Annotated in this window: 99 protein-coding genes, 5 tRNA genes and 2 pseudogenes (2 of these 106 only partly in view); 39 read left to right on the plus strand and 67 right to left on the minus strand. The window is 69.0% G+C overall.

The window, feature by feature from the left end; all coding sequences use genetic code 11:
• The 11 genes and pseudogenes from GGR64_RS00480 to GGR64_RS00530 form a co-directional block, all read right to left on the minus strand.
• Window positions 1-11 carry the start of a hypothetical protein gene (locus tag GGR64_RS00480; protein WP_184643301.1) on the minus strand. 445 nt of this gene lie to the left of the window's left edge, so only the first 11 of its 456 coding nucleotides appear in the window; the start codon lies at window positions 9-11; the stop codon falls past the left edge of the window.
• A 359-nt stretch (window positions 12-370) separates the two neighbouring features.
• The gene (locus tag GGR64_RS00485) at window positions 371-664 is read right to left on the minus strand and encodes a hypothetical protein (protein ID WP_184643303.1); all 294 of its coding nucleotides are present in this window, start codon (window positions 662-664) and stop codon (window positions 371-373) included.
• A gap of 54 nt (window positions 665-718) precedes the next feature.
• Window positions 719-1,009 (minus strand): hypothetical protein, encoded by a 291-nt coding sequence (locus GGR64_RS00490; RefSeq protein ID WP_184643305.1) that lies wholly within the window; start codon window positions 1,007-1,009, stop codon window positions 719-721.
• 57 nt (window positions 1,010-1,066) lie between these two features.
• Window positions 1,067-1,642: a hypothetical protein gene (locus tag GGR64_RS00495; protein WP_184643307.1), complete on the minus strand. Its 576-nt coding sequence runs from the start codon at window positions 1,640-1,642 to the stop codon at window positions 1,067-1,069.
• Window positions 1,642-2,412, minus strand: a pseudogene (locus GGR64_RS20760) (RHS repeat-associated core domain-containing protein); the annotation flags it as partial. The pseudogene GGR64_RS20760 and the gene GGR64_RS00495, both read right to left, overlap by 1 nt.
• A 194-nt stretch (window positions 2,413-2,606) precedes the next feature.
• Window positions 2,607-3,044, minus strand: coding sequence for a hypothetical protein (locus GGR64_RS00505; protein ID WP_184643309.1), 438 nt, complete (start codon window positions 3,042-3,044; stop codon window positions 2,607-2,609).
• A 1-nt stretch (window position 3,045) separates the two neighbouring features.
• Window positions 3,046-7,371, minus strand: a complete 4,326-nt coding sequence (locus tag GGR64_RS20675) for an RHS repeat-associated core domain-containing protein (protein WP_221236031.1) — start codon at window positions 7,369-7,371, stop codon at window positions 3,046-3,048.
• 301 nt (window positions 7,372-7,672) lie between these two features.
• A pseudogene (locus GGR64_RS00515) lies at window positions 7,673-8,213 on the minus strand (TrbI/VirB10 family protein); the annotation flags it as partial.
• Between the two features lie 94 nt (window positions 8,214-8,307).
• Window positions 8,308-8,394, minus strand: a tRNA-Leu gene (locus GGR64_RS00520).
• 189 nt (window positions 8,395-8,583) lie between these two features.
• Complete coding sequence (gene hemN / locus GGR64_RS00525; protein ID WP_184643311.1) at window positions 8,584-9,990, minus strand: oxygen-independent coproporphyrinogen III oxidase; 1,407 nt, start codon at window positions 9,988-9,990, stop codon at window positions 8,584-8,586.
• Between the two features lie 44 nt (window positions 9,991-10,034).
• Complete coding sequence (locus GGR64_RS00530) at window positions 10,035-10,478, minus strand: group III truncated hemoglobin (RefSeq protein ID WP_260302445.1); 444 nt, start codon at window positions 10,476-10,478, stop codon at window positions 10,035-10,037.
• A gap of 227 nt (window positions 10,479-10,705) precedes the next feature.
• Between GGR64_RS00530 and GGR64_RS00535 the strand changes: the two genes are divergently transcribed.
• From GGR64_RS00535 to GGR64_RS00545, 3 genes are all read left to right on the plus strand, one after another.
• On the plus strand, window positions 10,706-11,014 hold the full coding sequence (locus tag GGR64_RS00535; protein ID WP_167087683.1) for a hypothetical protein: 309 nt from the start codon (window positions 10,706-10,708) through the stop codon (window positions 11,012-11,014).
• Between the two features lie 101 nt (window positions 11,015-11,115).
• A complete protein-coding gene (locus tag GGR64_RS00540) occupies window positions 11,116-12,147 on the plus strand; it encodes a 4Fe-4S dicluster domain-containing protein (protein WP_184644209.1) in 1,032 nt (343 codons plus the stop codon).
• A gap of 248 nt (window positions 12,148-12,395) precedes the next feature.
• Window positions 12,396-13,352, plus strand: a complete 957-nt coding sequence (locus GGR64_RS00545) for a hypothetical protein (RefSeq protein WP_184643315.1) — start codon at window positions 12,396-12,398, stop codon at window positions 13,350-13,352.
• A 51-nt stretch (window positions 13,353-13,403) separates the two neighbouring features.
• On the opposite strand, the gene GGR64_RS00550 is transcribed toward GGR64_RS00545, so the two are convergent.
• The 3 genes from GGR64_RS00550 to GGR64_RS00560 form a co-directional block, all read right to left on the minus strand.
• A complete protein-coding gene (locus tag GGR64_RS00550) occupies window positions 13,404-13,718 on the minus strand; it encodes an antibiotic biosynthesis monooxygenase (protein WP_160965051.1) in 315 nt (104 codons plus the stop codon).
• A gap of 100 nt (window positions 13,719-13,818) precedes the next feature.
• Window positions 13,819-14,613: an alpha/beta hydrolase gene (locus tag GGR64_RS00555; protein ID WP_160965053.1), complete on the minus strand. Its 795-nt coding sequence runs from the start codon at window positions 14,611-14,613 to the stop codon at window positions 13,819-13,821.
• The gene (locus GGR64_RS00560) at window positions 14,610-14,972 is read right to left on the minus strand and encodes a nuclear transport factor 2 family protein (protein WP_184643317.1); all 363 of its coding nucleotides are present in this window, start codon (window positions 14,970-14,972) and stop codon (window positions 14,610-14,612) included. The genes GGR64_RS00555 and GGR64_RS00560 overlap by 4 nt, the downstream gene beginning before the upstream one ends.
• Before the next feature lie 105 nt (window positions 14,973-15,077).
• Between GGR64_RS00560 and GGR64_RS00565 the strand changes: the two genes are divergently transcribed.
• A complete protein-coding gene (locus tag GGR64_RS00565; RefSeq protein WP_184643319.1) occupies window positions 15,078-15,872 on the plus strand; it encodes a helix-turn-helix transcriptional regulator in 795 nt (264 codons plus the stop codon).
• A gap of 167 nt (window positions 15,873-16,039) precedes the next feature.
• On the opposite strand, the gene GGR64_RS00570 is transcribed toward GGR64_RS00565, so the two are convergent.
• From GGR64_RS00570 to GGR64_RS00580, 3 genes are all read right to left on the minus strand, one after another.
• Window positions 16,040-16,115: transfer RNA gene (locus GGR64_RS00570), tRNA-Gly, on the minus strand.
• Between the two features lie 376 nt (window positions 16,116-16,491).
• Window positions 16,492-16,941: a DUF4087 domain-containing protein gene (locus GGR64_RS00575; RefSeq protein ID WP_260302449.1), complete on the minus strand. Its 450-nt coding sequence runs from the start codon at window positions 16,939-16,941 to the stop codon at window positions 16,492-16,494.
• Between the two features lie 83 nt (window positions 16,942-17,024).
• Entirely contained in the window at window positions 17,025-17,477 is a 453-nt protein-coding gene (locus GGR64_RS00580) for a hypothetical protein (RefSeq protein ID WP_260302451.1), read from the minus strand.
• Between the two features lie 254 nt (window positions 17,478-17,731).
• Between GGR64_RS00580 and GGR64_RS00585 the strand changes: the two genes are divergently transcribed.
• The 6 genes from GGR64_RS00585 (at window position 17,732) to GGR64_RS00610 (ending at window position 27,790) form a co-directional block, all read left to right on the plus strand.
• Window positions 17,732-18,304, plus strand: coding sequence for a sigma-70 family RNA polymerase sigma factor (locus tag GGR64_RS00585; RefSeq protein ID WP_184643321.1), 573 nt, complete (start codon window positions 17,732-17,734; stop codon window positions 18,302-18,304).
• Complete coding sequence (locus GGR64_RS00590) at window positions 18,285-19,346, plus strand: FecR domain-containing protein (RefSeq protein WP_184643323.1); 1,062 nt, start codon at window positions 18,285-18,287, stop codon at window positions 19,344-19,346. The genes GGR64_RS00585 and GGR64_RS00590 overlap by 20 nt, the downstream gene beginning before the upstream one ends.
• A gap of 66 nt (window positions 19,347-19,412) precedes the next feature.
• Complete coding sequence (locus tag GGR64_RS00595; RefSeq protein ID WP_326520289.1) at window positions 19,413-22,457, plus strand: TonB-dependent receptor; 3,045 nt, start codon at window positions 19,413-19,415, stop codon at window positions 22,455-22,457.
• Window positions 22,458-22,627: 170 nt separating this feature from the next.
• Window positions 22,628-24,301, plus strand: coding sequence for a hypothetical protein (locus GGR64_RS00600; protein ID WP_184643325.1), 1,674 nt, complete (start codon window positions 22,628-22,630; stop codon window positions 24,299-24,301).
• A 98-nt stretch (window positions 24,302-24,399) separates the two neighbouring features.
• Entirely contained in the window at window positions 24,400-25,590 is a 1,191-nt protein-coding gene (locus GGR64_RS00605; RefSeq protein WP_184643326.1) for a DUF3142 domain-containing protein, read from the plus strand.
• A complete protein-coding gene (locus tag GGR64_RS00610; RefSeq protein ID WP_260302452.1) occupies window positions 25,577-27,790 on the plus strand; it encodes a hypothetical protein in 2,214 nt (737 codons plus the stop codon). The genes GGR64_RS00605 and GGR64_RS00610 overlap by 14 nt, the downstream gene beginning before the upstream one ends.
• A gap of 344 nt (window positions 27,791-28,134) precedes the next feature.
• Here the strand turns inward: GGR64_RS00610 and GGR64_RS00615 are convergent, their stop codons facing one another.
• Together GGR64_RS00615 and GGR64_RS00620 are read right to left on the minus strand one after the other, a co-directional pair.
• Complete coding sequence (locus tag GGR64_RS00615) at window positions 28,135-28,443, minus strand: hypothetical protein (RefSeq protein WP_184643328.1); 309 nt, start codon at window positions 28,441-28,443, stop codon at window positions 28,135-28,137.
• Between the two features lie 9 nt (window positions 28,444-28,452).
• Entirely contained in the window at window positions 28,453-28,884 is a 432-nt protein-coding gene (locus tag GGR64_RS00620) for an STY0301 family protein (RefSeq protein ID WP_326520290.1), read from the minus strand.
• Window positions 28,885-29,153: 269 nt separating this feature from the next.
• Between GGR64_RS00620 and GGR64_RS00625 the strand changes: the two genes are divergently transcribed.
• Window positions 29,154-29,549 carry a DUF2628 domain-containing protein gene (locus tag GGR64_RS00625; RefSeq protein WP_184643333.1) on the plus strand — a complete coding sequence of 132 codons (396 nt, stop codon included), beginning with the start codon at window positions 29,154-29,156 and terminating at the stop codon, window positions 29,547-29,549.
• Window positions 29,550-29,708: 159 nt separating this feature from the next.
• Complete coding sequence (locus GGR64_RS00630; protein WP_184643335.1) at window positions 29,709-31,874, plus strand: TonB-dependent siderophore receptor; 2,166 nt, start codon at window positions 29,709-29,711, stop codon at window positions 31,872-31,874.
• 193 nt (window positions 31,875-32,067) lie between these two features.
• Here the strand turns inward: GGR64_RS00630 and GGR64_RS00635 are convergent.
• Window positions 32,068-32,141 (minus strand) — tRNA-Cys (locus tag GGR64_RS00635).
• A gap of 386 nt (window positions 32,142-32,527) precedes the next feature.
• Between GGR64_RS00635 and GGR64_RS00640 the strand changes: the two genes are divergently transcribed.
• Window positions 32,528-33,712 (plus strand): hypothetical protein, encoded by a 1,185-nt coding sequence (locus tag GGR64_RS00640; RefSeq protein ID WP_184643337.1) that lies wholly within the window; start codon window positions 32,528-32,530, stop codon window positions 33,710-33,712.
• A 325-nt stretch (window positions 33,713-34,037) separates the two neighbouring features.
• Here the strand turns inward: GGR64_RS00640 and GGR64_RS00645 are convergent.
• The 11 genes from GGR64_RS00645 to GGR64_RS00695 all read right to left on the minus strand — a co-directional run bounded on the left by GGR64_RS00645 (window position 34,038) and on the right by GGR64_RS00695 (window position 46,123).
• Window positions 34,038-34,113, minus strand: a tRNA-Gly gene (locus tag GGR64_RS00645).
• 36 nt (window positions 34,114-34,149) lie between these two features.
• On the minus strand, window positions 34,150-34,785 hold the full coding sequence (gene pgsA, locus GGR64_RS00650; protein WP_160965063.1) for a CDP-diacylglycerol--glycerol-3-phosphate 3-phosphatidyltransferase: 636 nt from the start codon (window positions 34,783-34,785) through the stop codon (window positions 34,150-34,152).
• A 9-nt stretch (window positions 34,786-34,794) separates the two neighbouring features.
• Window positions 34,795-36,654, minus strand: coding sequence for an excinuclease ABC subunit UvrC (gene uvrC / locus GGR64_RS00655; protein WP_184643339.1), 1,860 nt, complete (start codon window positions 36,652-36,654; stop codon window positions 34,795-34,797).
• Window positions 36,651-38,072, minus strand: a complete 1,422-nt coding sequence (locus tag GGR64_RS00660) for a hypothetical protein (RefSeq protein WP_160965067.1) — start codon at window positions 38,070-38,072, stop codon at window positions 36,651-36,653. Before GGR64_RS00660 ends, uvrC begins: the two co-directional genes overlap by 4 nt.
• Window positions 38,069-38,557: a low molecular weight protein-tyrosine-phosphatase gene (locus tag GGR64_RS00665; RefSeq protein WP_160965069.1), complete on the minus strand. Its 489-nt coding sequence runs from the start codon at window positions 38,555-38,557 to the stop codon at window positions 38,069-38,071. The genes GGR64_RS00660 and GGR64_RS00665 overlap by 4 nt, the downstream gene beginning before the upstream one ends.
• Complete coding sequence (gene kdsB / locus GGR64_RS00670; RefSeq protein WP_184643341.1) at window positions 38,554-39,333, minus strand: 3-deoxy-manno-octulosonate cytidylyltransferase; 780 nt, start codon at window positions 39,331-39,333, stop codon at window positions 38,554-38,556. Before kdsB ends, GGR64_RS00665 begins: the two co-directional genes overlap by 4 nt.
• 502 nt (window positions 39,334-39,835) lie before the next feature.
• On the minus strand, window positions 39,836-40,870 hold the full coding sequence (gene lpxK / locus GGR64_RS00675; RefSeq protein WP_184643343.1) for a tetraacyldisaccharide 4'-kinase: 1,035 nt from the start codon (window positions 40,868-40,870) through the stop codon (window positions 39,836-39,838).
• Window positions 40,867-42,639 (minus strand): lipid A export permease/ATP-binding protein MsbA, encoded by a 1,773-nt coding sequence (gene msbA / locus GGR64_RS00680; RefSeq protein WP_167087598.1) that lies wholly within the window; start codon window positions 42,637-42,639, stop codon window positions 40,867-40,869. The genes lpxK and msbA overlap by 4 nt, the downstream gene beginning before the upstream one ends.
• On the minus strand, window positions 42,636-43,073 hold the full coding sequence (locus GGR64_RS00685) for a biopolymer transporter ExbD (protein ID WP_019800228.1): 438 nt from the start codon (window positions 43,071-43,073) through the stop codon (window positions 42,636-42,638). Before GGR64_RS00685 ends, msbA begins: the two co-directional genes overlap by 4 nt.
• 4 nt (window positions 43,074-43,077) lie before the next feature.
• Window positions 43,078-43,746, minus strand: coding sequence for a MotA/TolQ/ExbB proton channel family protein (locus tag GGR64_RS00690; protein ID WP_184643345.1), 669 nt, complete (start codon window positions 43,744-43,746; stop codon window positions 43,078-43,080).
• Complete coding sequence (locus tag GGR64_RS00695) at window positions 43,640-46,123, minus strand: DNA internalization-related competence protein ComEC/Rec2 (protein WP_184644219.1); 2,484 nt, start codon at window positions 46,121-46,123, stop codon at window positions 43,640-43,642. Before GGR64_RS00695 ends, GGR64_RS00690 begins: the two co-directional genes overlap by 107 nt.
• 324 nt (window positions 46,124-46,447) lie before the next feature.
• On the opposite strand from GGR64_RS00695, the gene GGR64_RS00700 reads away from it, so the two are divergent.
• The gene (locus GGR64_RS00700; RefSeq protein ID WP_184643347.1) at window positions 46,448-47,512 is read left to right on the plus strand and encodes an SDR family oxidoreductase; all 1,065 of its coding nucleotides are present in this window, start codon (window positions 46,448-46,450) and stop codon (window positions 47,510-47,512) included.
• A gap of 652 nt (window positions 47,513-48,164) precedes the next feature.
• Here GGR64_RS00700 and lolD read toward each other — a convergent pair.
• The 9 genes from lolD to GGR64_RS21005 form a co-directional block, all read right to left on the minus strand.
• Window positions 48,165-48,893 carry a lipoprotein-releasing ABC transporter ATP-binding protein LolD gene (lolD, locus tag GGR64_RS00705; RefSeq protein ID WP_184448565.1) on the minus strand — a complete coding sequence of 243 codons (729 nt, stop codon included), beginning with the start codon at window positions 48,891-48,893 and terminating at the stop codon, window positions 48,165-48,167.
• A gap of 16 nt (window positions 48,894-48,909) precedes the next feature.
• Window positions 48,910-50,154 carry a lipoprotein-releasing ABC transporter permease subunit gene (locus GGR64_RS00710; RefSeq protein WP_160965081.1) on the minus strand — a complete coding sequence of 415 codons (1,245 nt, stop codon included), beginning with the start codon at window positions 50,152-50,154 and terminating at the stop codon, window positions 48,910-48,912.
• Window positions 50,155-50,177: 23 nt separating this feature from the next.
• A complete protein-coding gene (locus GGR64_RS00715; RefSeq protein WP_184643349.1) occupies window positions 50,178-50,630 on the minus strand; it encodes a hypothetical protein in 453 nt (150 codons plus the stop codon).
• Window positions 50,581-50,829: a succinate dehydrogenase assembly factor 2 gene (locus GGR64_RS00720; RefSeq protein WP_184643351.1), complete on the minus strand. Its 249-nt coding sequence runs from the start codon at window positions 50,827-50,829 to the stop codon at window positions 50,581-50,583. Before GGR64_RS00720 ends, GGR64_RS00715 begins: the two co-directional genes overlap by 50 nt.
• A gap of 127 nt (window positions 50,830-50,956) precedes the next feature.
• Entirely contained in the window at window positions 50,957-51,739 is a 783-nt protein-coding gene (locus GGR64_RS00725; protein ID WP_010342653.1) for a succinate dehydrogenase iron-sulfur subunit, read from the minus strand.
• 106 nt (window positions 51,740-51,845) lie between these two features.
• The gene (gene sdhA / locus GGR64_RS00730; protein ID WP_160965085.1) at window positions 51,846-53,636 is read right to left on the minus strand and encodes a succinate dehydrogenase flavoprotein subunit; all 1,791 of its coding nucleotides are present in this window, start codon (window positions 53,634-53,636) and stop codon (window positions 51,846-51,848) included.
• A gap of 29 nt (window positions 53,637-53,665) precedes the next feature.
• The gene (sdhD, locus tag GGR64_RS00735) at window positions 53,666-54,052 is read right to left on the minus strand and encodes a succinate dehydrogenase, hydrophobic membrane anchor protein (protein ID WP_160965087.1); all 387 of its coding nucleotides are present in this window, start codon (window positions 54,050-54,052) and stop codon (window positions 53,666-53,668) included.
• Window positions 54,049-54,441: a succinate dehydrogenase, cytochrome b556 subunit gene (gene sdhC / locus GGR64_RS00740; protein WP_184643353.1), complete on the minus strand. Its 393-nt coding sequence runs from the start codon at window positions 54,439-54,441 to the stop codon at window positions 54,049-54,051. The genes sdhD and sdhC overlap by 4 nt, the downstream gene beginning before the upstream one ends.
• Window positions 54,442-54,501: 60 nt before the next feature.
• Window positions 54,502-54,810, minus strand: coding sequence for a DUF1674 domain-containing protein (locus GGR64_RS21005; protein ID WP_326520291.1), 309 nt, complete (start codon window positions 54,808-54,810; stop codon window positions 54,502-54,504).
• On the opposite strand from GGR64_RS21005, the gene GGR64_RS00750 reads away from it, so the two are divergent.
• Window positions 54,712-55,584 (plus strand): folate-binding protein, encoded by an 873-nt coding sequence (locus GGR64_RS00750; RefSeq protein WP_317843329.1) that lies wholly within the window; start codon window positions 54,712-54,714, stop codon window positions 55,582-55,584. The genes GGR64_RS21005 and GGR64_RS00750 overlap by 99 nt on opposite strands.
• 30 nt (window positions 55,585-55,614) lie before the next feature.
• Here the strand turns inward: GGR64_RS00750 and ugpC are convergent, their stop codons facing one another.
• A complete protein-coding gene (ugpC, locus tag GGR64_RS00755; protein ID WP_184643357.1) occupies window positions 55,615-56,739 on the minus strand; it encodes a sn-glycerol-3-phosphate ABC transporter ATP-binding protein UgpC in 1,125 nt (374 codons plus the stop codon).
• Between the two features lie 432 nt (window positions 56,740-57,171).
• Here ugpC and zwf point away from each other — a divergent pair, with 432 nt between their 5' ends.
• From zwf to GGR64_RS00780, 5 genes are all read left to right on the plus strand, one after another.
• Window positions 57,172-58,608, plus strand: a complete 1,437-nt coding sequence (gene zwf, locus GGR64_RS00760) for a glucose-6-phosphate dehydrogenase (protein ID WP_160965095.1) — start codon at window positions 57,172-57,174, stop codon at window positions 58,606-58,608.
• Window positions 58,605-59,612, plus strand: coding sequence for a glucokinase (glk, locus tag GGR64_RS00765; RefSeq protein ID WP_160965097.1), 1,008 nt, complete (start codon window positions 58,605-58,607; stop codon window positions 59,610-59,612). The genes zwf and glk overlap by 4 nt, the downstream gene beginning before the upstream one ends.
• Window positions 59,609-60,328, plus strand: a complete 720-nt coding sequence (pgl, locus tag GGR64_RS00770; RefSeq protein WP_184643359.1) for a 6-phosphogluconolactonase — start codon at window positions 59,609-59,611, stop codon at window positions 60,326-60,328. Before glk ends, pgl begins: the two co-directional genes overlap by 4 nt.
• Before the next feature lie 130 nt (window positions 60,329-60,458).
• The gene (gene edd, locus GGR64_RS00775; protein ID WP_184643361.1) at window positions 60,459-62,375 is read left to right on the plus strand and encodes a phosphogluconate dehydratase; all 1,917 of its coding nucleotides are present in this window, start codon (window positions 60,459-60,461) and stop codon (window positions 62,373-62,375) included.
• 85 nt (window positions 62,376-62,460) lie between these two features.
• On the plus strand, window positions 62,461-63,114 hold the full coding sequence (locus GGR64_RS00780; RefSeq protein ID WP_184643363.1) for a bifunctional 4-hydroxy-2-oxoglutarate aldolase/2-dehydro-3-deoxy-phosphogluconate aldolase: 654 nt from the start codon (window positions 62,461-62,463) through the stop codon (window positions 63,112-63,114).
• A gap of 145 nt (window positions 63,115-63,259) precedes the next feature.
• Here GGR64_RS00780 and GGR64_RS00785 read toward each other — a convergent pair whose 3' ends face one another.
• From GGR64_RS00785 to GGR64_RS00825, 9 genes are all read right to left on the minus strand, one after another.
• The gene (locus GGR64_RS00785; protein ID WP_260302813.1) at window positions 63,260-66,376 is read right to left on the minus strand and encodes a discoidin domain-containing protein; all 3,117 of its coding nucleotides are present in this window, start codon (window positions 66,374-66,376) and stop codon (window positions 63,260-63,262) included.
• Between the two features lie 540 nt (window positions 66,377-66,916).
• Window positions 66,917-67,753: a carbohydrate ABC transporter permease gene (locus GGR64_RS00790; RefSeq protein WP_160965105.1), complete on the minus strand. Its 837-nt coding sequence runs from the start codon at window positions 67,751-67,753 to the stop codon at window positions 66,917-66,919.
• Window positions 67,750-68,631, minus strand: a complete 882-nt coding sequence (locus GGR64_RS00795) for a sugar ABC transporter permease (protein ID WP_160965107.1) — start codon at window positions 68,629-68,631, stop codon at window positions 67,750-67,752. Before GGR64_RS00795 ends, GGR64_RS00790 begins: the two co-directional genes overlap by 4 nt.
• Window positions 68,628-69,923, minus strand: a complete 1,296-nt coding sequence (locus GGR64_RS00800) for a sugar ABC transporter substrate-binding protein (protein ID WP_184644223.1) — start codon at window positions 69,921-69,923, stop codon at window positions 68,628-68,630. The genes GGR64_RS00795 and GGR64_RS00800 overlap by 4 nt, the downstream gene beginning before the upstream one ends.
• An 11-nt stretch (window positions 69,924-69,934) precedes the next feature.
• Window positions 69,935-71,557: a glucoamylase family protein gene (locus GGR64_RS00805; protein ID WP_160965109.1), complete on the minus strand. Its 1,623-nt coding sequence runs from the start codon at window positions 71,555-71,557 to the stop codon at window positions 69,935-69,937.
• Window positions 71,558-71,651: 94 nt separating this feature from the next.
• Window positions 71,652-74,624, minus strand: coding sequence for a TonB-dependent receptor (locus GGR64_RS00810; protein ID WP_184643367.1), 2,973 nt, complete (start codon window positions 74,622-74,624; stop codon window positions 71,652-71,654).
• Window positions 74,625-74,728: 104 nt separating this feature from the next.
• Entirely contained in the window at window positions 74,729-75,742 is a 1,014-nt protein-coding gene (locus GGR64_RS00815; RefSeq protein ID WP_184448574.1) for a LacI family DNA-binding transcriptional regulator, read from the minus strand.
• Between the two features lie 235 nt (window positions 75,743-75,977).
• On the minus strand, window positions 75,978-76,262 hold the full coding sequence (locus GGR64_RS00820) for a BolA family protein (protein ID WP_184643369.1): 285 nt from the start codon (window positions 76,260-76,262) through the stop codon (window positions 75,978-75,980).
• Complete coding sequence (locus GGR64_RS00825; protein WP_160965117.1) at window positions 76,259-76,558, minus strand: YciI family protein; 300 nt, start codon at window positions 76,556-76,558, stop codon at window positions 76,259-76,261. The genes GGR64_RS00820 and GGR64_RS00825 overlap by 4 nt, the downstream gene beginning before the upstream one ends.
• A gap of 373 nt (window positions 76,559-76,931) precedes the next feature.
• Between GGR64_RS00825 and GGR64_RS00830 the strand changes: the two genes are divergently transcribed.
• The 3 genes from GGR64_RS00830 to GGR64_RS00840 are packed head-to-tail and all read left to right on the plus strand — an operon-like array spanning window position 76,932 to window position 80,426.
• Window positions 76,932-77,873, plus strand: a complete 942-nt coding sequence (locus GGR64_RS00830) for a ScpA family protein (protein ID WP_184448576.1) — start codon at window positions 76,932-76,934, stop codon at window positions 77,871-77,873.
• A 23-nt stretch (window positions 77,874-77,896) separates the two neighbouring features.
• The gene (gene scpB / locus GGR64_RS00835) at window positions 77,897-78,874 is read left to right on the plus strand and encodes an SMC-Scp complex subunit ScpB (RefSeq protein ID WP_184643371.1); all 978 of its coding nucleotides are present in this window, start codon (window positions 77,897-77,899) and stop codon (window positions 78,872-78,874) included.
• Window positions 78,867-80,426: a pseudouridine synthase gene (locus GGR64_RS00840; protein ID WP_184643373.1), complete on the plus strand. Its 1,560-nt coding sequence runs from the start codon at window positions 78,867-78,869 to the stop codon at window positions 80,424-80,426. Before scpB ends, GGR64_RS00840 begins: the two co-directional genes overlap by 8 nt.
• Before the next feature lie 172 nt (window positions 80,427-80,598).
• Here GGR64_RS00840 and GGR64_RS00845 read toward each other — a convergent pair whose 3' ends face one another.
• On the minus strand, window positions 80,599-81,063 hold the full coding sequence (locus tag GGR64_RS00845) for a pesticin immunity protein (protein WP_326520292.1): 465 nt from the start codon (window positions 81,061-81,063) through the stop codon (window positions 80,599-80,601).
• Window positions 81,064-81,291: 228 nt separating this feature from the next.
• On the opposite strand from GGR64_RS00845, the gene GGR64_RS00850 reads away from it, so the two are divergent.
• Window positions 81,292-81,999 carry a hypothetical protein gene (locus GGR64_RS00850; protein ID WP_260302470.1) on the plus strand — a complete coding sequence of 236 codons (708 nt, stop codon included), beginning with the start codon at window positions 81,292-81,294 and terminating at the stop codon, window positions 81,997-81,999.
• A 206-nt stretch (window positions 82,000-82,205) separates the two neighbouring features.
• Here the strand turns inward: GGR64_RS00850 and GGR64_RS00855 are convergent, their stop codons facing one another.
• The 4 genes from GGR64_RS00855 to GGR64_RS00870 all read right to left on the minus strand — a co-directional run bounded on the left by GGR64_RS00855 (window position 82,206) and on the right by GGR64_RS00870 (window position 85,415).
• Window positions 82,206-82,643 carry a hypothetical protein gene (locus GGR64_RS00855; RefSeq protein ID WP_160965231.1) on the minus strand — a complete coding sequence of 146 codons (438 nt, stop codon included), beginning with the start codon at window positions 82,641-82,643 and terminating at the stop codon, window positions 82,206-82,208.
• A gap of 418 nt (window positions 82,644-83,061) precedes the next feature.
• Window positions 83,062-83,889: an amidohydrolase gene (locus GGR64_RS00860; protein WP_184448580.1), complete on the minus strand. Its 828-nt coding sequence runs from the start codon at window positions 83,887-83,889 to the stop codon at window positions 83,062-83,064.
• Window positions 83,886-84,194: a hypothetical protein gene (locus GGR64_RS00865; protein ID WP_160965127.1), complete on the minus strand. Its 309-nt coding sequence runs from the start codon at window positions 84,192-84,194 to the stop codon at window positions 83,886-83,888. Before GGR64_RS00865 ends, GGR64_RS00860 begins: the two co-directional genes overlap by 4 nt.
• Window positions 84,195-84,266: 72 nt before the next feature.
• Window positions 84,267-85,415 carry a pyridoxal phosphate-dependent aminotransferase gene (locus GGR64_RS00870; RefSeq protein WP_184643375.1) on the minus strand — a complete coding sequence of 383 codons (1,149 nt, stop codon included), beginning with the start codon at window positions 85,413-85,415 and terminating at the stop codon, window positions 84,267-84,269.
• A 205-nt stretch (window positions 85,416-85,620) separates the two neighbouring features.
• Here GGR64_RS00870 and ccmA point away from each other — a divergent pair, with 205 nt between their 5' ends.
• The 10 genes from ccmA to GGR64_RS00920 all read left to right on the plus strand — a co-directional run bounded on the left by ccmA (window position 85,621) and on the right by GGR64_RS00920 (window position 94,189).
• Window positions 85,621-86,268: a heme ABC exporter ATP-binding protein CcmA gene (gene ccmA / locus GGR64_RS00875; protein ID WP_010343781.1), complete on the plus strand. Its 648-nt coding sequence runs from the start codon at window positions 85,621-85,623 to the stop codon at window positions 86,266-86,268.
• Window positions 86,265-86,960 carry a heme exporter protein CcmB gene (ccmB, locus tag GGR64_RS00880; protein WP_048488885.1) on the plus strand — a complete coding sequence of 232 codons (696 nt, stop codon included), beginning with the start codon at window positions 86,265-86,267 and terminating at the stop codon, window positions 86,958-86,960. The genes ccmA and ccmB overlap by 4 nt, the downstream gene beginning before the upstream one ends.
• A gap of 113 nt (window positions 86,961-87,073) precedes the next feature.
• Entirely contained in the window at window positions 87,074-87,823 is a 750-nt protein-coding gene (gene ccmC, locus GGR64_RS00885) for a heme ABC transporter permease CcmC (RefSeq protein ID WP_160965133.1), read from the plus strand.
• Window positions 87,820-87,996, plus strand: coding sequence for a heme exporter protein CcmD (locus tag GGR64_RS00890; RefSeq protein ID WP_048488884.1), 177 nt, complete (start codon window positions 87,820-87,822; stop codon window positions 87,994-87,996). The genes ccmC and GGR64_RS00890 overlap by 4 nt, the downstream gene beginning before the upstream one ends.
• Entirely contained in the window at window positions 87,993-88,442 is a 450-nt protein-coding gene (gene ccmE, locus GGR64_RS00895; protein ID WP_184643377.1) for a cytochrome c maturation protein CcmE, read from the plus strand. The genes GGR64_RS00890 and ccmE overlap by 4 nt, the downstream gene beginning before the upstream one ends.
• A gap of 207 nt (window positions 88,443-88,649) precedes the next feature.
• The gene (locus GGR64_RS00900; protein WP_184643379.1) at window positions 88,650-90,584 is read left to right on the plus strand and encodes a heme lyase CcmF/NrfE family subunit; all 1,935 of its coding nucleotides are present in this window, start codon (window positions 88,650-88,652) and stop codon (window positions 90,582-90,584) included.
• A complete protein-coding gene (locus GGR64_RS00905) occupies window positions 90,581-91,189 on the plus strand; it encodes a DsbE family thiol:disulfide interchange protein (RefSeq protein ID WP_184644229.1) in 609 nt (202 codons plus the stop codon). Before GGR64_RS00900 ends, GGR64_RS00905 begins: the two co-directional genes overlap by 4 nt.
• A complete protein-coding gene (locus tag GGR64_RS00910; protein WP_160965141.1) occupies window positions 91,186-91,641 on the plus strand; it encodes a cytochrome c-type biogenesis protein in 456 nt (151 codons plus the stop codon). The genes GGR64_RS00905 and GGR64_RS00910 overlap by 4 nt, the downstream gene beginning before the upstream one ends.
• Before the next feature lie 4 nt (window positions 91,642-91,645).
• Window positions 91,646-92,686 carry a cytochrome C biogenesis protein gene (locus GGR64_RS00915; protein WP_184643381.1) on the plus strand — a complete coding sequence of 347 codons (1,041 nt, stop codon included), beginning with the start codon at window positions 91,646-91,648 and terminating at the stop codon, window positions 92,684-92,686.
• A gap of 390 nt (window positions 92,687-93,076) precedes the next feature.
• Complete coding sequence (locus tag GGR64_RS00920) at window positions 93,077-94,189, plus strand: homoserine O-acetyltransferase (RefSeq protein ID WP_184643382.1); 1,113 nt, start codon at window positions 93,077-93,079, stop codon at window positions 94,187-94,189.
• Window positions 94,190-94,501: 312 nt separating this feature from the next.
• Here the strand turns inward: GGR64_RS00920 and cydC are convergent, their stop codons facing one another.
• Together cydC and cydD are read right to left on the minus strand one after the other, a co-directional pair.
• Window positions 94,502-96,178: a thiol reductant ABC exporter subunit CydC gene (cydC, locus tag GGR64_RS00925; protein ID WP_184643384.1), complete on the minus strand. Its 1,677-nt coding sequence runs from the start codon at window positions 96,176-96,178 to the stop codon at window positions 94,502-94,504.
• Window positions 96,175-97,920 (minus strand): thiol reductant ABC exporter subunit CydD, encoded by a 1,746-nt coding sequence (gene cydD / locus GGR64_RS00930; protein ID WP_260302814.1) that lies wholly within the window; start codon window positions 97,918-97,920, stop codon window positions 96,175-96,177. Before cydD ends, cydC begins: the two co-directional genes overlap by 4 nt.
• Window positions 97,921-98,181: 261 nt before the next feature.
• On the opposite strand from cydD, the gene GGR64_RS00935 reads away from it, so the two are divergent.
• The 4 genes from GGR64_RS00935 (at window position 98,182) to GGR64_RS00950 (ending at window position 101,226) form a co-directional block, all read left to right on the plus strand.
• Window positions 98,182-99,771 (plus strand): cytochrome ubiquinol oxidase subunit I, encoded by a 1,590-nt coding sequence (locus tag GGR64_RS00935; protein WP_184643389.1) that lies wholly within the window; start codon window positions 98,182-98,184, stop codon window positions 99,769-99,771.
• 19 nt (window positions 99,772-99,790) lie between these two features.
• The gene (gene cydB, locus GGR64_RS00940) at window positions 99,791-100,942 is read left to right on the plus strand and encodes a cytochrome d ubiquinol oxidase subunit II (RefSeq protein WP_160965153.1); all 1,152 of its coding nucleotides are present in this window, start codon (window positions 99,791-99,793) and stop codon (window positions 100,940-100,942) included.
• A gap of 27 nt (window positions 100,943-100,969) precedes the next feature.
• Complete coding sequence (cydX, locus tag GGR64_RS00945) at window positions 100,970-101,089, plus strand: cytochrome bd-I oxidase subunit CydX (protein WP_184643391.1); 120 nt, start codon at window positions 100,970-100,972, stop codon at window positions 101,087-101,089.
• A 60-nt stretch (window positions 101,090-101,149) separates the two neighbouring features.
• Window positions 101,150-101,226: transfer RNA gene (locus GGR64_RS00950), tRNA-Pro, on the plus strand.
• A gap of 479 nt (window positions 101,227-101,705) precedes the next feature.
• Here GGR64_RS00950 and GGR64_RS20765 read toward each other — a convergent pair.
• The 4 genes from GGR64_RS20765 to GGR64_RS00970 all read right to left on the minus strand — a co-directional run bounded on the left by GGR64_RS20765 (window position 101,706) and on the right by GGR64_RS00970 (window position 105,677).
• Window positions 101,706-102,254: a cyclophilin-like fold protein gene (locus GGR64_RS20765; protein WP_260302476.1), complete on the minus strand. Its 549-nt coding sequence runs from the start codon at window positions 102,252-102,254 to the stop codon at window positions 101,706-101,708.
• Window positions 102,255-102,269: 15 nt separating this feature from the next.
• Window positions 102,270-103,406, minus strand: coding sequence for an MFS transporter (locus GGR64_RS00960; protein ID WP_184644233.1), 1,137 nt, complete (start codon window positions 103,404-103,406; stop codon window positions 102,270-102,272).
• Between the two features lie 172 nt (window positions 103,407-103,578).
• Entirely contained in the window at window positions 103,579-104,613 is a 1,035-nt protein-coding gene (locus tag GGR64_RS00965; RefSeq protein ID WP_160965157.1) for an alpha/beta hydrolase, read from the minus strand.
• Between the two features lie 14 nt (window positions 104,614-104,627).
• Window positions 104,628-105,677, minus strand: a complete 1,050-nt coding sequence (locus GGR64_RS00970) for an NAD(P)-dependent alcohol dehydrogenase (protein WP_184643393.1) — start codon at window positions 105,675-105,677, stop codon at window positions 104,628-104,630.
• A 120-nt stretch (window positions 105,678-105,797) separates the two neighbouring features.
• Here GGR64_RS00970 and GGR64_RS00975 point away from each other — a divergent pair, with 120 nt between their 5' ends.
• Window positions 105,798-106,685 carry a LysR family transcriptional regulator gene (locus GGR64_RS00975; protein ID WP_184643395.1) on the plus strand — a complete coding sequence of 296 codons (888 nt, stop codon included), beginning with the start codon at window positions 105,798-105,800 and terminating at the stop codon, window positions 106,683-106,685.
• Window positions 106,686-106,782: 97 nt separating this feature from the next.
• Here GGR64_RS00975 and GGR64_RS00980 read toward each other — a convergent pair whose 3' ends face one another.
• From GGR64_RS00980 to argH, 6 genes are all read right to left on the minus strand, one after another.
• Window positions 106,783-108,699, minus strand: coding sequence for a CocE/NonD family hydrolase (locus GGR64_RS00980; protein WP_184643397.1), 1,917 nt, complete (start codon window positions 108,697-108,699; stop codon window positions 106,783-106,785).
• 235 nt (window positions 108,700-108,934) lie between these two features.
• The gene (locus GGR64_RS00985) at window positions 108,935-110,182 is read right to left on the minus strand and encodes a glutamate-5-semialdehyde dehydrogenase (RefSeq protein ID WP_184643399.1); all 1,248 of its coding nucleotides are present in this window, start codon (window positions 110,180-110,182) and stop codon (window positions 108,935-108,937) included.
• 199 nt (window positions 110,183-110,381) lie between these two features.
• Entirely contained in the window at window positions 110,382-111,572 is a 1,191-nt protein-coding gene (gene proB / locus GGR64_RS00990) for a glutamate 5-kinase (protein WP_184643401.1), read from the minus strand.
• 16 nt (window positions 111,573-111,588) lie between these two features.
• Complete coding sequence (locus tag GGR64_RS00995; RefSeq protein ID WP_160965169.1) at window positions 111,589-111,846, minus strand: YciI family protein; 258 nt, start codon at window positions 111,844-111,846, stop codon at window positions 111,589-111,591.
• A 70-nt stretch (window positions 111,847-111,916) separates the two neighbouring features.
• A complete protein-coding gene (locus GGR64_RS01000; RefSeq protein WP_260302479.1) occupies window positions 111,917-112,666 on the minus strand; it encodes a BPL-N domain-containing protein in 750 nt (249 codons plus the stop codon).
• An 86-nt stretch (window positions 112,667-112,752) separates the two neighbouring features.
• Window positions 112,753-113,968: the 3' portion of an argininosuccinate lyase gene (argH, locus tag GGR64_RS01005; RefSeq protein WP_184643403.1), read on the minus strand. Its footprint extends 80 nt past the window's final position; only the last 1,216 of its 1,296 coding nucleotides appear in the window; its start codon lies beyond the right edge, outside the window; the stop codon is at window positions 112,753-112,755.

The raw sequence follows: 113,968 nt of genomic DNA on the forward strand, positions 1-113,968 counted from the left end.
ATCGCATTCATTTCAATACCGTGGGGTAGGATAGTTAGGGCCCAAATTAATCTCTTTGTCAGCATCCGGATTGTAGGGCAATCACGAGCTTTGCGGCTGCCTCTACAAGAATGGACAAAGCGCGGCGCTTACTGGTTTCGGGCCAGACATAGTGAGCACGGCGCCCCGACCTGAAGAATCGAAGACGCCGTGCATTTCACTCACTTCCAGTCGGCGGCGAGGGTCTTCTCCGGTTTGCTCTGGTAGTCCGCCGGCAACTGCGTCTGCCCCGCGGCCGGCGGTGATAACGACGCCATCGCCTGCACGAGGTTCTGCACCTGGCTGGCCTGCAGCGCCTTGCCGTCCCAGCAATATCGGAATAGAAGTAGATTTATCCGTACCTAGCCTTGACATCAATCAGAGATGTACGGAGTTGATCGACATCAAACATATCGCCTTTCAATTGCTCCGTAGTGAGGCACTCCACAGGAGTACCTGGTTTCGTTGCTGTCAATGCTGAGCCAGTTTCGTAATAGCTATAGACGTCCTGAAAATACCAGGTATCACCATCCACATCTTCGTCAGAAAGATTCATCCCAAGGAAAACGTAAGCTGTTATCTCTGGGAAACGCATCTTCGGGTCAAGATATGTGACTCTGTAATAAATTGAATCGACATTTTTCATCCAGCCGCCTCCCTCACCACTCAACGACGCCATGGTGGATCACAAAAATTCACGTCAGTAACGCTTGACCCTGATCTCTTCCAACAAGTCATGGAGCCGGTCTGCATCCAGCATGTCGCCCTTCAACTCGTCCTCTGTCAGGCATACCACTGGAATGTCGGGTTCTGTTGCGGTCAGAGCTGAACCAGATTCATGGTAACTAAAGACGTCTTGAAAGTACCAAGTATTTCCATCCACGTCTTCATCGGAAAGATTCACCCCCAGGCAAACGTGAGCGCTTATGACGGGCAAACGCATCGTCGGGTCCAAGTAGGTAAGCCGGTAATAGACTTCATTAACTTTCATGCAGTCACGTCGTTGGCAAGAAAAGAATTCTTCGTCAACGCAGTTTCGGCGATCCGCTCAGGCAGCCACTAGTTTCTTGATGTTTTCCTGCCGGATTTGCTCAAGGAGAGATTCCGCAAAAGCATGTCCCTTTTCAAGGGCATTCTTTAACTCCAGATAGTGAGCGACATCTGCAGGATGCAACCTCGGACCCAATTCATCCAATAATTGCGAGGCGGAGTTATCCTTACCTAAGAGTACCAGTGCTGCAGCACGTATAAGATGAGCGTGTGGATTGGCAATATCACCGGACTCCAGGAAACTCAGAAATTCTGACAAACTCATCGACCTGCCAGAGGAGAACAAGCTTTTTACTTCTGGCGCAGAAAGGGCATGGTCAACAATCTCATGCTCCGACATCTCTCCCTTGCCAATAAATGGCTTATTGGACAAGCGACTGCTGTAGAGCAAATTTTCCCCAAAGAAATCAAAAAGTGGAAAACGAAAACCCCAAATATAGACCCCCCTGGGCACGTATTCAAAAAGAACACCCTGAAGTACATATTCAAAGTCTCCCCGGAAGAAATATCCCCCCGAGACATGAACCCCACTGACTCGCTCCCGCATGAGCTTCGAAATCAAACGCTTATTCATTATTCAACACCTTCTGGGCGAATCACGCTAACTGGAGTATTTAAGGGCAAATTTTTTCCGTAGGCGTTAAACTGACCCCAAGTTAGATATGCCAACCCTGTTTTTAGATCAAACACAACTTTAGGCCTGTCAATTGGGCTATATACAACATCTGCTCTTGACGAATCTTCGGCGCCGTAACGAACGACAATGCCCCCTTTATAGCTGATTTCAGTCGCATAATCCGACGCCGGACACGTAGTATCAACCAGACGCTTGAACTCACTATGGATCAACGTTCCACGAATCCAGGGAAGAGCGCAGCGCAATCCGCAAGTTGCGTCTACAGTGGCCTCTGCCCGATTGGCTAAGCCTTGAAGGCGGCTACGAACAGCCTGCAACTCTGGAGTTTCGGGTACTTCCGTCGGCAAATAGAAGTCATCTGCCAGACCGAGGGAATCAACGCCTTGTAGGGGCCTGGCGCTCACATAGGCATAAGTACTCGCACCGGCAGTTAGACCCAATGGATCACTCTGCACATACCGCCCAGTGCCCGGCTCATAGTCGCGGAAGTAGTTCTGATTGAGCCCGCTCAGCGCGTCATAGCGCTGGCCCGGGAAACGCATGTCGAACACGAAAGCGGTGCCGTCCTTGTCCGGGTCCTGGTCCGGCGCGGTGCTGCCGAAGGCTTCGCCCTTCAGGTCCCAGCGCCAGATCGCCAGGTCGCGGGTCGGGTCGATCACCTCGCGCGGCGTGCCCAGGTGATCCGGCTGCACATAACGCAGCGCGCTCTTGACCAATAAGCTGGTCGTAGTCGTTTTGGGTGACATCACCGAGCGCGTCGGTGACGGTCTTGGTGCCGTTGGAGTAATAGCTTAAGTCGCCCGGGTAACCCTGCACTTTTGCCTGCGTGGCCAGAGTGCATCGACTATCCTGCCGCCGCACCCGGGCAACTCGTTCATTCAATTCACGGAGACAGGCCGTTCTACAGGTAGTTGCTCTCCTGGGGCGGATCCTCGGTGATTTTCAGAAGCTCGTCTTTGTTTCTGGTGTACTTGATCGTCGCAAAGGTTTCCAAGTACGTCATGGTCCTACCGCCTGGACGCGCAGCAAAGACAAAAAAATTCTCCTTGCTAGCTTTCAACCCTATCTTGCCAATGAAAAAACGAATATTGAGCAATTGAGAAATCGTCGAACTGGGGCTGGCCAGCACGACGGTCTTGCGCGCGCAGTTCTTGAAGAAGTCATCGAATGCTGCACCCGATTTCGGCTCAACCTCATTTATCCTCATGACCTCGTGTCCATCGTAGACATCGAGCTCCACCACGACCACAGCACGGGCATCACACGAGCTGGAGGCACTCGCTGGGCCAACGATGGAGAAGGTGAGTAGTGCTGCTGCAAAGCTCGCGACTAGCTTCATGTCATTCACCCGTATATCTCAGAACGGTCATGTTTGTAGGATCGGGAAAGCTGTCGATACCGACAGGTCCCACGTACACCTCATGAGCTCCCAGCGTAGACACGCCACCGTTTCCGCTGGGAACCACTATCGCTGTATGTCCAGTCGAGTTTGGCCCAAGGTTCCTATAGGCCGCAATGTCGCCAGGCAGTCGCTCTTCATACTGCCCGAGCCTCCTCCAATTTGGAATCGTTCCCTGAGCGAGCTCTGCCGCAGTAGCGCAGCGATCAACGGATGCACCATTTCTGCCTTTTACCGAGACCGTCGTCGGAGCACCTGCTGCGGACGCAGCGTCGCAAACAAACGAGGAGCACTTCCACGAGCCTTTCGGGTACTGCTCTGACCTCGATTCGTAAAACCCGTAAGCTGTAGATCCGACCTTCTGCATTGCCCAGTCAGAAATCATCACTCGTGTCTGCAGGTTGCGTGGACTTCCCTCCACAAGGCCGAAGGGATCGATCTTTGCGAGCGGGGCACCTCCAGCATAGGTGAATGTCCCGACACCACCGAGCAGTCCCAGCGGATCGCTCTGCCCGTATCGCCCCGTACTAGTGTCATAGTCTCGGAGGTAGTTCTGATTGAACCAACTCGCGGCGTCATAACGTTGACCCGGGAAACGCATATCGAACACGAAGGCGGTGCCGTCCTTGTCCGGGTCCTGATCCGGGGCGGTGGCGCCGAAGGCTTCGCCCTTCAGGTCCCAGCGCCAGATCACCACGTCGCGGACCGGGTCGATCACGGCACGCGGCGTGCCCAGGTGATCGGGCTGCACGTAGCGCAGCGTGGTCTTGGCCAGTACGCCGACCGGCAGGTCATCCAACCAGATCGCCTGCTGTACGACTGCGCCGTTGTTGTCGTGGTCGCCCAGCCAGTGGCCGCTCTCGTCGTACAGCGTGTAGACGTTGGTCTTACCCACCCGCCGCACCTGCTCGCCGCGGCCGTTGTAGGCGTAGTTCGCCACAACCGTGCCGCTGCGCTTGACCTGTGTCAGCCGGCCATTTGCTCCATATACGTACTGCACGGCTGTGCCACCGATGGCCGTGGTGTTACCGGCCGCGTCATAGCTGCGTGCAGTTCCGGCCACGCTGCTCAGGCGGTGGCTGGTGGTCGGATAGCTGGAGGTCTGCGTGCTGGTGTTGACCTTGGCGCTGAGGCGGTTGCCGGTGGCGTCGTAGCTATAGCCATCGATCACCGTATCGGTCGGGCCGTCCTTGAACGCGGTCAGTCGGCCAAGTGGGTCGTAGTCCAGTTTGATCACCGGCGCGGTATTTCCCGGTGCGGTCAGTGCACTGAGATTGCCGACCGGATCAAACGCGAAGCCCACCGCCAACCCATCGCTGCGCGTGTCATTGACCGCCAGCGGGCGATAGTCCTGATCCAGCACGCGCTGCATTGGACGGCCGTTGCCATAGGTCCAGCCGGCGACCGGGCCGAACGGATAGTAGGTGGCCTGGTTCAGCAGCACCTGGCGGGTGCCGCCGACCGGGGTTACCCCGACTTCGGTGGTCTGCCCCTGGGCGTTGCGCACGTAGTCCACCACCGCCCCATCCGGGTAGGTCAGGCGGCTCAGCTGCCCGGTCTTGGTGTACGCGTAGCGGACCACGAACACCTTGCCGTTGGTGGTCTGTACCTTGCGCACCAGATCGCCGAAGCGGTCATAGCAATAGTCGGTGCTGCCGCTGCCGTCCTGCATCCGGGTCAGGCGACCAACACCATAGGTCTCGCCGCTGGCGCAGGTGCTCTGGCTGACGTCGTAGGTGTAGCTGACGTTGAGGCTGGTGGTCGGATACACCACCTTGGTCAGCCGGTTCTGCGCGTCATAGGTATAGGTGGCCTTGACGTTGCGGGCATCGGTTTGCGTAGCGCGGTTGCCGGCACTGTCGTAGGTGTAGGTCGTGCTGCCGGTGTCCGGGCTGGTGAGCTTGGTCAGGTCGCCCAGGCCGTTGTAGGCGTAGGTCGTGTTCAGGCCCTTGGGATCGGTCACTTTGGTCACGTTGTCCAGGGCGTCGTAGCCGAATTTGGTCTCGGCGGCGATGCCCCCCACATCTTCCAGCATGCTCGCCAGGCGGTTGAGCGGGTCGTAATCGTTCTGGGTCACGTGACCGAGCGCGTCGGTGACGGTCTTGGTGTTGCCGTTGGCGTCGTAGCCGAAGTCGGTCGGGTCGCCCTGCGCGGTGGCCTGGGTGGCCAGCTGACCGAGTTGGTTGTAGACCCGAGAGAGCGTCCGCTTGAGCGTGCCGGAAGCATCCTTGGTGTCTTCCTTGGAACGATTACCGGCATTGTCCAGGGTGTAGTGAATGGTGTTGCCGGCGTTGTCAGCGACATCGGTCAGCCGATGTGCAGCGTCGTAAGTGAAGCGGGTGAACGCACCGTCGGGCTGGGTCACCTGCTTGACCAGGCCGGTCGGCCAGTAGTCGATCGTGGTGATGCGATCGTCGCTCTCGCTGCTGTCGTCGGACCCGCGCACCTTGCTGGCGGTCAGCCAGCCGCGCGGGTGATACGTGTAGTCGGTGACCACGCCATTGGCGTTTTTCGCCGAAAGCACGCGGCCGGCGCCGTCGTAGGCCAGGTACTCGGTGACCTGGCCGACCGCATTGGTCACCTTCCACAGGTCGCCCTTGCGGTGCGGGCAGGTGGTCGGGGACGTGGCACAAGTGCTGTCGTCGGTGGCGTAGTAGGCGTACGTCACCTTGTCGGTAACATCACTTCGCGGACCATCCACCGAAGTCACCAGGCCCACCAATGGGCAGCGGCCTGCATCGACGTCGGCCTGCTCGCAGTACGTCGTCGTAGAGGTACGGGTCGTACCAGTGGTGGGGTCAGTACGCGAAGCCGTGAGCGCCTGACCGCGCGTGTTGTAAGTCCAGTTCCACCGCGACACCAATGCATTCGAGGCATCGTAGATGCGGCGCTCGGACGGCATCCTGAAGTCGGTATGCCAGTCGGTCTGCTCCGTGCGTTTTTGCCCATCCGTATCATTGGCCGCGCTGATCCTCTGGGTCAGCAGGCCGCGGCTGTCGTAGTCATCATCGGTCGTGACACCCTTGAAATCAGTGAGCAGATCCGGGTATCCGTTGGCGTCGTAGCTGCGCTGGCTGACCTGCGAAGCTCCGCATTGGCTGCACAGTTGGTCCACCGCCGTCTGCTTGGCACGGCCCAGGGCGAACTCGTACGAATAGGTGACGACATTGCCCAGCGCGTCGGTGACCTGCGATTGCTGGGAGCCGAAGCTGATCGCCACATGGTCGATGTCGCTGTCCGCACCGCCGTGGCGACTTGCCACGGCGCGCCCCTGGCTGTCGTACTCCCAGTTTGCATAGGCCTGGCCGGATTCATCCACGATGCCGGTCAGCAGAAGCGGATCGTTGCTGTCGCCATAGACGTAGCTCAGGGTGGAGAAAGCCGGCGTGGTGGCATCCGTGGTCTGGTACTGGACTTTGCTCAGGTTCTGCTGGACATAGGCGTACTTCACCAGCCGTCCATCCGGCCGCTTGACAGAGGCCAACCTTCCACTGGAATAGGTGAACTGCAGCCGGCGGCCACGCACATCGGTGACGTCCTGCAGCACGCCGCTGCTGGTGTAGCGAAGCGTCAGGATGTCGCCATCGAGGTAAGCGATACGCACCAGCTTCCCACTCACATCGAAGCGGTAGCGGGTTTCGTCGGCACCCACGACGTCCCAGCCGATCTGCGCCCCGCCTTGCATGACCGGCAGCAGGCGTTCCTGCACGTCCGCATCCGGCAGCCACACGTCCTGCCCCTGGCTGACGAAGCGATAGCTGTCGCCGCTGGGCAGGTTGAGACGGCGCACTGGCGTGCTGCCCTCGTCAGCGGACGTCAGCGCAATCTGGAAGCTGTGCCTCCAGCGCGGCCCCAGGACGCTTCCCGGATTGGCATCGATGGCTACACTGCTGTAATGGCGCTGCAGCGACAGGTGACCAGATGCATCGCGCACATCGATCTCGGTCTGGAGCTTGATACCGAGCGCCGCGTTGATCGGATTGCCCACTTGGATGGACCCGGTGGTCACGCTGCATTGGTTGTTCTTCCCTATATCCCAGGGCTTCGTCGCCGCGCCGCCGCAATACTCGGCGATGATGTCGGGATTGTTGCAGTAATACGTGCCGAGACCGAAGTCGGCATTGCCTGCGTCGCTACGGCAATTCTGTGTGCCTGGAACCGCGCCGGCATCCTGATACAACGCCGCGCACTCCGATGGCACCTCAGCCCTGGCCGGCACGAGCGCCACGCAGCAGAGCATCCCCCACATCCATGCAAATCGACTCATCCTGTCGTATCCCGTTCGTCCTGCGGGCGGTCGAATGCGGCAACGCGGCATCCTTCCGGCGTCGGTCACTGCCGCACGAGCGGCAAGCGAGCGCCGCCGACTCTAGCCACATCCCTACTGCGAAGTGTTAAGAAGAACGACGGGTCCGCGGTGCCGGGCGCATCTGGCAATGACCTGACAATGGCATCTCAGTTCGGCACGTTCGTAGATCGCGCTTTTTGCTCACATATTTGTGGGGACCGGAGCATGTGCAAGCGAAATGGGTTGCCCGATCCCTCCTGCGGTAGGGGCCACCTTGGCACTAGGATTGGCGATATAGCGCCCTTAACTTGATCCCTCTGCTTTGTAGCCTCTTGGCGTTAGAGCGTGGAACGAGAAAGCCACCCACACGGGTGACTTTCTTTTCCCTCGTTGTCGCGACCGACTCATAGCTCACAGAGTCCTGCAGCCCATCCCGGCCAGCGATGACGATGCGGTTGCCGTCCTGGCGGTTCTCCGGCCCGGCCAGTTCGGCTCCCACGCCTAAAGAGCGTGGTGAGCGCCGCGCCGACCAGCAGGCGGTTCCAGTGCCGGTCCACAACATCCTCCAGGCCTGCGTAGCCGGCCGGATCGGTGCCCACGAGGTTGTCGAGCGTGAGCGAGGACGTGTCGGGCAGGATGATCCAATGCCAGACCACCTGAAGGCGGCTCTGCCCGTAGCTGACCTAGCTGTTGTACCGGCCGAAGATGCGCGAGCCCTGCGGGATGAGCAGGTGCCGGCCCGTGGCGGTGTCATATACGGGTTCGATCACGGTGCAGATGACTTCGACCGACAAGCCCGCGCCACTTGACACCACAGCACCTCACGAGGTACTAGCGAATTAGCCGACTGCACAAAAACTGCACAGCGGTGAAGTCGATCGGAGCCGCCTGAGCGCTGAAACGCTTACGTACCCATGGTGCCCGGAGCCGGAATCGAACCGGCATGGGGTCGCCCCCGGCGGATTTTAAGTCCGATGCGTCTACCAGTTTCGCCATCCGGGCCTGGTGGCGCGTAGCGTGCCTGATCGCGCGGCGCTTGTGAACCGCAGGGCGCTGCCGATCCGGCAGACGCGCCGAACAGAGGCACCACATACCGGCATCGGCAGGCCTGAGTACCACCACCGAAAAGCCCCGGCACCGCCGCCACGGCGGCACCGGGGATGCCAACGGCAAGCAAGAAGTACGGCGCGCTCAGATCGCGCGCGAATAGCGCGCCGGCTGGTCGGGCTGGCGCAGGTAGCGGTCGAAGCACATGGCGATCAGGCGCAGCAGCGGGCGTCCGCGGGCGGTGGCCTGAACCACGCCGTCGCGGTAATCGGCCAGGCCGTCCGCGCACAGCGGCGCCAGCGTGCGCAGTTCCTCGTGGAAATAGCTGGCGAAGTCGATGCCGTGACGCTGTGCCACCGCCGCGGCGTCCACCCGCCCCTGGCACATCAACTGCTGGATCAGCTCGGCGCGCAGGGCGTCGTCGGCGCTGAGCTGCAGGCCGCGCAGCACCGGGCTGTCGCCGGCATCCACCGCCGCTTCCCAGGCCGGCAGGTCGCGCTGGTTCTGGCTGTAGCTGGCGCCGATGCGGCTGATCGCGCTGACGCCCAGGCCCAGCAGATCGGTGTCGGCGTGGGTGGTGTAGCCCATGAAGTTGCGGTGCAGGCTGCCCTGCCGTTGCGCGCGCGCCAGGTCTTCCTGCGGCAGCGCGAAGTGGTCCATGCCGATGTATTGGTAGCCGGCCGCCGAGAGCCGGCTTACCGCCAGGCCGAGCAGCGCCAGCTTCTGTTCGGCGTCGGGCAGGTCGGCATCGGCGATGCGCCGCTGGGCCTTGAACAATTGCGGCATGTGCGCGTAGCCGTAGACCGCCAGGCGGTCCGGACGCGCCGCGATCACCGTCTCCAGGGTCTGCTCGAATCCGGCCAGGGTCTGCCGCGGCAGGCCGTAGATCAGGTCCACGTTGACCGAGCGCATGCCGTGCACGCGGCAGGCGCGCAGGATGTCCAGGGTTTCGTGCACGCCCTGGCGGCGGTTGATCGCCTGCTGCACCAGCGGATCGAAATCCTGGATGCCCAGGCTGGCGCGGTTGAAGCCCAGCTCGGCCAGCGCGGCGATGTCCTGCGGCGTCACCGTGCGCGGATCCAGTTCGATGGACATCTCGCGGTCCGGCGCCTGGCTGAAGCGGAACAGGCCGCGCAGGCCCTGCACCAGTTCGCCGAGCAGCTCCGGCGCGAGGAAGTTCGGGGTGCCGCCGCCCAGGTGCAGTTGCACCACCTCGCGCTCGCCCTCGAAACACGCGGCCATCATCGCCGCCTCGCGCAGCAACCGCTGCACATACGCGCGGCCGCGCTCCGGGTCGCGGGTGATAACCCGATGGCAACCGCAGTAGAAGCAGGGACTGCGGCAGAACGGCACGTGCACGTACAGCGACAGTGGCCGGCGCGGATCGCTGGCCTGGACCGCGGCGAACAACTGCGCCGGGCCGAAGCCGGTCTGGAAATGCGGCGCGGTCGGGTACGAGGTGTAGCGCGGGCCGGGACGGTCGTAGCGGCGCAGCAGCTCGGCGTCGAAGGTCCAGGCGGCGGAGGGATCGGGCGCGGTGAGGATGTCCATGGACCGAGCATGCGCGGCACCGCGCGCGGCCGCCTTGACTTGGATCAATCCGCGCACGCGGCCGGCGGCAGCGGCGACACCGGCTCGAATGGACGCCAGCTCATCTGGTGCCGGCGCCAGAAGGTCTCGGCGATGCGCTGGGCAACGTCGTCGGCCAACAACCGCATCGGCGCGTTGTGCAGCTCGGCGGTGCTGGCGCGGAACAGGCCCAGCCAGCGCTGGAACAGCAGTTCGCTGAGTTCGCGCATGGCCATGTGCCGGGGCATCGGCGCACCGCGGAAGCGGCGGGTGCCGCGCAGCATCGCCGACCAGAAATCGCACAGCTGCTGCTCATGCGCCTCCCAGTCCTCGATGTGCGCGGCGAACACCGTCGACAGGTCGGCGTCGGCGCGCACACGGCGGTAGAACGCTCCTACCAGCGCTTGCACGTCCGTCTCGCTGCACAGGTCCGGCCCCGGCAAGGGCATGCCTTCGATCTCGTCCTGCATGGCCCGCTCCACATCGTGCGATCTCACCAGTCTCCACGTCGCGGCGGCAGCGGCCTTGATCAGGATCAATGTCGGGCCGGCCCGCGCTGCCTAGTCTGCAGCTGCGGCATGCGCCGACGCCGGTGTCGACGGGGGATCGGCGGCCAGGCGGCTGGCAGGCGCGGCGACGTGTGGCGCCGCTGCCTTGGCGCATGCCGCATCCTTCTTTCGCGATGGAATCCACCGTCATGGTCTCTCCCGACGATCCGCTGCTCGATCCGCTCGATCCCGGCGCGCCGCGCCCGCTGGTGCAGCGGCTGGGGGTGATCCTGTGGCCGAGCTTCCTGGTCGCTGGCGCCATGAGCGTGCTGTTCTTCGCCCTGGTCGATCCGCTGGCGCTGCGCGACATCACCTTCCCAGGCCGCCAGATCAGCCGGGAACTCGGCTATACGGTAGGTTTCTTCATGTTCTGGCTGGCGACGCTGGCCTCGAGCCTGCTCACCGGTTTCCTGTTGCGTCCGGCGCCGCACGGCGACGCCGCCGCGCCGCTGTCGTGAGCGGGCTGCCGATGGCGCGCACGATTCCCTTGCATGTCGTCACGTCGCCCGCCGCCGCGGCGGGGCCCGCGCCGCCACATCGGTACACGCAACTGCGGCGCGTGGTGCTGTGGCTGCTGTTGGCGGGGTTCTACCTGCTGCCGTGGCTGCGCTGGCAGGGCCGGCAGGCCCTGCTGCTGGACCTGCCAGCGCGGCGCTTCGATCTGTTCGGCTGGACCCTGTGGCCGCACGACGTCGGCTGGCTGCTGCTGGCGCTGGGCGCCGCCGCGGCGTCGCTGGCAGTGCTCACTACGCTGACCGGGCGCCTATGGTGCGGCTTCGCCTGTCCGCAGACGGTGTGGAGCCACGCCTTCGCCTGGATCGAACGCCGCTTCGCCGACTGGCCGGCCGCGGCGCGGCACCTGCTGTGGGCGACCGTGGCGCTGTGGACCGGGGTCAGCTTCGTCGGTTACTTCGTGCCGATCGCCGATCTGGTCGTGCGCCTGCATCCATTCGCCTGGAGCGGCTGGGAGACGTTCTGGGTGCTGTTCTACGCACTGGCCACCTGGGGCAATGCGGGCTTCCTGCGCAGCCAGGCCTGCCGCTACCTGTGTCCGTACGCGCGCCTGCAACCGCTGCTGTGCGACCGCGACACGCCGCTGATCGGCTACGACGCGATGCGCGGCGAACCGCGCGGCGCCCGCGCATGCGGCCAAGGCAGCGTCGCGCAGCGCGGGCGGCGCTTGCTGGATCCCGTCACCGCACGCGACTACGCCTTGCGCGCCAGCATCGCGCAACTCGCCGGCCAAGGCGGCAGCCGCGGCGAGGCGCTGGCCGCGTATGCCGGCACCCTACCCAAGTTCAGCGCCGAGCAGCTCGGCGACTGCATGGCCTGCGATGCCTGTGTGCAGGCCTGCCCCGCCGGCATCGATCCGCGCAACGGCGCGCACTACGCGTGCACCGCCTGCGGTGCCTGCGTCGACGCCTGCGACCGCAGCATGGATCAGCATGCGTTCGCGCGCGGCCTGCTGCGTCGGGCCGGCGCCAATGCCATCGACCGCCAACCGCGGCGCTGGTGGCGACGGCCGCGCTTGCTGGGCGGCGGCGCTATCTTGCTGGTGGCGCTGCTGGCGTGGTGGTGGCTGGCGGCGTGAATCGGCGCAGGCCGGCACGGGGCTCTTTCACAACATCGGATGCCTCCCGGCTTACGCTCTGCAGCATGCGCGCCGCAAGACCGAAGCGCAGGAGTGGGAGCAACGCGCGACGTTGAGGGCGCGACATCCATCGCGTTTCGAACACCATCGAAGTGGCGCTGTTCCCACGGCTCGGTATGCGGCTTGGCCGAATTTGGACAGGAGCAAATTGGACAGGAGCAAACATGAGGCAGGTCAGGAATGGGCGAGTGCTGCTCGCCGTTTGCCTAGCGATTGGCCTTTCGATCAGCGATCTTTCGGCGAGCACGGCGCCGGCGGCGCGCTATGTCGATCTCGCCACGCCGTTCGAAAAGGTCGCGATCGAGACCGCAGGCCAGCCGGAAGATATCCGCATTGCGACGATCCGTTCCCGAATCGATGCGATGCTGCCTGGCCTGTATCCAGAAGGTGCCGGCACAGACAAGCGGATCGGTGCCGCCCTGCATCGGTTTTCCGTTGGCCATGACGACTACGATCGGGTGGTCGCCGATTTTCCGATCGCGCTGAACGGTGCGATCGCGCGATTCCAGGCCGTCTTCCCTGGCTTTTCGTCCCCGCTGCCGATCTATCTCTATCACTCGCTCGGGCAGCGCGATGGCGGTTCGGATTACCTGCAACCGGGCAATCGGCACGTCATGCTCTTCGGTGCCGACATGATCGCGAAGTACCATGCCGACGATTCGCTCGAACCGTTCCTGATCCACGAGATCTTCCATCTGCAACATGCCCGCCATTTCGCCGATTGCGACCCGCTGTGGTGCACGCTGTGGCAGGAGGGATTGGCGGTCCAGGCGACCGCCACGATGGTGCCGCATGCATCGGATCATCAACTGCTGCTCGACATCCCCGCTCCCATTCGCGCACCGACCGATCGGCGCTGGTCGGCTGCCCTGTGCTTCGTGGCAGCCCATTTCGACGATGGCGACGGCGCGGCGACCGCCAGCGCCTTGCAGATGGGGGGCCATCCGCCGGATGGGCTGCCGGATCGCTTTGGCTACTACGTCGGCTTGCGCCTTGCGCAGGCAACGGGCCTGCAGATCACCGAGCTTTCCCGGCTCGACCACAAGGCCGCGCGCGCCGTTGCGCGGGCGGCGTTGTTGAAGCTTATGACAGAGGCGCATACCACCTGCCCCGCGCCTCCTGCGATCCGGTCGGCGGTGCGCTAGCAAACCAACGGCGGTGCCAGCGATGGAGGCTGGCATCCTTGCGGTCCGACCTCAATCGGTTCGCATCACTGTCCAGATCGCGATATGCCTCGGCGCAACCAGGATGTCGTCCAGCGCGGCATTCCACTCGTGACGATAGCGCCGATGCAGTTGAACGTTGAGGACATCGTCGCGATCGGTCCAGGTCTCGTGAAGCTGGAAGACCGTCGGTCGCTCGGGATCGACGTGCAACGCCGCACGCACGAAGGTCCGCTCGTGACGCATCGCATCGAGCACCGGGTCGAGCAGCGCGCGAAAGCGTTCCACCTGATCCGCTTTGACGTGGAAGGTGATGACGTAGGTCTCCGGGCGTGTCGTCGAGCTCATGCGGGCGCCACCACCGGATCGACGACCATTCCCAGCGAGCGCGCGACAACTGCGCCCGGCGGCCGGTCTGCGCTGCCTGCCTGTGCAATGGCCAGCCAGCTCATGACGCCGCTCGGCTGACGATGTCGCCGGCAAGCCGCGCGGCATGCGTCACCATCACGCCGTGGGCCGCACCTTCATAGACGAGCAGTTCGGCGCCGGGGATGGTCGCGGCATAGACACGCCCACTGACATCGAGTGGCGCGGACGCGTCGCGGTCGCCATGAATGATCGTGACCGGCAGCTGGAGCGCGGCGGCTTCCGCCGAAAGATCGCTCAGCGCGATCGTGCGCTGGAATGCGACCACGGCGCGGCGCGAGCAGTCGAGCACCATGGTGGCCATCCACGCGTTGACGCGGCCCGACGCACCGGGCGCAAAAGGAGCGATGTTGGCGTCGATCCACCCCGGCAGATCGCAGGCAAGCTGCGCGCACAGCGCATCCAGCATCGCAGGGGTCACGCCGGTGTCGCCGATGACCCGCGGGCCTGTCGCACCCACGAGCATCAGTCGTGCGATCCGCCGCCGACCGTGCCGCGCGAGGTAACGGATCGCCTCGCCGCCAGCGCCCGAATGCGCCACCAGGGTGACGCCCTCCAGGTCGAGCGTTTCCAGCACGGCGGCCAGGTCGTCGGCGAGCGCGTCGTAGCCATAGTCGGCTCGGTCGGTCGATCGTCCGTGGCCATTGCGATCGCACGCGATGGCGCGCAGGCCGGCGGCATTGAGATGGAGCATGGTGTCGCCCCAGATCCGGCCATCCATCGCCCAGCCCGCCAGCAGGACCACAGGCGGTCCCTCGCCCCAATCGCGAACGAACAGCGCATGACCGGGGCCACGCGGGATGAATGCCGGCGTCATGCGATGTCCTTGTCGAGGAAGCCGATGACCTCGGCGATGCGCCCGTCCGGGGCGATCCGGGCGATATCGGTTCCGCCGGCAATCGGCGCGCCGTGTTCGGGGGCCAACGTCCAGGAGAAGCGTACGAAGGGACCATGCGCATCGGGCGTGCCGCGCAGCGCAAAGAGGTGGCCGGGGACCTGAGCGCGTGCGGCCGCGATCATCGCGGCGATGCCGTCACGACCTTCGCCCGCCATCATCGGATCGACGTAGCGGGCATCAGGGGTCCAGCCGTCCGCCAGGCGACGCGCGCGCGATGCGGCATCGGCATCGTTCCAGAGCGCCAGATAGGCACGTGCCAGCGTGTTCGGGTCGTTCATCGCCATCTCCTCGTCGTCGATGGGCCGAGCATGCCGATGGCAATCGGGCAATGCGATTACCCCACAGGTAATGGCATCGCCGCAGCGGGCCGGTAGGATGAGGGCATGGCGACACGACCGATCACCGTTGGCGACGTGCTGCGCGACTGGCGGGCCAGGCGCCGGCTGAGCCAGCTCGATCTCGCCGGCGCGGCGGAGGTGTCGACGCGCCATCTGAGCTTCGTCGAGAGCGGGCGAGCGGCTCCCAGCCGCGACCTGTTGCTGCGCCTGGCCGAACCGCTGGCGATGCCGCTCAGGGAGCAGAACCGGCTACTTCGCGCGGCGGGCTATGCGCCCGTGCATGGCGAGCGTGCACTGGACACGCCGGACATGGCGGCGGCGCTGGCGGCCGTCGACACGGTCCTACGCGCGCACGCCCCGTTTCCTGCACTCGCGGTCGACCGTCATTGGAACTTGGTGCGCGCCAACGATGCAGCGGCCGCACTGCTGGTCGGTATCGATCCGGCGCTTCTGGCGGCGCCCGTCAATGTGCTGCGCGCGACCCTCCATCCCAATGGCCTGGCGCCACGCATCGTCAACCTAGCCGAATGGCGGCATCATTTGCTGGCCCGGCTTCGCCTCGAGATCGACCAGTCGGCCGATCCCGAACTCGAAGCGCTGCATGCCGAACTCAAGGGCTTGCCCTGCCCGGCCAGCGACCGCCCGCCCGGGCCTACGGAGCGCATCGCGGTGCCGCTCTCGATCCGCAGCGGAACCAGCGGCGGCATCCTGTCGTTTCTCTCCACCACGACCGTCTTCGGCACCGCGACCGACGTGACCCTGGCGGAGCTGACGCTGGAATGCTTCTATCCTGCCGACGATGCGACCAGGCAGGCGCTACTCACCGGCCCGCTTCCGTAAGCGAACGTTGGGCATGTCCGTGATGCCGAGGAAATCGTAGTACCCAGCATCGGCGCCGAGGCCGCGCCTGGCGCCTCCGGGACAAGAACGAATCGCGGAAACGAAAAAAGGAGCCGAAGCTCCTTTTCAGGGGTTCACTCGCACGACAGGTGGCAAGTGACGCAATTTGGAGCGGGAAACGAGACTCGAACTCGCGACCTCAACCTTGGCAAGGTTGCGCTCTACCAACTGAGCTATTCCCGCTTGGGAGCCGCGTATTCTACACGCCTCCCAGGAGGCGCGCTAGCCCTTCGTTGCAAAAACATGTCCGCCGCCGGCGGCCGATGCTCCCCCGCATCCTCGGCCATCCCAATCCTGAACGCTTAGAGCAGTGGCCAGGCGCTGTCGGCGCCGGGCATCAGAGCGGCGCCGTCGCCCCACGCCCTCGTTCGGCCGAGCAGCGCCGCTCGGCGAATCGGAACGCCGCTGCCCGGAACTGGGATACGGCGCTTTCCATCGCCGACAGCAAGCCGATGCAGGCGGCGTTGGAAGCGCCGGCAAACCTGCATCGCGATCCGCATCCCCGGCAGCAATGCGTCCCGATGGCAGCGCTCCGGCGATGCACCGCTGAGCGAACGCGCTACTTCAGCGGATTCTCCGGCTCCTTGCCCTGCAGCGCCCGGTCCTGCCGGCAGGTCTTCAAGGGCTGCACCGTGGCCGACACGATCGCGGTCACTTCCTGGGTGTCGGCACGCGCGCGCACCTTCATGCAGGCGCAGCCATAGCCGGCGCTCCCCGTCCCGGTCGCCACCCAGCGCGCCTTCGGAAAGGCCGGCCACGTGCCGTCGGCCTGGTGCGCGCCTTGCTGGCCGACGGTCCATTCGCCGTCCTTGTCCACGAGCGTGGCGTTGCCTGGCGAGGGATTGTCGAACCAGCCGCAGCGCGTGACGGTCTCCGCAGGCGGCGCGGCCTGCGCGCCAGCGCACAGGCCAAGCGCCGCAACCAGGGCCGCACCCACCACGTGTGCGCAATGCAGGACAGGTCGCGATGAAGTCATGACGTCAGGATCAGATGGCGAGGCCGGCATCATCGCAAATTGGCGTCTGCCGGCGTTGCCGAGAAGACCGCGACAGGCGCGACAGACGCGGCGAAGCACCGAGCCGCCGCAACGCCTCAGTGCCCCTGCTCCTGATAATCGGTCAGGTAGTGCTCCGGATTGCTCTGCGCCGACAGGCCGGCGTCGTAGCTCACCCAGGTCGGCTTGGGCGCACCCGGCACGTACAGCTCGCCCGCGGCGTCGCTGACGATCAGCAGCACGTAGGGGCGTCCGTCGAGTTGCACGGTGTAGCGGGTGTCCCTATCGGTGGTGCGCGTGCTGGCGAGCAGGATCTTGCCGTCGATGGCGTTGTCCGCGTCGATGACCTGGATCAGCGCCTGCTGGCGCTCGCGCGGCCCGTAGCGCAGCGTGGATACCTTGATGCCATCGGCGGAGGCATAGGCCTTGACCTGCTTGGCCACTTCCGGCCGCGCCGGCTCGGCGTGCGCGACGGCCGTGGCGCCAACCAGCGGGAGCGCGCACAGCAGCAGGGCGAAGGTGTGGTGACGCAAACGGGACAGCAGGTGCATTGGCCGGGTCCTTGGTGGGAAACTAGAGGGGATGAGCGGGCCGATCGCATCGGCCCGTGCTGGAATAGACGAAGCAGACCGCCGCTTCCCCCATGGCAGCGGATCGAGGAGAGCGACAGTGACGGAACGCACCCTGCTTTGCCGCAACGGCGGTTCCCTGGCGTCACCGGCGCAGCCCCATTCGCGCAGCGCTGTGCACGCCCATCGCCTGCGCCGCGCCGGTCGTGCGCAGCGCCCCGGCATGGAGCCGCGCCATGGCCAATGAACTGGACCGCTGGTTCGCCCAGCAGATCCTCGTCCACGAATCGGCGCTGGTCGCCTACCTGATGCGCTGCTGGCCGCATCCGCAGGAGATCCACGATCTGCGCCAGGAGGTCTACACCCGCGTCTACGAAGCGGCGCGGCGCGCCTTGCCGGACGCGCCGCAGGCCTTCCTGTTCGCCACCGCGCGCAACCTGATGGCCGACCGGGTGCGGCGCAGCCGCATCGTCTCCATCGAGGCGGTGGGGAATCCGGACGACTTGAACGTCTTGATAGACGAGCGCTCGCCGGAACGCTGGCTCGGCGGCCGCCAGGTGCTGGCGCGGCTGGCCCACGCGCTGGACCGGCTGCCGGACCGCTGCCGCGAGGTGATCTGGCTGCGCCGGGTGGAGGAACTTTCGCAGAAGGAGGTGGCGGTGCGCCTGGGGATCAGCGAGAAGACCGTCGAAAAACACATGGCCAAGGGCGTCCGCCTGCTCGCCGATCATTTCCATGGCGCGGTGGTGAACGCCGCGCCGATGCCCGTGGTGGTGCAGGAACCGCAAGATGGAAAGCTGGGCGATTGAAGCGCTGGCCGCGCAGTGGCTGACGCGGCGCGAGAGCGGCAACTGGAGCGAAGCGGATCAGGCCGAGCTCGATGCATGGCTGGACGCGTCCACCGCGCACCGGGTCGCGTTCCTGCGCCTGGACGTGGCCTGGAACGAAGCCGCGCGCCTGCGCGCGCTGGGGGCCGGCATTCCCGCCGGGCAACCGGCGCCGCGCGGCTTGACCACCGGCCTGACGGTGACGCCGGGGCCATCGATCTCATCGCCGCTGCAGGTGCCCGTCGTCGCGCGCCCGGCCACCGTGCAGCGGCGCGCCGCCCCGCGCCGCCGCGGCTGGCTGCTGGCCGCGCTCGGCACCGCGGCCAGCGTCGCGGTCGCCGCCGGGCTGTATCTGGGTCTGGTGCCCGCGGCAGCGACAGCCCAGGCGTATCGCACCGAGATCGGCGAGCTGCGCACCGTCACCCTCGCCGATGGCTCGCAGGCGACGCTGAGCAGCGACAGCCTGCTCGAGGCCAGCATCGGGCCGCAGGCGCGCCGGGTGGTGCTGCAGCGGGGCGAGGCGTTCTTCGCGGTCCACAAGGATCCGGCACGGCCGTTCGTGGTGCAGAGCGGCGCGCGCCGCGTGGTCGCGGTGGGCACCCGCTTCGACGTGCGCCAGGATCGCGACGCGCTGCGCGTGGTGGTGACCGAGGGCATGGTGCGCATGGAGGATCCCGACGCCGCCGACCGCACACAGGCCGTGCTGCTGCCCGCCGGCAGCATCGCCACGGCCGACCCGCAGGGCGCACGCGTCCACCGCACCAGCATCGCCGAGGCCGAACGACAACTGGACTGGCGCCAGGGCTACCTGAGTTTCGACGATGTGACGCTGCCGCACGCGGTGGCCGAGATCAACCGCTTCAACCGGCGGCCGCTGGTGCTGGCCGATCCGGCGCTGCATGCGTTGCGGATCAGCGGCAGCGTCCGCTGGAACGACCTGGAGGGCTTCGCGCGGCTGCTGGAACGCGAGTATCCGGTGCGCATGGAACCGCATGCGGAAGCGGTGATCCTGCACCGGCGTTAGTCACTGCGGACGCGCCAGCCGCGGCGCGCCGCCCTCCCCGTTCCGTCGCGCCACCAGGAGATGCGTATGCCGCAGCGGTCGATCCAGCGGAGACTGACGTGGGGCGCACTGCTCGCCACGGCAGCCGCCTCGGCGATCGCGCAGCCGGCCCGTTTCGACATCCCGGCCGGGCCGTTGGCGCCGGCGCTGAATGCGCTGGCGCGTCAGGCAGGCCTGCAACTGCTGTATCGGCCCGACCTGGTCCGCGACCTGTCCACCTCCGGCGTGCACGACATCGCCGATCCGCTGCGGGCGCTGGACGCACTGCTGCAGGGCACCGGCCTGCAGGCCCAGCGCGAGGGCACCGACATCGTGCTGCGGCGACAGGCCGCAGTCGCACCGGAGACCGCGCTGGCGCCCGCGGATGCGCCGCCCGTCGCCGCGGCGCCGACGCAGTTCGCGACGCTGCAGGTCACCGGCTCGCGCATCCCGCGCGCGCAACTGGAAGGGCCGGCGCCGGTGACGGTGATCGACGCCGCGCAGATCCGCGCCAACGGCTTCCAGCGCCTGCCGGACGTCCTGCGTGCGCTGACCCAGAACGGCGGCGAGACCCAGAGCCAGCAATCGGCCAGCGGCGCCGACTACACCCCAGGCGCCGAACAGGCTAGCCTGCGCGGGCTGGGGCCGAACCACACGCTGGTGCTGATCAACGGCCGCCGCGTCGCCGACTTCCCGCTGCCGTTCAACGGCCGCAGCAACTTCGTCGACGTGGCCAGCATTCCGCTGGCCATGGTCGAGCGCATCGAGGTGCTGAGCGGCAGCGCCTCGGCGATCTATGGCTCGGACGCGATCGCCGGGGTGATCAACATCCTGCTCAAGCGCGACGCCGACGGCACCACGCTGGATGCCCGCATCGGCCAGAGCAGCCGCGGCGATGCGCGCACGCTGCAGGCCAGCCTCACCCATGGGTTCTCCAGCGACGCGCTGTCGGGCCTGGTCAGCATCGAGGCGAACCTGCAACAGCCGCTGTGGGCGTACCAGCGCGACCGCCAGGATTCCAGCAGCGACGCCCCTACCCCGCGCGCAGCCGCACCGCGGCGCACGTTCCTGCGCACCGATGGCGACGACGTCTATCTCGACCCCGGTGCCGCGACCTGCGCGCAGCTGGCCTCGCTCAACGGGCACGACACCGGCTACAGCGCACGCGATGGCGCCGGTGCGGGCGGCCTGCCCGGCGACTACTGCGGCAGCTCGCGCGCGATCGCCTACGGCACTGTGCTGCACCGCCGGCGCAGCCTCGATGCCTATGCCACGCTGCACCGCGCGCTGGGCGCGCGCGCCGAATGGTTCGCCGACGTGCAGCTGGGCCTGCAAGACGTCGCGCTGATGCGCGGCGTCCAGACTTGGGCCTACATGCGCCCGGATGGCAACGAGGAAGGCTATTTCTACAACCGGCGCACCGCGCAGGTGGAGTACTGGAGCCGGCAGTTCGCGCCGGAGGAAATGGGTGGCCTCGCGGTCGGCATGGTCCGCAACCGGCAACAACGGCTCAGCGTGGCCACCGGTGTGGACGGTGAACTCGGCCGCGACGGCTGGTCCTATGAGGCCGTGCTCAGCCACTCCCAGGCACGGCTGCGTACCAGCTGGCCGCAGATCGTCGCCGCGCGCGCCAATGCCTGGTTCCTCGGCGATCAGGTCGGCGTGGATCCGCGCTCGGGCTATCCGAGCTTCGACGCCGACCCGGCTCGGCTGTACACCGCCCTGACGCCGGCCGACTACGCCGCGATCGCCGCGCGCACCACCTACCGACCGCAAACGCGGGTGGACGCGGCCATGCTGACCCTGCGGCAACCGGCGCTGTTCGGCTTGCGCGGCGGCGATGCCGGCCTCGCGCTCACGGCCGAAGCGGGCGAGCAGGCCTACGCCCTGCACCCCGACCCGCTGGCGACCCAGTCCTACTACTACAGCTGGCGCGATGCCGACGGCGCCGGCCAGCGGCGGCGCTGGGCGCTGGCCGCGGAACTGCGCCTGCCGCTGCTGGAATCGCTGACCGTGGACAGCGCGTTGCGCTACGACCGCTATGCCTATTCCGGCCGGCAGATCGGCCGCTTCACCTGGAGCACCGGCCTGGAGTGGCGGCCGAGCGAACGCCTGTTGCTGCGCGCCTCGCAGGGCCTGGCGTTCCGCGCACCCGACCTGCATTACCTGTACGCCGGCGAGGGCATCGACGAAAGCCAGGGCACCGACTACCTGCGTTGCGCCCGCGAAGACGCCGCCGTGGCCGCAGCCGATTGCCGCTTCGACAACGAGCCGCTGCTGCGCCGGCGCCGCGGCAATCTGGATCTGAAGCCGGAGACCAGCCGCTCCTGGACCGCCGGGCTGGTGTGGTCGCCGCGACAGGGGCTGGACCTGAGCCTGGATTACTTCGCCATCGATCTGCGCAACCAGGTCCAGGACCTGTCCGCCGACCGCGCACTGCGCGACGAAGCCGACTGCCGCCTTGGCCGCCGCCCACTCGCCTCGCCCGCTTGCCAGCAGAGCGTTGCCCGGGTCGTCCGCACCACGGACGGACGGCTCTACGCGGTGGCGCTGGGCCCGATGAATCTGGCCCGCACCACCACCAGCGGCGTCGATGCGCTGCTGCACGGGCAACGCGACACCCGCTTCGGCACGTTCGACGCCTCGCTCGCCTATACCTGGGTTCGCCAATACCGCAGCCAGCTCTATGCCGGCGAGCCGATGCAGGAGGCGTTCGCGGCGAACAGTGGGATCGACATGCCGCGCACCAAGGCCAGCGCCAGCCTGCGCTGGTCGCGCCAGGCCTGGTCGGCGACGCTGCAAGCGCAGCGGCTGGGGCGCCTGCCCAGTTGGGCGTCCTCCACCGGCACCTACGACCCGAACAGCGGCCTGTCGCCCTGGATCGGCGCCAGCTATCGCGTCAACGCCACCGTGGAATGCCGGCTCGACGCGCGCACCACGCTGTCCCTGGGCGCCACCAATCTGTTCGATGCGATGCCGCCGCGCGATCGCAGCGCCGTCGTGTATCCGTTCTACGACCTGTCCTGGTTCGACACCGTCGGCCGCCAGCTGTTCGTGCAGTACAGCCGACGCTTCGGCGCGGCGGCGCCCTAGCAGCGCGACGCAGTGCGTTCGGCGGCGGCGCGCATCGCCGCTGATCGGTCTCGACCACGGTAGGGAAAGCGGCAACTGGCTCGTCTATCTACCGCGACGTTACCCTGCGGGAGGCGCTGCCGCGCGCCGCTGCCGGGTCCCGCACCGCCTTGTTCCGGAGCATCCGCTGCATGCAGACCCTGATCCAACGCGGCATGGCCGCCCTTCACCAGGACGATGTCGGCGGCCTGTACGCGCTGTGGTCCGGCACGACCGTGCTCAACCATCTGCAGGAGGCCGACCTTGCTGTGCTGATGCAGCGCTGCGACGCCCGGATCCAGGCCGCGCCGGGCGAGGCCGGACCGTGGCTGCTGAAGTGCCTGATCTACCTGGACCGCAGCGCGCACTTCACCGACAACCGCCGGCAGGCGCTGCACACCGTCGTCGACTGGGCCGGGCGTGCGATCGGCCTAGCCCCGGCCAACGCGCAGGCGCACCGCCTGCTCGGCAGCGCGCACTACTGGCTGGACGAACGCGCCGCGGCGATCAGCGCCTACCGCAACGCGCATGCCCTGCAGCCGCAGGTGGACCTTCAGGTCCGCCTGTTCGAGATGGAAGCGCTGCCCACCGGGCAGTCGCCGCAGCTGCTGCAGCTGGATTTCCGCGACGGCAACGCCTGTCACTACTACAGCGCCGGTGTGTCGATCGGCAAATGGAAACACCCGCAGATGGATCCGGCCGACGCCGGCTATCTCGATGCCGTGCAGTTCGCGCTCTACGAACACGGCACCACGCTGTTCCGGCAGGCCCTGGAACTGGGCGACGCCGCCACCTGCAACACCGACACCCACAGTTTCGCGATGTGCTGCAACAACCTCGGCCTCCTGTACCTGGACCGGGGCCTGTACGCGCAGGCGCAGGCCATCCTCGAAGAAGGGCTGCGCCACAGCCAGTTCCAGTTCCTGTACCAGAACCTGCGCGAGGCCTATCGCCAGCAGGGCATGCGCGCCGAAGCGGCGGACCTGGCGCTGACCCTGATGATGGACTACGACCTGGACACGCCGCTGTTCCTGGATTGCGCGCAGGGGGCATGCAGCCATCTCAACCGCGTCGGCCGCTATGCCGACGTGCTGGAGATCGCCGATGCGGCACAGGAAGAATTCGAGGCGCTGCCCGACGCCGCCCAGGCCGATCCGGACCTGCTGCGGCTGTATGCGCTGGTGCAGGCGCACCACCGCCTCACCGCGGCACGGGCGCTGGGCCGGCTGCAGCCGGAGCACGTCGATACCGCCCTGTCGCAGGCGGCAGCGGAGGCGAATCCGCACGACCTGGACACACTGTTCGTGCACGCCAGCGCGCTCGGCGAAGCGCACGACTACCCGGCCGCGGTCGCCGCCTACGCCGCACTGATCGCCCAGGCCGCGCAGCAGCAGGATGGCCAGGCGCTCAAGCGCGCGCGACATGGGCGCGGTTACCTGCTGCTGTACTATCTGCCAGACGCCAAGGCCGCACTGCAGGACTTCCTCGCGGTGCAGCGTGAGGGCACGGACGACTTCTACACGCACTACTACCAGGCCAACTGCCATTACCTGCTCAAGGACTACCGCAGCGTACTGCCGGCCTGCGACGCGGCACGCGCCCTGCTCGACGACGCGGTGTTGCAGGCGGACCCCGGCTCGGCAGCGCAGCTGTACATGATGGAAGCCAATTGCCACATGAACCTCGGTGCCTATCCGGCGTCCGTCGCCGCCTTCGAGCGCTCGCTGGCGCTGCACGAGCGTGCGGACGTGCGCGAGAGCTATGACCTGGCCCGGCAGCTGGCCGCCAAGCCGAAGAAGCGCCTGTTCGGGCGGCTGTTCTCGTGACTGCCCCCGCATGAGGCACGCTTGGCGCACTGCCGGCCTGACAGCGCCATTCCCATGCCGCGGCCGCGTGCGGCCGCGCGTGTCCTGACCCGGCCGCCGTGTCGCTGCGCCGCGCGCTACTCGGGCTGAGTCTGCTGCTCGGCGGCTGCACGGCATCGGCGCCGGCGCCGCTGGAACAGCAGGTCTACGTCTGGCAGCGGCAATGGAGCGACGCGCATGCGGTGGCGCTGGCGCAGACCCGCGCGGACTTCTCGGCGCTGCGCGTGCTGGCGCTGCAGGCACATCCGCGTGCCGGCTGGAGCCGCGCCGCGGTGGATCTGCGACAGCTCGCCGCCGATGGCCGCCCGGTGATCGCGGTGGTACGGCTGGACGGGCAGTGGCCGGCACTGGACGCATCGCGCATCGACGCCGAAGTGCTGCAGATGGTGCGTACCTGGCGCACTGCCGGCGTGGCACTGCGTGGCGTGGAGATCGACCACGATTGCGCCACTGCGCGCCTGCCCGCCTACACCGCGCTGCTGCGGCAGCTGCGTGGCGCGTTGCCGGCCGACCTGGCGCTGAGCATCACCGCCCTGCCCGCCTGGCTGGACAGCCCGGCATTGACGCCATTGCTGCGCACGGTCGACAGCTCGGTGCTGCAGGTGCATGCGGTGACTGCACCCGCTGCCGGCCTGTTCGACCCGGTGCAGGCGCGGCGCTGGGCCGACCGCTACGCCCAGCGCAGCGCCACGCCCTTCTGGCTGGCCCTGCCGGCCTACGGCGTGGCCCTGGTCGAGGGCACCGGCGCCACGCCGCTGATCGAAAGCGAGGCGCCGCTGGCGACGAGCGGCACTCGCCACGAACTGCGCGTATCGCCACAGCAGCTCGCGGCCTTCGTCGATGCACTGCGCGCCCGCCGCCCACCGCACCTGGCCGGCATCGTCTGGTTCCGCCTGCCGCTGCCGGGCGATCGCCGCGCCTGGCCGCTGGCGACGCTGCAGGCGGTAGTGCACGGGCGCTCCTTGCAGGCGGCCGTGCAGGTGCAGGCCAGCGGCACCGGCCCGGTCTACGACCTGACATTGGCCAACCACGGCAACGCTGCGGCCGCGCCGCCGCAACGTGTGGTCCTGCGCGGCAGCGCATGCGAGGCCGGCGACGCGCTCGGCGATTACCGCCTGCATCTGGCGCAGGCGCCCAGTTTCGACCGCACCAGCGCCACCTCCCCACCCCTGGCCGCCGGCGAACGCCGCGCGCTCGGCTGGGTCCGCTGCCGCACATTGCACACAGGTGCCATCGATGTCCTGCCGTGATTCCCGGCGCGCCGCCGCGCTCGCCGCCGCGCTGATGCTAGTCCTGTTGCCGCTGGGAGGCGCCCGCGCCTGCGGCCCGGAGTTCCCCTACCGCCTGCTCTACGACCGCGCCGGCGCGCTGGCGCAGTTGCCGGAGGGCAGCTTCGCCCTGGAGGCGCAGCGCCTGGGCGCACCCATCGACGGCCTCGGCCGCGCCAGCGCGGCCACCTTGCCGCGCTACTGGGACGCCGACGCGCAGTTCCCACAGCAGCGCAGCGACGTCGAACGCGCGCAACTGGATGCCGCGCAGTTCGCCCGGATCGAACGACTCCGCACACTGGACGACGCGCGACGGGCAGCGCACGAAGGTGCCGACCTGCCGCCGGAACTGCGCCTGTACACCGCCGGCGCGGTGGCGTTCGCGCAGGGCGACGCTCCGTCGGCGGCGGCCTACTTCCGCCAGGTGCTGGCGCTGCCCGAGGCGCAGCGCCGAACGCGCAGCACCTGGGCCGCCTACTCGCTGGGACGCAGCCTGGCGCTGGCCGCCGACGGCGCGCTGGCCGGCGATGCCACCGCGCAGCGGCAGGCGTACCGGCAGCAGGCGCGGGAGGCCTTCCAGCAGACCCGCGCCCTGCGCCTGGCCGGGTTCGACGACCCGCTGGAGTTGGGCATCGCCAGCCTCGGCGAGGAGGCGCGCGTGCTGCGCGCCACCGGCGACTGGAGCGGCGCGATCGGCCTGTACGCGGTGCAGGCGGCCCAGGGCTCGGCCACCGGCATGAGTTCGCTCAAGCAGGTCGCCGCCGATCTCGCCTACCGCAGCGATGCCGATCTGGCACCCCTGCTGCGGCAGCAGGCGGTGCGACGGCTGCTGATCGCCCGGCTGCTCAGCGACAGCCACGCCTTCGACGCCGACTCAGGCAGCGTGCTGTCCTCGGCGCGCTTCCTGCGCCTGCTGCAGGACGCCGGGGTCGACCCGGTGGAGGACGCCGACCGCCTGGCGGCGCTGGCTTATCGTGAGGGCGATTACCCCGGCACCGCGCACCTGCTCGCGCATGCCGGCGACAGCGGCCTGGCCTGGTGGCTGCGCGCCAAGATGGCGCTACGCGACGGCGACGCCGCGCGCGCCGCACAGGCCTACGCGCAGGCGGCGCGGCGCTTCCCGCCGAACGAGGACTGGGGCACGCGCCGCGCTGCCGACTGGAGCAACGAGACAGTCAAACCGCAGTGCCGTATCGAGGGCGAAGCAGCGATCCTGGCGCTGCAACGCGGCAGCTACGTGGAAGCGTTCGCGCAGCTGTACCGCAGTGGCGACATCTATTGGGAGGACGCCGCCGCGGTCGCTGAGCGCGTGCTCACCGTGCAGGAACTGCAGGACTACGTGGATCGCCACGTCCCAGCCGCGCCGCCGACCGCCGCAGACGCGACGCAAGCGTACTGGGAACGGACGCCGGCACTGAAACTGCGCGAACTGCTGGCACGCCGGCTGATGCGTGCCGGCCGTTACGACGACGCGCTGCCCTACTTCGCCCAGGCCAAGCTGCGCGAGGCGGCGCGTCGCTACCGCGAGGCGCGGCAGCAGGCCGCATCGGCCTGGACCGGCATCGGCCGCGCCGAGGGCAACTATCAGGCTGCCTTGATCGCGCGCCGCCAGGGGATGGAGCTGCTGGGCTACGAACTGGGGCCGGACAACCGCGTCTACGCCGGCAGCTATGCCGAAACCACGCCGCATGCGCAGCTGCGCCCCGGCGGCCTGGTCGCCGCCGCCGAAGCGCAGCGCTGGAACGCCACCGCCGCGCAACCCTACCGCCGCTACCACTACCGCTGGATCGCCGCCGGCCTGGCCGATCGCGCCGCCGACGAGTTGCCCGCACGCAGCCAGGCCTATGCCGCGGTCCTGTGCCAGGCCACCGACTGGCTGATCACCCTCGACCCCGCGCAGGCGCGCCGCTCCTACCAACGCTATGTCGCGCACGGCGCACTCAACCCGGTACGCGGCAAGGCCTACGTGTTCGGCATCGGCGCCTGCGAGACGCCGGATTTCGAGGGTGCGCGGCGGCGCCTGTGGATCGAGCGCGGCCAGGCGCTGCGCAGCGCCGTCCACACGTATCGGCTCGGCCTGGCGGCGGCCGGCCTGGCGCTGCTGGCCACGGCGGCCTGGCTGGTGCGCCGACGCATGCGCCGCAAGGCACACGAAGCCGCAGCACAGACGAAACAGGGCTGAGCGAAGCCGCAAGCCGGACGCGAGTCCCGCGCACGGCCGCCGCTGCTTGCCGTCAACCGCGAACTCGTCAGGCGCGCAGCGCCGCCCTGACCAATCCCCAATCCCGACTCCCAATCCCCCGGTAGGGATCGCCGCCCCTCGCTCGTCTCTTCAACAGGACCTTCCCCTCTCGGGCTGGAACCGCGTCGACGCACGCGGCGCCGGCCGCTCTGCCGTCCCGGACGACCGTTCTCCCGATGCAGCACCGCACCACGCGCGACAAGGACGTCACCGCCCGCGGCATGCACCGCGCGGTGCGCGCGTTCCTGCGTGGGTCGTGCGCCCACACGGCGTGGACACTGCGCTCAGTTCCAGCAGTACCAGGCCAGGCAGGCCAGCACCATCGCGCCCAGGCAGCACAGGCGCACGCTGCCGCTGCGGCTAAGCAACGCGTGCACGCCCTGCAGCAGCACCAGCACGGCCAGCACGCACAGGCCGACCAGACGTCCGTTGCCGCTGTCCTGAAAGTTGGCCGAGGACAGCTGCGGATCGGTGCCGTCCACCCATGCGTACGGGCTGCCGGCTACGGCGTACAGCAGCAGCATGCCCAGCACGTAGCCGCTCCAGGCCAGCACCTGCGCGGCGATCGCCACGGCCTTGCGCGCACGTGCCATCGCGCGGCCTCACTCGCACACGAACAGCGTGCCGGCGGCGTGATCGGCGCCGCTCGGGCGCAGCGGCTTCGCCTCGCAGCGTGCGACATCGCCGACACGCTGCGAGACTTGCACACGGCCGTCCGGCCCGTATCCGCACACCAGATAGCTGCCGTGCGGATCGGGCGCATCGAAGCGCCAGACCGACACGCCCGCATCGCCGGGGCGGCGACTGTCTTCGTTGCTCGGCACCAGCGCGGCCATCTCGCGCGGCGGCCCGGAATAGACGCCGCTGGAGAACAGCCGCAACGGCGGCGCGGCGGCGAGATCGACGCGGGCACCGGCCGGCACGTCCGGGCTTTGCAACTGTGCCTCGGCGATGCGCAGGCGCTCGGGGCACTGCAGCGTCTCCCTGGCCGCGGCGGGCGCAGCGGACACGGCGACGAACAGCAGCGGCAGCACGCGGCGCGCCGTGGCGGACATTCCCTTCGACACCATCACACGCTCCTTGTCGACTGCAGGGTCGAGACCGGCAAAGACCTAGGCCTTCGCCTCGCACGCCGGGCGGGACAGCCAACACCTGCTGCAGACCACATCGCCAAGCCGCGCATACGGTGCCTTCGACATCGCCAAAGGTCAACGCGACGACACGACGCGCAGCCGGCGTCATCGCGCGTTGGCGCCATCCCTCGATTCCCCCGCTCCATCACCACCCACAGAAGAGAACCACGATGCACAGCACGACCCACGATTACAGCCAGTACAGTCCGAAGTGGCAGTTCCGCTTCACCTTCTACGACACCCACGGCGAACCCAAGTCGGCGACCTTCAAGGAAGCGATGAAAGCGCTGCCATTCATGGAGAAGCTGCGCCTCAACATGAACTGGTTCGCCTTCTTCTTCGGCTTCATCTACCTGTTCGTCATCTGGCTGTGGCGCAAGGCGCTGGTCCTGCTCGCCATCTCGCTGTGCTTCGGCATCGTGCTGACCTTCCTGCCGGACGCGGCCAGCCGGGCCTTCGGCATCGCCTACTCGATCCTGGTCGGCATGACCGCCAACTACGCCTACTATCTGGACAAGGTGAAGGACAGCACCAGCTGGAATCCGTTCGAAGGCATCCGCTGGTAACCGATCCTCGCGCACGCCCTGCATGCGCATGGGTTCGCCGCCGCAGTGACGGCGGGCCCACCCCATTCCCTCGCCACCCAGGCCCGCGCCCAGGCAGCCCTTCCCCTCGCCTGTGCGCCACGTTCGTCGCGCGCAGGCACCGCACGAAGGAGTCGCCTGATGTCGCCCACGCTCTCCCACCCGGCGTTCGCGCGCCGCACCCGCCGCGTCGCACCGCTGGCCGCCGCCATCGCCGTCCTCGCCACGGCCGGGCCACACGCCGCCTACGCACAGACGGACGCCACCACCCTGCCCACGGTGCGCGTCAGCGAGCGCAACGATCCCGGCAAGCGCAGCAGCACTGCCACCAAGACCGATACGACCCTGCTGGAAACGCCGCAATCGCTCTCGGTGATCGACGACGCGCGCATGCAGGCCCAGGGCGCGCAGACGCTCAAGGACGCGCTGAGCTACACGCCCGGTGTGATCCCCACGCGCTACGGCACCGACTCGCGCTACGACTGGATCTCGTTGCGCGGCTTCGACGCCTATGCGCCCGGCTTCTACCTGGACGGCATGCCGCTGCGCAACAACGGCAATTGGGGCATCTGGCCGATCGAGCGCTACGGCGCCGAGCGCATCGAGGTGCTGCGCGGCCCCGCCTCGGTGCTGTACGGGCAGAGCGGCCCGGGCGGGCTGGTCAACGCGATCAGCAAGCGTCCCACCGCCGAGCCGTTGCACGAGCTACAGGTGCAACTCGGCGATCACCAGCGCCGACAACTCGCCGGCGACCTGTCCGGGCCGCTGAGCGCGGACGGCACCGTCCTGTACCGCCTCACCGCCCTGGCGCGCGAAGCCGAACTGCCGGCCGGCGGCATGCGCGACGACCGCCGCTTCCTGGCCCCGGCGCTGACCTGGGCACCCAGCGAGGCCACCCGCCTCACCCTGCTCTCGCAACTCGGCCGCACCCGCGCCGGTGTCTACCTGCGCATGCGGCCGGCGGTGGGATCGCTGGTGCCGACCGCGATCGGCACCTATCTGCCCAGCCGTCTGTTCGAGAGCGACCCGGTCTACAACCGTTTCGACCTGGACACGGCGATGCTCGCCGCGCTGTTCGAACACCGCGTCAGCGACGTGCTCAGCCTGCGCCAGAACGCACGCTACGGCCGCCTGCAGGTGGACTACCGCAGCGTGCAGGGACGCGGCTTCGTCATCGACGATCCCGCCGATCCGCTGGACCCTGCCAACTTCGCCCGGCTGCGCCGCACCGCCTCGGACAGCAAGGAAACCGTGCACGCGCTGAACCTGGACAACCAGCTCGAGCTGCGCCTGCACAGCGGTGCCGTGCAGCACACGCTGCTGTTCGGCCTGGACTACCAACGCACGCGCATCGACCAGGTCAGCCACAGCGGCGGCATCACCACACCGCTGGACATCCACCACCCAGTCTACGGCGACCCGGTGCAACTGCCCGCGCCCTGGTACGACGGCATCGCCACGGTGAGCCAGACCGGTCTGTACGTACAGGACCAGGTGCGCTGGCGCGAGCGCTGGCTACTCACCGTGGGCGCGCGCTACGACCGAGCCGACAGCAAGCTGGACAACCGCCTGGACGGCAGCCGCAGCGACATCGTCGAACGCAAGGCGAGCAAGCGTGCCGGCCTGACCTACGTGGCCGCGAACGGCTGGGCGCCGTACCTGAGCTACAGCGAATCCTTCGTGCCGACCGCCACGCGCGACCCGCTGAGCGGCCGCGCGTTCCGTCCGGAAAGCGGACGCCAGTACGAAGCCGGCCTGCGCTTCCAGCCCGACGGCGGCACCCAGTCGTACAGCGCCGCCGTGTTCGACCTGCGCCGGCGCAACTACCTGACCTACGATCCGGACTTCATGCCGCGCCAGACCGGCGAGACGCTGGTGCGCGGCCTGGAACTGGAGGCATCACTGCAACCGCTACCGCGGCTGCAGGTGGTCGGCTCCTACAGCTACACGCCGACCGTGGAAGTCACCGCCAGCAGCAACCCGCGCGAGATGGGCAAGCCGCTCTCGGCGGTGTCGCGCCACGCCGCCGCGCTATGGGCGGACTACCGCTTCGGCCGTGGTATCCGGGTCGGCCTGGGCGCGCGCTACACCGGCGCCAACCGCGGCGACCTGGACGCCGCACGCGTCGAGGTACCAGCGTTCACCCTGTTCGACGCACTGCTCGGCTACGACCGCGACCGCTGGAACTTCGCCTTGAACGTGCGCAACCTCGCCGACAAGACCTACCTCAGCAACTGCGACGCCTACGACAACTGCTACTACGGCGAGCAGCGACGGGTGACAGCCACGGCCACGTATCGCTGGTGAGGTGGCGGGTGTGCGCGATGGCGATAGGCGTCATCGCGCACGCGCTGCGCAGACGTCGTTCGCCACGCCATCGTGCGACGTCGGGACATTCTCTCGTTCGGCGAGGCACGTCGATCGACGCGATTGCAGAAAGCGGCACGGATTACGCAACGCAAAAGGGCCGCAGAAAGCGGCCCAATGCGTTGAAACGAAATGGAGGCCTGGGTCGGAATTGAACCGGCGTACGCGGATTTGCAGTCCGCTGCATAACCACTCTGCCACCAGGCCGGTGGACTGACGTCTTGCCGCAACGCCTGTGGCGTCCGACAAAAACAAAGCCCCGCTGCCGGGGCCCTTGCGGCGGGAACTGGACGATGCCTGGCGGCTTTCTTCCAACGCATTGATTCAAAAGATGTTTTTGAATCAACCCGGCGCACAACGGACTGCATTGTGTACCAAGCTCCCCGGCTTGGCAACCCTGCGCCGCGCGTGCGCGAGATTTGCGGAGACGTGCTGCGGACACCGCAACTCGCACGCGACGTCGCCACCCGACTGGAATGCCGACCACAGCGCCACGCCGGTGGCAGTAGACAAGCGCGGCCTCGCGCGGATCGGCGCACGATCGGCAGGCTGCCGCGCTCTAGCATGGCGCCACACCCGAACGAGAGATCGCCATGAACCGATGGACACGCTGGAGCGGGGCCGCGCTGTGCCTGGCCGCGAGCGCCACCGCCGCCGCGCAGACCTGTGCGCTGCAGACGCAGACCGTGAATCTGCCGCTGGCCTCCAAGGCCACGCCGACATTCGCCTACCAGGTGCGGGTGCAGCTGGGCAGCGACGCGGATGGTCGCAGCAGCGGCAGCCAGGTGCTGGAAGTGGATACCGGCTCCACCGGCGTGGTGGTGCCGTTGAGCGACGCACTGCGCAGCGCCTGGGACGCCTCCAACACGCCCGGCCACATCTTCTATTCGAGCGATAGCAAATATCACCCCGGCAAGTACGTGGACGTGCCGATGCGGCTCGGCGTCTCCGCCGACGGCAAGCGTGCTGCGGCGCGCGTGGACCGCATCACCGTGCTGGCCGCGCAGTGCACCTGCGATGTGGCCAGCGTGGCCCAGCAGCCCAAGCCGCTGGCGCAGGTACCGGCCACCTGCGCCGGCTACGACGGCAGCCCTGCGTTGAGCAGCAGCACACAGGTGTTGCGCAACTGCAGCACCATCTCCCCCAAGTTCGGCATGATGGGCGTGGGCTACGACCGCGGCGTCGACGCCGCGCGCAACCCGTTCCTCAACCTGGCGCAGATGCGCGCGCAGCGCATGAGCCCCGGCTACATCGTCAGCGCCAAGGGCATCACCCTGGGCGTCAGCAAGGCGGCGCTGCAGGGGTTCGCCCTGGTCCCGCTGCAACGCGGCGCCGCCACCGCCGATGCGCCGAGCGACTGGCAGGCGCCCACCGCCTGCGCCAGCTTCCCCGGCAGCGGCAGCGACTACCGCGTCTGCGGCAAACTGCTGCCCGATACCGGCGTGTCCTACATGATGCTCAACCCGGTGGTGCCGCCCGCCACGCCCGACAGCCTGCAACAGACCGTGGAGATGGCCGGGCATCCCACGCGGGTGGTGCCGGACGCCACCCAACTGCGGCTCGACGTCGTCGACGCGAAGGGACAGCCGGTGTTCGGCTACGGCTTTGCGGTCGGCGACGGCAAGGCGGCGACGCCGGACAGCGTGCAGTGGCGCGGGCCGCTGAAAGCGCCGCCAGCGCACATCAACAGCGGCCGCCACCTGCTCGCCGCCGGCGACTACGCCTACGACGCCGCCTGCGGGCATGCCGGCTTCCGTGCGGCCACCCCCGCGCCCTGAGCCTGCGCGAAACGGAGAGGCGTCATCTGCCGCATCGCGATCGCGTCTGGACGACGCGATCGCTGCTGGCGCGCGACATGGTCGGTGCGCGATCGCGCTGCCCGCGTTCCGATGCAGCGCTCGCGGCGTGGATCAACCCAGCCCGGATGTCTGCGCAATGCGATGGCGGCGGCCAAACTGGCGCCGTGCGTGTTGGCCATTGCGCTGCTGGCGGCCGCATGAAGCGAGGCGGAATTGCGCGATGGCTTAGCGGGGTGTGGCGCGTCTGCCACGCAGTGCAGCCGCCCAAACGAAAACAGGACCCGAAGGTCCTGTTTTCATGATCTGGAGCGGGAAACGAGACTCGAACTCGCGACCTCAACCTTGGCAAGGTTGCGCTCTACCAACTGAGCTATTCCCGCTTGAGGCCGCGAATTCTACCGGGTACGCGCAGGCTGTCAACCATTGCCTTCGATTTTTTTCGCGTTCTTTTCCGCCATCGCCGCACGCTCGTCGTCGCGCAGGCTCGGCCAGGCCGCATGCAGATACTGGATGCCCGACAACAGGGTCAGGATCGACGCGATCGCCAGGGTCCAGTCGCCGACGTGGAAGATGAACAAGCCCATCCACACGCTCTCCGGCGGGGAGCCGTCGGGCATCACCGAGTACAGCAGGCACAGCAGCGCCACCATCTGCGCGGTGGTCTTGATCTTGCCGATCATCGCCACCCGCACCTTGGCGCGCTGGCCGATCTCGGCCATCCATTCGCGCAGCGCCGACACCGCGATCTCGCGGCCGACGATCACCGCCGCCCAGAACGCCATCCACGGCGTCGGATGGCCCTGCACGATCAGGAACAGCGCCACCGCCACCATCAGCTTGTCGGCCACCGGGTCCAGGAACGCGCCGAACGCGGAGTACTGGTGGTAGCGCCGCGCCACCCAGCCGTCCAGCCAGTCGGTGAACGCGGCCAGGCCGAAGATCGCCGCCGAGGCGAAGTTGGTCCAGGTGTACGGCAGATAGAACACCAGCACCAGCACGGGGATCATCAGGATCCGCAGCAGCGTGAGCCAGGTGGGGATGGTCAACTTCATTGCGCTGCTCTACTCGCCTGCCGGATCGGGCACCGGCAGTCCGTGCAGGTTAGCGTAGATTCGTGCGGCCAGTGCGTCATTGATGCCCTCCACTCGCGCGATCTCGGCCTCGCCGGCGGCCTTGAGCCCGGCCAGCCCGCCGAAATGCTTGAGCAGGCTGGCGCGGCGCCGCGGGCCGATGCCGGGGATGTCCTCCAGCTTGCTGGTCATGCGCGCCTTCTGGCGGCGCCCGCGGTGGCCGGTGATGGCGAAGCGGTGCGCCTCGTCGCGCACCTGCTGGATGAACTGCAGCGCCGGCGACGCCGCACCCGGTCGCAGTTCGCGCCCGTCCGGCATCACCAGGGTCTCGTGGCCGGCGCGGCGCTCGGCGCCCTTGGCCACGCCGATCAGCAGCACCCCGTCCACGCCCAGGTCGGCCAGCGCGCCATTGGCCTGCGCCAACTGGCCGGCACCGCCGTCGATCAGCAGCACGTCCGGCAGGATCGCATCGCCCTTGCCCTCGCCTTCGGCGGCACGGCGGAAGCGGCGCTCGATCGCCTGGCGCATCGCCGCGTAGTCGTCGCCCGGCTCGATGCCGCTGATGTTGTAGCGCCGGTACTGGCTGCGCACCGGGCCGCTGGCGTCGAACACCACGCACGAGGCCACCGTGGCCTCGCCCATGGTGTGGCTGATGTCGAAGCACTCCACCCGCTTAACCGGCTCGGCCAGGCCGAGCATCTCGCGCAGCGCCTCGCTGCGCGCGTGCTGGGCATTGCGGCTGGTCAGTTCGGTGACCAGGGTGGCCTGGGCGTTGCGGCTGGCCAGCTCCAGGTACCCGGCGCGCTCGCCGCGCACGCTCCACTTCAGCTGCACCTTGCGCTCGGCGGCCGAACTCAGCGCCGCCTCGATCAGCTCGGCGTCGGGAATCTCGCGGTCCAGCAGCACCTCGCGCGGCGGCGCGTGCTCGACGTAATACTGCGACACGAACGCGCCCAGCACCTCGGCGGCACTGTCCTCGCCGTTGGTCTTGGGGAAGAACGCACGGGTGCCGAGGTTGCGGCCGTCGCGGAACGCCAGCAGCAGCACGCAGGCGTTGGCGCCCTGGGTGGCGCAGGCCAGCACGTCCAGGTCGGCGGCGCGGCCGTCCACGTACTGCCGGCTCTGCATGCTGCGCAGCGAGCCGAGCAGGTCGCGCAGGCGTGCGGCGCGCTCGAACTCCAGGCGCTCGCTGGCGTCCTGCATGGCCTGCACCAGTTCCTCGCCGAGCTGGTCGCTGCGCCCTTCCAGGAACAGCGTGGAGCGACGCACCGCCTCGGCGTACTCGTCGGCCGCCACCAGCGCCACGCACGGCGCGCTGCAGCGGCCGATCTGGTACTGCAGGCACGGCCGCGAACGGTTGCGGAACACGCTGTCCTCGCAGCTGCGCAGCTTGAACAGCTTGTGCATCAGGTTCAGCGTCTCGCGCACCGCGGTGACGCCGGGATACGGACCGAAATAGCGACCGGGCACTGCGCGCGGGCCGCGATGCAGGGTGATCCGCGGCCACTCCTCGCGGGTCAGCAGCACATAGGGATAGCTCTTGTCGTCGCGCAGCGACACGTTGTAGCGCGGCGACAGCGACTTGATCAGCTGGTTTTCCAGCAGCAGCGCCTCGCCCTCGCTGCGGGTGACGGTGACATCCATGCGCGCCACCTGCGCCAGCATGGCCATGGTCCGCGCGTTCTTCGGCGAGCCGCTGAAATAGCTGGAGACGCGCTTGCGCAGCGCGCCGGCCTTGCCGACGTAGAGCAAGGTATCGTCGGCGGCGTACATGCGGTAGACGCCGGGCGCGGTACTGAGGTTGGCGGCAAAGGCCTTGCCGTCGAACGGGGGCAATTCGGGGGTGCTCATTCGCCGATCGCGACGTCGTGCAGTTCGCCGCTGGCGATGTCGTAGCGCAGCACCGCATGCGCGTCGGACTCGGCGATCCACACCGTGCCGGCGCTCACCGCCAGCCCGCCCGGGCCGTGCAGGCGCCGCGGCAAGGCCGCGGTGGACAGTTCGCCGCCGCCCAGGCGCAGACTGCGCAGGCTGCCGTTGCCGCTGTCGGCGATCCACAGCAACGGCGCGTCCGGGCTCAGCGCGATCGCCTGCGGGAACTGCAGGCGGGCGCGGCTGCGTGGTCCGTCCTCGTTGCCGAAATCCCACGGCCCCTGGCCGCCGAGCAAGGTCTGCACCAGATCGCCGCGCAACTGCATCGAGCGCACCGCCGAACCCAGCGCATCGCATACGTACAGCACCTGCTGCACCGCGGCCAGGCTGCACGGCTGCGCGAATGCGGCCAGATGCCCGCTGCCGTCGCGCAGTTCCAGCGCGCCCGCGCCAGCCCGCCAGCGCAGGCTGCGGCTGCCCAGGTCGTAGCTCCAGATGCGGTTGTCGCCGGCCATCGCCAGGTGCACCTGGTTGTCGGCGATCACCAGACCCTGCGGATGATTCAGTGGTGCCAGCAGCGGTTGCTCCACCGGGCCTTCCACCGGCTCACCGGCACGGCCGTTGCCGCACAGCGTGTCGACCTGGCCGGTGAGCAGGTTGATCCGGCGCAGCGCGTGGTTGCCGGTATCGGCCACGTACAGCACGCCGCGCTCCAGGGCCAGCCCGCGCGGACGGTGGAACGCTGCCTCGCCGATCGCGCCGTCGATGAAGTCGGCGGTGCCGATGCCGAACTGGCGCAATACGCGGCCGCTGGTGCTGCATTCGAGGATGCGGTGATGGCCGCTGTCGGCGATGTACAGGCGGTCCTCGGCCACGGCCAGCCCAGTCGGGAAGCGCAGCGGCAGGCGCGGTTCCGGCTGGGTCTCGCGCGCGTCGCGCAGGTCCTCGTCCAGCGGCAGCGGCTGCCCGGCGCACAACGCGTGCAGCGCCTTGTCCAGTTCGGCGCCGCCGATCCCGACCAGGCGCTCGCGCTCGACCCCGCCGGCGTCGATCAGGACCAGGGTCGGCCAGGCCTGGATGTCGAAGCGCTGCCAGGCGGCCCAATCGGCATCGAGCAGGATCGGCGCGGACACGCCCTGGCTGCGCAACAGCTTCAATGCCCGTTGCGGCTCGCGCTCGCTGTCGAAGCGCGGCACCTGTACCACGATCAGCTGCAGCCTCCCGGGATTGCGCGCCTGCCACTGGCCGAGTTCGGCCAGGCGCTGCGCGCACCACACCGAGGCGGCGTTGACGAAGGCCAGCACCAGCGCCCGCCCCTGCAGGTCGCGCAGGCGGAGCGGCGCCGCGTTGAGCCAGGCGCCGGACGCGGGAAGTTCCAGGGCGGCGATGGAATTCATCGGCCGATTATGCCGGAGCCGAGGTCGACGGACAGTCGTGCCACGCTGCCGGCGGCGGCTTCGTCTACCAGTTTCCAGACCTGCTCGAACTGCGCGCTGCCACCGGTGTACGGATCCGGGATCTCGCTGCGGCTGTGCACCCCGGCCCACGGCAGCCACAGCGCCACGCGCTCGCGCGCCGCCGCCGGGGCGCGCTGAAGCACGTCGCGCAGATTGGCCGCATCGGCGCACAGGATCCAGTCGAAGTCGGCAAAGTCGCGATCGCGCAGTTGCCGCGCGCGCAGGCCGGCGATGTCCACGTCATGCGCGGCCGCGCAGGCGACCGCGCGCCGGTCCGGCGGCTCGCCGCGGTGCCAGTCGCCGGTGCCGGCCGAGTCGACCTCCACTAGCCCGGCGAGCGGCGAGCGCTGCAGGTGGTGGCGCAGCGCGCCCTCGGCCATCGGCGAACGGCAGATATTGCCCAGGCACACCAGCAGCAGCTTCATGCCTGCCCCTGGAGGTAGGCCTCGGCGCGCGCCAGATCCTCGGGCGTGTCCACACCGGGCGGGAATGGTGCCGGCGACAGCGCCACCGCGATGCGGAAGCCGGCTTCCAACACCCGCAGTTGCTCCAGCGACTCGATCCGCTCCAGCGTGCCCGGCGGCATCGCCGCGAACCGGCGCAGGAAGCCGGCGCGATAGGCGTAGATGCCGATATGCCGCAGCCACGGGCCGGGCAGCGGCAACTGCGCCTGCGAGGCGGCAAAGGCGTCGCGGTGCCACGGGATCGGCGCGCGGCTGAAGTACAGCGCATCGCCAGTCGCGCTGCGCACCAGCTTGACCACGTTGGGATCGAACAGGTGCTCGGCCGCGTCCACCGGCGTGCCCAGCGTTGCCATCTCGGCGCCGCTGCCGGCCAGGGTCCGGGCCACCGCGACGATGCCGGCGACCGGCGCGAACGGTTCGTCGCCCTGCAGGTTGACCACCAAAGTCGCATCGTCCCAGCCGGCGATGTCGGCGCACTCGGCGAGGCGGTCGGTGCCGGAGGCGTGGTCGGCCGACGTATTCGCCACGTGCACGCCGTCCAGGTCGGCCACCGCGGCGGCAATGCGCGCATCGTCGGCGGCCACCCACACCTGCGTGGCACCGGCGGCGAGCGCACGCCGCGCCACGTGGCGGATCAACGGCTCGCCGCCGAGCGCGCGCAAGGGCTTGCCCGGCAGCCGCGATGCGGCATAGCGGGCCGGAATGGCGACGACGAACGGCGGCGCGGCGGCGCTCATGCGCGGGCGGCGCCGGCAGCGGCGCGCGGGCGCCGGGGATATCGCGAGAAGACGGTCATCGAAAGCTCTCCGCATGGCTGGCCGGAAACGGCCGGGTGGGCGCCGGACAGCGGCCCGGTGGTGGCCGCGCGCAGCAACGGCCCGAAGGGCCATTGTATCGACCGGGCCGGCATCGCCGGTGAGCGGGTCGTGGCGACGGCCAGCGACCGCGCGGGTGCCTGCCACGTGGTGCGAAACGCCTCGGCATGGTGGGTCGTGCACTCACTTCGCGCGCATCCCGCACACGCACCGTGTTGGCGCGTGCCCGTGGCAAAGAAGCGCGAGGACGTGGGCGCCATGCCTAGCGAGACTCCGCGCGCGCACAACGCTGCGCCCTTTGGCTGGCTGGCGCATGCGCCGCGGACGCCTCTCGCGGTTGGACACGGCCAAGGCCGCGCTGCGCCACCCACGTCGGTGGCGTACCCGCAGACCACAGCGCCGCGCGCGGGGATGGGCAGACGCCCTAGTCGCCTGTCCCGCCCGCGCGGCCACGCAGCTTGTCCAGCCGGTCGAGCAGGCCGATCCAGAACGCCGCCGGCAGTTCGGCGGCCAGCGGCACGCTGAAGCACCAATCGTTGACGAAGGCGGCGCATTTGACCGCGTCCTTCTCGGTCATCAGCACCGGCAGTTCGCTGCCGAAGGCCAGGTCCGTGGCGCGGTACTGGTGGTGATCGGGAAAGGCATGCGGGACCACGCCGATGCCCTGCGCGCGCAGCATGTCGAAGAAGCGCTGCGGATGGGCGATGCCGGCGACGGCGTGCACGCGCTGGCCGGCGAAGCTGCGCAGCGGCCGCGCACGGCCGCCGCGCAGCGGCTGCGCGCTGTCGATGCGCAGGCGCATCGCCCATTCGCCGAAGCCCGCTTCGAACTCGCCGCTGTCGCTGGCCTGGCCCAGGTTGATGACGCGGAAATCGCATTCGTTGCCGCGCGCGACCGGCTCGCGCAGCGGCCCGGCCGGCAGCAGGCGGCCGTTGCCGTAGCGGCGCTGGCCATCCACCACCTCGATCTCGATGTCGCGCTGCAGCCGGTAGTGCTGCAGGCCGTCGTCGCAGACCACGATGTCGCAGCCGGCCTGCAGCAACGCCCGCGCCGCGGCGACGCGGTCGCGGTCCACCCGCACCGGCACCCCGGTCTTGCGTGCGATCAGCACCGGCTCGTCGCCGCCCTGCTCGGCCGAGGTACCCGGCTCGATCCAGCGCGGCTCCTGCGGCTGGCTGCGGCCGTAGCCGCGGCTGGCCACGCCCGGGGTCCAGCCGGCGTCGCGCAGGCGCTGCACCAGGGCGATGGTCAGCGGCGTCTTGCCGGTGCCGCCGGCGGTGAGATTGCCGACCACCACCACCGGTGCGGCGATGCTGTGGCGCTTGCGCCAGCCGCGCCGGTACAGCGCGCGGCGCAGCGCGATCGCCGCCGCGTACAGCGGGGTCAGCAACCGCGCGTGCAGCGGCGGCGCGCCCTTGCCGTACCAGTAGGCCGGTGTGTGTGGCCCGCGCTCGCTCATCCGTACTGCCTTTCGCGGAACTGCATGCTGTGCAGGTGCGCGTAGACCCCGCCCAGCGCCAGCAACTCATGGTGGGTACCGCGCTCGACGATGCGGCCATGGTCCATCACCAGCACCTGGTCGGCGTGCTCGATGGTCGACAGCCGGTGCGCGATGACCAGCGTGGTGCGGTCGGGCATCAGCCGGTGCAAGGCGTCCTGCACCAGCCGCTCGGATTCGTTGTCCAGTGCCGCGGTGGCCTCGTCGAGGATCAGGATCGGCGCATCCTTGAGCATCGCCCGCGCGATCGCCAGGCGCTGCCGCTGGCCGCCGGACAGACGCCCGCCCTTGGCCCCGACCTGCGCCTGCAGGCCTTCCGGCAGGTGGTCGACGAACTCCATGGCATTGGCGTCGGCGACCGCCTGGCGCAGCTGCGCCGGGCCTGCCTCGCGCATCTCGCCGTAGGCGACGTTGTCGGCGATGCTGCCGTCGAACAGCATCACCTGCTGGCCGACCAGGGCGATCTGCCGGCGCAGGTCCTCCAGCCGATAGTCCTGCAGCGGATGGCCGTCTAGCAGGATCTGCCCGGACTGCGGGTCGTAGAAACGCGGGATCAGCTTGACCAGGCTCGACTTGCCGCTGCCGGAGCGGCCGACGATGGCGGTGACGGTGCCGGGTTCGGCGACGAAGCTGACCTCGGCCAGCGCCGGCCGCGCCTGCCCCGGATAGGCGGCGGTGACCTCACGGAATTCGATCCGTCCCTGCGCGCGCTCGATGTGGCGGGTGCCGCTGTCCTGTTCCTCGGGCGCGTCCAGCACCACGAACAATCGCTGCGCCGAGGCGACGCCCCGCTGCAGCATGTTCTGCACGTTGGTGAGGTTTTTCAGCGCCGGGATGATCGCCATCATCGCGGTCATCAGCGAGACGAACTCGCCGGCGGTCAGGCGCCCGGCCAGCGCTTCGTGGCCGGCGATCAGCAACAGCGCGGCCAGACCGATCGCGCCCAGCAGCTGCACCGCGGCCGAGGAAATGCCGCGGGTGGATTCGACCTTCATCGCCAGATGCAGGTTGGTGTTGGCCAGTTGCTGGTAGCGCTCCATCTCGCTGGGACGCGCACCGTAGACCTTGACCTCCTGGTTGCCGGACAGCGCCTGCTCGGCGGCCTGCATCAGTTCAGCGTTGCTTTCCTGGATGCGGTGGCTCACCCGCCGGTAGCGCTTGGCCACGCGGTCCATCACCCACGCCAGTGGCGGCGCCACCAGCAGGATGGTCACGGTCACGGTCCAGCTGTACCACAGCATCACCGCCAGCGCGCCGACGATCTGCAGGGTCTGCTGCACCATCACCTTCATCGCGTCGACCGCGGCCTGCGCGACCTGCTCGCTGTCCGAGCCCAGCCGCACCAGCATCGAGGCCACCGGCTCGGCGTCGAAACGGCTGCCCGGCAGGCGCAGGTACTTGTCCAGCACGTTGACCCGGAAATCGCGGGAGATGCTCCGCGCCGCACGCCCCATCGACATGTCGGTGACATAGCCGGCAATGCCGCGCAGCACGAACAGGCCGACGATCTGCAGCGGCAGCCACATCGCCACGTCGCGGTTGCGCGCGATGAAGGTCTCGTCGGTGATCGGCTTCATCAGCGCCAGGAAGCCGGAGCCGGCCAGCGCCTCCAGCAGCGCGCCGACCGCGGCGATCAGCAGCAGTCCACGGTAGCCGCCGGCATAGGACAACAGGCGGCGATAGGTCCGCCAGGGGGAATCCTGGACGGGCACGTCGGAGGGTAGATTCACTTGGAGCTTCCGTCCCTGTTGACTTCGGGAGCAGTGGCGATGGCGATGCGGCGGAACCCGAGCTGGCCCAGCGCATCCTGTGCGGTGACGACCGCCTGGTAGGGCGTGCGCGCGTCGGCGCGCAGCAGCACCGGCTGCTCGCGGTCGTCGCCGGCGACCTGGGCGATGCTGCGTTTGACCGACTCCACGTCGGTGCGCAGCACTTCCTGGTCGTTGATGAAGTAATGCCCGTCGGCGTTGATCAGCACGCTCAGCGCGCGCGCCGGGGGCGGCGCGTTGCGGTCGCTGGCATTGGGCAGTTGCAGTTGCAGCGTGGAACGCGCATCGAAGGTGGTGGTCACCACGAAGAAGATGATCAGCACCAGGATGACGTCGATCAACGGCACCAGGTCGATCTGCGGCTCGTCCTGGCCACGGTCGTCGCGGATCCGCACCGGCTCAGCCCTTGGCCGCCGCGGCGTTCGACGCGGCGCCGCGTGCCGGTGCGGCCGGCGCAGCGGCACGGCCGTGGCCGTCCAGCGCATCGGTCAGCGCGGTGGCTTCCTGTTCCATCTCGATCACGTAGCCGGCGATGCGGCCCTTGAAATGGCGATGGAAGATCAGCGCCGGCACCGCGATGATCATGCCGGTGGCGGTGCACACCAGCGCCTTGCCGATGCCGCCGGCGAGCTGGTTCACGTCGCCCAGGCCATGGTCGAGGATGCCCAGGAACATCTGGATCATGCCGACCACGGTGCCGAGCAGGCCCAGCAGCGGCCCGGCCGATGCGACCGTGCCCAACGCGTTCAGGTAACGCTCCATACGGTGCACGACGTGCCGGCCGGTGTCCTCGATGCGCTCGCGCACGATCTCGCGCGGGCGGTTGCGCACGTCCAGGCCTGCGGCGAGCAGCGCGCCCAGCGGCGAATTGCGCCGCAACGATTCGATGTGGGTGGGGTCGAGCTTGCCGCGCGTGGCCCAGTTGCGCACTTCCTGGCCCAGTCCCGGTGGCAGCACCTCGCTACGGCGCAGGCTCCAGAACCGCTCCAGGACGATCGCCAGCGCGACCACGCCCAACAGCAGCAATGGCACCATCGGCCAGCCACCGGCCTTGACCAGTTCCCACACGTCGCAACCCTCCGGCACGCTCGGCCGTTCGTTCACTGGCCGATAGGATAGCAGCCGCCCGCGCCCGCTCCGCCGCATCCCACAACCGCGCCCGCCAGGGCCGCCGTTCGCGCAGTTGCAGGCCGGCACGCCCCAGCCACACGCGCAGCGCACCACGCTGCGGCGTGCCGGCGACCTCGGCGCCGGCCGCCTGCCAGCGCGCCACCACGCCGGGATGCGGATGGCCGAAGCGGTTGCCGTAGGCCGCCGAGACCAGCACCAGCCGCGCACCGGTGGCGGCGACGAAGGCCGGCTGCGAGGAATGCGCGCTGCCATGATGCGGCGCCACCACCACGTCGGCGCGCAATGCCCGCGGCGCCTCGCGCAGCAGCTTGCGCTCGATCACGCCGCCGATGTCGCCGGCCAGCAACAGCGCACCGTGCGCGGTTTCCACGCGCAGTACGCAGCTGGCCTCGTTGCGCAGATAGGGAAAGTGCGGCGCCGGATGCAGGAACCGGAAACGCACCCCATCCCATTCCCAGGCGCTCCCGGCCACGCAGGCCCGGTCCACCGGCAACGGCGCGCCGGCCGGTGCCTGGACCAGGCCGATCGGCAGCGCCGCACGCACCGTCGCCAGACCGCCGGCATGATCGTTGTCGGCATGGCTGATCACCGCGCGATCCAGCCGCGCCACGCCGAGCGCATGCAGCGCCGGTACCACCACGCGCTCGCCGGCGTCGTAGCCGTCCTCCACCGCCGGCCCGGTGTCGTACAGCAATTGGTGGTGGGCGGTGCGCACCAGCAACGAGAGTCCCTGCCCCACGTCGAACATCACCATATCGACCTCGCCCGGCCGCGGCCGCTCCAGCGGCGGATAGAGCAAGGGCAACCACAGCAGCGCGGCCAGCGGCTTGCCCGGCACCCCGCGCGGCAACAGCAGCCAGAACGCACCCAGCAGGGCCAGCGGCAGCGCCCAGTCGCGCGCCTCCGGCAGCCAGCGCAGTGCGAAGCGGCTCTCGCCCAGGGCCACGAACAGCGGCCAGGTCAGGTCGAAGCAGGCCGCGGCCAGGCGCCACAGCCAGGCCCCAGCGCCGGCATGCAGCGCCTCCAGCGCGGTCCCGAGCAGCGCCAGCGGCACCACCACCAGGCTCCACCACGGAATCGCCAGTAAATTCGCCAGTGGCCCGACCAGCGAGGCCTGCCCGAACAGCATCGTGCTCACCGGCAGCAGGCCGACCGTGGCCACACCCTGCGCGGTGAGGAAGCTGCGCAGCGTCTCGCGCCAGCCGCGCCCGGCGTCGGGCATGCACCAGGCCAGCCAGGCGACGCCGAGGAAGCTCAGCCAGAAGCCGGCCGAGAGCACCGCCAGCGGGTCGCAGAGCAGCATGGCGATCGCCGCCAGCGCCAGCGCGTCGGCGACCCGCACTGGCCGCCGCCACAGCCGTGCCGCCACCACCACCGCGATCATCAACGCAGTGCGCACGGTCGGCAGGGCCATGCCAGACACCAGTGTGTAACCACCGGCACCGAGCAGCGCCAGCGCGGCCGCGGCCTGGCGTCGCGGCCAATAGCGGCCCAGTCGCGGCCACAGACGCCACACGCCGCCGCCGAGCAAGGCGAAGGCGCCGGCGACCAGGCCGACATGGAAGCCGGAAATGGCGATGAGATGGGTCAGCCCGGCGGCGCGCAGGATGCGCCAGTCGCGATCGTCCAGCCGCCGCGTGTCGCCCAGCGCCAGCGCCTGCACGTAGCGCGCCGAGGCCTGCGGCACGGCGGCGGCGATGCGTGCGGACATGTCCGCACGCCAGGCATCGATGCCCTGCCCCGGCGCCAGTGGCGCTGCCGCGTGCGGCGCCACCACGTAGCCGCTGGCGCTGATCCGCTGCGCCAGCGCATAGGCTTCTGCGTCGAAACCGCCGGGATTGCTCAAGCCGCGCGGTGCACGCAGGCGCACCTGCAACTGCCAGCGCGCGCCGGCGCGCAAGGCGCTGCGCGGTCCGGCCTGATGCGTGCCGAAGTCGTCGTACCACGCCAGTTGCAACAGGCGCCCACGCAACGGCGCCGGCTGCGCCGCATCGGCGTCGACGCGGAACAGGAAGCGGGTGCGGCGGGTTTCGGCCTGCGGCAGTTCCACCACTTGGCCGCGGACGTCGACCACGCGCTTTTCCCAGTCGGCCGGCAACTGCCGCGCCAGCACCATGCCGGCGACCAGCGCCAACCAGCCGGCGCCGATCGCGAACGCCCCCAGCCAGCGCCAGCGCGGCGCCGCGACGTACAGCGACGCCCCGGCGAGCAAGATCGCCAAGGCCAGCGGCCAGGGAAGCAGGCGCGGCAGCCACAGCGCGGCCAGCACGCCCGCGGCAAGGCTGGCGGCGACCGCAGGACCGAACGGCGCCATTACCGGCCAGCGCGAGTCGGGAACAGCGGCATCCTGGCGCGGCACGCTGTCTGCAGACGCTTGCATGTGCTTGCCCTCCTTGGCATCGACGGATCGAAAGCAGCGACATGCCGCCGCACGAGATGCGCATCGCGCGACACCATCGCGATCGCAACGCCAGCGTCGCATCGCCTCTCGCCGCGGACCATCGGTCTACCCCGGGACACTGCGTCAGAATTTGCCTAACACGCAGGCGCGCGCCGCATCACAGTCCTGGCGCAGTTCGCCGCAGCTTCATCGCCCCGCGCCTATGGTGCGATACCCCACGTCGTAAGGAGTTCGCGCATGCGCAAGGGCATCGCACTGATCGTCGGAGTCACTGGCATCTCCGGCTACAACCTCGCCAACGTGCTGGTTGCCGATGGCTGGACCGTCTATGGGCTGGCACGCCGCCCGGTGCCGCAGGAAGGCGTGATCCCGGTGGCGGCCGACCTGCTCGATCGCGAGGCCACCATCGCCGCGCTGCGCGGGTTGCCGATCACCCACGTGTTCTTCTGCACCTGGACGCGGCGCGACACCGAGAAGGAGAACGTCGCCGCCAACGGCGCGATGCTGCGGCATCTGTGCGAGGGCCTGGACGGCGCCACACTGCAGCACATGGCGCTGGTCACCGGCACCAAGCACTACCTGGGCTCGTTCGAGCACTACGGCAGCGGCAAGGCGGAGACGCCGTTCCGCGAGAGCGAACCGCGGCAGCCGGGCGAGAATTTCTATTACACGCTGGAAGACCTGCTGTTCGACGCCGCCGCGCGCCATGGCTTCGGCTGGAGCGTGCATCGCTCGCACACCATGATCGGCCAGGCCAACGGCAGCAATGCGATGAACATGGGCGTGACCCTGGCGGTGTATGCGACGCTGTGCAAGCACACTGGCCAGCCGTTCGTGTTCCCCGGCTCGCGCGCGCAATGGGACAGCCTCACCGACCTCACCGACGCCGGCCTGCTCGGCCGCCAGCTGGCCTGGGCCGCGACCAATCCGGCCGCACGCAACCAGGCCTTCAACACGGTCAACGGCGACGTGTTCCGCTGGCGCTGGATGTGGGGCGAAATCGCCGCGTTCTTCGGCCTGGAATCTGCTCCCTATCCCGACACGCCGATGCCGCTGCAGCCGCGCCTGCAGGACACCGCACCGGCACTGTGGCGCGAGATCGCCGAACAACATGGGTTGGTCCAGACGGACGTGAACCAACTCGCATCGTGGTGGCACACCGATGCCGACCTCGGCCGCGAGATCGAATGCGTCAACGACATGACCAAGAGCCGCGACCTGGGCTTCCTCGGCTACTACGACAGCCGCGCCTCGTTCCTGGAACTGTTCACGCGACTGCGTGCGCAGCGGATGATTCCCTGAGGGACGCAGTCTGATCAGGAGCGCCGAAGCAGTGGGAAACGGCAATCCAAAGGTTGCCGTTTATGGGGCACGCGACGTGCTCCAGGACGATCGCCGTTGTATGGCGTTGTATGGACATGCGCCGCATTGCCGTGGCGACGCGTTTGCTGGGCATGCTGTACGAAGTTTTTCGGCGCCGACAGCAACCAAGGCCGGCTACCTACCCGGCTTCGTTCGTCGCGGCTGAAGCCGCTCCTACATGGGACCACGTATAGGAGCGGCTTTCAGCCGCGACGGGCTCTACCGGTGATGCTCCTTCGCGGCTGAAGCCACTCCTGAGGGGTGCTTGCGCTAGAAGTGCTTCGCCTGTCCGAGGATCTTCGGCGTCGGCAGATGCACTGAAGCCGCTGCGACTTGCTGCCTCGTTCGTCGCGCCTGACGTCGCTCCATTGCTCGGCGAAGCGGCGATATGCACTGTGGGAGGGACTTCAGTCCCAACGCGCACTGCATCGGGTAGCGGGACACTGCTCTTGTCGTGACCGCTGGCGCACAGCAAACCAGGCTGTCACGCCTGGCCCCGCATGCAACGGGCTTCAGCGGCTCACGACCCTCAGGCCGCGATCGTGGCCCGACAATGCTCGACGCGGCGGCACATGCGGCCGCCACCGCGCCCTCAAACGTCCGCAGGCGCCAGTTCGCGCAGCTTGCCCTGGTGCAGCTCCAGCACGCGGTCCAGCTTGCGTGCCAGGCTGCGGTCGTGGGTGACCAGGACCAGGCTGGTACCTTGCGCGCGGTTGAGTTCGAGCATCAGCGCGAACACGTTGGCCGCGGTCTTGTCGTCCAGGTTGCCGGTCGGCTCGTCGCCGAGCACGCAGGCCGGGCGATTGACCAGCGCGCGCGCCACCGCGGCGCGCTGACGCTCGCCGCCGGACAGTTCGCCCGGCTTGTGCTCCAGGCGGTGGCCCAGGCCCACCGATTCCAGCAGCGCGCGTGCGCGCGCATCGGCGTCCTGTATTGGCGCGCCGCCCAGCAGCACCGGCATCATCACGTTCTCCAGCGCGGTGAACTCCGGCAGCAGGTGATGGAACTGGTAGACGAAGCCCAGCGAGCGGTTGCGCAACTGCCCGCGCGCCGCATCGGTCAGCGCCGACATACGCTGGCCGGCCACATAGACCTCACCCGAGGTCGGCACGTCCAGACCGCCAAGCAGGTGCAGCAAGGTGCTCTTGCCGGCACCGGAAGCGCCGACGATGGCCACGGTCTCGCCCGCCGCCACGCTCAACTCCAGGCCGTCGAACACCGGCGTGCGCATCTTGCCTTCGGCGTAGGTCTTGGCCAGGCCTTCGGCACGGATCGCCGCGTCCGCTTGTGGCTTCTGCATTCCCGATTCCCGATTTCCCATTCCCGATTCCCGGCCCTCATTCATAGCGCAGCGCCTCCGCCGGCTGCGTGCGCGCCGCGCGCCAGGCCGGGTACAGCGTGGCCAGGAAGCTCATCAGCAAGGCCACGATGGTGATCACCATAACGTCGTGCGGCTGCATGTCGGTCGGCAGGCCGGTGATGTAGTAGACGTCCTCCGGCAGCAGCTTGATGTTGAACACCGCCTCGATGCCGGCCAGGATCCGCTCCAGGTTGAGCGTCAGCACGATGCCGCCGATCACGCCGGCGACGGTGCCGATCACGCCGATCAGCGTGCCCTGCACCATGAACACCTGCATCACCCCGCCCGGGCTAAGCCCCAGCGTGCGCAGGATGGCGATGTCGGCCTGCTTGTCGGTCACCAGCATCACCTGCGAGGACACCAGGTTGAACGCGCCCATCGCGATGATCAGCGACAGCAGGATGCCCATCACCGTCTTTTCCATCTTCAGCGACTGGTACAGGTTGGCGTTCTCGCGGGTCCAGTCGCTGACCATGTACGGGCCGTGCAGGTTCAGCGCCAGGTCGCGCGCCACGTTCCAGGCCTGGTCCATGTCGTACAGCCGCAGGCGCACGCCGGTGACGCCGTCGCCCATGCGCAGCACGCGCTGCAGGTCGGGCATGCTGGTCACCGCCAGGCCGCGGTCGATTTCGTTGTAGCCGGCCTCGAAGATGCCGCTGACGGTGAAGCGCTTGTAGCGCGGCACCATGCCCATCGGGCTGGCCTGCGGCTCGCCCAGCATCACCACGACCTTGTCGCCGACGCCCACGCCCAGCCACAGCGCCAGCTCCTGGCCGAGCAGGATGTTGTAGGAACCCGGGGTCAGGCTGTCGACCGAGCCCTGCTTCATCTTCTGCGCCAGCACCGAGACCTTGGCCTCTTCCTTGGGCAGGATGCCGCGGACGATCGCCGGCTGGTTGCGCTGGCCGGTGAGCAATGCCTCTTCCTCGACGTAGGGCGCGGCGCCGGCGACGCGCTTGTCGCGCATGGCCACGTCCACCGCGTGCTGCCAGTCCTCCATCGGCGCGCCCTGCGCGCTGACCGTGGCGTGCGCGGCCATCTGCAGCAGGCGATCGCGGATCTCCTTCTGGAAGCCGCTCATCACCGCCAGGGTGGTGATCAGCACGGTCACGCCCAGGGCGATGCCGAGGATCGAGGCCATGGAGATGAAGGAGATGAAGTTGTTGCGGCGCTTGGCGCGCAGATAGCGCAGGCCGATGGCCACGGGTAAGGGTTTGAACATGCGCAGCCACCATCCAGGGAGCGCTATGGTGCCATTTGCGGCGGCGCAGACGAAGCGGCAAGGGCCGAAGCGGCCAGACGCAGTTCACGTCGTGCCGCCGCCGGCAGCGTGTCCGGCCACCACGCCAGGCGCTGCGTGCGCCCCTGTGCGTCACGCCAGCGCACGAACGCGAGCGGTCCGCGCCAGGCGACCTGCAGCTCGGTCACCGCCACGCCGTCGACGCTGGGCGCACCGGCGCCGGTGGGCAGCAGCAGCGTGCGCGGCGCGCGGCGGGCCTCGCGGCGCAGCAGCCACGCCGCGTACAGCAATGCCAGCGCGGCCGCCGGCCAGGCCAGGCTTGGCGGCAGGTCGGAGCCGAGCAGCGACAGCGGCGCCAGCGCGCCGAGCAGGCTCAGCGCGGCCAGCAGCCAGCGCGAGGGGCGCCAGTCAAGCCGGCATGGCGCGGATGGAAGCGATGAGGTCGGCGGCGCGTGCATCGGGACAGGCCTCGTAGCCCATGAACCAGCGCCACAACTTATCGTCCTCGCAATCGAGCAGGTATAGGAAAACCCCGCGCTCGTCCTCGGAAGCCCCCCCCCAGCGCCGGTCCAGGTAGCGGCCGAACAGCTGGTCCAGTTCGCGCATGCCGCGCCGGCAGCGCCAGCGCAGCTTCTTCAGTTCGGTGGTCTCGTCCATCGCATGCGCCCTTGCCTGGGGGCGGCGCCGCATGGCCGCCGCCGAAAACGAACGCGGCACCGAACCCGAAAGCCGGTGCCGCGCGATCGGCGGGCAGGCCCGCCGCTTGGAACGTCCGCCGATCCGATCAGGCGCGGCGCGCCATCATCAGCTTCTTGATCTCGGCGATCGCCAGCGCCGGGTTCAGCCCCTTCGGGCAGGTCCGCGCGCAGTTCATGATGGTGTGGCAGCGGTACAGCTTGAACGGATCTTCCAGATCGTCCAGGCGCGCACCGGTGTCCTCGTCGCGTGAGTCGATGATCCAGCGGTAGGCCTGCAGCAGGATCGCCGGGCCGAGGTAACGCTCGCCGTTCCACCAGTAGCTCGGGCAGCTGGTCGAGCAGCAGGCGCACAGGATGCACTCGTACAGGCCATCGAGCTTCTTGCGGTCTTCCGGCGACTGCAGCCGCTCGCGATCCGGCGGCGGCGGGGTCTGGGTGCGGATCCAGGGCTTGATCGAGGCGTACTGCGCGTAGAAGTGGGTCAGGTCCGGCACCAGATCCTTGACCACGCTCATGTGCGGCAGCGGGTAGATCGGCACTTCCTTCTTGCCGCAGTCGGCGATCGCCTTGGTGCAGGCCAGCGTGTTGGTGCCGTCGATGTTCATCGCGCACGACCCGCAGATGCCTTCGCGGCACGAGCGGCGGAAGGTCAGGGTCGGGTCGATCTCGTTCTTGATCTTGATCAGCGCGTCCAGAACCATCGGGCCGCACGCGTCCAGATCCACCTCGTAGGTGTCGGTCCTCGGGTTGCTGTCGTCGTCCGGATTCCACCGGTAGACCTTGAAGGTCCGCACATTCTTCGCGCCCTTGGCGGGAAAGTGCTTGCCCTTGCCGATCTTGGAATTCTTGGGGAGGGTGAACTCTGCCATGGCTTTTAAATCCGGGATTGGGGATTAGGGATTGGAGATTCGGGCGAGAGCAGGAAACGAAGCATGTTTCGAATCCCGAATCACCACTCCCCAATCCCGGCTTTGGTCAGTAAACGCGCGGCTTCGGCGGCACCACGTCCACGTCGCTGCTGAGCGTGTACATGTGCACCGGGCGATAGTCGAAGCTGCACTGGCCCTTGTCGTCGACGGTGACCAGCGTGTGCTTCTGCCAGTTGACGTCGTCGCGGTCGGGGAAATCCTCGTGGGCGTGCGCGCCGCGGCTTTCCTTGCGCTGTTCGGCCGAGTTGATCGTCGCCACCGCGTTGAGCAGCAGGTTGTTCAGCTCGTAGGTCTCGATCAGGTCGGAATTCCACACCAGCGAGCGGTCGGAGACCTTCACGTCCTCGAAGCTGGCGAAGATGTCGGCCATCTTGTCCACGCCTTCCTTCAGCGTCTTGCTGGTGCGGAACACCGCCGCGTCGGACTGCATGGTGCGCTGCATCTTGTCGCGGATCACCGAGGTCGGGGTGCCGCCGTTGGCGTTGCGCAGCTTGTCCAGCAGGCCCAGCGCCTTGTCGCAGGCATCGCCCGGCAGGCCCTTGTGCGGGGCGCCGGTCTTGATCGTCTCGGCGCAGCGGTTGGCCACCGCGCGGCCGAACACCACCAAGTCGAGCAGCGAGTTGGAGCCCAGGCGGTTGGCGCCGTGCACCGACACGCAGGCGGCCTCGCCGATGGCGTACAGGCCTGGCACCACCGAATCCGGGTTGTCGCCATCCTTGCGCACCACTTCGCCGTGGTAGTTGGTGGGGATGCCGCCCATGTTGTAGTGCACGGTCGGGATCACCGGGATCGGCTGCTTGTGCACGTCGACGCCGGCGAAGATGCGCGCGCTCTCGGCGATGCCGGGCAGCTTCTCGTCGATCACGCCCGGGCCGAGGTGGGTCAGGTCGAGCAGGATGTGGTCCTTGTGCTCACCGACGCCGCGGCCTTCGCGGATCTCGATGGTCATCGAACGCGACACCACGTCGCGCGAGGCCAGGTCCTTGTAGTGCGGCGCGTAGCGCTCCATGAAGCGCTCGCCGCCGCTGTTGCGCAGGATGCCGCCTTCGCCGCGCACGCCTTCGGTGATCAGGCAGCCAGCGCCGTAGATGCCGGTCGGGTGGAACTGCACGAACTCCATGTCCTGCATCGGCAGGCCGGCGCGCATCACCAGGCCGCCGCCGTCGCCGGTGCAGGTATGCGCCGAGGTGGCGCTGAAGTAGGCGCGGCCGTAGCCGCCGGTGGCCAGCACCACGCCGTGGGCGCGGAACAGGTGCAGCGAGCCTTCGGCCATGTCAAGGGCGAGCACGCCGCGGCACACGCCCTCTTCGTCGAAGATCAGGTCGAGCGCGAAGTACTCGATCATGAAGCGCGCGTTGTGCGCCAGCGACTGCTGGTACAGCGTATGCAGCATGGCGTGACCGGTACGGTCGGCGGCGGCGCAGGTGCGCTGCGCGGACGGGCCTTCGCCGTACTTGGTGGTCATGCCGCCGAACGGACGCTGGTAGATCTTGCCATCCTCGGTGCGGCTGAACGGCACGCCGTAGTGCTCCAGCTCGATGATCGCCGGAATCGCCTCGCGGCACATGTACTCGATGGCGTCCTGGTCGCCCAGCCAGTCCGAGCCCTTGATGGTGTCGTAGAAGTGGTAGCGCCAGTCGTCCTCGCCCATGTTGCCGAGCGCGGCGGAGATGCCGCCCTGCGCGGCCACGGTGTGCGAACGGGTCGGGAAGACCTTGGTCAGGCAGACCGTCTGCAGGCCCTTTGCGGCCAGGCCGAAGGTCGCGCGCAGGCCGGCGCCGCCGGCGCCGACCACGACCATGTCGTACTTGTGTTCGGTGATCTTGTAAGCGGACATCTACTTTGAATTCCTGTTCCGGGCGCCGATCAGGCGCTGCCCAGGGCGATGCGGGCGACCGCGAATACACCGACGATCGCGCCGAGCACGGCGACGAACTTCACCGTGGTCTGCAGCGCCAGGGCCAGCAGCGAGTTGTGCACGTAATCTTCGAGGATGACCTGCAGGCCGATCTGCGCGTGCCAGAACATCGCGATCAGGAAGCCGACCAGGAGCACCGCGTTCCACGGCTTGGCCACGGCCTCGGTGGCGGTGACATAGTCGGCGCCGAGCAGGCTCAGCACGAACACCAGGAACCACACGGCCAGGCCGACCAGCGCGGTGGCGGTGAGCCGCTGCAGCACGAAATGTTCGGTGCCGGACTTGGCCGCGCCCAGGCCGCGGACGTTCTTCAGAGGGGTGCGGTAGCGGCTCATGCGGCGGCTCCGTTGAGGACGTAGGCCCAGATCAGCGCCACGATCACCAGGCTGGCGATCACCGACATCCAGCTGCTGCGCACGAACGCGGGGATGCTGAAGCCGTGGCCGAAGTCCTGCACGATGTGGCGCAGGCCGTTGCACAGGTGGTAGGCGAAGGCCCAGCTCCAGGCGAACAGGAACACCTGCCCGTACCAGGCGCCGGCCATGCCGCTGAAGCAGTTCCAGGACGCCGGGCCGAGCATCAGCACCAGCAGTGCGGCGGCGATGATCAGCGCGCCGAGCGACAGCACGATGCCGGTGGCACGGTGCAGGATCGACGTGACCATCTGGATCTGCCAGCGATAGACCTGCAGATGGGGGGAAAGAGGACGTTCGCGGGTCGCCATGCGCTTGGCTCGTTGTCTCGGCTGGGCGGCGTGCTTAAGGCCGCGTTGGCTCAAAGCTGATCAAAAATCGATGCAGCGTCCGTTTTTCTCCCAGTCGCCGTAGCGCGTCGGCTCGAGGCCGCCGCGTCCGCCGATCTCCCGCGGCGCAGGCGGGCTCTGCGGAGGGGTGTCCTCGGCGGGCCGCTGCGTTTCGGGATCGGACTCGGGTGTGGGGGTTGGTTGGCCTATCATGCGGGTCTCACAACTCGTCAATTTTAGTCCTCCCCTCTCGTGCCTGACAACCTGAATCTCGATTCCGGCGGTTTTTCCGCCTTGCCACACCTGCAATACGTCGCATTGCGCGGTCCGGATGCAGTGGCCTTCGCCCATGCCCAGTTCGCCAACGACGTGCAGGCGCTGGCGGCGGGCCAGTGGCAATGGAACGCCTGGCTCACCGCCAAGGGCCGGGTGATCGCGGTGTTCGCGCTGCTGCGCCAGGCCGACGACGCCTTGCTGATGCTGCTGCCCGACGGTGGCGCCGAGGAGTTGGCGACAGCGCTGGGCCGCTTCGTGTTCCGGCGCAAGCTGCGCCTCGCCGTCGAGGACACGCTGCTTGCTTTCGGTCGTCCGAGCCTACCGGACCAGGCACGGGGCGCGACGTCGGCGCACGATGAGGCCGGCGTGATCGAGCTGGACATGGGCGGCGACGGCCTGCCGCGCACGCTGCGCCTGGTGCCGGCAGCGGTGGCGGATGCGCCGGCGGCCGACCCGGGGCTGACGCAGGCCTGGCGCGCGGCCGACCTGCGCCTGGGCCTGGTCCGGCTTGCGCCGAGCCAGCGCGAACAGTGGACGCCGCAGCAACTGGGCCTGGACCGGCTGCACGCCTTCAGCGTCAAGAAGGGCTGCTACCCCGGCCAGGAAATCGTCGCCCGTACCCATTTCCTGGGCAAGGCCAAGCGCGCGGTGCAGTTGCTGGAGCTGGAGGACGCCGTCGCGATCGACGCAGCGGTGCTGCGCGACGGCCAGCCGTTCGGCAGCGTGGTCAGCGTCGCCGGCACCCTGGCGCTGGCGGTCCTGCCGTTGGAGGACGCACCGCCGACCGGGCTGGAGGTCGAGGGCCATCCGGCGCACTGGCAGCCCCTGCGCGACGGCCTGGCGCGCTGAGCGCGCGCCAACCGCCGTACTTGCCGTCGCTTACGGCTGTTGCGGGCCCCGGGTCCCGGGTCCCGTGTCCCGGCTCTCCAGCCGCTCCCCGCTCTCGCCGTCGAAGAAGTGCAATGCCTCGCCGCGCACCACCACCCGCAGGCGCTCGCCCAGGCCCGGCAGCGCACGCGGCGCCACCCGCATCACCAGCGGCTGCGCGCCGTGGCTGAGATTGACGAAGATCTCGTTGCCGACCGGCTCGATCACCTCGATGGTGGCCTCGAAGCCCGCCTGCGCCTCCTCGCTCGGCTGCAGGTGCTCCGGCCGCACGCCGATCGCCAGCTCCCGGCCCAGCCACTGCGGCGCGATCTGCGCACCCGGCAGCGGCACCCGCCCGCCGTCCTGCAACTGCAGGTGCAGGCCGCCCTCCTCCACCAGCCGCCCGCGCAGCACGTTCATCGCCGGGCTGCCGAGGAAACCGGCCACGAACAGGTTGGCCGGGCGGTCGTACAGCGCCATCGGCGTGTCGATCTGCTGGATCAGCCCGTCCTTGAGCACGACGATGCGCTGGCCCAGGGTCATCGCCTCGACCTGATCGTGGGTGACGTAGATCATGGTGGTGCCGAGCTTGCGGTGCAGCTGCGCGATCTCGGTGCGCACCGAGTGGCGCAGCTTGGCGTCCAGGTTGGACAGCGGCTCGTCGAGCAGGAACACCGCCGGCTCGCGCACCAGCGCGCGGCCCAGCGCCACGCGCTGGCGCTGGCCGCCGGACATGGCGCGCGGCAGCTTGTCCAGCATCGGGGTCAGGCCCAGGGTGTCGGCGGCGGCGGCCACGCGCTGGCGGATGACCTCCTTGCTCTCGCCGCGCAGCTTGAGCCCGAACGCCAGGTTCTCGGCCACGGTCATGTGCGGGTACAGCGCATAGCTCTGGAACACCATGGCGATGTCGCGGTCCTTGGGCGCCACGTCGTTGACCACGCGCTCGCCGATGCGCAACTCGCCGCCACTGATCTCTTCCAGGCCGGCGATCATCCGCAACAGCGTGGACTTGCCGCAGCCCGACGGCCCGACCAGCACCATCAGTTCGCCGTCGGCCACTTCGAAGCTGGCCCCGTGCACGGCGACCTGGCCGTTGTCGTAGACCTTGCGGATGTTGTCCAGTTGTACTTTCGCCATGGTGCGGTATCCGGTTTCCGGCAGTGAGGAACGGGCTGCCGCCGGTCCCTCCCGAAGGCAGTGCATACGAATGCGGGTCGCATCGTGCCAGCGCGCAGGCAACAATGGATCGCGATGCGGTATTCTGCCATGTAACCGTTTTCACGGGGCAACATCGAGCCTGGGAGGGCACGCAATGCGATCCGCCAGCCGCCGATCCGGCGCGCCGTCGTTATCCGGCCTGCAGCACGCGGCATGGGAGAGGTATGCTCAGAGGTCTGGCAGTCGTATTCATCTCCTGGATCGTGCGTTCCCGTCTGGCGGCCTTTCCGCGTCACGCTTTCGCCCGAACCGGCCGGATACAGGCCGTTCCCGCCGTCCGCTTCCCCACGCCACGTCACTCCTAGCCCCCAGGTGATCGACACCATGTCACCCGAAACCGAAACCCGGTCGATGCACGATACCTTCCTGTTGTTCGGCGCCACCGGCGATCTGGCCCAGCGCTATCTGTTCCCCTCGTTGCTGCGCATGCTCGACGACGGCTTCCTGCCGGAGGACTTCCGCATCCGCGCGCTGGCGCTGTCGCCGCACGACACCGCCAAGTTCCACGAACTCCTCAAGCCGCGCCTGCAGGCGGCGATGCCGCAGATCGGCGAATCGATCGTGCAGGCGCTGCTGGCGCGCATCGACTACCGCTCGGTGGACCTGCGCGATGCCGAATCGGTGGCCGCCGCGGTGCGCGACCTGACCGCGCGCCGCTGCGTGAGCTATCTCGCGATCCCGCCGGGGCTGTACATCAGCACCTGCCAGGGCCTGGCCCTGGGCGGGGCGCTGGCCGCGCCGCACCGGCTGATGCTGGAGAAGCCGATCGGCCACGATTCGGACAGCGCCCGCGAAATCGTGCAGGCGATCGGCGCGCTGATCGACGAGGACCGCGTATTCCGCCTTGACCACTACCTGGGCAAGGCCGCGGTGCAGAACCTGATCGCGCTGCGTTTCGGCAACACGCTGCTGGAAGCGGTGTGGAACCGCACCTACATCGAGTCGGTGGACATCCTGGTCGCCGAGAGCGAGGGCGTGGACGGCCGTGACGCCTACTACGCGCGTTCCGGCGCGCTGCGCGACATGGTGCAGAGCCATATCCTGCAGTTGCTGTGCCTGGTGGCGATGGAGCCGCCGGCGTCGTTGGAAGCCGACCGTATCCGCGACGAGAAGGTCAAGGTGCTGCGTGCGCTGCGTCCGCTGAGCGCAGAGCATGCCGCCCGCGACAGCGTGCGCGGGCGCTACACCGCCGGCACCATCAATGGCCAGCCGGCGCAGGCCTACCAGCCGCCGGAAGGCAGCGACGTGGAAACCTTCGCCGCGGTCACCGCCTACATCGACAACTGGCGCTGGGCCGGGGTGCCGTTCCGGCTGTGCACCGGCAAGCGCCTGGCCGAGCGCTCCACCCGCGTGGTGGTCACGCTCAAGCCGGTCACCCACTGGCTGTTCGAGCGCCCGGCCGCGCAGCAGGCCGCGCCGAACCGGCTGACCTTCCAGCTGCAGCCGCAGGAGAACATCGAACTGGGGCTGATGAGCAGCCTGGCCGGCCCGGAATGGGGCGCGCTGGAACTGCAGCCGCTGGAACTGGAACTGTCGGTACCCACCGGCCTGCACCGGCGCATCGCCTACGAGCGGCTGATGCTCGACGCGCTCAACGGCAACCACGCGCTGTTCGTGCGCGACGACGAGGTGCGTGCCGCCTGGGCCTGGATCGACAGCGTCAGCGCCGCCTGGGCGCAGGCGCAACTGCCGCTGCTGCCCTACCCGGCCGGCAGCTGGGGGCCGGAGGAAGCGCAGGCCTACGTGTCCTGCGACCAGTCCGGCGCCGCGCCGCGGGGCACGCCGTGAGCGCGCCGCAGCGCCCGGTGCTGGTGGCCGACATCGGCGGCACCAATGCCCGTTTCGCCCTCGCCGATCTCGACGCCTCGGTGCCGCTGCTCGACGACAGCACCCAGACCTACTCGGTGGTGGAGTTCCCGTCGCTGGGCGACGCCGCCCGGCACTACCTGGAACAGACCGGGGTGGACGCGCGCAGCGGCACCTTCGCGGTCGCCGGCCGCGTCGACGGCGACGAGGCGCGCATCACCAACCATCCGTGGGTGATCTCGCGGGCGCGTACCCGCGCCATGCTCGGCTTCGACGAACTGCACCTGATCAACGACTTCGCCGCGCAGGCGATGGCGATCAGCCTGCTGCGGCCGCAGGACGTGGTCCAGGTCGGCGGCGCCAGCTGGACGCCCTCGCCGATCGAAGTGCCGCGCAACTACGGCGTGATCGGCCCCGGCACCGGCCTGGGCGTGGGCGGCCTGCTGGTGCGCGGCGGGCGCTGCTTCCCGCTGGAAACCGAGGGCGGTCACGTCAGCTTCCCGCCGGGCACGCCGGAGGAGATCCGCATCCTGGAACTGCTCTCGCAGCAGTTCGGTCGCGTCTCCAACGAGCGCCTGATCTGCGGCCCCGGCCTGGTCAACATCCACCGCGCGCTGAGCGAGATCGCCGGCGACGACCCGGGCCCGCTGCAGCCGGAAGACATCACCGCGCGCGCCGCGCAGGGCGACTACCGGGCGATGCGCACGGTGGACGTGTTCTGCGCCGTGTTCGGCGCCATCGCCGGCGATCTGGTGCTGATGCAGGGCGCCTGGGACGGCGTGTTCCTGACCGGCGGGCTGGTGCCGAAGATGCTCGACGCGATCCAGCATTCCGGGTTCCGCCAGCGCTTCGAGCACAAGGGCCGGTTTTCGTCGATCATGGCGCGGGTGCCGTCGCTGGCGGTGACCCACCCCCGTCCCGGCCTGCTCGGCGCCGCCGCCTACGCGGTGGACGCCGCGCGGCAATCCCCAGGAGCCATTGCATGAGCCCCACGCTGTCCGACCGCATCACGCTGATCCGCTACGACGATCCGGACGAATGGATCGACGCGGCGGCGGCCGAGATCGGCACCGCGCTGCGCGAGGAGATCCAGCGCCGCGGCGGCGCGCGCCTGCTGCTGTCCGGCGGTACCACCCCGGCGCCGGTGTACCAGGCGCTGGCCGAGCTGCCGCTGGACTGGTCCAAGCTGGACGTCGGCCTGGTCGACGAGCGCTGGCTCTCGCCGCAGGACAGCGACAGCAATGCCTACCTGATCCGGCACAGCCTGCTGGATCGCACCGAGGACGCGCGGTTCGAGCCGCTGGTGCGGGTCGGCAAGCCGCTGCAGGACTGCGTGCACGCGGCCAACCTGCATGCGCAGCACGCCCCGGCCGCATGCATGGCGGTGCTGGGCATGGGCGGCGACGGCCACACCGCCTCGCTGTTCCCCGGCGCCACCGATTTGAACAAGGCCCTGACCAACCCGCTGCCCTACGCCGCGCTCGATGCCACCGGCTGCCCCGGCGCCAATACCTGGCCGCTGCGCATCACCCTGACCCCGGCCGGCCTGGCGCCGATCGGCCAGCGCATGCTGCTGTTGCGCGGCAAGCAGAAGCTGGAGGTGCTGGAGCGTGCGCTGGCCGGCACCGATCCGCACGAGTATCCGATTCGCGTCGCCTTCGATACGCCCGGTGCGCGCCTGCGCGTGCATTGGTGCGAGTGAGGCCGGGAGTGGGGAGTCGGGATTGGGGATTGGCAACGGCCGCGTGCTGACGCATCCCCGCTCTCCCGAGTCCCCATTCCCGAGTCCCGATTCGCGACGCCCCCCCCACACTTCATAGCCGTTTCCGCCAATGAGCCTGCATCCGACCCTCCACGCGATCACCGAACGCATCCGCCAGCGCAGTGCGCCGTCGCGGCGCGCCTATCTGGCCGGCATCGACGCCGCATTGCGCGACGGCCCGTTCCGCAGCCGCCTGAGCTGCGGCAACCTCGCCCACGGCTTCGCCGCCTGCGGCCCCACCGACAAGAGCCGGCTGGAAGGCGGGATCACTCCCAACCTCGGCATCATCACCGCCTATAACGACATGCTCTCGGCGCACCAGCCGTTCGAGCACTACCCGGAGATCATCCGCCGCACCGCGCGCGCGCTCGGCGCCACCGCGCAGGTGGCCGGCGGCGTGCCGGCGATGTGCGACGGCGTGACCCAGGGCCGGCCGGGCATGGAACTGTCGCTGTTCTCGCGCGACGTGATCGCCCAGGCCACCGCCATCGGCCTCAGCCACGACATGTTCGACACCAGCCTGTACCTGGGCGTGTGCGACAAGATCGTGCCCGGCCTGCTGATCGGCGCGCTGGCCTTCGGCCACCTGCCGGCGGTATTCGTGCCGGCCGGGCCGATGACCCCGGGCATCCCCAACAAGCAGAAGGCGGAAGTGCGCGAGCGCTACGCCGCCGGCCAGGCCACCCGCGAGGAGTTGCTGGCCGCCGAATCGGCGTCCTACCACGCCCCCGGCACCTGTACCTTCTACGGCACCGCCAACTCCAACCAGGTGCTGCTGGAAGCGATGGGCGTGCAGTTGCCCGGCGCCTCCTTCGTCAACCCCGGCACCCCGCTGCGCGACGCGCTGACCCAGCAGGCGACCGAGCGCGCGCTGCGCATCACCGCCCTGGGCAGCGACTTCCGCCCGCTGGGCCGGCTGATCGACGAGCGCGCCATCGTCAACGCCGTGGTCGCGCTGATGGCCACCGGCGGCTCCACCAACCACACCATCCACTGGCTGGCGGTGGCGCGCGCGGCCGGCATCGTGCTGACCTGGGACGACCTGGACGCGCTGTCGCAGCTGGTGCCGCTGCTGGCGCGGGTGTATCCCAACGGCGAGGCCGACGTGAACCACTTCGCCGCCGCCGGCGGCATCGGCTTCGTGTTCCGCGAGCTGATGGACGCCGGGCTGATGCACGACGACCTGACCACCATCGTGCCCGGCGGCATGCGCGCCTACGGCGACGAGCCCTGCGTGCAGGACGGCAAGCTGGCCTATGTGCCGAGTCCGGCCAAGAGCGCCGACGAGGCGGTGGTGCGTCCGGCATCCAACCCGTTCGAGGCGCAGGGCGGCCTGCGCCTGCTGCGCGGCAACCTCGGCCGCTCGCTGATCAAGCTGTCGGCGGTGAAGCCGCAGTTCCGCAGCATCGAAGCGCCGGCCGTGGTGATCGACGCGCCGCAGGCGCTGAACAAGCTGCACGCCGCCGGCGCGCTGCCGCACGACTTCGTGGTGGTGCTGCGCTACCAGGGCCCGCAGGCCAACGGCATGCCGGAGCTGCATTCGCTGGCGCCGCTGCTGGGCCTGCTGCAGAACCAGGGCCGGCGCGTGGCGCTGGTCACCGACGGGCGCCTGTCCGGCGCCTCCGGCAAGTTCCCCGCGGCCATCCACGTGACCCCGGAAGCGGCGCGCGGCGGCCCGCTGGCACGCGTGCGCGAAGGCGACATCGTGCGCCTGGACGGCGAGGCCGGCACCCTGGAAGTGCTGGTGGATGCCGCCGAATGGGCGGCGCGGCCGCTGGCGCCGAACACCGCGCCGGCCGCGCACGACATGGGCCGCAACCTGTTCGGGCTCAACCGCCGCATGGTCGGCCCCGCCGACCAGGGCGCGCTGTCGATCTCCTGCGGCCCGCCGGCCGCCGATGGCGACCTGTGGAACTACGACGCCGAGTACGACCTGGGCCGCGATGCCGAGGCCGCCGCCGCGCCGCACGAATCCAAGGACGCCTGACGCCTGACCGGCGGCGCTACCGCGCGCCCCACCCTGCCCCGCCCGTACGCGGCCGGGGCCTTGCCCCCTCGCAACCGAGACGCTTATGACCATCGCCGAACACCAGACCAAGGCCGAGCAGCTGCTGCGCGCGGCCGGCATCCTGCCCGTCGTCACCGTCCACAGCCTGGAAGAGGCGCGCCGCGTGTCGGCCGCGTTGCTCGAAGGCGGCCTGCCGGCGATCGAACTGACCCTGCGCACGCCGGTGGCGATGGAAGCGCTGGCGATGCTCAAGCGCGAGCTGCCGGACATCGTGATCGGCGCCGGCACCGTGCTCAACGCCACCCAGCTGCAGCAGTCGATCGACGCCGGTGCCGACTTCATCGTCACCCCGGGCACCACCCCGACCCTGGCCGATGCCCTGGCGCAGGCGCCGTTGCCGGTGGTGCCGGGCGCGGCCACCCCGAGCGAACTGCTGGCGCTGATGGAGCGCGGCTTCCGCGTGTGCAAGCTGTTCCCCGCCTCCGCGGTCGGCGGCCTGGCGATGCTCAAGGGCCTGGCCGGGCCCCTGGCCGAGCTCAAGCTTTGCCCCACCGGCGGCATCGGCGAAAGCACCGCCGCCGAGTACCTGGCGCAGCCCAACGTGGTCTGCATCGGCGGCTCGTGGATGGTGCCCAAGGACTGGCTGGCCGACGGCGCCTGGGACAAGGTGCGCGAGAGCTCAGCGAAGGCGGCGGCGATCGCGGCGGCGGCGCGGTAGCGCCGCGGCCGCCGGGATTGGGGAGTCGGGATTGGGGATTCGCAAAAGCAGCTCCACCCAACACCTCAAAAAAAGCGCCGGCATGCCGGCGCTTTTTTTGCTTTAGCTGTTACGAATCCCCAATCCCGACTCCCGAATCCCAGCTTCACCGCACCTCGATCTGCACATCCGCCGGCAACGCATGGATGCGCAGTTCGCCGTGTTCCCACTGCGCCGCTTCGCCATTGACCACGGTGCGGCCCGGTTCTCCGGGGTACGGCCACGGCAGCACCAGGCCGCCGCTGGGCATGCGCAGGCCCTCGGGGATGTTCAGCAGCAAGCGGTTCTTCTGCCGCCGCAGCTGATAACTCAGCGGCCCCTGCGGGGTGCGCAACTGCTCGATCGCCACGCCCTTGCCGTCGAGCCAGTCGGCCGGAATGCCGGCGGCCAGCACCAGGCTGTCGTCGACGTCGCGGGCGTAGGCGAACATGTCCAGCACCGAGCGCACGAAATCCGAGGCGACCCAGGCATGCGGCAGGTCGCCGAGGAAGAACGGCTTGCGCGGCGTGCGCGAGACCACCTCGGCCCACTGGTTCCAGGGCTGCGGAGCGCGGTCCTTGAAGAAGAACTGCGTCGCCTCCCAGGCGCGCTCGCGCCAGCCCAGGCGTACGAACGCCGACACGTTGCGCCACTCGTAGGGGGTGTAGTCCTTCCACTCGCGAGTGCCGTCGCGGCGGCCGACGAACTCGCTCCAGTAGCGCTCGAAGGTGTTGTCGAGCAGGGCCTGCGGCAGCCGGCCCTGTTCGCCGCCCGGTGCCAGCGCGATGGTGGTCGAGGTCGGATCGAAATCGCCCAGTTCCGCCGAGCCCGGCAGGAAGGTGATGTGGTGTTGCTGGGTGGCCGCGTCCAGCGAGGTGTACAGGTCCTGGCGGAACTGATCGCGCGAGGCGGCGAAGCGCGCGGCATCGTCGATGCGGCCCAGTTCGGCGGCGATGCTCACCGCGTCCTTGTAGCCGCGCAGCGCCCAGAAGTTGTCCCAGTACGAGTGCATCGGCTTGGCCGAATAGCCCTCGTGGCTGATCGACACCGGCATCATCCCGTAGAAAGCCGCGTTGCGCGCACGGTTCTCGTCGGTGCGCTCGCTCAGCCGCAACTGCTCCATGTAGGTGTAGGCGCCGAGCACGTGCGGCCACATCTGCTCCAGGAAGGCGCGGTCGCCGCTGTAGCGGTAGTAGTCGGCGACGCTGTAGATCAGTTCGCCGTGGCTGTCGTTCTCCGGCACCGGGTCGCTGCCGCGGTCGTCCACGCAGCACGGCACCATGCCGTTGGCGAACTGGTAGGGCGCGTACCACTCCACGTACTCGCGGACCACGTCGGCGCGGCCCAGCCGCAGCAGGCCTTCGGAAATCATCGCGCCGTCGCGGATCCAGCTGCGCGAGTACGAGCGCGTGCCCGGCTGCAGGCGCGGCCCGATCCGCGAGATCAGCATGTGCGCCAGCGCGGTGCGCAGCGTGTCGGCGACCGCCTTGCCCTGCGCCGGCACGCGCAGCTGCACGCGATCCAGCTTCTCGTGCCACTGCGCGGCGACCTGCTGCTGCGCGCGTGCGGCATCGAAGCCCGCCGGCAGCGCGGCGTTGCCGGTCTGCGGAATCACCAGCGCCACCTCGCGCACCTCGCCCGGGGCCAGGCGCCCGCGATACAGCAGTGCGCCGGAGGCCAACCCGTCGGGATCCTGCGCCTGCTGCGGCAAGCCGCTGGCATCGGTGCTCAGCCGTTCGACGTCGATGCCGGCGTCGAACGCAGTGGCATAGGCCGCATCCGGCTTCTGCACCGCGAACACCCGCGGCTGGCCGTTGACCTGCACCTGCGTGCCGGCGATCGCCAGCGAACGGATCTGGCTGACGCCGCCGACGGTATTGAGGAACTGGCTGGGCGGATTCACCTGGAACGGACGCACCGTCAGCGCCAGGGTGTAGTCGTGCGGCTGCTTGCTCGGATTGCTGAGCCGGTAGCGCGCGACCAGCTGCGCCTGCTCCGGCTCGCCCTGCACGAAGGCGGTCACGCGCAGCGCGGCGTTGTCGTGGGTCCAGTCCACGCTGGGAATCGGCAGGTAGTCGTCCTGCAGGCTCTGCGCCGTCTTGACGTCGGCCCAGCTCAGGCGCTTGCCGTCCAGCAACAGGAACGGCTCGATGCTGAAGCCTCCCTTGCCCACCTCGATCGCGCCATCCTCGCCGACCAGGCCCTGTTCGCGGCCGCCGTCCAGGCCGACGATGGTCCAGTACGGCTGCTCGCCGCTGAAGCCGCGCGGGAACCAGCCGCGGGTCGATTGTGCCGCCACCGACTTGATGAAGTCGTTCTGGGTCGCGGCGAAGGCCAGCGGCTGCAGCGCGATATCGGCGATGCCGTAACGGAAGCTGGGGCCGTCCTGCAGGTCGAAGCGCACATAGCGTGCCTCGGTGTCCGGCAGCGCCAGCCAGTCGGTGCCGCCGTTGCCGGCGGTCACCTGGCGCAACTCGCGCCAGCTGCGTCCGTCGGCCGAGCCCTGCACCGTGTAGCGCGAGGCGTACACGCCCGGCGCCCACTGCACCTTGGCGCCGCCGAACTCGCGCACCTTGCCCAGGTCCAGCATGATCGTCTGGTTCTTGGCATTGCCGCTGTACCAGACCGTGTCCGGCTTGCCGTCGGCGATGCGCTGCTCCAGCGCCGGCGCGGTATCGGTGTTGACCTTGACCGTCAGCGGCGAAGTGTCCTGCGGCGGCAGCGGGGTCAGGGTCAGCTGGTCGAAGCACACCGTGCCGGCGCCACCGACCTGGTTGTAGATGGTGAACTCGATCTGCGCGCTGCGGGTCAGTTCCTTCTCCGGGCTCGGCCCCCAGGCCTTGTCGATCTGCCGCTTCTTGAAGGTGACCGTGCTCCATTGCGTGGGGAACGCATAGCGTGGCCGGTTGACCCACCACACGTTGTCGCCGCTGGCGTCGGCCAGCTTGAACTGCAGGTCGTTGCTCGGCGAATCGCCGCGCAGCTGGAACGCGAACTGGTAGTTGTCCGGGTAGTCGATCGGCACGCTGCGGCGGATCCCGGCGTAGCCGGACACGCCGTTGAAGTCGTAGTCCAGGCATAGCGCCTTGGCGCGGCCGCCGCTGGGCGCCTGCACCAGCCGGGTCGAGGCGGTGACCTGGTTGGAGACGACGATCTGCCACTTGTCCAGATCGTTGAAGCTGTCCAGCGTCACCGTGGAGGTCGGCGGCGCGGCGACGGCATGGGCGGCCGCCAGCCCCAGCATCGTCAGCATCGCGCATCCGCATCGCATCGCCATTCCGTCCCTCATCGCCTTCACCGTCGCTGTCGTCGTATCTGCTTCTGCCGGAGGGGCGTCGGCCCCGATGGAGTCTCCCGCGCTGCTGTCGCGGCTGAAGCCGCTCCTACAGGCGTGCGCCCAAGGCCGCGCGTGCGGCGCGGTTTGCGCTTACGGCGCTCGATGATACGCATCCATGCTGCCGTCCATGACGACAATCCCACACCAGATCGTCCGGCCCGGCCGTCCATGGCCGGGCGTTCGGCGCAACGCGCGCCAGTGGCGCTCGATGTTCCGCTTCATCGCCGCCATCCATGGCGCAGCAATCCCACACCAGATCGTCCGGCCTGGCCATCCATGGCCAGGCGTTCGCGAACGCGCGAGCCAGTGGCTCGCAAGCGCGTCGCCGCACTCGCATCTTTCCCATGCCATCCCTGGCGCAACTGATCGGCTCCGGACGCCCCGGCCCGACCATCCATGGCCGGGCGTTCGGCGCAACGCGCGCCAGTGGCGCGCAAGCGTTGCGCCTCACCCCTTCACGCTGCCGAGCAGCAGGCCCTGGATGTAGTAGCGCTGCAGGGCCAGGAACAGGGCCAGCACCGGGATCACCGTGACCACCGCGCCGGCCATCATCATCTCCACGTCCATGATGTGCTCGCGCGACAGCGCCGCCAATGCCACCGGCAAGGTGTAGTGCTCCTGGTCGGTCAGCACGATCAGCGGCCACATGAAGTCGTTCCACGCGGCCATGAAGGTGAAGATGGTCAGCGTCACCAGCACCGGCTTGAGCATGGGCAGCACGATCTGGAAGAAGATCCGCAGCTCGCCGGCGCCGTCGATGCGGGCCGCCTCCAGCAGTTCGTCCGGGATCGACCGCGCGTACTGGCGCACCAGGAAGATGCCGAACACCGTCGCCAGCGCCGGCACGATCACCCCGCCGAAGTTGTTGACCAAGTGCAGCTGCTTCATCAGCAGGAACAGCGGCAGCATCGCCACCTGCGCCGGGATCACCAGCGCCGCCAGCAGGATCTGGAAGATCCGTTCCTTGCCGACGAAGCGCAGCTTGGCGAAGGCATAGCCGGCCATGGTGTTGACCAGCAGCGAGCCGAAGGTGATCGCGCAGGACACCAGCAGGCTGTTGGCGAAATTGCGCGCCATGCCGGTGCGCGAGAACAGCTCGCCGTAGTTGGCCAGGGTGGCGCCGGTGGGCAGCATCGGCGGCGGGAAGCGGCTGGCCTGCCCGGCCGGCATGAACGACACCGACACCATCCACAACAGCGGCGCCAGGCTGATCACGGCGAGCAGCAGCAGCCCGCCGTTGACCAGCAGCGTGTTCCAGCGCGAGGCGCCGATCTCACGGCTCATACCAGGTCCCTCTTGCGGCCGAAGCGCAGCATCACCGTCGTCACTCCCAGGATGATCAGGAACAGCAGGAACGCCACCGCCGACGCGCGGCCGAGGTTCCACCACTTGAAGCCTTCCTCGAACATGTAATACAGCACGCTGACCGTGCTCTGCAGGGGATCGCCACGGGTCATCACGTAGGGTTCGGCGAACAGCTGGAAGTAGCCGGACACGGTGATCACCCCGACCACCAGCAGCACCGGCCCGAGCATCGGCAAGGTGATGTGCAGGAACTGCCGCCACTTCGAGGCGCCGTCGATGCGCGCGGCCTCGTACAGGTCCTGCGGGATCGCCTGCAGGCCGGCGAGGAAGATCACCATGTTGTAGCCGAAGTTCTTCCACACCGCGAACAGCATGATGGTCGGCATCGCCCAGTGCGGGTCGCCGAGCCAGTCGATCGGGCCGATGCCCAGGTGCGCCAGGCCGTAATTGACCAGGCCGTAGCTGGTGTGGAACAGGTAGCGCCAGATCACCGCCACCGCCACCAGCGTGGTCACCACCGGCGCGAACAAGGCGGTGCGGAACAGCGCCTTGAACCGTGCCACCGGCGCGTTCAGCAACAGCGCCGCGCCCAGCGAGGCGGCGATGGACAGCGGCACGCCGACGATCACGAAGTACGTGGTGTTCCACAGCGACTTCCAGAACATCGGCGTCTGCAGCAACTCGCTGTAGTTGCCGAAGCCGACGAAGCGCAGGTTGTGGCGGTCGGCCAGCGAATACAGGTCGAAGTCGGTGACGCTCAGCGCCAGCGCCGACAGCACCGGCAGGCCGAAGAACACGCCGATCACGATCAGCGCCGGGCCGGCGAACAGCCAGCCGATCAGGGAACCGCGCTTCATGGCGTGGCTCCCGCGGCCGGCGCCGCCGTGCCTTCACGATGCTGCTGATGGATCCAGCGGCGTTTCTCCAGGATCTCGTCGACCCGCTTGTCCAGTTCCCGCATTGCCTTCTCCTGCGGTTCGCCGCCGCGTACCACACGCTCGGTGGCCAGCCGCATCTCCTGCACGATGCGCTCCCACTCCAGGACCTTGGGTGCCGGCTTGACCCGTTCCAACTGGTCGCGGAACGCATGCGCCAGCGGATCGTCGGCCAGCGACGGATACGCCCAGGTGCTGCGCCGCGGCGGCATGTCGCCGATCAGCGCATGGAAGCGCGCCTGGATCTGCGGCCGCGACAGGAACTCGATCAGCTTCCACGCCGCGTCCTTGTGCTCGGACTTGCGGAAGATCACCAGGCTGGTGCCGCCGGCGATGCCGGCGCCGGGACCGTCCGGACCGGGCAGCGGCATGGTGCCCCACTGATCCTTCAACGCCGGCGGCTGCACCTTGCGGAATTCCCGGATGTTCCACGGGCCGGAGATGTAGAAGGCGTAGAAGCCATTGAAGAACTCGTCCCAGACGTTGGAGATCTGCGTCTCCGACATCTTCGGCGCCCAGCCCTGGTCGAACATGTTGGCGTAGAACGCCAGCGCCTTGCGGAAGCCGGGGCTTTCGAAATTGCCGTAGTTGTTGTTGTCGCGCAGCAGCGGATCGGGCAGCTGCAGCCCAAGCGACAGTTGCTGCTCGAACTCGTTGAGCGGCATCAGGATGGCGTAGCGCTTCGGCCCCACGTGCTTCTTCACCGCCGCCATCGCCTGCTCCCACTCGGCCCAGGTCTGCGGCAGCTTGGTCACCCCGGCGTCGCGCAGCATGTCCTTGCGGTAGAACAGCAGGCGCGTGTCCACGTACCAGGGGATGCCGTAGAGATGGCCATCGATGACGCTGGTGTCCCAGATGCCGGGAAAGTAATCCTTCGGGTCGACCACCTTGGAGCGGTCGACATAGGGCTGCAGCGGCTGCAGCGTGCCCAGCTCGGCGAATTCCGGAATCCAGGTGTTGCCCAGCTGGCACACGTCCGGCAGGCCGTCGGCGGCGAACGCAGTGAGCAGCTTCTCGTGCGCGGCGGTCCACGGGATGTTCTGGATGTCCACGTGAATGCCCGGGTTCTCCTTCTCGAACTGCGGGATCAGCTCGGCCACCACCTCGGCCTCGCGGCCCATCGCCCAGAACCGCACCACCTCGCCCTGCGGCGCGCGTGCGCAGCCGCACACCGCCAATACAACCAAACCCAGCGAAAACCAACGACCGATCATGCGTGCTGTGCTCATTCCGGTTGCTGCGGCTGGCGCTGTGGGGGGGTGGACTGCGCCTCGGCGGCGGCGGCGCGCGACTCGGCGATGCCCAGCGCACGCGCATTGGCCGCCTGCTCGTCCTTCTTGGGCAGCGGCTGGGTCTCGCCTTCCGGTGTCAGCCAGCCACCGGTGAAGCCGGCGCGCTCCAGTCCGGTGCGGATGTACTTGTTCTTCTTCATCACGTTCCAGACGAACTCGTTGCGGTAGTTGGCGATCATGGTGACGATCGCGCCTTGGTCGATGCCGATGTAGTCGCTGGCCACCCAGCCGCGGTTGGGAATCATGCGGCCGGTCTTGAGCGGGATATCGTAGTTGAAGCTGGGGTTGAACGAATCCAGGAAACCGTAGCTCGAATACAGGAAGTCGCCGAAGCGCTTGTGCATTTCCTGGGTCGCCGGAATCACCACCTCCGGCGCGAACACGATCGAGGACACCGCCGCGGTCGGCGCGATGGTGCCGTCGTCGAAGGCCTCGAACAGGCCGGCGCCGCGGGTGCGGTAGTGGAAGAACTGGCGCTGCTCGCCGCGGTAGTCCTGGGTGGTGTTCTGCGGACCGTCGCTGGCGGTCAGGCCCCACACGTTCTCGCCGTACTCCTTCCACTTCATCGGATTGTCGATGGCGTACTCGCGCTGCGCCAGCGTGGCGCGGCGGCTGTTGAGGAAGTAGTCGATGCCATGCTCGCGCATGTACTGGTCCTGGATGTCGCGGAAATCGATCCAGACGTGGTTGTACTGGTGCGCGAACAGCGGGCCGAATGCCAGGTATTCCTGGCCGTAGTACACGCCCCAGTCCTTGTTGTAGGTGCGCGTCCACTCCTGCCACGCGTCCGGCTCCACCGGATGGGTCGGCGAACCCAGCGCCAGCAGGTACACCATCATGCCTTCGTTGTAGCCCATCCAGTCGTGCTGGATGAAGCCGCGCTCGGGATACCAGCCCATCGAGATCAGCGGCTTGCGCTGCTGCATCCATGGCCAGTCCACGCGCCGGTACAACGTGTCGGCGATCTGGCGGATCTCCTTCTCGTCGGCAGTGTCGCCTTCATAGTAGGACTGGGCGAACAGCACGCCCATCATCAGCAGCGCGGTGTCCACGCTGGACAGTTCCACCCACTGGTCGTAGCGCAGCCCCTTCTGCATGTCCAGGAAGTGGTAGTAGAAACCCTTGTAGCCGGCGCGGCCGGTGCGTTGCGGACCGACCGGAAGATCGCGCAAAAAACGCAGCGTGGTCAGGGTGCGCTGCACCGCCTGCTCGCGACTGATCCAGCCGTTCTCGTAGCCGATGGGGTAGACGGTGAGCGCGAAGCCGACCGACGCGATGGACGCGAACGGCCGCGACGGATAGCGATCCACCGCCATGCCGTTCTGCTCGTTGGTGGTGTCCCAGAAGAACTGGAAGGTGCGGCGTTCGATGTCCTCGAACAGGGGCGGCAGTTCCGGCTTCAGCAGTTTCGGTGGCAGTTCGGCTTCGACCAGGATGACCTTGACCGGCTTCTTCTCCACCGCCTTCGGCTCCTCGGTCTTCTTGCACGCCGTCAGCAGCACCCCTGCTGCCATCACCATCAACGAAAACCTGATGAAACTGCGCTGCTTCTTCATCGTGCCCCCCGTGAAATCGTTTACATGCACGCAAAAAATACCCCACTTCCGCATCGCTGCGGCCCCCGTTGCACGGGAGCCGCGGCGACCCTGCTTACCAGTTCAAGCCAAACGACAGCTTGAACGTCCGCATCGGCGAGGCGAGCACGCCGTTCGGCGTGCCGAACGCCGTGTTCAGATCGGCGTAGGTGCCGGTATCGGTGTTGTAGTCCGCGTAATTGGTCCAGTTGAACAGGTTGATGACATCGGCACGGACGTTGAACTTGATGCCCGAACCGGTATCCCATTCCTTGTTCGCCGCCAGGCTGAATTCCTTGTAGCCCAGCGTGGAATCCGGCTTGTACTGAATGATATAGCACTGGTCGTTGCCCGCCAGGCAGTCGGTGCCGTAGCGCGGGGTCTGACTGGCCAGCGACAGCTTGGCCGACAGGGTGACGTCGTACGGCAGGTCGTAGATGCCGGTGACCACCAGGCGGTTCTTCGGGATGCCGCCGGCCTCACGCCAGCCGTAGCCGGCCATCGACGGCTGGTCCAGCGCGTAGTGCTCGCCGTACTGACGGTTCTCCTTCGCATCGGAGAAGGTGTAGGCCACGGTCAGGCCCCAGCCGGATTCCTTGTCGTAGGGCTTGTCCAGCTTCAGCGCCAGCTGGTTGTTGCGCGTCTTCAGGCCGTTGGTGCCGAGCACGATCGCGCTGTAGCCATTGGGCGAGTCGGTCGGCACACCGGAGGTGGTGCCGGGCAGGAAGAACGAGCCGTCGGCACGGCGGTTGCCGCGCAGGAACACGAAGCCGTCCTCGCTGACGATGTGGCTCAGGGTCACGTCCGTGTACCAGTCGTTGCCCCAGAAATGCACCATGTTGCGCATGCCCAGGCTGAACTGGTCGGAGTAAGGCACCTTGATGTTGTTGTCGATCAGGTAGACCTCGCGGCCACCGCCGGCTCCACCGGTGTTGGACGCCGCCAGCCCGGCCAGGCCGGCTTGGGTCGCATAATTCGGATCCCATGCCACGCACGGCTGGCCGAGGCACGGCGTGTTGGCGCTGTTGAAGTAGTAGCTGTAGGAACGGAAGTTGTTGTTCAGCTGCTCCAGCGCCAGGTAGTCGAACAGGTTGCGATCGTACGCGCGACCGGCACCGCCGTAGATCACGTGCGCCTGGTCGCCGAACAGATCGTAGGAGAAGCCCAGGCGCGGCTGCCAGGCATCCTTGAACGCCTTGCGGTTGTTGCCGGTGCTGATGTAGTTGGCGATGTCGTAGTTGGCGTTGTCCAGGTTGCGCCAGTTCAGCAGCGCGCTGGCGACGTCGGCCGGGGTGACGAAGTCGAGGAACGACGGGGTCTTCTCGTAGTCGTAGCGCACGCCCAGGTTCAGGGTCAGGTGCTCGTTGACCTCCCAGTCGTCCTGCAGGTAGATGCCGTACTGCTTGTTCTGCGACTGCACCGAACCGCCGTCGCCGGTGTCGCCGAAGCGCACGCGGTACGGCGTGCCGACATCGCCGAGGATGTTGTAGTAGTACTGCGGATTGGCCGGATTGATCTGGGTCGAATCGAGCTGGATGTCCTTGTACTTCACACCCATCTTGATGGTGTGGCTGCCGTGCCAGTCGAGGCTGTTGAGGGTCAGGTCGTCCTGCAGGGTCCAGCCCTTCTGGCCCTTGTTCTGGAAGCTGCTGCCGGCGCCGGCGCTGAGGATGGTGGTCTCGTTGCCGGCCTGCGGCACGTAGGACAGCACGTAGCCGCTGCCGTCGGTGAGCGGGGTCTGGGTCCAGAACGCGCTCTCGTAGCTCAGGTTCAGGTCGTTGAGGAACGCCTCGCCGCTGTACTGCCAGCGCAGGTTGGCGCGCTTTTCCTTCTGCCCGTTGGTGCTGCCGTGCTGGTAGGTGGTGGTGTCGCCGATGTCCGACAGCTCGTCTTCCTTGCGGTACTTGCCGGTCAGCTCGAACAGGTTGTTGTCGCCCAGGGTCCAGTCGATCTTGCCGAAGTACAGGTCTTCCTTGAACGGGGTGCTGTAGGTGGCCACCAGCGGCTGCAACTGCGCCGGCAACTGGTCGACGCGATCGGCGTAGATGCCGCCCGGGATCACCGTGTTCGGCGTGTTGTATTCCTTGGCCTCGTACGCCACGAAGAAGTGCGCGCGGTCCTTGAGGATCGGGCCGCTGAAGGTGGCGCCGTACTGGGTCTCGGAGAAGTCGTCGCGCTGGCCGGCCTTGCGCTCCAGCGGGCTTTCGGCGCGCCAGTCGTCGTTGGTCGTATCCCAGAAGAAGCTGCCGTGGAAATCGTTGGTGCCGGACTTGGTCGAGGCGACGATCGCCGCGCTGCTGACCTGGTCGAACTCCGCCTTGTAGTTGGAGGTGATGACCTTGTACTCGCCGATCGCCGACTGCGGGAACGGATTGCCGCGGCTGGAATCCTGGCCGCTGACGCCGCCGGTCAGCACGTAGTTCTTCTGGCTGATGCCGTCGATGTAGACGTTGGTGCCGTTGGCCGAGGTCGCACCGGAACGCACCGTGGTGTTGCCCTTGGCATCACGCTGGAACTGCACGCTCGGCACGCTGTCGGCCAACTCCAGGAAGTTGCGCGTGGCCTGCGGCAGCTTCTCGATCTGCACGTTGGAAATGTAGGTGGCGTTCTCCGAAGTGCGGGTTTCCACCAGCACCGGCGGCGCCTGCACCTGCACCGCATCGAGCGTGGTCGCGCCCTGCCCGTTGGCGGTGGCCGCTTCGCCGCCCACGCCCAGGTCCAAGGTCGCGGTCTGGCCAACCTGCACGGTGACGTTCTGCGAGGTGGTCTTGCCGTCGGCGGTGACGTCGATGCGGTAGGAACCCGGCGGCAGGCCGCCGACCGAATAGGTGCCGTTGCTGGTCTGCACGCTGCGGGTCAGACCGGTGGCCAGGTTGGTGGCGGTGACCTGCGCGGACGCGGCCGGTGCCGAATCGACCTTGACCTGGCCGCGGATGGTGGCGCCGGTGCTTTGTGCGAATGCCGGCGCGGCGCCCAGCAGCAGGCAACTGGCGAGGGCGCAGGTCAACAGCTTGCGCGTGGGCCGGGCGGAGTGCGGGGTGTGTTGCATGTGGGGTTTTCCCTCCAGGAAGACGTGATGCTCGTTATGGGTGGTGCGTGGTGCTTCGATGGAACGAAGTGGAACAAGCGATGCGGCGCGGACACCGCGTCGCATCAGGAACGGGCCGTGCTGGAATCGCGCACGACCAACGTAGGAACCAGGGTCTGCCGCTGTCCGTCGTCCGCGTCGGGCCGATCGATCAGCTGCAGTAGGCGATGCATCGCCTGCTCACCAAGCCCGGCGATGCTGACGCGCATGGTGGTGAGGGATGGGTGAACGAAACGCGCCAACGGGATGTCGTCGAAGCCCGCGAGCGCGACGTCGTCGGGCACGCGCACATCACGCTGGGTGAAGGCGTAGAGGCAGCCGAGCGCGGTCATGTCGTTGGCGGCGAACACCGCATCGGGCAGCGCGTCGGCCTGCAGCATCGCCTGTCCGGCGCGGTAGCCGGAGGCTTCGTCGAAGTCGCCCGGAAACTCCTGGCCGTGCGCCTCGCCGGGATGGCGCGCGATGGCGTCGCGGAAGCCGCGCAGGCGTTCGCGCGCGTCGAAGTTCAATTCCGGCCCGCCGATGAAGGCGATGCGGCGATGTCCCATCGCCAGCAGATGCTCGGTCATCGCCACCGCACCGGCATGGTCGTCGATGCTCAGCACCGGGTACTCGGTGCCCGGCAGGTGGGTGTTGATCAACACCGTCGGCAACGCCTGCGGCAGGTTGTCGGTGAGGAAGCCCGGGCGCTCGGCATACGGCGACAGCACCAGCAGGCCGTCGACGCGGCCGCGCATCGCGCGCAGCGCCCGCCCCTGCTCTTCCGGGTCGCCGTGGTAGCTGGACACCAGCAGGTGCTGGCGGCGCGCGCGGGCGGCGCCGTCGATGCCGCGGATCAGTTCGGAGAAGAATTCGCCGTACAGATCGGGCAGCACCACGCCCAGGGTCTGGGTGCGGCGGCTGCTGAGGCTGCGCGCCGCCGCATGCGGGCTGTAGCGCAGGCGTTCGGCCACTTCCAGGACCAGGGTCCGCACCGGCGCGGCCACGTTCTCGTGACCGTTGAGCGCACGCGACACGGTGGCCACGGAAACCCGGGCCTCGCGTGCGACATCTTTGATGGTGACCGCGCTCTTCGCCATCGTGCCGCCCTCCGCGGCAGAGACCTTGAGAAACTGGCGCGGACTGTAATCGTTTTCAGTGCGAGGCAGAAGCCTTTTGTTATTTTTACAATAAACGTCTTATTTTTCAGACACTTGAATAATACGAAACCGACCGGAATTGTGCCGCAACGCAACATAATTCAGGTGCAGATTCCGGTTTTCCGCGGGGTGCGCACCCCGATTCGGGCTGGCGGCACCCGATCGGCCACAGGCGTCAGCCGGCCGTACCCGGCACCTCGGCGCGGATCGACAGCGCATGGATATCGGTCTGCATCATCTCGCCCAGCGCGGCATAGACGGCGCGGTGCCGGGCCAGCGGCGCCATCCCGGCGAAGGCGGCACTGACGATGTGGACATTGAAATGCCCGCGGCCATCGCGCGCGCCGGCATGGCCGGCATGGCGATGGCTGTCGTCCTCGACCTCCAGCGCCTGCGGCGCGAATGCCGCCTCCAGCGCGGCGCGGATGCGCGCCACCCGCTCGGCACCGACCTGGCTCATGGCAGCACCTTGCGGAACGGCCGCACCTCGACCCGGGCGTAGACCCCGGCAGCGACATACGGATCGGCCTCGGCCCAGGCCTGCGCCTCGGCCAGCGAGTCGAACGCAGCCACCACCAGGCTGCCGCTGAAGCCGGCCGGGCCCGGATCCTCGGCGTCGATCGCCGGGCACGGCCCGGCCAGCAACAGCCGCCCGGCCTCCTGCAACTGGGTCAGCCGCTGCAGATGCGCCGGCCGTGCCACCGCCCGCCGCGGCAGCGCATCGGCCACGTCGTACCCCTCGATCACGTACCACATCGCGTCTTCGCCCTCGTTCTATCTTCACAGACGTGCCATTGTAGGACCTGCCCCGGTGCGGCGGCGCTGGACACCGACCCCGCCGGCGCATTACCCTTGGTTCCATTGCACGCGGCCGGATGCAGCGGCCCATCGGTGATCGGCGACCCCAAGCCCCTTCCGACGACCGATTCGCTGCCTGACACCGCCCGCGCAGACGTCCTCCTCTGTAGTTCCCGCCGCCACGACACGCGTGGCGTGCGTCGTGTGTCTTGTTGAAGTACCGAGCGCGTTGCGGGGACGACGCGCCATTGAACCGCAGCACTGCCGGCAAGGAGCCGCGCCGGGTCGCGCCTGCCCGGCCCTTCGCTACCGCAACACCGATGTCCAACCGATGACCTCCGAACTCGCGCTCGACGCGAACCCGCCAATCCAGACGACCCCGCCACAGCAGCAGGAAATGCCGCTGGCGGTCGTGCATGGGCAACCGGTACTGCAGATCCCGCAGGATCTGTATATCCCGCCGGATGCGCTGGAAGTCATCCTGGACGCGTTCGAAGGCCCGCTTGACCTGCTGCTGTACCTGATCCGCCGGCAGAACCTGGACATCCTGGACATCCCCGTCGCCGAGATCACCCGGCAGTACGTGGACTACATCAACGTGATGCAGGAGCTGCGCTTCGAACTGGCGGCCGAGTACCTAGTGATGGCCGCGATCCTGGCCGAGATCAAGTCGCGGATGCTGTTGCCGCGGCCGCCGGCCGAAGACGGCGAGGAAACGGACCCGCGCGCCGAACTGGTCCGCCGCTTGCAGGAGTACGAACGTTTCAAGCAGGCCGCCGAGGACATCGACGCGCTGCCGCGGCAGGACCGCGACACCACCCCGGCACACGCCCACGTACCGGACCGGGCCGCGGTCAAGCTGCCGCCGCCGGTGGAGCTGAAGGAGATGCTGCTGGCGCTGTACGACGTGCTCAAGCGCGCCGAACTGTTCAGCGGCCACGCCATCAAGCGCGAGGCGCTGAGCGTGCGCCAGCGCATGGGCGATGTGCTGGGCCGTCTGGACGACGGCAAGTTCCACCGTTTCGAATCGCTGTTCAGTGCCGAGGAAGGCAAGCTGGGCGTGCTGGTCACCTTCCTGGCGCTGCTGGAACTGGCCAAGGAGCAGTTGCTGGACATCGTCCAGGAGCCGCTGGCGCACGTCCCCGCCGATGCCGCCGAGCGGCCGCCGCTGCCGCCGATCTACGTCAAGTCGCTGGCGCTGGGCAACACCAACGCACCGCTGCAGTTCAACAGCGAGTTCGACGACAGCGACGCCGCCGACGCCACCACCTGAGTCCACCGAGAACCCGTCCACGCATGGATCAAGCGCTGATCAACCGCATCGTCGAGGCCGCCCTGCTCGCCGCCAACCAGCCGTTGCCGCTGGCGCAGTTGCACGGCCTGTTCCCGGAGGAGGAACCCGCGCCGCCGGGCAGCATCGAGCGCGCGCTGGAACTGCTGCGCGAGGCCTGCGAGGGCCGCGGCGTGGAGTTGGTCGAAGTGGCCTCCGGGTTCCGCTACCAGGTGCGCAGCGACGTGCATGCCTGGGTGGCGCGGCTGTGGACCGAGCGCAAGACCCGCTACACCCGTGCCACGCTGGAGACCCTGGCGCTGATCGCCTACCGGCAGCCGATCACCCGCGGCGAGATCGAGCAGGTGCGCGGCGTGGCGGTCAGCAGCAACATCATCCAGGCGCTGGAAGAGCGCGAATGGATCCGCGTGGTCGGGCACCGCGACGTGCCGGGCAAGCCGGCGCTGTTCGGCACCACCAAGACCTTCCTGGACTATTTCGGGCTCAAGCGCCTGGACGAACTGCCGCCGCTGTCCGAACTCAAGGACATCGGCGAACTGGAACCGCAGCTGCCGCTGGACCGCGACGCGCTGCCGGTCGGCGACATGGCCCAGGCCGATGCCGCCCCGGGCAACGACGCCGATCAGGGTGACCAGGGCGACACCACGGCACACGCCGCGGCCGCCGGCGAATCCGCCGAGCCCAGCGCGACGGCGCAGGCAGACGCGGCCGCAGACGCCGATGACGATGCCGACGTAGCAGCAGACGCAAGCGACACCGCAACACCACACACCCCCGCGACCGACGACGCCCACGCGTCGACGGCCACGGATCCCACGACCGCCCCGACGGGCGAACCCGAAGCCGCGCCGGGAGAGCGCGCGGCGGATGCGAACGAAGCCGAAGACAACGCCGTCGCGACGACGACCGTGGCTGTTGACGATGCCGATTCCGAACCACAGGCCGACGCGCAACGCGCCGGCCGGAGCCAAGTAAATGAGTGACACCTCCCGCAAGCTGTCGTTGAACAAGCTCTCGCTCAAGCGCGATGCCGCTGCCGCCGAGCAGCCGAAACTGGAAGAACGCCTGCACAAGGTCCTGGCCCAGGCCGGGCTGGGGTCGCGCCGGGCGCTGGAACAGCGCATCGCCGACGGCCTGGTCAAGGTCAACGGCGAGGTCGCGCAGACCGGCATGTCGATCCGCAGCGGCGACAAGATCGAGCTGGACGGCCGCAGCTTCGTCGCCAGCGCGCTGACCGAGCCCTCGCGCGTGCTGATCTACAACAAGCCCGAAGGCGAAGTGACCACGCGCGAAGATCCCGAAGGCCGTCCGACCATCTTCGAGGCGCTGCCGGCGCTGAAGGGCGCGCGCTGGATCGCGATCGGCCGCCTGGACATCAACACCACCGGCCTGCTGCTGCTCACCACCGACGGCGAGCTGGCCAACGCGATGATGCACCCCTCCTACGAGATCGAGCGCGAGTACGTGGTGCGCGTGCGCGCCCCGGAAGGCGAAGAGACCGTGCCCGACAGCATGGTCGAGCGGCTCTCGCGCGGCGTGCTGCTGGAGGACGGCGGCGCCAAGTTCGACGAGATCGAACGCATCGGCGGCACCGACTCGCACGACTGGTTCCGGGTGGTGGTCAAGGAAGGCCGCAACCGCGAAGTGCGGCGCCTGTGGGAATCGCAGGGCTGCCAGGTCAGCCGGCTCAAGCGCACCCGCTACGGCAAGATCGCGCTGCCGCGCGAACTGCTGCGCGGGCACTCGATGGAACTGGCGCAGGACAAGGTCGAGGCGCTGCGCGCCGAGCTGAAGCTGGAGGAAGGCACCCCGTCGGCGCTGACCCTGCAGCCGGTGATCGGCCAGCGCAAGGCGGCCAAGGCCACCGTGCAGGTCGGCCGCGGCGGCAACGCCTACGTCAACGGCCACAACACCGCCGACGAAGGCCGCGAGCTGCGCCGCTTCGACAATTTCCGCGAGGACCGCGGCCGCGGCCGCGGCGGCAAGAAGCCGCACGGCGGCCTGACCGTGAGCGGCGAAATGGCCGCCAAGCAGGCGCAGAAGCCGTTCAAGCAGCGCACGCCGAAGGGCCCCAAGCCGCTGCCGGACGGCAACCCGGCCGCGTTCCGCACCTGGTACGTGCCCGATGGCGTGAGCACCGGCCCGACCGGCCACCGCAACGCCGGTCCCGGTGGTCGCGGCCAGGGCCAAGGTCAGGGCCAGGGGCGTCCTTACGCCAAGCCGCGTCCGGCCGGTGCCGGTGCGGGCGCCGGAGCCGGCCAGGGCCGCGGTCAGGGCCAAGGCCAGGGGCAGCGCAAGGCGCACCCGTACGGGCATCCGGCCAATGCGCCGAGCTTCCCGTCCGATCACGCCAACCCCGGCTTCAGTCCCTACGGCGCCGCGCCGCGCGCAGCGCGCCCGGCCGGCGGCCAGAAGCGCGGCCCGGGTCCGGGCGGACGCCCCGGCGGCGGCAACCGCCCGGCCGGCGGTCGTCCTCCGGGCGGCGGCGGCCGTCCCGGCGGCGGCGGCAACCGCGGCGGTTCGCGCGGCGGCTGAGTGACGGTGCCGGCGCGGCGCGCGTCGGCCAGCCCCGCTCCCGACAAGGGCGTCTGCGCAAGCGGCGCCCTTTTTCGTTGGGCGCTAGCGCCAGCGGAAATGGAGCAGGCCGCTCGACGCCGGCGTCCGCGTCACCTACGTGAGACGGTCCGCATCGCGGCCACCCACTCGCTCAAGCATCGGCAGGATCGTTCCTGCAGTCCGCAAACCCGGCGGGCACCTGCCTGGCGGTCCAGTCGCCATGAGAAGACTTCGCGACGAGCAGCGCCGAGGTTGCGTTGTAGCTCGGGGCGCTTGTGTCGCCTGGCCTGGCCAGCCCGCTGTCATGGAAACACAGGCGTACGGACGTGGGGTCGGCAGATAGCACCTCGAAGCGCATCATCCAGCCTTTGTCGGCCTGGAGCAGGCGGGCGCCATTGGCGGTTTTTGTGACGTCCACGAAGCCATAGTCCGCGAACGTCGTCTTCCCCGGCATGCGACGGGGACCGACCGAGTTGGGAAAAGAGGTCAGGTCCAGGTGCTGGATGACCGCATCCGCGACGCCTGCCTCCTGCGAGGCGGCCAGGGACGAAGCACCGACCCCAAGCGCGACCAGGCCAACCAGCATTCCGGCATTCATGCGGACGATCTCGCGCACAGAGGGAGGACCGCGATGATAGGCAGCGCGAAGCCCCACGCTCAATGGCGATGGCCGTGGCGGCTGCCGCCCACGCGGCGCTCGATGGCGTCCTCGCTAGTGAGCGACATGCATGTGGCGACACCAGCGCGCGCAGTAGTGTGCCGTTCGCCCTGCGCGGACGAAGCCGATATCCTGGCGCATCCGGCGGCCACCGCTGTTGGCCGCTCTTACCAACCAGGAATCCCGATGACACGGAAGATGAAGATCGCCCTGCCGCTGCTGATCGCCGGCGTGCTGAGCCTCGCCGCCTGCCAGAAGGCGCAGCAGAAGGCCCAGGAAGAAATCGCCGCGGCGCAGAACCCCTACCCTGCCAGTTCGCCGCTGCACGCGCCGTTCGATCGCATGCTGCGCAAGCTGGCCAACGATCCGCGCTACGTGGCGCTGCTCAAGCAGAGCGGCCCGCAGGCGCAGCAGGCCGGCTTCCAGTTGGCGCAGAACGGCATCGCGCGGCTGGACCACGCGACGCTGGAACAGCGCCTGCAGATCCTCTCCCAGGTCAGCGAAAAGGTCGATGTGTCGCAATGCGCCGTGTTGGCCCGCGGCGGCAATCCCAACGACGCGCAGGCGCTGAGCGCGGCGATGCTGTCGGGACTGGAAAAGCTGCCGCAGGCGCAGATCGACCGCTGGTTCGATGCCTCCCTGAAGGCCACCGACGCGGAGTTGAACAAGACGCCGGCGCAGACGGTGGCGCCGGAGCAGATCCAGGCGGCGATGGGCACGCTGGTCAAGTCGCTGCCCGCCGACCAGCAGCAGCGCCTGATGCGGGTGTTGCCGGAGATCGCCAAGGCCAGCGACGAGGACGCCTGCTGGACCGCGCGCACCCTGTACCGCCAGGCATTGGCGACCCCGGAGCCGGTGCGCGGCCAGCTGGCCTGGGTGTTCGCGCAGCAGTAAGCACAGAGCAGACATGAAGCGCGTCCTTGCGCAGGGCGCGCTTGGCCGGGGCGCCTTGCATCTCCAAGGCGTAGCCGACTTGTGGTGGATGACCGCGAGACACCGTTGACGCAACAAAAAAGAATCCAGGCGCACTGCGCCTGGATTCGATTCGCTTGCGTCGTAACCGCCACGCCTGCGCCGCAGCGCAGGCAGGAGGCGGCGCCTTACTTGCGGCGCTCGATCACGAAGTTGCCGACGTTGACGCCCAGATCGACGCCTTCGCCCGTGCCGGCCAGGGCCAGCGAGATATCGCCCTTGGTGACGACCTGCGCGGTGCTGGACTTCACCAGGCCCGCGTGTGCTTCGGCGGCGGCATAGGTTCCGAACAGGTCATTGAGGCTGTAGGCGCCGCTGAAGGTGCCGCGGCCGCCGACGATCTTGGACTTGCCGACCGTCAGGCCACCGCCCTTGCTGCTGATCTTGACCGGAATTACCGCGCCGTCGTTGCAGGTGATGGTGCCGGTGCCCTTGGCGGTCTTGTAGAGCACCGACCAGCCCGACAGGTTGAAGGAGAGTTTGCAATCGATGTTGCCGGCGGCCTGGGCCTGCGGCGCGAGGGCGGCCGCGCCCAGCAGTGCGAGCAGAGAAAGCGACTTGATCATGTGAGCATTACCGGTGGGTGGACTGGCCGCGAGAGTAGCAACGGGGTTGTCGCGGCCGCGACAAGGTAACGGGGGCGCCGCGCGTGCGTTCAGCAGGCATTTCCACTTGCGGCGGGCAAGGCCAGCCGCGGATGCGAGGGCAACTCCCATGACGGAGTCGACCGTGGCTCAGTAGCAGACGTCGCTCCCTCGACCCAGGCTTCATGGCGCCTCGCAGCGCCGGCTTTCGTCGCGATCAAGCCGGAGGCCGCTTGTCGCGTAGGAGCGGCTTCAGCCGCGACGGGCTTTCCCGAGAACGCCTCGGTCGCGGCTGAAGCCGCTCCTACGAGGACACTTTCATCGCTATCGGAGGTGTCGTCCAACCACGACCGGGGTGTTTCCGGCGAACCGAGTCGCGGCCCAAGCCACTCCTCTCCCGCTAATCGTCCAGGCTGAAGGCGTCCGCATCGAGCATGGCCGGGAAGCGCGCGCGGTGCGCGGCCAGCGCGGCGGCGGAGATGGTGGTGGTGGCCACCTGCTCGCGCTCGCGGATCTCCAGCTGCGGCTGGCCGAGGAAATCGATCACCGCGCTGTCGCCGGCATAGTGCAACTCGTTGCCGTCCACGCCGACGCGGTTGACCGCGGCCACGAAGCACAGGTTCTCGATCGCGCGCGCGCGCAGCAGCGTGCGCCAGGCGTAGGCGCGCGCCGACGGCCAGTTGGCGACGAACAGCTGCAGGTCGAAATCCAGCTGGCCGGGGCGCTCGACATCGTAGCGGTTGCGGCAGAACACCGGAAAGCGCAGGTCGTAGCAGACCTGCGGATTGATCCGCCAGCCTTTCCACTCCACGCACAGGCGTTCGCGCCCGGCGGCATAGCGCAGATGTTCGTTGCCGTAGCGGAACAGGTGGCGCTTGTCGTAGTGCTGCAGCGCGCCGTCCGGCGTGGCCCACAGCAGCCGGTTGAACACCTTGGCCTCGCCGTCGGCGCCGGGCACGCGCAACTGCACGCTGCCGGTCACCGCCGCGCCCAGTCGCGCCGCCTGCTCGCGGATCCAGGCCACGGTCGGCCCGTTCATGTCCTCGGCCTGCGCCAGCGCATCGTTGGAGAAGCCGCTGGTGAAGGTCTCTGGCAGGATCACCAGGTCGGTGACGCCGGCCAGCGGCGCCAGCAATTCGGCGTAATGCACGCGGTTGCCGGCCGGATCGTGCCAGCGGGTGTCGCCCTGGACCAATGAAATCCTCAGATCCTGTGCCACCTGTGTCATCCCCAACGTACTCCGATGCAGATCGTGCCGACCAGGCACAGCAGCCCAAGTGTAGGCGTTACCCATGGCAGGTGGCGGACCAGGCGGTTGGCGAGCGTGCCCCGCTCCTGCGGCGTCAGGAGGCCGAGATAGCGGTCCACGTAGGCCTGCCGCCGGAACGGCACCACCCCGAAATCCATCCCGACACGCTGACCACGATCAGCCAATCCAGTCAGCACATGCCCGTAGAACAGCGCGCCGTCGACCACCGCGCAGACCGCCGCCAACCCGAACGTGACCCCGAAATAGATCCCAGCGACCGACATACCCTACCCCGCCCAGTAACCGGCTTCCACGAATCCCGATTCCCCATTCCCGAATCCCGGTGCTTACGCGCGCTACAGCGCGCGAAGCCGCTCGATCGCCGCATCCAGCGTCGCCTCGTTCTTGGCGAAGCACAGCCGCGCCAGGCGCTGCCCTTGCGGCGGGTCCTGGTAGAACGGCGACAGCGGGATCGCCGCCACGCCCTTCTCGATGGTCAGCCACTTCACGAACTCGGTATCGGGCAGGTCGCTGACTGCCGAATAGTCCACCAGCTGGAAATAGCCGCCAGGCACCGGCAGCGGTTTCAGCCGGGTGCCTAGCAACTGCGCACGGAAGCGGTCGCGCTTGGCCTGGTAGAACGCGCCGAGCTGTTCGTCGTGCTCGGGCTCCTCGCGGATCATCGCGGCGAAGGCGTGCTGGGCCGGGCCGAAGCTGGTGAAGGTGTTGTACTGGTGGACCTTGCGGAACTCGGCGCTGAGCGCCGGCGGCGCGATCGCGTAGCCGATCTTCCAGCCGGTGCAGTGATAGGTCTTGCCGAAGCTGGAGACGACGAAAGCGCGCTCGCGCAGCTCCGGCCAGCGCAGCACCGATTCGTGGCGGCGGCCGTCGAACACGATGTGCTCGTAGACCTCGTCGGAGATCAGGAAGATGTCGCTGCCACGCAGCAGCTCGGCCACCGCCTGCAGGTCGTCGGCACCGAACATCGCCCCGGACGGGTTGTGCGGGCTGTTGAGCATCAGCAGGCGGGTGCGCGGGGTGATCGCCGCGCGCACGCGCTCCCAGTCCACCGCGAACGTGTGCGGGTCCAGCGGCACGTGCACCGCACGCGCGCCGGCCAGGTCGATCGCCGGCTCGTAGCTGTCGTAGGCCGGATCCAGCACGATCACTTCCTCGCCCGGGCGCACCACGGCGTGGATGGCGTTGAACAGCGCCTCGGTGGCGCCGCTGGTGACGGTGACCTCGGTGTCGGCATCGACCTGGGCGCCGTAGCAGCGCAGCGCCTTCTCGGCGATCGCCTGGCGCAGCGCCGGCACGCCGGTCATCGGCGGGTATTGGTTGTGGCCGTCGCGCATGGCGCGGGCGAGTGCCTCGATCAGCCGCGGTGGCACCGGGAAATCGGGAAAGCCCTGGCCCAGGTTGACCGCACCGTGCTCGGCGGCCAGTTGCGACATCACGGTGAAGATGGTGGTGCCCACCTTGGGCAGCTTGGTCTGCGGATGCATGCGGGGGATCTGCGGGCAGCGGGAAAACGCCGAGTGTACGCAAAGCCGCTTGCCGGCGATGCGCGATCGCCTGGCCGCCGCCACGGGGCAATGTGCGCATCGCCGCGTGTGGCCGCTGCCGGCATCCGCCGGACGCCCGCATGCCGATACAATGCGCGCCTTCCCTTGCCGCCCGCCGCCGCGCCATCCGCCGCGGCCTTCGCCGATGACCGATCCGCTGTACACCCCGCCGCCGCTGCTGGCCGCGCACGGGCTCACGTTCGCCCGCGACGACGCGGCGGTGTTCGGTCCACTGGACTTCCACCTGGATGCCGGCGAGGCGCTGCTGGTGCAGGGCGACAACGGCGCCGGCAAGACCACCCTGCTGCGGGTGCTGGTCGGCCTGCTGCGTGCCGAGGCCGGGCGCATCGAGATCGACGGCCACCCGGTGCGGCGCGGCGACCGTGCCCGCTTCATGGCCTACCTGGGCCACCTGGGCGCGCTGAAGGCCGACCTGAGCACCCTGGAGAACCTGCACTATCTGTGCGGCCTGCAGGGGCGCCGGGCCAAGCAGATGCCCGGCAGCGCGCTGGCCATCGTCGGCCTGGCCGGTTACGAGGACACCCTGGTGCGGCAGTTGTCGGCCGGGCAGAAGAAGCGCCTGGCGCTGGCGCGGATGTGGCTGTCGCCGGCGCCGCTGTGGCTGCTCGACGAGCCCTACGCCAACCTCGACCTGGACGGCATCACCTTGGTCAACCGCATGATCGCCGCGCACCTGCGCAGCGGCGGCGCGGCCCTGGTGACCACCCATGGCGCCTATGCCGCGCCACCGGTGCGTACCCGCATGCTGACCTTGAGCGGAGTCGCCGCATGAGCCTGGCCACGCCCGTTCCCTCCCTTTGGCAGGCCACCCGCGCACTGCTGGTGCGCGACCTGCGCCTGCTGTGGCGCCGCCGCGGCGACGCGCTGCAGCCGGCGCTGTTCGCCCTGCTGATCGTGGCCCTGTTCGCGCTGGCGCTGGGCAACCAGCCGCGCCTGCTCGGCGAGGTGGCCGGCGCCGCGCTGTGGCTGGCGGTGCTGCTGGCCGGTCTGCTGGCACTGGACAGCCTGTTCCGCAGCGATGCCGAGGACGGCTCGCTGGAGCAGTGGCTGCTGGCGCCGGTGCCGCTGGCCTGGCTGGTACTGGTGCGGGTGCTGCTGCACTGGGTCACCACCGCGTTGCCGCTGATCGTGGCCGCGCCGCTGCTCGGCGAATTGCTGCACCTGCCGCATGACCGCATGCCGGTGCTGCTGGCATCGTTGGCGCTGGGGACCCCGCTGCTGAGCCTGCTCGGCGCGGTGGTCGCGGCGCTGACGGTGGGCATGAAGCGCGCCGGCATCCTGGTCGCGCTGCTGGCCTTGCCGCTGTATGTGCCGGTGCTGGTGTTCGGCGCCGGCAGCGTGGCGGCGGCGGCGCAGGGCCTGGACCCGGCCGGCGGCCTGCTGTTGCTGGCCGCGGGTCTGGTGGCGGGCCTGGTGCTGGCGCCACTGGCGGCGGCCGCGGCGATCCGCATCTCGCTGAGCTGAGCCGTTGGCGCAGCGCCGGCGCGGCGGCGGCCGTACCATGCAAGCGCAGTGCTCCATCGCCGTTCCGTCGTTGTCGCATCGAAGCCCGCCTCCCGCCAGCTAGAATCGTCCGCATGGTCTCTCTCGTCCGCTGGTTCCACCAACTCGGTTCGCCGCCGACCTTCGATCGCTTCGCTGCGCGCTGGACCCCGTGGTGTTACCTGGCGGCGCTGCTACTGGCCGGCGTGGGCATCTGGCAGGCGCTGTTCGTGGTGCCGGCCGACCGCCTGCAGAGCGACGCCTTCCGCATCCTCTACATCCATGTGCCCAGCGCCTGGATGAGCCTGTTCGTGTTCGGCCTGATGGCCGTGTACGCGGCCATCGCCCAGGTGTGGCGGATCAAGTTGTGCGAGATCCTGGCGATGGCCTGCGCGCCGATCGGCGCCGCCTTCACCCTGATCACCCTGCTGACCGGCAGCATCTGGGGCAAGCCGATGTGGGGCGCCTGGTGGGACTGGGACCCGCGCCTGACCACCGAGCTGATCCTGCTGTTCCTGTACATCGGCGTGATGGGCCTGTACCTGGCGATCGAGGACCGGCGCACCGCCGCGCGTGCGGCCGGGCTGCTGGCCATCGTCGGCGTGGTGCTGCTGCCGGTGATCCGCTATTCGGTGGTGTGGTGGAACTCGCTGCACCAGGGCCAGACCATCCGCCTGTTCGGCCAGTCCAGCATGGACCCGAGCATGCTGCCGCCGCTGTGGCTGATGGTGGCCGCGACCAAGTTCTGGTTCGCCGGCTCGCTGCTGGCGCGCGCGCGCGCCGACAACCTGCGCCGCGAGGCCGGCAAGGATTGGGTGACGCAACTGGCGGAGGCGCGCGGATGAACTACCTGCCGTATGTGGTCGGCGCCTATGCGGTGTTCGCCGGCGTGCTGCTCGCCGATTTCGTGCTGGCGCGGCTGCAGGTGCGCACTGCGCTGCGGGCGGCGCGGCTGCGCGCGCAACGCAAGCGCCAGGCCAAGGCCGAACCGGCGCCGCCGCTGGAGCTGAGCCGATGAACCCGCAGCGCAAGCGCCGCCTGCTGTGGCTGATGCTGCTGGTGCTGGCCGCCGGCCTGACCACCACGCTGGTGGCGATGGCCCTGCAGCGCAATACCGCCTACCTGTACACCCCGGCCGAAGTGCTGGCCGGCAAGACCGGCGCGCACGCGCGCTTCCGCCTCGGCGGCATGGTCGAGAAAGGCTCGTTCCAGCGCGCCCCGGGTTCGCTGCAGTCGCACTTCCGCGTGACCGACGGCGATGCGCAACTGACCGTGCGTTACGACCGAATCCTGCCCGACCTGTTCCGCGAGGGCCAGGCGGTGGTGGCCACCGGCAGCATGCACGACGGCGTGTTCGTCGCCGAGGACGTGCTGGCCAAGCACGACGAGACCTACATGCCGAAGGAACTGGCGGACAAGATGGGGGATGCGCATCGGAAGCATGACGTGGGGACGATGCAGTGATGGCGCGGAGAGGTCGGGACTCGGGACCCGGGACCCGGGACCGGGAAAAGCGGTTGCACAACGTCTGCAGCTTGGCTGCGCATTTCCGCATCGAAACTGGTTTTCTCTGCTTTGCCCGGCTCTCGGCTTCTCCCGCGACCACACCACAGCCGTCGCATATGCGCTCTTCCGGGCCCCGGGCCCCGGGTCCCGGGTCCCGGCCGCACCATGCTTCCTGAACTCGGCCAACTCTTCCTCATCCTCGCCCTGCTCACCGCCGTGCTGCAGGCGGCGCTGCCATTGGCCGGCGCGCAGCGCGGCGATGCGCGCTGGATGGGCGTGGCGCGGCCGGCGGCGTTCGCGCAGCTGGCGCTGGTCGCCGGCGCCTTCGCGATCCTCACCCACGCCTTCGTGACCCAGGATTTCTCGGTGGCCTATGTCGCCGAGAACTCCAACTCGCTGCTGCCGCTGGTATACCGCTACTCCGCGGTGTGGGGCGCGCACGAGGGTTCGCTGCTGCTGTGGACGCTGATCCTGGCGCTGTGGACCGGCGCGGTGGCGCTGTATTCGCGGCGCCTGCCGGCGCAGGTGGTGGCGCGGGTGATCGGCACCCTCGCGCTGGTGAGCGTGGGCTTCCTGGCGTTCCTGCTGTTCACCTCCAACCCGTTCGCGCGGCTGCTGCCCGCGCCGCTGGAAGGGCGCGATCTCAATCCGCTGCTGCAGGACCCCGGCCTGGTAATCCATCCGCCGCTGCTGTACGCCGGCTACGTCGGCTTCGCGGTGCCGTTTGCGTTCGCCATTGCCGCGCTGCTGGACGGCCAGGTGGACGCGCGCTGGCTGCGCTGGACGCGGCCGTGGACCAATGTGGCCTGGGGCTTTCTGACCATCGGCATCGCGCTCGGCAGCTGGTGGGCGTACTACGAACTGGGCTGGGGCGGCTGGTGGTTCTGGGATCCGGTGGAGAACGCCAGCTTCATGCCATGGCTGGCCGGTGCGGCGTTACTGCATTCGCAGGCGGTCACCGAAAAGCGCGGCAGCTTCGGCGCCTGGACCCTGCTGCTGGCGATCGCCGCATTCTCACTGTCGCTGCTGGGCACCTTCCTGGTCCGCTCCGGCGTGCTGACCAGCGTGCACTCCTTCGCCGCCGATCCCACCCGCGGCCTGTTCATCCTGGTGTTCCTGAGCCTGCTGTGCGGCGGCGCGCTGCTGCTGTACGCACTGCGCGGCGGCCGCGTGGCGGCGTCGGCCGACGAGGCGCGGCAACGCTTCGCCCCGGCCTCGCGCGAGACCCTGCTGCTGGCCAACAACCTGCTGCTGACCTGCGCCTGCGCGATGGTGCTGCTGGGCACGCTGTATCCGCTGCTGGCCGATGCGCTGGACCTGGGCAAGCTGTCGGTGGGACCGCCCTACTTCGGCACCTTGTTCATCGTGCTGATGGCGCCGCTGGTGGCGCTGCTGCCGTTCGGCCCGCTGACCCGCTGGCAGCGCGAACAGGCGTCGCGGCCACTGGCATTGCTGGCACCGTGGGCGGGCCTGGCTCTGCTGGCCGGCGCGATCGGCTTCTTCCTGGCACCGCAGGGCGCGTGGAAGACCGCCGCCGGCGTCGCCGCGGCAACCTGGGTGCTGCTGGGCACCGCGCGCTTCGTGTGGAGCCGGCGACAGCTCAAGGGCAGCCGCTTCACCGCCGAGATGCTGGGCATGACCCTGGCCCACACCGGCATCGCGGTGTTCCTGGCCGGCGCGCTGCTGGTCGAGGCGCTGGAACAGCAGCGCGAAGTGGCGCTGGCGCCCGGACAGCACCTGGACCTGGGCCGCTACCGCTTCGAGCTGCAGGGCCTGGACGAGCGCAAGGGCCCCAACTACGTGGCCGAACGCGCGCACGTGCAGGTGCTGCGCGACGATCGCCCGCTGGCGCTGCTGCACCCGGAAAAGCGCCTGTACGCCAGCGGCGGCCAGAACATGACCGAGGCCGGGATCCACCCCGGCCTGTTCGGCGACGTCTACGTCGCCCTGGGCGAGCCGCTGGGCGGCAACGCCTGGGCGATGCGCGTGCACGTCAAACCCTTCGTGCGCTGGATCTGGCTTGGCGCGGCGCTGATGGCGCTGGGCGGTTTCGTCACCGCCGCCGACCGGCGCTTCCGTCGTTCTCCGGAGACCCCCTGATGTCCGCTCCCGCTCCACGCCGCCTGCCGTTGCCCGCCATCCTGCTGGGCGCCCTGTTCTTCCTCGGCATGCTGGCGCTGATGGTGTATGCGGTGCAGCGCTCCGGCAGCGCCGATCGCGACGCGCTGCCGTCGGCCCTGATCGGCAAGCCGGCACCGGCGTTCGAACTGCCGCTGCTGCACGACGCCTCGATCCGCGTGCGCAGCAGCGAGTTGCGCGGCGCGCCGTACGTGCTCAACGTGTGGGGCAGCTGGTGCCCGGCCTGCCGCGAGGAACACCCGGTGCTGACCCGCTTCGCGCTGAGCAAGCGCGTGCGGGTGATCGGCTACGACTGGAAGGACAGCCGCGAAGACGCGCTGCGCTGGCTGGAACAGCTCGGCAATCCGTTCCTGGCGGTGCTGTTCGACCCCGAAGGGCGTACCGCGATCGACTGGGGCGTGGCCGCGGCACCGGAGACCTTCCTGGTCGATGCGCGCGGCGTGGTGCGTTGGAAGCACGCCGGCCCGCTGACCGACCAGATCATCCGCGACGAACTGCTGCCGGCCTTGCAGCAGGCCGAGCGCGACGCGCCGCCGACGCGGGCGCAGGGCAAGGCCACCCCATGAGCCACGGCCGGCGTGCGCTGCGGCTGGGCCTGCTGGCGCTGCTGGCGTGGTCCACGCTGGCCGGCGCCGAACCGGTGTCCGATCCGACGCCGCTGGCCTACCGCTCCGCCGCCGAGGAAGCGCGCTTCCATGCGCTGACCGCGGAACTGCGCTGCGTGCAATGCCAGAACCAGTCGCTGGCCGATTCGCACGCGCAGATCGCCATGGACCTGCGCCGCGAAGTGCTGGAGCTCATGCACCAGGGCAAGTCGGATGCGCAGATCAAGCAGTTCCTGGTCGATCGCTACGGCGAGTTCGTGCTGTACCGGCCGCAGCTGGAAGCGCGGACCTGGCTGCTGTGGTTCGGCCCCTTGCTGCTGTTGGCCGGCGGCGCGGTGGTGCTGATCCGGATGGTGCGCCGGCGCGCGCCGGCGGCGACCGCGCTGCCGCTGCAGGACGAACAGGAGTGGTGAGGCGATGCTGAGTTGGGGCATGTCGGCCGCGGCGGTGGCGCTGGCGGCGCTGGTGTTCGCGGTGGTGCTGTGGCCGCTGCGCAGCGGCGGGCGCAAGGGCGCGGTGCTGGCGGTGGCGGTACTGGCGTTGGGTGTGGCGACCGCAGCGCTGTACGCCCTGGTCGGCACTCCGCGTGCCTTGCAGGCGCAGAACCGCGAGGCGCCGCGCACGCTGGAAGACGGCGTCAAGCAACTGCAGGCGGCGCTGGCCAAGGATCCGAACCGCGCCGACGGTTGGGCCCTGCTCGGCCGCAGCCAGCTGTCGCTGGGCCACGCCGCCGAGGCCGCCAACGCCTTCGCACGCGCCGTGCAATTGGCGCCGGAGCAGGCGCCCTTGCTGATCGAAGCGGCCGAGGCGCGTGCGCTGGCCAATCCGCAACGGCAGTTCGACGACCAGGCGCTGGCCTGGCTGCAGCATGCCCTGCAACTGGCACCGGGCAGCGAACGCGGCGCCTGGTTCCTGGGCATCGCCCAGCGCCAGCGCGGCCAGGACGCCGCCGCAGCCGCCACCTGGGAAGCGCTGTTGCCGCGCGTGGATGCGGCCACCGCCGCGGCGCTGCGGCCGCAGATCGATGCGGCCCGCACCGCGGCCGGTCTGCCGGCCTTGCCCGCCGCCGGCAGCGCGGCCGCCCCGGCGCAGAACGCGAAGGCCCCGGCCAGCAGCGGCCTGACCGTGGCGGTGTCGCTGGATCCGGCGTTCGCCGCCCGCGTACGCCTGCGCGGCGACGCCAGCGTCTTCGTGATCGCGCGCGTGCCGGGCGGCCCACCAATGCCGGTGGCGGTGCAGAAGCATCCGCTGCAGGCACTGCCGTTGCGGGTGACACTGAGCGATGCGGACAGCCCGATGCCGACGCAGAAACTCTCGCAGCTGCAGCAGGTGCAGGTGGTGGCGCGGCTGTCGGCCAGCGGCAATGCAATGCGTCAGGAGGGCGATCTGGAATCGGCGCCGGTGACGGTGACCCTGCCGGCGACCGCGCCGGTGGAGCTGGTGATCGGCAAGCCGTAGCCGTTGCGACATGGACGCAGGCGTGGCTTCTGGCTTTTTGTGGGATCGGTTGCAAGCAGCCTCACCAGGGAAACCCGGTCGCGGGTAGAGCTAGAACCCATCAACGATGGGAGGCGTACTTGTAGGAGCGGCTTCAGCCGCGACGAGGCGCTACCGATAAAGCCCGTCGCGGCTGAAGCCGCTCCTACACATAACCCGCAGTCCCTCTTGCAAGTGCCCTGAAGCCGTTCCTACGCGGCAATGAACCGTCACGCTGATTCACGTACGACCAAATGATGGGAAGCGGCCGCCAGCGGCTCCTGCACATCCGGCCGGTCGCATCGCCATCGACAAGCTGCATCTCGCACCACGCATACGCCGGATGCGCGATAGCGCAGCTAGAATCGGCGCATGACCGAATTCATCCCGCCTGGCAGCCGCTTCCTCGCCCTGCCCTCGCCGTTCCCGATGAAACGTGGCGGCCAGTTGCGTGGCGCGCGGGTCGCCTACGAGACCTGGGGCACGCTGTCGTCCGCGCGCGACAATGCGCTCCTGATCGTCACCGGGCTGTCGCCCGACGCGCATGCCGCGGCGAACGCCGACGATCCCACGCCCGGCTGGTGGGAAGGCATGCTCGGCCCGGGCAAGCCGATCGACACCCAGCGCTGGTTCGTGATCTGCGTGAACTCGCTGGGCAGTTGCAAGGGGTCGACCGGCCCTGCGTCGCCGCATCCTGACGACGGCCAGCCGTATCGCCTGCGCTTCCCGGAGCTGTCGATCGAGGACGGCGCCGACGCCGCCGCGCAGGTGGTGCGGGCGCTGGGCATCGCACAGCTGGCCTGCGTGATCGGCAACTCCATGGGCGGCATGACCGCCCTGGCGCTGCTGCACCGGCATCCCGGCCTGGCGCGTAGCCACGTCAACATTTCCGGCAGCGCGCAGGCGCTGCCGTTCTCGATCGCGATCCGCTCGCTGCAGCGCGAAGCGATCCGCCTGGATCCGAACTGGAACGGCGGCGACTACGACGAGGCGACCTATCCGGAGTCGGGCATGCGCATGGCGCGCAAGCTCGGCGTGATCACCTATCGCTCGGCGCTGGAATGGGACGGCCGCTTCGGCCGTGTCCGCCTGGATTCGGACCAGACCGACGACGATCCGTTCGGCCTGGAATTCCAGGTCGAAAGCTACCTGGAAGGCCACGCGCGCCGTTTCGTGCGCCGCTTCGACCCGAACTGCTATCTGTACCTGAGCCGCTCGATGGACTGGTTCGACCTGGCCGAGCCTGCCGGCGGCGACGTGCTCGCCGGTCTCGCCACGATCCGCGTCGAGCGCGCGCTGGCGATCGGCGCCAACACCGATATCCTGTTCCCGGTGCAGCAGCAGCAACAGATCGCCGACGGCCTGCGCGCCGGCGGCGCGCAGGCGCAGTTCCTTGGTCTGGATTCGCCGCAGGGCCACGACGCGTTCCTGGTCGATTTCGCGCGCTTCGGGCCGGCAGTGCGGGAGTTTCTGGACGCGCTGTAGCGATTGAGGGCCCTGTTGGCCATGGGCAGGAGGATACCGTTCCGCTCGCCGAAGGTTACGCACCAGGTCGATCTGGGCTGGACCGACGGCATGTATCCAGAAGGTTTTGCCCCCCCACTCGTCGCGACTGAAGTCGCTCCCACAAGGGCCTTCTGCGACATGGAGGCAGGCACCTGCCCGTTGTGGGAGGGACTTCAGTCCCGACTGCACGAACCATCGGCCTGCTAAGACCGGATCGCTCCCATACAAACGCGTGATTCCGCATCGCGCGTCGCGATTGAAGCCGCTCTTACAAAGCGCTGCGCAGCAGCGCTATGGCTCGACCTGCAGCCGTCCGTCCTGCAACCGATAGCGCAGATGCACCACGCCCTCGGGCAGCGCATCGTGGCTGATCAGCAGCAGGCTGCGCTGACCCAGCGCATGTGCCAGGTCGCGCAGGAGCGCCTGCGCAGTGTCGACGTCCAGGCCTTCGGTGGGTTCGTCCAGCACCAGCAGTGGCGCTTCGCGCAGCAGTGCACGGGCCAGGGCCAGGCGCCGCGCCTGACCCGCGGACATGGTCGCGCCGTTCTCGCCGAGCCAGGCGTTGAGGCCGCCGACTTCGTGCAGCCAGGGATCGAGCCGCACGTCGGCGAGCACGCGCTGCAGCCGCGCATCGTCGGCCGTGGGATCGCCCAGGCGCAAGTTGTCGCGCACGCTGCCGGCAAACACCGGCGCGCCCTGCGGCAGCCAGGCGATACGGCGGTGCCACTGCGCCTCGGCCACCTCGTGCAGGTCGACGCCGGCATAGCGGATGCTGCCCTGCTGCGGGTCCCACAAGCGCAGCAGCAACGCCGACAGGGTGGTCTTGCCGCTGCCGCTGTCGCCGGAGATGGCGATGCGCTCGCCCGGCGCGATGCGCAGGGAAACACCGTCGAGCACGCGCCGGGTCTCGCCCGGCCAGGCGAACACTAAGTCGTCGAACTGCACCTCACCCGTGGCCGGCAACGCCTGCGGATGCGCCGGGTCGACCACCGGCGGCGCCTGCCCGGCGATCGCCTGCAGGCGCCGCGCGGCGACACGGCCGGACTGCAGCGCCTGCCAGGCCAGACCGGCGCCGGCCCAGACCTCGAGCAGAGCCACGGTCAGGAACACCAGGCCGGCGGCCTGTTCGGCGCTGATCGCATTGGCGCGGGCCGCACCCAGTGCCACCCACAGCATCGCCAGCAGGCCCGCCGCCGCGCACAGCGCGTGCAGGGCGTTGCCGCCGATCAGCCGCTGCCGCTGGCGCCGGTCCTCGGCGCGCACGGCCTGCGCGCTGGCGTCCACGCGCGCGATCCAGGCGGCCTGCGCCTCGAGCGCGGCCAGGTCGGCGGCGCCCTCCAGGCCTTCATAGGCCAGCGTGCGCAAGGCTTCGCGCTGCTGCGCGCGCGCGCGTTCGCGGGCCTCGCCGCCGCGCGCCACCACCCACGGCACGCCGAGCCCGATCGCCAGCGCCAGCGCGGTCAGCACCAGCGCCGCCGGCCAGTGGATCGCCGCCGCCGCGGCGATGCCGATCGCGCCCACGCCGAGCAGTGCGGCCAGCGGCGCCAGCGCGCGCACCACCAGGCCGTCGACCTCGCCGATGTCCGACATCAGCCGCGCCAGCAACTCGCCGGTGCGGCTGGCGCCGAGCCGCGCCGGTGCCAGCGGCAGCGCGCGGCGGAAGAACCACACGCGCAGGTCGCGGGCGATGCGCAGGGTGGCATCGTGCCCGACCAGCTTTTCGCCATAGCGCGAGGCGATGCGCGCGAAGGTCAGCGCGCGGATGCCGGCCGACGGCGAGAAGAAGTTGAAGCCGCTGCCCATGCCGACCGCACCGGCCAGCGCCGCGGCGGTGAGGAAGCCACCGGACAGGCCGAGCAGCCCGACCCCGGCCAGCATCGTGCACAGCACCAGCAGCGCGGTCAGCAGCAGGCGGCCGAGATGGCGGCCGAACACGCCACGCAAGGTGTCGCGGGTGTCGCCGCTCATGGCAGCGTCTCCTGGGTTGCGGCGGACGCATTGCGTGCGGGCAGCCGCAGCACGGCATCGGCCCAGCGCATCGCCGCCTCGCTGTGGGTGGCGACGATGACGCTGCGGCCGCGGGCGAAGTCCGCCAGCGTGCGCAGCAGGTCCGCTTCGGTGTCCGCATCCAGGAACGCGGTCGGTTCGTCCAGCAACAGCAGTTCGGGATCGCGCAGCAACAGGCGGGCCAGGCCGATGCGCCGCGCCTCGCCGCCGGACAGGCCGAAGCCGCGCTCGCCGATCGGCGTGTCCAGCCCCTGCGGCAGGCGTGCGGCGAAACGCAGCACCTGCGCCGCCTCGGCCGCGGCATGCAGTTGCGCATCGCTGGCCTGCGGATCGGCCAGGCGCAGGTTGTCGGCGATGCTGCCGTGGAACAGATACGGCCGCTGGCCGGCGTAGCCGATGCGCAGCCCCGCACGCAGCTGCACGGCACCGGCACGCGGCGGCAGCCATCCGGCCAGCGCCTCCAGCAACGTGCTCTTGCCGCTTCCGCTGGGGCCGACCAACGCCAGGCGCTGGCCGGCATGCAATTCGAAATCCAGGCCCTGCACCGCATCGCAGCGCGCACCCAGCGGCCGCAGGTACAGCGCGCGTGCGCGCAGCAATGGCTCCTCCGCACGCATCGCGCCCGCTGCCTGCACGGAAAACGTCGCTGCAGTGGTATCGGTCTCGATCGACGTCACGGCAGCGACATCGTTCGACACGGCGGTGCCCTCGTCGCGCGCGACCGGCGCATCCACGGCCTGCGGCAGGCCTTCCAGCAGGCGCTCCACCTCCGCCGCCGCGGCCAGCGCATTGGCGCGGTCATGGTAGTGCGCGGCCAGGCGCCGCAGCGGCGCGTAGAACTCCGGCGCCAGCAGCAGGCAGAACACACCGGTGCCCAGGGTCGGCACGCTGGCGTGCAGGGCGATCATGCCGAGATAGCTCAGGCCCAGGTACAGCGCGACGATCGCCACGCTGACCGAGGCGAAGAACTCCAGCACGGTGGACGACAGGAACGCGATGCGCAGCACTTTCAGCGTGCGCTCGCGCACACCCTCGGCGGCAGCGGCAATCCCGCGCAGCTCGTCGTCGCCCCGTCCGTACAGGCGCAACAGGCCCAGGCCCTTGAGCCGATCGGCGAAGTGCCCGCCCATCCGCGCCAGCTCGCGCAACTGACGGCGGCCGGCGGCTTCGGCGCCCCAGCCCACCAGCATCATGAAGATCGGCACCAGCGGCGCGGTGAACAGCAGGATCAGGCCGACCACCCAGTCGCTCCACGCCACTGCCAGCACGATCAGCAGCGGCACCACGCTCACTTCCCAGCGCGCGGGCCGGTAGCCGGCGTAGTAGCCGTCCAGCGCATCGCCATGCGCCAGCAGCAGCTCGCCCAGTTCGCCGTTGCGCTGTCCGCGCAGCCACAGCGGCCCGCGCTGCAGCAGTTGCCGATACACGCGCCGGCGCAGCTCGAGTTTCGCCGCATCGGCGACATCGCCGGCGGCACGCTGCGCGGCGGCGCCCAGTCCGGCGCGCAGGACCAACACCAGCGCCAACAGGCCGAAGGCCGGCAGCGCCTGCGCCAGCTCGCGGCGCTCCACCAGCAGCGCCTGCACCAGCCAGGCGATGGCCCCGGCCTGCACGATCAGCAGCGCGCCAGACACGCTGATGGCGGCTGCGGCCAGGCGCTGGCGGCCGCGCGCGGCCGCGGCCAGGGCATCCAGCCAACGCATGCGCTGCTGCCGCTGCTGCGGTGTGTCGGCGGACGGCTCGGCGGAATCGGTCAAAACGGGCTCGGCACGGCGAACGAAGCCATCAGTTTAGCGGGGAAGGCACTTCCGGGCTGGAACCGCCGTGGCCGCCACGATGCCGGGCCTTCCCGTGGCGCACATTGATCTGAATCAAGGTCGAACGCGCCGGCGCGGCGGAAGATCGCCTCCAATCTCCCGCCACTCGGCCACCCAGATGCACATCTTCCACGAGGTAGCACAGCCATGATCGACACCACTGTCGTAGAGCTGTCGCGGCTGCAGTTCGCCATGACCGCCATGTACCACTTCCTGTTCGTCCCGCTCACCCTGGGCCTGTCCTTCATGATCGCGATCATGGAGAGCGTGTACGTCATGACCCGCAAGGATGTGTGGCGGCGCATGACCCTGTTCTGGGGCGTGCTGTTCGGCATCAACTTCGCGATGGGCGTGGCCACCGGCATCGTCATGGAGTTCCAGTTCGGCATGAACTGGTCCTACTACAGCCACTACGTCGGCGACATCTTCGGCGCGCCGCTGGCGATCGAAGGGCTGATGGCGTTCTTCCTGGAAGCGACCTTCATCGGCCTGTTCTTCTTCGGCTGGAGCAAGCTCACGCCGGTCAAGCACCTGATGGTGACCTGGCTGATGGCGCTGGGCACCAACCTGTCGGCGGTGTGGATCCTGATCGCCAACGGCTGGATGCAGAACCCGACCGGCGCGGTGTTCAACCCGGACACCATGCGCATGGAAGTGGTCGACTTCATGGCGGTGGTGTTCAACCCGGTGGCGCAGGCCAAGTTCGTGCACACGGTCAGCGCCGGCTACGTGACCGGCGCGGTGTTCGTGATGTCGATCAGCGCGCTGTACCTGCTGCGCGGCAAGCATCGCGACCTGGCCCGGCGCTCGTTCGCGGTGGCCGCCGCGTTCGGCCTGGCGTCCTCGCTGTCGGTGGTGGTGCTGGGCGACGAGAGCGGCTACGCCGCCAACGAACACCAGAAGATGAAGCTGGCCGCGATCGAGGCCATGTGGGAAACCGAGCAGGCGCCGGCCGACTTCACCGCCTTCGGCATCCCCAACCAGGCCACCGGCAGGAACGACTACGCGATCAAGGTGCCGTACCTGATGGGCCTGATCGCCACGCGCTCGTTGAACACGCCGGTGCCCGGCATCCTGGAGCTGGTCAAGCGCGCCGAGCACCGCGTGCGCGGCGGGCAGATCGCCTACGGCGCGCTGCAGCGGCTCAAGGCCAACCGCAACGACGCCGAGGCGCGCGCGGTGTTCGACAAGCACTGGCAGGACCTCGGCCACGGACTGCTGCTCAAGCGCTACCGCGAGGACATCCTCAACGCCACCCCGGAGGAGATCGCCAAGGCCGCGCTGGATACGGTGCCGCGGGTGCTGCCGCTGTTCTGGACGTTCCGGGTGATGGCCGGCCTGGGTTTCTACCTGATCGCCTTCTTCGCCGCCGCGCTGTGGTTCTCGTGCAAGCACAACTTCGAGGACAAGCGCTGGTTCCTGAAGCTGGCGGTGTGGACCCTGCCGGCGCCGTGGATCGCGATCGAGTGCGGCTGGTTCGTGGCCGAGTACGGCCGCCAGCCGTGGGCGGTGGAAGGCGTGCTGCCGACGTTCTATGCCGCCTCCGGCCTGGCCCTGCACGACATCCTGATCACCCTGGGCGGCTTCGTGGCCATCTACACCACGCTGCTGATCATCGAAATCAAGCTGATGCTCAAGGCGATCCGCAAGGGGCCGGACGCCCTGCCCGCCTTGCTGCACCCCATCCCGCGCCCCGCGACCCCGATCGCCGCACCTGCGGCCGCCGGCCACCTCTGACCCCGGCAGGAGACACACCATGGACTTCATTGCATTGGACTACACCACGCTGCGCGTGATCTGGTGGCTGCTGCTGGGCATCCTGCTGATCGGCTTCGCGGTGATGGACGGATTCGACCTGGGCGTCGGCGCGCTGCTGCCGTTCGTAGCGAAGAACGACGCCGAACGCCGGCTGGTGGTCAACACCATCGGCCCGGTCTGGGAAGGCAACCAGGTCTGGCTGGTGCTCGGCGGCGGCGCCATCTTCGCCGCCTGGCCGCCGCTGTATGCGGTCAGCTTCTCCGGCTTCTACCTGGCCATGTTCGTGATCCTCTTCGCGCTGATCCTGCGCCCGGTCGGGTTCAAGTTCCGCGGCAAGCTGCCCAGCCAGCGCTGGCGCAACAGTTGGGACTGGGCGCTGTTCGTCGGCGGCTTCATCCCGGCGCTGATCATGGGCGTGGCGGTGGGCAACGTCGTGCTCGGCGTGCCGTTCCACTTCGACGACACGCTGCGGGTGTTCTACACCGGCAGCTTCTTCGGGCTGCTGATGCCGTTCGCCCTGCTGGCCGGCCTGCTCAGCGTGAGCATGCTGGTGGCGCACGGCGCGGCGATGCTGGTGCTGAAGACCGACGGCCCGGTGGCCGAGCGCGCGGCGCGCTACGGCAGTGTCGCCGCACTGGTGGCCTGTGCGCTGTTCGCCGGCGCCGGAGTGTGGGTGGCCACCGGCCTGCCCGGCTACGCGGTCACCTCGCAGGTGGTCACCGACGGCGCCACCAACCCGCTGCTGAAGACCGCCGTGCTCGGCGAGGTCGGCGGCTGGATGCACAACTACCAGCGCATGCCGCTGACCGCCCTGGCCCCGGCCGCCGGCCTGCTCGGCCTGCTGCTCAGCGCGGTGCTGCTGCGCAAGCGCCGCGGCGGCCTGGCCTTCATCGCCTCCGGTGCGGCCATCGCCGGCATCATCCTGACCGTGGGCTTTGCGCTCTTCCCGTTCCTGCTGCCGTCCTCCAGCCAGCCGGGCTCCAGCCTGACCGTGTGGGACGCCTCCAGCAGCCACCTGACCCTGTGGATCATGCTGCTGGCCACCGTGGTGTTCCTGCCGATCATCCTCGGCTACACCACCTGGGTGTACCGCGTGCTGAAGGGCAAGGTCACCGCCGCCTCCCTGGACGACAACCCCAACGCGTACTGACGCGCCCCGCTGCAAGGAGAAACGATCATGTGGTATTTCGCCTGGATTCTCGGTGTCGGCCTGGCCTCCACCGCCGCCATCCTCAACGGCATGTGGTTCGAGGCGCGCGAGCGCAACGCGGTGGATGCCGCCGACGCGACGGACTGAATTTTTTTTGCAAAGGCGCTTGCCGAATGCGGAAGACCTCCGTATCATGTGCGGCTCCTTCGGGGTGTAGCTCAGTCTGGTAGAGCGCTACGTTCGGGACGTAGAGGTCGCAGGTTCGAATCCTGTCTCCCCGACCAGTTTCAAGGTCACAAGAAGCCTGGAAAACCACCGTTTTCCGGGTTTTTTTGTGTCTGCGGCCCGGCGTCCGGCAAACCGCGCACGTTGCGTGCACGCCTGCTGCCCGGTGTGACGCGGGTGGAGGCATGCCGACCACCAGCATCTCCCTGTCGGATACGTCGTCCACTGCGCATACCGATCCTGCTTTCGACGCAGAGAACGCGCGCGCAGGGCCATCGGACCGCCTTGCCGTACGCGCGCAGCCGCATCGTGCTTCAGCGCGGGCGAACGCCAGTCGCCACGCAATGCGCGCGCCCCAGTGGCAGCTCGCGCCGCCAGGGCGCGTCCTCCATTCCCGCGCGCGCCGCATTGGGTCTGGCAGACGCGCGCCCGTGGCCGCGTCATCGCTCGGGCGTGGACGCAATGTCCACTTCCTCCCTCTTCCTTGTCACAGGCGCGCGCGATCACGGCGCGGCATGCTCGGGATGGCGGACACGCCCTAGTCCCTGGAGAACGCGACCCGGACCTGACGCCCGCCCAGTGCCTGGGCCAGCCCGGCCGGGTCGTCCACCCACCCGAGCCGGGTGTAGGAATAGGCGGACGCGAAGCGCGCATAGAACACGACCAGGGTCTGCGTGCGGTAGAGCATCAGATCGCCGGGCCGGATCGTGCCCGGCCGATGCGGCGCCGCCGGCAGCGGCTGCGGCAGCTCGGCGTGCTTCTCGTTGCCATTGAGTTCGTCCATGTCCAGCGCGAGCGGCAGCTGCACGGCGAACGCGCGGGCGGCGGCGTTGTCGGCCAGGGTGATGACGAAACGACGATCGCCGACGGTCATCCACATGCGTGCGTACTCCGGAACGATGGATGGCGCCGCGGCGGCGCGCGGCGCCACCGCGGCATGCAAGTCGGCCGCGCCGGCGGCGGCAATCGGCAAGCCGGCCAGCAGGACCAGCCAGCGCAACAACCGCTGCCACGAGCGGCGGCCACCACGGCGGGCGGACGGCAGCGATACGCGCATGGCGCGGCCGGTGTCCAGTCGCGGCGTCATCGGCATGCTCGAGCGCTACGCCGATGGCGCCGGTCGAGCGGCGGACGCACGCGATGCCAGCCCGGTGAACGCCGCCGCGAACAGCAGCAGCGCCGCGCTCGCCACGAAGGTCGCCGCATAGCCGTGGCGATCGAACAGCATGCCGCCGACGGTCGAGCCCAGCGCGATGGCCAATTGGATCACCGCCACCATCAGGCCGCCACCGGCCTCGGCGCTCCCGGGCATCGCGCGCGCGATCCAACTCCACCAGCCCACCGGCGCGGCGGTCGCCAGCAATCCCCACAGTGCCAGCAAGACCGCCACGGCGGCGACACGCGTACCGAACGGAATCAGGGCCAGGGCAACCGCCGCCATCAGCAGCGGAATCGCGATCAGGGTGCGATACAGGCTGCGCTGCAGCGCGGCGCCGACCAGCAGGGTGCCGAGCAGACCGGCCACGCCGATCCCCAGCAGGAGCCACGACAGCACCGGCACCTTGGCCAGCGTCACCGTTTCCAGGAACGGGCGCACGTAGGTGAACAACGCGAACTGGCCCATGAAGAAGGCGGCGCAGGCCGCCATGCCCAACGCGACCGCGCGCTGCCGGAGCAGGCCGAACACGTTGCCGGCCCCTGCCCCGCGCGCCGCGCTCATGGCCGGCAGGCTGGTCCACTGCCAGGCGAACGCCAGCACGGCCACCGGCATCAGGCACAGGAACGCGCCGCGCCAGCCGATCACCCCGCCCAGGTAGCTGCCGAGCGGCGCGGCGATCACCGTGGCCAGGGCGTTGCCGCCATTGAAGATGGCCAGGGCGCGCGGCACCTGGGCCGGCGGCACCAGGCGCATCGCGGTCGCGGCCGACAGCGACCAGAAGCCGCCGATCACCACGCCGATGAGCGCCCGCCCGGCCATGTAGGCCGCATAGTTCGGGGCCAACGCGACCACCGCGCCGGACACCGCCATCAGCCCGGTCAGCGCCAGCAACAGGCGCTTGCGGTCCATGGCCCCGGCCAGGGCGGGAATGGACAGGCTGGCGAGCACCGCGAACGCGCCGGAGAGGGCGAGGCCGTAACCGGCCAGGCTCTGGCTGACGCGCAGCTCGGCGGCCATCGGAGTCAGCAGGCTGACCGGCATGAATTCCGACGCGATCAGCGCGAACACGCACAGCGTCATCGCATACACGCCACCCCAGTGAGCACGCGGCGGCGCCGCCGCGTCGCGCCCGCGTTCCGCATCCGCGGGCAACGCCGCGTTCACCGCCCCGCTCCATGGCGACGGCAACGCGCGCGATGCCCATCCGCGATCGGCCGCGTGCGATGGCGCCTGCCCATGCGCATGCGCATGCTCACGGCGCGCCCAGGGTTTGCCGGAAGAACGAGGCCAGCTTGTCGAATGGGATCAGGTCGGTCCGGTCGTACAGGTCCACGTGGCCCGCGCCCTTCACCCAGTACAACTCCTTCGGCTGGCCCGCCAGGCGGAAGGCCTCTTCGCTGAATTCCTTCGAGTGCGCCTGGTCGCCGGCGATGAACAGCATCGGCCGCGGCGCGATGGTCGCGATGTCGTTGAACGGATAGAAGTTCATGAACTTGACGTTGCTGCTCAAGGTCGGGTGCGTGGTGAGCGCGGGCGAGGAACCGGCCGGGGTGAACTGGCCGCGCGCGGTGCGGTAGAAGTCGTAGAACTCGCGCTGGATGGGAGGGGTCTGCGCATCGAGCACGTGCACCGTGCCGCCGGTGTACTCGGTCTTGCCGCCGCCGAATTCCACGTCGCGCTGCCGCGCCGCGGCCGCGATGATCTGTTTGCGCTGCTCGACGGTCTGCGCGTGGTTGAGCCCATCGCGGTTGGCCGCCCCCATGTCGTACATGCTCACGGTGGCGATGGCCTTCATGCGCGGGTCGATCTTGGCCGCACTGATGACGAAGCTGCCGCTGCCGCAGATGCCGAGCACGCCGATGCGCTCGCGGTCCACGAACGCCCGGCTACCCAGGTAGTCCACCGCCGCGCTGAACGCCTCGGCATACAGATCCGGCGCCACCGCATTGCGCGGCTGGCCCTCGCTCTCGCCCCAGAACGACTGGTCGATCGCCAGGGTGACGAAGCCCTGTTCGGCCAGCTTCTGCGCATACAGGTTTGAGCTCTGCTCCTTCACCGCGCCCATCGGGTGCCCGACCACGATGGCCGGATAGCGGACACCGGCCTTGCGCTGCCTGGGCAGGAACAGGTTGCCCACGATCGTCATTCGGTACTGGTTGCGGAAGGAAACCTTTTCCGTGGCGACGGCGTCGCTCTTGTAGAAGTTGTTCGCGCCATTGGCCATGTCCTGCCCCATCGCAGGTGAGGTGCCGGCCGCCAGGGCCAGGATCAGCAGCAGTCGTTGCATCGGTCTTCTCCCGGTCAGGCGGCCAAGGTGGCGTTGTCGATGACGAATCGGTATTTCACGTCGCCTTGCAGCATCCGTTCGTAGGCGGCGTTGATCTGCTCGGCGCGGATCAACTCGATGTCGGCGACGATGCCGTGCTCGGCGCAGAAATCCAGCATCTCCTGGGTCTCGGCAATGCCGCCGATCATCGAGCCGGCCAGGGTGCGACGCCGCATGATCAGGCTGAACACCGCCGGCGACGGATGCGGGCTGGCCGGCGCACCGACCAGCACCATTGCGCCGTCGCGCTTGAGCAGGCCCAGGAACGCGTCAAGGTCGTGCGGCGCGGCGACCGTGTCCACGATCAGGTCGATGCTCCCGGCATGCGCCGCCATTTCCTGCGCGTTGCGCGACACCACCACCGCGTCGGCGCCCAGTGCCAGGGCAGCCTCGCGCTTGGCCTCGGCGGTGGTGAACGCGACGACGCGCGCGCCCATCGCATGGGCCAGTTTCACGCCGACGTGGCCGAGCCCGCCGATGCCGACGACGCCCACCGTCTTGCCGGGACCGGCGCCCCAGTGGCGCAGCGGCGAATAGGTGGTGATGCCCGCGCACAGCAGCGGCGCCACCGCCGCCAGTTGCCCTGCCGGGTGGCTGATTCTCAGCACGTAGCGCTGGTGGACCACGATCTGCTGCGAATAGCCGCCGAGGGTGTGGCCAGGCGCATCGGCGCTCGGGAAGTTGTAGGTGCCGACCATGCCGTCGCAGTAGTTCTCCAGTCCGCCTTCGCACTCCGCGCAGTGCCTGCAGCTGTCGACGATGCAGCCGACGCCGACCAGGTCGCCCGGACGCATGCCGGCGACATGCGCACCGACCGCCGCGACGCGGCCCACGATCTCGTGTCCCGGCACGCACGGGAAGCGCGTACCGGCCCATTCGCCGCGGGCCTGGTGCAGGTCGGAATGGCAGATGCCGCAGTAGGCGATGTCGATGCGCACGTCGTGCGGGCCGAGCGTGCGGCGCACGATCCGCATGGGTTCGAGGGGCTGGTCGCCGGCGTGGGCGCCATAAGCGTTGACGAACATGGCGGGATTCCGGTGGAGGGGAGGATGGCCATTGTCGGCATCGCTGATCCGCCTGATAAGATGATGAATCCTTTCCTTCCCTATTAGCCTAGCTAATTAATCGACCTGTCAGACTGGGCCATGGCACGACGCAATCTCAACGACTTGCTGGCCTTCGTCACCGTCGCCCGCGAAGGCAGCTTCACCCGCGCCGGCGCCGCGTTGGGGGTCACCCAGTCGGCGCTCAGCCAGGCGATCAAGGCGCTGGAAACGCGGCTGCAGATCCGCCTGCTCACCCGCACCACGCGCAGCGTTTCGCTCACTGCGGCGGGCCAGCGTCTGTTGCAGGCCATCGGCAACCGCTTCGACGAGATCGAGTCGGAACTGGACGCGCTGACCGCGCTGCGCGACAAGCCCGCCGGCGTGGTCCGCATCACCAGCGGCGACCACATCCTGCACACCACCCTGCTGCCCAAGCTGACCCCGGTGCTGCAGCGCTATCCGGACGTGCAGATCGAGTTCGACGTCAGCTACGGTTTCCGCGATATTGTCGCCGACCGTTTCGACGCGGGCGTGCGCCTGGGCGAGAGCGTGGACAAGGACATGATCGCGATGCCGATCGGCCCGCCGCTGCGCATGGCCGCGGCGGCGGCGCCGGCCTACTTCCAGCAGCGCCCGCTGCCCAAGGTGCCGGGCGACCTGACCCAACACCGCTGCATCAACATCCGCTTCCCCACCCATGGCGGCCTCTACGTGTGGGAGTTCGAGCGGCGCAACCGGCAGGTGAACGTGCGGGTCGAAGGCCAGGTGACGTTCAGCACCTCGCCGCCGATCGTGCGCGCCGCGCTCGACGGACTCGGCATCGCGTTCCTGCCCGAGCAGGAATTCGCGCCCCATCTCGAGGACGGTCGCCTGGTGCGGGTGCTGGAGGACTGGTGCCCGCCATTCTCCGGCTACCATCTCTACTACCCCAGCCGCCGCCAGCACTCGCCGGCGTTCTCGCTGGTGCTCGACGCACTGCGCCTTTGAGTGCGCCGCGCGGCCGCGGCAACCGCGCCGGCCAGCGAGTGCAGCGCGCGTGGCGCGCCGTGTCCGGCGTGGCCGCACGCACGTTCGGTAGCGGCGCTCAGCGCACCGGCAGCTCGATGTAGCTGGCCTGCTGCGGCGTGTGCCAGATCCGCTGCGTCGCCTTCTGGTAATCGCCCGGCTTGGCGAAGTAGATGTTGGGCACGTAGGTCTGCGGATTGCGGTCGTACAGCGGGAACAGCGTGGACTGCACCTGCACCATGATCCGGTGGCCGCGCTCGAAGGTGTGGTTGGCGGTGGGCAGGCCGAAGTGGTAGGCCAGCGGCTGGTTCGGGGTCAGCGGCGCGGGATGCTCGAAGCTTTCGCGGTAGCGGCCGCGGAAGATCGCCAGCGACACCGGCAGCTCGTAGCCGCCCAGCTTCGGCTCGGAGGCCATCTGGTCCGGGTACACGTCGATCAGCTTCACCACCCAGTCGCTGTCGCTGCCGCTGGTGGAGGCCTGCAGGTGCACCTGCGGCGCGCCGGCGATGCGCAGCGGCGCCTGCAGCGGTTCGCTGACGAAGGTCAGCACGTCCGGGCGGCCGTCGACGAAGCGCTGGTCGTGCACCAGCCAGGTGGTCCACATGTCGCGGTCGCCGAACACCACCGGGCGCGGCACGAACGGCACCGGCTTGGCCGGGTCGGACACGTACTCGGTGTACTCGCCCTGCCCGGCCTTGGGCGCTTCGAACGAGACGCGGCCGCCGGCCTCCAGGTACAGCGGCTTGCTCTGCGCCGGGCAGCCCTGCGCGCAGCTCAGCGGCCAGCGTTGCAGGCGGTCCCAGTGGTTGGCGCCGGTGTCGTAGATCAGCACCGGCGGCGTGTCGGCCTTGGGCGCGCCGTCGACCAGGTACTGGTCGAAGAACGGCTTGAGCACGTCGCGGCGGAACTGCAGCGCGGTGTCGCCGTCGAACTGCAGCGCGCCCAACGAGGCGCCCTCGTAGTTGACCTGGCTATGCCGCCACGGCCCCATCACCAGGTAGTTCCTGTCGTTGCCGGTGTCGCGCGGCTCCATCGCCTCGTAGCTGTGGATCGCGCCCCACATGTCTTCCTGGTCCCACAGCCCCTGCAGCCACATCGTCGGCACCTTCAGCGGGGTGCGCGCCATCACCTTGTCCAGCGCCTGCTCCTGCCAGAACGCATCGTAGGCCGGGTGCTCGGTGAGCTTGCGCCACCACGGCAACTGCTCCAGGCCGGCGGCCTTGGCGTAGTCGCCGGCCGAACCGGCGCGCAGGAAGTTGCTGTAGTCGTCGTAGCCGTGGCGCGGAATGCCCTCGCCCTTGCCACGCTTGGTCATCTGGCCGGTGAAGTAGTCCAGGTTGACCTGGCGGAAGGCGCCGTAGTTGAGCCAGTCGTCGCCCATCCAGCCGTCGATCATCGGGCTTTCCGGCGCGGCCACCTTCAGCGCCGGATGCGGATCGGCCAGCGCCATCACCACGGTGAAGCCCTCGTAGGACGAGCCGATCATGCCGACCTTGCCGTTGGATTCGGGCACGTGTTTGACCAGCCAGTCGATGGTGTCCCAGGCGTCGGTGGCGTGGTCGACCTTGCTCGGATTGAGCGGCCCGCGCAGCGGCCGGGTCACCACGTAGTCGCCCTCCGAACCGTACTTGCCGCGGATGTCCTGGAACACGCGGATGTAGCCGCCGTCGACGAACACTTCGTCGCCCTGCGGCAACAGGTCGCGCATGTGCGGCGAGGCCAGCCGGCTGGCGCGGCCGCTGGCGTCGTACGGCGTGCGGGTCAGCAGGATCGGCGCGCCGTGCGCGTCCTTGGGCAGCACGATCACCGTGTGCAGCTTGACCCCGTCGCGCATCGGGATCATCACCTCGCGCTTGACGTAGTCGTTGGCCGCGGTCGGTGCGACGAACGGCTTGCCGGTGATGTCCGGGGTCATCGGCGCGGTCTGGGCGACTGCGGCGCCGGCGGTGGCGAGGGCGACGGCAGCGGCGAGCAGGCAGGGAGCGAGGCGGCGCATGGGCGTTGGATCCCGAAAGGAGGCGAATCCGCGACGCTAGGCGACGGCGCGTTGCTCGGCAAGTGACAAAGGCTGGGTCGCCGATCCTGGCCGCTGGCACCGCGGTGCGCGAGCGCGTGGGCACGCCCTTCCGATCATCGCCAGTGGCGGCCCTGCTCCGCCGTCACCGGCGCGACGCTGAGCACTCGCTTGCCTGGCAGCGCAGGCGCCCAACCGACCAGCGCGCGGCAGCGTCTCAGTGCCGCACCTGGCCTTCGCCGCGCACCACGAAGCGCTCCACGGTCAGCGCTTCCAGGCCCATCGGGCCGTAGGCGTGCAGGCGCGTGGTGGAAATGCCGATCTCCGCGCCCAGGCCGAGCTCGCCGCCGTCGGAGAAGCGCGAGGAGGCGTTGACCATCACCACGGCCGCGCGCAGCGCCTGCACGAAGGCCTCGGCGTTGGCCGCGTCCGCGGTGGCGATGACCTCGGTGTGGTCCGAGCCGTAGCGGCGGATGTGCGCGATCGCCGCGTCCAGGTCCGGCACCACCGCGATCGCCAGGATCAGGTCCAGGTATTCGGCGGCGTAGTCGTCGTCGCTGGCGCTGTCGATGTCCGGCAGCAGTGCGCGGGTGGCGGCATCGCCGCGCAGGGCGACACCGCGCTGGCGCAGCGCCTGCGCCGCCAGCGGCAGGAAGCGTGCGGCCACGTCGGCATGCACCAGCAGCGTCTCCAGGGAATTGCAGGCGGCAGGGCGCGTGGTCTTGCCGTCGACCAGCAGCTTCACCGCCAGCTCCAGGTTCGCCGACGCATCCACGAACAGATGGCACACGCCCCTGTAGTGCTTGATCACCGGCACCCGCGCATGTTCGGCGACGAAGCGGATCAGGCCCTCGCCGCCGCGCGGGATCGCAAGGTCGACGATGTCGTTGAGTTGCAGCAGTTCCAGCATGGTCTCGCGGCGCAGGTCTTCGACCAGGGTCAGCGCGGCCTCGCCGATGCCGGCCTCGCGCAGCGCCCGGCGCAGCGCCGTGGCGATGGCGGTGTTGGAGTGGATCGCCTCGGAACCGCCGCGCAGGATCACCCCGTTGCCGGCCTTGATGCACAGCGCCGCGGCGTCGGCGGTGACGTTGGGGCGCGCCTCGTAGATCATCGCCACCACACCCAGCGGCACGCGGATCTTCTGCACGCGGATGCCGTTGGGGCGCACGTCGTCACGGGTGACCTGCCCCACCGGATCGGGCAAGGCCGCGACCTCGCGCAGCGCCGCGGCGATGCCGTCCAGGCGCTTGCGGTCCAGCGCCAGCCGATCGAGCATCGCGCTACCGACGTCCTTGGCCCGCGCCGCCTCCAGGTCCCGTGCATTGGCGACGAGGATCGCCTCCGCATCGGCCTGCAGCGCCGCCGCCATCGCCTCCAGCAAGGCCTGCTTGGCCGACGAGGACAACTGCGCCAGCGCTTGCGCGGCATCGCGGCATTGCAGGGCCTGGGTGCGGATGGAGGTCATTGGGGGCTCCGGTGGCTAGGATTCGGGATTCGGGATTCGGGATTCGGGATTCGGGATTCGGGATTCGGGATTCGGGATTCGGAAAGGCTACGCGCTGCGCCGGCGGATGAAAGGCGGCGAGCGCGAGGCGCAACATCGCATGCGCGCGCATTGCAGCGGGATCGGCGGCGCCGTCGCGGCCACCGTGGGGCGGGCGCGCTTACGCCGATTCCCCATTCCCGACTCCCGATTCCCGCACCACCACCAGATCGTCGCGGTGAATCACGTTCTCGCCATAGTTGTAGCCCAGGATCGCCTCGATGTCGCGCGAGTGGCGGCCAGCGATGCGGCGGATGTCCACCGCCGCGTACTGGCTGACGCCGCGCGCCAGGCAGCGCTCGCCGGCCGCGTCGCGCAGCCGCACCTCGACCATGTCGCCGCGGCGGAACTCGCCCACGGCGCCGGCCACGCCACCCGGCAGCAGCGAGGCGCCCTTGTCGAGCAGCGCGGTCGCGGCGCCGGCGTCGACCAGGATCGCACCGGGCTCGACCGGCACGTGGCGCAGCCAGTACTTGCGCGCGGCGATGCGGTTGCGCGCGGCATGGATGCGGGTGCCGCGCAGGCGGTCCTGGGCCAGGCCGCGCACCACCTCGGCGCTGCGGCCGTTGAACAGATAGGTCTCGATGCCGGCGGCGCCGGCCTTGGCCGCGGCCTCCAGCTTGGTGCGCATGCCGCCGGTGCCCACGCCGCTGCCGCTGCCGCCCGCCATCGCCAGCACCGCCGCGCTCAGTTCCTGCACCTCGTGCAGCGGCTGCGCCTGCGGGTCGCGGCGCGGGTCGGCGGTGTACAGGCCGTCGATGTCGGTGGCGATGAACAGCGCATCGGCGTCGACCAGGGCGGCGACGATCGCGGCCAGGTTGTCGTTGTCGCCGAGCTTGAGTTCGTCCACCGAGACGGTGTCGTTCTCGTTGACTACCGGCAGTGCGCCCAGCCGCAACAGTTCGCCCAGGGTGGCGCGTGCGTTGAGGTAGCGGCGGCGGTTGCGCAGGTCGTCGTGGGTCAGCAGCACCTGCGCCACCGGCCGTTCGAAGAAGCGCTGCCACAACGCGATCAGCTGCGCCTGGCCGAGCGCGGCCAGCGCCTGCCGCGCGGCCAGCGCCGCGCCGGCTTCGGCGGCCTTGGGCACGATGGCGCGGCCGGCGGCGACCGCGCCGGAGGACACGATCACCAGTTCACGCCCGGCCGCCAGGTTGGCCGAGACGAACTGCGCCAGGCCCAGTGCAAAGCGTGGCGTGAGGCCGCCGCCGTCGGCGGCCAGCAGGCTGCTGCCGACCTTGAGCACCGCGCGCCGCCAGGGCGGCAGCGCTTGCTCGACGAAGGGCGTGGCGGCGGTGGCGGTCGGTGCGGTCATCGGGCGCTCGCTCGGCTCAGTGCGCGTTCCAGGCGTACACGGTCAGCTCGGACGCGGCCTGGAGCGCCAGCGGATCCTCGGCGACGATGGCCTGCGCCTGCGCCAGGCTGTCCACGTTCTTGAGCACATAGGCACCGCCGCTGCCGTCGCCGAAGCCACCGCTGCGCTCCAGCAGCCCGCGCTCGCGCAGCGCGGCCAGGAAGTCGCGATGCGGCTGGATCACCGACTCCGGAAACGCCGGCTTGCGCATCGCCATCACCAGGTACAACGTCATTGCCTTCTCCTGCATGCGAGGCGCGGCATGGCATGCGCCTCCGGTAAAAGTTCGACGACCGCGCGCTGCGTCAGCGCACCGGCGGTGGTGCCTCCGCGCGGGCGCCGAGGCCGGGAAACAGCCGCAGCAGCCGTCGCAGGTTCTCCTGCGGGGCGACATCGCCGGCCTCGTCCATCCAGCGCTCGTCCGCCTCCGGATGCGGCCCGGCCAGCACCACCGTGCCGCGGCCATGGCGATAACGCGCGATCGCCACGTCGCCGTTGCCGTACTGGGCGATCGGCACGAAGCCGTCCGCCGCGCTGCCGGTGAGGAACGGGCCGTCCTGATAGTAGACGCGCTGCCAGGTTCCGTCCCAGCGGATGGCGATGGTGTGGTCGCCTTCGTCGTCGATGCCCGAGCGCGGACGCCCGACTTCCGACTGCAGCGCCACATCGACCAGGCCGATGCCGTCGCGGTCGGCCAGGTACGCCCCCATGCACAGGCCCAGGAAACCCTTGCCGCCGCTGACGAAGTCGCGCAGGGCATCGGCGCCATCGTCGCCGAGGGCGGCGTACGCGGCCGGGATGTCCTGGCCGCCGCCGGGCTGGATGTACAGATCGACGTCGCGCAGCGTAGCGGGGGTCACGTGCAGCGGCTCGCGCTCGCCGACGTAGACGATCGTCAGCGGCAGCCCGGTCGCGCGCAGCGCATCCACCACCATTTCCGAGCAGCCGCGGCAGCCGGCCGCACCGCGGTAGACCGCCACCTTCGGCGCCGCACCGACCGCCGCGCTGGCCGGGGCCGCGGGCAGCGCCAGCAGCCCCGCGGCGAGCAGCGCCAAGGCGATGGTCCGCAGGCCGCCCGCCCTGCCCGGCCACGCGGGCGATGCGATCGCCGCGCGCCAGCCTGTGGGACGGCCACGCAGGCTCATCCCAGCGTGTCCCAGCGCGCGCGCAGCGCCTGCAACTGCAGATCGGCGGCGGCACCGGGCGACACCCGCGCCGCCAGGCTGCCTTCCGGCGTACGCCCCTGCCCCGCGCTGTCGGCGGATGCGGCGGCGGCCTGGTAGGCCTCGCGGAACGGCACGCCGGCCACCGCGGCTTCCACCGCCACGTCGGTGGCGTACATGCCCGAATCGATCGCCGCGCGCAGCCTGTCCTCGCGCCACTCCAGGTTGGCCAGCAGCGCCGGCAGCAGCTCCAGCGCGGCCAGGCCGCGACCGAAGCCGTGGAAGATCGCGCCCTTGCTGCTCTGCAGGTCGCGGTGATAGCCCGACGGCAGCGACAGCAGTTGTTCGATCTCGGTGCGCGCGGCGGCCACGCTGGCGTGGGTGGCGCGCATCAGTTCGATCACGTCCGGGTTGCGCTTGTTGGGCATGATCGAGCTGCCGGTGGTGTACTGCGCCGGCAGCGCCACGAAGCCGAACTCGCCGCTGGTGAACAACGACAGATCCCAGGCCAGGCGGCGCAGGTCCAGGGTCGCACTGCCCAGCGCTTCCAGCGCGGCCATCTCGAACTTGCCACGCGACAGCTGCGCATAGATCGGGCTGACCTGCAGGCGCGCGAAGCCCAGCGCGGCGGTGGTGTGCGCGCGGTCCAGCGGCAGGTTGACGCCATAGCCGGCGGCGGTGCCGAGCGGATTGCAGTCGACCAGTTGCAGGGTGTCGCGGGCGCGGACGGCATCGTCGATGAAGGCCTCGGCCCAGCCCGCCCACCACATGCCGGCCGAGGACACCACCGCGCGCTGGATATGGGTGTAGCCGGGCACCGGCAGGTCGCGCTCGGCCTGCGCGCGGTCCAGTGCCACCTTGGCGATCTCCGCGCTCAGTTGCGCCAGCCGCGCCAGCTTGTCCTTCAGCCACAGCCGGGTGGCGACCAGGATCTGGTCGTTGCGGCTGCGTCCGGTGTGGATCTTGCGCCCGGCATCGCCCAGGCGCTCGGTCAGCCGGGCCTCGATCGCCGAGTGGCCGTCCTCGAAGCGCGCATCCAGCACGAACGCGCCGCTGCGGAAATCCTCGGCCAGCACCGCCAGCTCGCGCTGCAGCCCGGCCAGTTCGTCGGCCGAGAGAATGCCGATGCGCTGCAGGCCTTCGGCGTGCGCGCCGCTGGCGGCGATGTCGTGCAGGAAGAACTCGCGGTCCAGG

This window comes from Xanthomonas sp. 3307 (assembly GCF_014199735.1).
Taxonomy (GTDB): domain Bacteria; phylum Pseudomonadota; class Gammaproteobacteria; order Xanthomonadales; family Xanthomonadaceae; genus Xanthomonas_A; species Xanthomonas_A rydalmerensis.

Bases quoted from the DNA above. Each gene is read 5' to 3' on its own strand.
- GGR64_RS00485 (WP_184643303.1), bottom strand. From the start codon at position 664: ATGAAAAATGTCGATTCAATTTATTACAGAGTCACATATCTTGACCCG.
- GGR64_RS00490 (WP_184643305.1), bottom strand. From the start codon at position 1,009: ATGAAAGTTAATGAAGTCTATTACCGGCTTACCTACTTGGACCCGACG.
- GGR64_RS00495 (WP_184643307.1), bottom strand. From the start codon at position 1,642: ATGAATAAGCGTTTGATTTCGAAGCTCATGCGGGAGCGAGTCAGTGGG.
- GGR64_RS00505 (WP_184643309.1), bottom strand. From the start codon at position 3,044: ATGAAGCTAGTCGCGAGCTTTGCAGCAGCACTACTCACCTTCTCCATC.
- GGR64_RS20675 (WP_221236031.1), bottom strand. From the start codon at position 7,371: ATGAGTCGATTTGCATGGATGTGGGGGATGCTCTGCTGCGTGGCGCTC.
- hemN (WP_184643311.1), bottom strand. From the start codon at position 9,990: ATGGACATCCTCACCGCGCCCGATCCCTCCGCCGCCTGGACCTTCGAC.
- GGR64_RS00530 (WP_260302445.1), bottom strand. From the start codon at position 10,478: ATGCAGGACGAGATCGAAGGCATGCCCTTGCCGGGGCCGGACCTGTGC.
- GGR64_RS00535 (WP_167087683.1), top strand. From the start codon at position 10,706: ATGGTCTCTCCCGACGATCCGCTGCTCGATCCGCTCGATCCCGGCGCG.
- GGR64_RS00550 (WP_160965051.1), bottom strand. From the start codon at position 13,718: ATGAGCTCGACGACACGCCCGGAGACCTACGTCATCACCTTCCACGTC.
- GGR64_RS00555 (WP_160965053.1), bottom strand. From the start codon at position 14,613: ATGACGCCGGCATTCATCCCGCGTGGCCCCGGTCATGCGCTGTTCGTT.
- GGR64_RS00560 (WP_184643317.1), bottom strand. From the start codon at position 14,972: ATGAACGACCCGAACACGCTGGCACGTGCCTATCTGGCGCTCTGGAAC.
- GGR64_RS00565 (WP_184643319.1), top strand. From the start codon at position 15,078: ATGGCGACACGACCGATCACCGTTGGCGACGTGCTGCGCGACTGGCGG.
- GGR64_RS00575 (WP_260302449.1), bottom strand. From the start codon at position 16,941: ATGATGCCGGCCTCGCCATCTGATCCTGACGTCATGACTTCATCGCGA.
- GGR64_RS00580 (WP_260302451.1), bottom strand. From the start codon at position 17,477: ATGCACCTGCTGTCCCGTTTGCGTCACCACACCTTCGCCCTGCTGCTG.
- GGR64_RS00585 (WP_184643321.1), top strand. From the start codon at position 17,732: ATGGCCAATGAACTGGACCGCTGGTTCGCCCAGCAGATCCTCGTCCAC.
- GGR64_RS00590 (WP_184643323.1), top strand. From the start codon at position 18,285: ATGGAAAGCTGGGCGATTGAAGCGCTGGCCGCGCAGTGGCTGACGCGG.
- GGR64_RS00595 (WP_326520289.1), top strand. From the start codon at position 19,413: ATGCCGCAGCGGTCGATCCAGCGGAGACTGACGTGGGGCGCACTGCTC.
- GGR64_RS00600 (WP_184643325.1), top strand. From the start codon at position 22,628: ATGCAGACCCTGATCCAACGCGGCATGGCCGCCCTTCACCAGGACGAT.
- GGR64_RS00610 (WP_260302452.1), top strand. From the start codon at position 25,577: ATGTCCTGCCGTGATTCCCGGCGCGCCGCCGCGCTCGCCGCCGCGCTG.
- GGR64_RS00615 (WP_184643328.1), bottom strand. From the start codon at position 28,443: ATGGCACGTGCGCGCAAGGCCGTGGCGATCGCCGCGCAGGTGCTGGCC.
- GGR64_RS00625 (WP_184643333.1), top strand. From the start codon at position 29,154: ATGCACAGCACGACCCACGATTACAGCCAGTACAGTCCGAAGTGGCAG.
- GGR64_RS00630 (WP_184643335.1), top strand. From the start codon at position 29,709: ATGTCGCCCACGCTCTCCCACCCGGCGTTCGCGCGCCGCACCCGCCGC.
- GGR64_RS00640 (WP_184643337.1), top strand. From the start codon at position 32,528: ATGAACCGATGGACACGCTGGAGCGGGGCCGCGCTGTGCCTGGCCGCG.
- pgsA (WP_160965063.1), bottom strand. From the start codon at position 34,785: ATGAAGTTGACCATCCCCACCTGGCTCACGCTGCTGCGGATCCTGATG.
- uvrC (WP_184643339.1), bottom strand. From the start codon at position 36,654: ATGAGCACCCCCGAATTGCCCCCGTTCGACGGCAAGGCCTTTGCCGCC.
- GGR64_RS00660 (WP_160965067.1), bottom strand. From the start codon at position 38,072: ATGAATTCCATCGCCGCCCTGGAACTTCCCGCGTCCGGCGCCTGGCTC.
- GGR64_RS00665 (WP_160965069.1), bottom strand. From the start codon at position 38,557: ATGAAGCTGCTGCTGGTGTGCCTGGGCAATATCTGCCGTTCGCCGATG.
- kdsB (WP_184643341.1), bottom strand. From the start codon at position 39,333: ATGAGCGCCGCCGCGCCGCCGTTCGTCGTCGCCATTCCGGCCCGCTAT.
- lpxK (WP_184643343.1), bottom strand. From the start codon at position 40,870: ATGAGCGAGCGCGGGCCACACACACCGGCCTACTGGTACGGCAAGGGC.
- GGR64_RS00695 (WP_184644219.1), bottom strand. From the start codon at position 46,123: ATGGCGCCGTTCGGTCCTGCGGTCGCCGCCAGCCTTGCCGCGGGCGTG.
- GGR64_RS00700 (WP_184643347.1), top strand. From the start codon at position 46,448: ATGCGCAAGGGCATCGCACTGATCGTCGGAGTCACTGGCATCTCCGGC.
- lolD (WP_184448565.1), bottom strand. From the start codon at position 48,893: ATGGGAAATCGGGAATCGGGAATGCAGAAGCCACAAGCGGACGCGGCG.
- GGR64_RS00710 (WP_160965081.1), bottom strand. From the start codon at position 50,154: ATGTTCAAACCCTTACCCGTGGCCATCGGCCTGCGCTATCTGCGCGCC.
- GGR64_RS00715 (WP_184643349.1), bottom strand. From the start codon at position 50,630: ATGCACGCGCCGCCGACCTCATCGCTTCCATCCGCGCCATGCCGGCTT.
- GGR64_RS00720 (WP_184643351.1), bottom strand. From the start codon at position 50,829: ATGGACGAGACCACCGAACTGAAGAAGCTGCGCTGGCGCTGCCGGCGC.
- GGR64_RS00725 (WP_010342653.1), bottom strand. From the start codon at position 51,739: ATGGCAGAGTTCACCCTCCCCAAGAATTCCAAGATCGGCAAGGGCAAG.
- sdhA (WP_160965085.1), bottom strand. From the start codon at position 53,636: ATGTCCGCTTACAAGATCACCGAACACAAGTACGACATGGTCGTGGTC.
- sdhD (WP_160965087.1), bottom strand. From the start codon at position 54,052: ATGAGCCGCTACCGCACCCCTCTGAAGAACGTCCGCGGCCTGGGCGCG.
- sdhC (WP_184643353.1), bottom strand. From the start codon at position 54,441: ATGGCGACCCGCGAACGTCCTCTTTCCCCCCATCTGCAGGTCTATCGC.
- GGR64_RS21005 (WP_326520291.1), bottom strand. From the start codon at position 54,810: ATGGGCGAAGGCCACTGCATCCGGACCGCGCAATGCGACGTATTGCAG.
- ugpC (WP_184643357.1), bottom strand. From the start codon at position 56,739: ATGGCGAAAGTACAACTGGACAACATCCGCAAGGTCTACGACAACGGC.
- zwf (WP_160965095.1), top strand. From the start codon at position 57,172: ATGCACGATACCTTCCTGTTGTTCGGCGCCACCGGCGATCTGGCCCAG.
- pgl (WP_184643359.1), top strand. From the start codon at position 59,609: ATGAGCCCCACGCTGTCCGACCGCATCACGCTGATCCGCTACGACGAT.
- edd (WP_184643361.1), top strand. From the start codon at position 60,459: ATGAGCCTGCATCCGACCCTCCACGCGATCACCGAACGCATCCGCCAG.
- GGR64_RS00780 (WP_184643363.1), top strand. From the start codon at position 62,461: ATGACCATCGCCGAACACCAGACCAAGGCCGAGCAGCTGCTGCGCGCG.
- GGR64_RS00785 (WP_260302813.1), bottom strand. From the start codon at position 66,376: ATGCTGGGGCTGGCGGCCGCCCATGCCGTCGCCGCGCCGCCGACCTCC.
- GGR64_RS00790 (WP_160965105.1), bottom strand. From the start codon at position 67,753: ATGAGCCGTGAGATCGGCGCCTCGCGCTGGAACACGCTGCTGGTCAAC.
- GGR64_RS00795 (WP_160965107.1), bottom strand. From the start codon at position 68,631: ATGAAGCGCGGTTCCCTGATCGGCTGGCTGTTCGCCGGCCCGGCGCTG.
- GGR64_RS00800 (WP_184644223.1), bottom strand. From the start codon at position 69,923: ATGATCGGTCGTTGGTTTTCGCTGGGTTTGGTTGTATTGGCGGTGTGC.
- GGR64_RS00805 (WP_160965109.1), bottom strand. From the start codon at position 71,557: ATGAAGAAGCAGCGCAGTTTCATCAGGTTTTCGTTGATGGTGATGGCA.
- GGR64_RS00810 (WP_184643367.1), bottom strand. From the start codon at position 74,624: ATGCAACACACCCCGCACTCCGCCCGGCCCACGCGCAAGCTGTTGACC.
- GGR64_RS00815 (WP_184448574.1), bottom strand. From the start codon at position 75,742: ATGGCGAAGAGCGCGGTCACCATCAAAGATGTCGCACGCGAGGCCCGG.
- GGR64_RS00820 (WP_184643369.1), bottom strand. From the start codon at position 76,262: ATGAGCCAGGTCGGTGCCGAGCGGGTGGCGCGCATCCGCGCCGCGCTG.
- GGR64_RS00825 (WP_160965117.1), bottom strand. From the start codon at position 76,558: ATGTGGTACGTGATCGAGGGGTACGACGTGGCCGATGCGCTGCCGCGG.
- GGR64_RS00830 (WP_184448576.1), top strand. From the start codon at position 76,932: ATGACCTCCGAACTCGCGCTCGACGCGAACCCGCCAATCCAGACGACC.
- scpB (WP_184643371.1), top strand. From the start codon at position 77,897: ATGGATCAAGCGCTGATCAACCGCATCGTCGAGGCCGCCCTGCTCGCC.
- GGR64_RS00840 (WP_184643373.1), top strand. From the start codon at position 78,867: ATGAGTGACACCTCCCGCAAGCTGTCGTTGAACAAGCTCTCGCTCAAG.
- GGR64_RS00850 (WP_260302470.1), top strand. From the start codon at position 81,292: ATGACACGGAAGATGAAGATCGCCCTGCCGCTGCTGATCGCCGGCGTG.
- GGR64_RS00855 (WP_160965231.1), bottom strand. From the start codon at position 82,643: ATGATCAAGTCGCTTTCTCTGCTCGCACTGCTGGGCGCGGCCGCCCTC.
- GGR64_RS00860 (WP_184448580.1), bottom strand. From the start codon at position 83,889: ATGACACAGGTGGCACAGGATCTGAGGATTTCATTGGTCCAGGGCGAC.
- GGR64_RS00865 (WP_160965127.1), bottom strand. From the start codon at position 84,194: ATGTCGGTCGCTGGGATCTATTTCGGGGTCACGTTCGGGTTGGCGGCG.
- GGR64_RS00870 (WP_184643375.1), bottom strand. From the start codon at position 85,415: ATGCATCCGCAGACCAAGCTGCCCAAGGTGGGCACCACCATCTTCACC.
- ccmA (WP_010343781.1), top strand. From the start codon at position 85,621: ATGACCGATCCGCTGTACACCCCGCCGCCGCTGCTGGCCGCGCACGGG.
- ccmB (WP_048488885.1), top strand. From the start codon at position 86,265: ATGAGCCTGGCCACGCCCGTTCCCTCCCTTTGGCAGGCCACCCGCGCA.
- ccmC (WP_160965133.1), top strand. From the start codon at position 87,074: ATGGTCTCTCTCGTCCGCTGGTTCCACCAACTCGGTTCGCCGCCGACC.
- GGR64_RS00890 (WP_048488884.1), top strand. From the start codon at position 87,820: ATGAACTACCTGCCGTATGTGGTCGGCGCCTATGCGGTGTTCGCCGGC.
- ccmE (WP_184643377.1), top strand. From the start codon at position 87,993: ATGAACCCGCAGCGCAAGCGCCGCCTGCTGTGGCTGATGCTGCTGGTG.
- GGR64_RS00900 (WP_184643379.1), top strand. From the start codon at position 88,650: ATGCTTCCTGAACTCGGCCAACTCTTCCTCATCCTCGCCCTGCTCACC.
- GGR64_RS00910 (WP_160965141.1), top strand. From the start codon at position 91,186: ATGAGCCACGGCCGGCGTGCGCTGCGGCTGGGCCTGCTGGCGCTGCTG.
- GGR64_RS00915 (WP_184643381.1), top strand. From the start codon at position 91,646: ATGCTGAGTTGGGGCATGTCGGCCGCGGCGGTGGCGCTGGCGGCGCTG.
- GGR64_RS00920 (WP_184643382.1), top strand. From the start codon at position 93,077: ATGACCGAATTCATCCCGCCTGGCAGCCGCTTCCTCGCCCTGCCCTCG.
- cydC (WP_184643384.1), bottom strand. From the start codon at position 96,178: ATGAGCGGCGACACCCGCGACACCTTGCGTGGCGTGTTCGGCCGCCAT.
- cydD (WP_260302814.1), bottom strand. From the start codon at position 97,920: ATGCGTTGGCTGGATGCCCTGGCCGCGGCCGCGCGCGGCCGCCAGCGC.
- GGR64_RS00935 (WP_184643389.1), top strand. From the start codon at position 98,182: ATGATCGACACCACTGTCGTAGAGCTGTCGCGGCTGCAGTTCGCCATG.
- cydB (WP_160965153.1), top strand. From the start codon at position 99,791: ATGGACTTCATTGCATTGGACTACACCACGCTGCGCGTGATCTGGTGG.
- cydX (WP_184643391.1), top strand. From the start codon at position 100,970: ATGTGGTATTTCGCCTGGATTCTCGGTGTCGGCCTGGCCTCCACCGCC.
- GGR64_RS20765 (WP_260302476.1), bottom strand. From the start codon at position 102,254: ATGACGCCGCGACTGGACACCGGCCGCGCCATGCGCGTATCGCTGCCG.
- GGR64_RS00960 (WP_184644233.1), bottom strand. From the start codon at position 103,406: ATGACGCTGTGCGTGTTCGCGCTGATCGCGTCGGAATTCATGCCGGTC.
- GGR64_RS00965 (WP_160965157.1), bottom strand. From the start codon at position 104,613: ATGCAACGACTGCTGCTGATCCTGGCCCTGGCGGCCGGCACCTCACCT.
- GGR64_RS00970 (WP_184643393.1), bottom strand. From the start codon at position 105,677: ATGTTCGTCAACGCTTATGGCGCCCACGCCGGCGACCAGCCCCTCGAA.
- GGR64_RS00975 (WP_184643395.1), top strand. From the start codon at position 105,798: ATGGCACGACGCAATCTCAACGACTTGCTGGCCTTCGTCACCGTCGCC.
- GGR64_RS00980 (WP_184643397.1), bottom strand. From the start codon at position 108,699: ATGCGCCGCCTCGCTCCCTGCCTGCTCGCCGCTGCCGTCGCCCTCGCC.
- GGR64_RS00985 (WP_184643399.1), bottom strand. From the start codon at position 110,182: ATGACCTCCATCCGCACCCAGGCCCTGCAATGCCGCGATGCCGCGCAA.
- proB (WP_184643401.1), bottom strand. From the start codon at position 111,572: ATGACCGCACCGACCGCCACCGCCGCCACGCCCTTCGTCGAGCAAGCG.
- GGR64_RS00995 (WP_160965169.1), bottom strand. From the start codon at position 111,846: ATGACGTTGTACCTGGTGATGGCGATGCGCAAGCCGGCGTTTCCGGAG.